General features: G+C 69.4%; 75 protein-coding genes (2 of these 75 cut by a window edge). 41 read left to right on the top strand and 34 right to left on the bottom strand.

All coding sequences use genetic code 11. The annotated features are described in order from the left end of the window. The 8 genes from CVV72_RS05790 to CVV72_RS05755 all read right to left on the bottom strand — a co-directional run. On the bottom strand, window positions 1-3529 hold the 5' portion of the coding sequence (locus CVV72_RS05790; RefSeq protein ID WP_255632754.1) for a DUF11 domain-containing protein. It extends 1109 nt beyond the left edge of the window; only the first 3529 of its 4638 coding nucleotides appear in the window; the start codon lies at window positions 3527-3529; its stop codon lies off the left edge, out of view. A 286-nt stretch (window positions 3530-3815) separates the two neighbouring features. Then, entirely contained in the window at window positions 3816-4571 is a 756-nt protein-coding gene (gene surE / locus CVV72_RS05785) for a 5'/3'-nucleotidase SurE (protein ID WP_255632545.1), read from the bottom strand. After that, complete coding sequence (locus CVV72_RS05780; protein ID WP_255632544.1) at window positions 4556-5479, bottom strand: 1-phosphofructokinase family hexose kinase; 924 nt, start codon at window positions 5477-5479, stop codon at window positions 4556-4558. Before CVV72_RS05780 ends, surE begins: the two co-directional genes overlap by 16 nt. A gap of 97 nt (window positions 5480-5576) precedes the next feature. After that, window positions 5577-5774: an MbtH family NRPS accessory protein gene (locus CVV72_RS05775; RefSeq protein WP_219151391.1), complete on the bottom strand. Its 198-nt coding sequence runs from the start codon at window positions 5772-5774 to the stop codon at window positions 5577-5579. Between the two features lie 13 nt (window positions 5775-5787). Continuing rightward, window positions 5788-7023, bottom strand: a complete 1236-nt coding sequence (locus CVV72_RS05770) for an MFS transporter (RefSeq protein ID WP_219151390.1) — start codon at window positions 7021-7023, stop codon at window positions 5788-5790. Beyond that, the gene (locus tag CVV72_RS05765) at window positions 7020-21854 is read right to left on the bottom strand and encodes a non-ribosomal peptide synthase/polyketide synthase (protein ID WP_219151389.1); all 14835 of its coding nucleotides are present in this window, start codon (window positions 21852-21854) and stop codon (window positions 7020-7022) included. Before CVV72_RS05765 ends, CVV72_RS05770 begins: the two co-directional genes overlap by 4 nt. A gap of 10 nt (window positions 21855-21864) precedes the next feature. Continuing rightward, window positions 21865-39429: a non-ribosomal peptide synthetase gene (locus tag CVV72_RS05760; protein WP_219151388.1), complete on the bottom strand. Its 17565-nt coding sequence runs from the start codon at window positions 39427-39429 to the stop codon at window positions 21865-21867. Window positions 39430-39502: 73 nt separating this feature from the next. Then, complete coding sequence (locus CVV72_RS05755; RefSeq protein ID WP_255632543.1) at window positions 39503-40801, bottom strand: serine hydrolase; 1299 nt, start codon at window positions 40799-40801, stop codon at window positions 39503-39505. 1066 nt (window positions 40802-41867) lie between these two features. On the opposite strand from CVV72_RS05755, the gene CVV72_RS05750 reads away from it, so the two are divergent. Beyond that, complete coding sequence (locus tag CVV72_RS05750; RefSeq protein WP_219151387.1) at window positions 41868-42104, top strand: hypothetical protein; 237 nt, start codon at window positions 41868-41870, stop codon at window positions 42102-42104. Between the two features lie 316 nt (window positions 42105-42420). On the opposite strand, the gene CVV72_RS05745 is transcribed toward CVV72_RS05750, so the two are convergent. Further along, window positions 42421-43260: a helix-turn-helix domain-containing protein gene (locus CVV72_RS05745; RefSeq protein WP_255632542.1), complete on the bottom strand. Its 840-nt coding sequence runs from the start codon at window positions 43258-43260 to the stop codon at window positions 42421-42423. A gap of 45 nt (window positions 43261-43305) precedes the next feature. Here CVV72_RS05745 and CVV72_RS41500 point away from each other — a divergent pair, with 45 nt between their 5' ends. From CVV72_RS41500 to CVV72_RS05730, 4 genes are all read left to right on the top strand, one after another. Beyond that, on the top strand, window positions 43306-43509 hold the full coding sequence (locus CVV72_RS41500; protein ID WP_255632541.1) for a hypothetical protein: 204 nt from the start codon (window positions 43306-43308) through the stop codon (window positions 43507-43509). A 112-nt stretch (window positions 43510-43621) separates the two neighbouring features. Beyond that, entirely contained in the window at window positions 43622-44044 is a 423-nt protein-coding gene (locus tag CVV72_RS05740) for a hypothetical protein (protein ID WP_219151385.1), read from the top strand. A gap of 749 nt (window positions 44045-44793) precedes the next feature. Then, a complete protein-coding gene (locus CVV72_RS05735) occupies window positions 44794-45507 on the top strand; it encodes a hypothetical protein (protein ID WP_219151384.1) in 714 nt (237 codons plus the stop codon). Window positions 45508-46405: 898 nt separating this feature from the next. Next, a complete protein-coding gene (locus CVV72_RS05730; protein WP_219151383.1) occupies window positions 46406-47221 on the top strand; it encodes a serine hydrolase in 816 nt (271 codons plus the stop codon). 101 nt (window positions 47222-47322) lie between these two features. On the opposite strand, the gene CVV72_RS05725 is transcribed toward CVV72_RS05730, so the two are convergent. Beyond that, entirely contained in the window at window positions 47323-47700 is a 378-nt protein-coding gene (locus CVV72_RS05725) for a hypothetical protein (protein WP_219151382.1), read from the bottom strand. A gap of 187 nt (window positions 47701-47887) precedes the next feature. On the opposite strand from CVV72_RS05725, the gene CVV72_RS05720 reads away from it, so the two are divergent. Together CVV72_RS05720 and CVV72_RS05715 are read left to right on the top strand one after the other, a co-directional pair. Further along, window positions 47888-48685: a hypothetical protein gene (locus tag CVV72_RS05720; protein ID WP_255632540.1), complete on the top strand. Its 798-nt coding sequence runs from the start codon at window positions 47888-47890 to the stop codon at window positions 48683-48685. A gap of 146 nt (window positions 48686-48831) precedes the next feature. After that, window positions 48832-51819 (top strand): BTAD domain-containing putative transcriptional regulator, encoded by a 2988-nt coding sequence (locus CVV72_RS05715; RefSeq protein WP_219151380.1) that lies wholly within the window; start codon window positions 48832-48834, stop codon window positions 51817-51819. Here CVV72_RS05715 and CVV72_RS05710 read toward each other — a convergent pair. Continuing rightward, on the bottom strand, window positions 51814-52437 hold the full coding sequence (locus CVV72_RS05710; RefSeq protein WP_219151379.1) for a response regulator transcription factor: 624 nt from the start codon (window positions 52435-52437) through the stop codon (window positions 51814-51816). The two genes, CVV72_RS05715 and CVV72_RS05710, sit on opposite strands and share 6 nt — an antisense overlap. A 37-nt stretch (window positions 52438-52474) precedes the next feature. Between CVV72_RS05710 and CVV72_RS05705 the strand changes: the two genes are divergently transcribed. Next, window positions 52475-53551 (top strand): sensor histidine kinase, encoded by a 1077-nt coding sequence (locus tag CVV72_RS05705; protein ID WP_219151378.1) that lies wholly within the window; start codon window positions 52475-52477, stop codon window positions 53549-53551. On the opposite strand, the gene CVV72_RS05700 is transcribed toward CVV72_RS05705, so the two are convergent. The 7 genes from CVV72_RS05700 to CVV72_RS05670 all read right to left on the bottom strand — a co-directional run bounded on the left by CVV72_RS05700 (window position 53514) and on the right by CVV72_RS05670 (window position 58862). Next, a complete protein-coding gene (locus CVV72_RS05700; protein ID WP_219151377.1) occupies window positions 53514-54260 on the bottom strand; it encodes a polysaccharide deacetylase family protein in 747 nt (248 codons plus the stop codon). The genes CVV72_RS05705 and CVV72_RS05700 overlap by 38 nt on opposite strands. 66 nt (window positions 54261-54326) lie before the next feature. Next, window positions 54327-55028, bottom strand: coding sequence for a hypothetical protein (locus CVV72_RS05695; protein ID WP_219151376.1), 702 nt, complete (start codon window positions 55026-55028; stop codon window positions 54327-54329). Between the two features lie 43 nt (window positions 55029-55071). After that, entirely contained in the window at window positions 55072-55359 is a 288-nt protein-coding gene (locus tag CVV72_RS05690; protein WP_219151375.1) for a hypothetical protein, read from the bottom strand. Continuing rightward, window positions 55356-56723, bottom strand: coding sequence for a WXG100 family type VII secretion target (locus CVV72_RS05685; protein WP_219151374.1), 1368 nt, complete (start codon window positions 56721-56723; stop codon window positions 55356-55358). Before CVV72_RS05685 ends, CVV72_RS05690 begins: the two co-directional genes overlap by 4 nt. Next, the gene (locus CVV72_RS05680; RefSeq protein WP_219151373.1) at window positions 56723-57001 is read right to left on the bottom strand and encodes a hypothetical protein; all 279 of its coding nucleotides are present in this window, start codon (window positions 56999-57001) and stop codon (window positions 56723-56725) included. Before CVV72_RS05680 ends, CVV72_RS05685 begins: the two co-directional genes overlap by 1 nt. Before the next feature lie 178 nt (window positions 57002-57179). Further along, a complete protein-coding gene (locus tag CVV72_RS05675; RefSeq protein ID WP_219151372.1) occupies window positions 57180-57470 on the bottom strand; it encodes a hypothetical protein in 291 nt (96 codons plus the stop codon). Between the two features lie 249 nt (window positions 57471-57719). Beyond that, window positions 57720-58862 (bottom strand): serine hydrolase, encoded by a 1143-nt coding sequence (locus CVV72_RS05670; RefSeq protein ID WP_219151371.1) that lies wholly within the window; start codon window positions 58860-58862, stop codon window positions 57720-57722. A 196-nt stretch (window positions 58863-59058) separates the two neighbouring features. Between CVV72_RS05670 and CVV72_RS05665 the strand changes: the two genes are divergently transcribed. Both CVV72_RS05665 and CVV72_RS05660 read left to right on the top strand, forming a co-directional pair. Continuing rightward, on the top strand, window positions 59059-59805 hold the full coding sequence (locus CVV72_RS05665; RefSeq protein ID WP_219151370.1) for a helix-turn-helix domain-containing protein: 747 nt from the start codon (window positions 59059-59061) through the stop codon (window positions 59803-59805). Window positions 59806-60335: 530 nt separating this feature from the next. After that, entirely contained in the window at window positions 60336-60842 is a 507-nt protein-coding gene (locus tag CVV72_RS05660; protein ID WP_219151369.1) for a hypothetical protein, read from the top strand. A 106-nt stretch (window positions 60843-60948) separates the two neighbouring features. Here the strand turns inward: CVV72_RS05660 and CVV72_RS05655 are convergent, their stop codons facing one another. The 7 genes from CVV72_RS05655 to CVV72_RS05625 all read right to left on the bottom strand — a co-directional run bounded on the left by CVV72_RS05655 (window position 60949) and on the right by CVV72_RS05625 (window position 69171). After that, a complete protein-coding gene (locus CVV72_RS05655; RefSeq protein ID WP_219151368.1) occupies window positions 60949-61854 on the bottom strand; it encodes a universal stress protein in 906 nt (301 codons plus the stop codon). Window positions 61855-62046: 192 nt separating this feature from the next. After that, entirely contained in the window at window positions 62047-62967 is a 921-nt protein-coding gene (locus tag CVV72_RS05650; protein ID WP_219151367.1) for a universal stress protein, read from the bottom strand. Window positions 62968-63009: 42 nt separating this feature from the next. Continuing rightward, window positions 63010-64002 (bottom strand): nitroreductase, encoded by a 993-nt coding sequence (locus CVV72_RS05645; RefSeq protein WP_219151366.1) that lies wholly within the window; start codon window positions 64000-64002, stop codon window positions 63010-63012. A gap of 392 nt (window positions 64003-64394) precedes the next feature. Then, window positions 64395-64856: a DUF6292 family protein gene (locus CVV72_RS05640; RefSeq protein WP_219151365.1), complete on the bottom strand. Its 462-nt coding sequence runs from the start codon at window positions 64854-64856 to the stop codon at window positions 64395-64397. Between the two features lie 196 nt (window positions 64857-65052). After that, the gene (locus tag CVV72_RS05635; protein ID WP_219151364.1) at window positions 65053-65904 is read right to left on the bottom strand and encodes an alpha/beta fold hydrolase; all 852 of its coding nucleotides are present in this window, start codon (window positions 65902-65904) and stop codon (window positions 65053-65055) included. Between the two features lie 264 nt (window positions 65905-66168). Then, on the bottom strand, window positions 66169-67626 hold the full coding sequence (locus tag CVV72_RS05630) for a trypsin-like serine protease (protein ID WP_219151363.1): 1458 nt from the start codon (window positions 67624-67626) through the stop codon (window positions 66169-66171). 24 nt (window positions 67627-67650) lie between these two features. Beyond that, the gene (locus CVV72_RS05625; protein WP_219151362.1) at window positions 67651-69171 is read right to left on the bottom strand and encodes a S8 family serine peptidase; all 1521 of its coding nucleotides are present in this window, start codon (window positions 69169-69171) and stop codon (window positions 67651-67653) included. A gap of 203 nt (window positions 69172-69374) precedes the next feature. On the opposite strand from CVV72_RS05625, the gene CVV72_RS05620 reads away from it, so the two are divergent. After that, window positions 69375-72194 carry an AAA family ATPase gene (locus CVV72_RS05620; protein ID WP_255632538.1) on the top strand — a complete coding sequence of 940 codons (2820 nt, stop codon included), beginning with the start codon at window positions 69375-69377 and terminating at the stop codon, window positions 72192-72194. A gap of 26 nt (window positions 72195-72220) precedes the next feature. Here the strand turns inward: CVV72_RS05620 and CVV72_RS05615 are convergent, their stop codons facing one another. Further along, window positions 72221-73405 carry an MFS transporter gene (locus CVV72_RS05615; RefSeq protein ID WP_255632753.1) on the bottom strand — a complete coding sequence of 395 codons (1185 nt, stop codon included), beginning with the start codon at window positions 73403-73405 and terminating at the stop codon, window positions 72221-72223. Between the two features lie 360 nt (window positions 73406-73765). On the opposite strand from CVV72_RS05615, the gene CVV72_RS05610 reads away from it, so the two are divergent. The 5 genes from CVV72_RS05610 to CVV72_RS05590 all read left to right on the top strand — a co-directional run bounded on the left by CVV72_RS05610 (window position 73766) and on the right by CVV72_RS05590 (window position 81111). Beyond that, window positions 73766-77467, top strand: coding sequence for a nitrate reductase subunit alpha (locus CVV72_RS05610; RefSeq protein WP_219151361.1), 3702 nt, complete (start codon window positions 73766-73768; stop codon window positions 77465-77467). 1 nt (window position 77468) lies between these two features. Beyond that, window positions 77469-79094 carry a nitrate reductase subunit beta gene (narH, locus tag CVV72_RS05605; RefSeq protein WP_219151360.1) on the top strand — a complete coding sequence of 542 codons (1626 nt, stop codon included), beginning with the start codon at window positions 77469-77471 and terminating at the stop codon, window positions 79092-79094. Beyond that, window positions 79091-79810 (top strand): nitrate reductase molybdenum cofactor assembly chaperone, encoded by a 720-nt coding sequence (gene narJ, locus CVV72_RS05600; protein ID WP_219151359.1) that lies wholly within the window; start codon window positions 79091-79093, stop codon window positions 79808-79810. Before narH ends, narJ begins: the two co-directional genes overlap by 4 nt. Beyond that, complete coding sequence (gene narI / locus CVV72_RS05595; RefSeq protein WP_219151358.1) at window positions 79807-80535, top strand: respiratory nitrate reductase subunit gamma; 729 nt, start codon at window positions 79807-79809, stop codon at window positions 80533-80535. Before narJ ends, narI begins: the two co-directional genes overlap by 4 nt. Window positions 80536-80679: 144 nt before the next feature. Then, a complete protein-coding gene (locus tag CVV72_RS05590; protein ID WP_219151357.1) occupies window positions 80680-81111 on the top strand; it encodes a CBS domain-containing protein in 432 nt (143 codons plus the stop codon). A gap of 85 nt (window positions 81112-81196) precedes the next feature. On the opposite strand, the gene CVV72_RS05585 is transcribed toward CVV72_RS05590, so the two are convergent. Continuing rightward, complete coding sequence (locus tag CVV72_RS05585) at window positions 81197-82387, bottom strand: globin domain-containing protein (RefSeq protein ID WP_219151356.1); 1191 nt, start codon at window positions 82385-82387, stop codon at window positions 81197-81199. A gap of 253 nt (window positions 82388-82640) precedes the next feature. Between CVV72_RS05585 and CVV72_RS05580 the strand changes: the two genes are divergently transcribed. Continuing rightward, window positions 82641-83525, top strand: coding sequence for a universal stress protein (locus tag CVV72_RS05580; protein WP_219151355.1), 885 nt, complete (start codon window positions 82641-82643; stop codon window positions 83523-83525). 33 nt (window positions 83526-83558) lie between these two features. Here CVV72_RS05580 and CVV72_RS05575 read toward each other — a convergent pair whose 3' ends face one another. Both CVV72_RS05575 and CVV72_RS05570 read right to left on the bottom strand, forming a co-directional pair. Next, complete coding sequence (locus CVV72_RS05575) at window positions 83559-86135, bottom strand: HAD-IC family P-type ATPase (RefSeq protein ID WP_219151354.1); 2577 nt, start codon at window positions 86133-86135, stop codon at window positions 83559-83561. Continuing rightward, window positions 86135-87025, bottom strand: a complete 891-nt coding sequence (locus CVV72_RS05570) for a universal stress protein (protein ID WP_219151353.1) — start codon at window positions 87023-87025, stop codon at window positions 86135-86137. Before CVV72_RS05570 ends, CVV72_RS05575 begins: the two co-directional genes overlap by 1 nt. A 277-nt stretch (window positions 87026-87302) precedes the next feature. On the opposite strand from CVV72_RS05570, the gene hypF reads away from it, so the two are divergent. From hypF to CVV72_RS05520, 10 genes are all read left to right on the top strand, one after another. Next, window positions 87303-89549, top strand: a complete 2247-nt coding sequence (gene hypF, locus CVV72_RS05565) for a carbamoyltransferase HypF (protein ID WP_219151352.1) — start codon at window positions 87303-87305, stop codon at window positions 89547-89549. 3 nt (window positions 89550-89552) lie between these two features. After that, window positions 89553-89798, top strand: a complete 246-nt coding sequence (locus CVV72_RS05560) for a HypC/HybG/HupF family hydrogenase formation chaperone (RefSeq protein WP_219151351.1) — start codon at window positions 89553-89555, stop codon at window positions 89796-89798. Further along, window positions 89795-90892: a hydrogenase formation protein HypD gene (gene hypD / locus CVV72_RS05555; RefSeq protein WP_219151350.1), complete on the top strand. Its 1098-nt coding sequence runs from the start codon at window positions 89795-89797 to the stop codon at window positions 90890-90892. The genes CVV72_RS05560 and hypD overlap by 4 nt, the downstream gene beginning before the upstream one ends. Beyond that, window positions 90889-91944 (top strand): hydrogenase expression/formation protein HypE, encoded by a 1056-nt coding sequence (hypE, locus tag CVV72_RS05550; RefSeq protein ID WP_219151349.1) that lies wholly within the window; start codon window positions 90889-90891, stop codon window positions 91942-91944. Before hypD ends, hypE begins: the two co-directional genes overlap by 4 nt. 156 nt (window positions 91945-92100) lie before the next feature. After that, complete coding sequence (locus CVV72_RS05545) at window positions 92101-93159, top strand: 4Fe-4S dicluster domain-containing protein (protein ID WP_219151348.1); 1059 nt, start codon at window positions 92101-92103, stop codon at window positions 93157-93159. Then, window positions 93156-93608: a Crp/Fnr family transcriptional regulator gene (locus CVV72_RS05540; RefSeq protein WP_219151347.1), complete on the top strand. Its 453-nt coding sequence runs from the start codon at window positions 93156-93158 to the stop codon at window positions 93606-93608. The genes CVV72_RS05545 and CVV72_RS05540 overlap by 4 nt, the downstream gene beginning before the upstream one ends. Continuing rightward, on the top strand, window positions 93605-94420 hold the full coding sequence (locus tag CVV72_RS05535) for an FAD/NAD(P)-binding protein (RefSeq protein ID WP_219151346.1): 816 nt from the start codon (window positions 93605-93607) through the stop codon (window positions 94418-94420). The genes CVV72_RS05540 and CVV72_RS05535 overlap by 4 nt, the downstream gene beginning before the upstream one ends. Continuing rightward, on the top strand, window positions 94420-95157 hold the full coding sequence (locus CVV72_RS05530; protein ID WP_219151345.1) for an oxidoreductase: 738 nt from the start codon (window positions 94420-94422) through the stop codon (window positions 95155-95157). The genes CVV72_RS05535 and CVV72_RS05530 overlap by 1 nt, the downstream gene beginning before the upstream one ends. Next, window positions 95154-96449, top strand: a complete 1296-nt coding sequence (locus CVV72_RS05525; protein WP_219151344.1) for a Ni/Fe hydrogenase subunit alpha — start codon at window positions 95154-95156, stop codon at window positions 96447-96449. Before CVV72_RS05530 ends, CVV72_RS05525 begins: the two co-directional genes overlap by 4 nt. Next, window positions 96446-96886, top strand: a complete 441-nt coding sequence (locus CVV72_RS05520) for a hydrogenase maturation protease (RefSeq protein ID WP_219151343.1) — start codon at window positions 96446-96448, stop codon at window positions 96884-96886. The genes CVV72_RS05525 and CVV72_RS05520 overlap by 4 nt, the downstream gene beginning before the upstream one ends. A 133-nt stretch (window positions 96887-97019) precedes the next feature. On the opposite strand, the gene CVV72_RS05515 is transcribed toward CVV72_RS05520, so the two are convergent. From CVV72_RS05515 to CVV72_RS05505, 3 genes are read right to left on the bottom strand one after another with little or no spacing between them, the layout of a single operon-like run. Continuing rightward, window positions 97020-97805, bottom strand: a complete 786-nt coding sequence (locus CVV72_RS05515) for an ATP-binding cassette domain-containing protein (RefSeq protein ID WP_219151342.1) — start codon at window positions 97803-97805, stop codon at window positions 97020-97022. Beyond that, a complete protein-coding gene (locus tag CVV72_RS05510; protein WP_219151341.1) occupies window positions 97802-99166 on the bottom strand; it encodes a wax ester/triacylglycerol synthase domain-containing protein in 1365 nt (454 codons plus the stop codon). Before CVV72_RS05510 ends, CVV72_RS05515 begins: the two co-directional genes overlap by 4 nt. Next, on the bottom strand, window positions 99159-99392 hold the full coding sequence (locus CVV72_RS05505) for a hypothetical protein (RefSeq protein ID WP_219151340.1): 234 nt from the start codon (window positions 99390-99392) through the stop codon (window positions 99159-99161). Before CVV72_RS05505 ends, CVV72_RS05510 begins: the two co-directional genes overlap by 8 nt. 171 nt (window positions 99393-99563) lie before the next feature. Between CVV72_RS05505 and CVV72_RS05500 the strand changes: the two genes are divergently transcribed. From CVV72_RS05500 to CVV72_RS05490, 3 genes are read left to right on the top strand one after another with little or no spacing between them, the layout of a single operon-like run. Then, the gene (locus CVV72_RS05500; RefSeq protein ID WP_219151339.1) at window positions 99564-102113 is read left to right on the top strand and encodes a heavy metal translocating P-type ATPase; all 2550 of its coding nucleotides are present in this window, start codon (window positions 99564-99566) and stop codon (window positions 102111-102113) included. Beyond that, a complete protein-coding gene (locus tag CVV72_RS05495) occupies window positions 102110-103270 on the top strand; it encodes a multicopper oxidase family protein (RefSeq protein ID WP_219151338.1) in 1161 nt (386 codons plus the stop codon). Before CVV72_RS05500 ends, CVV72_RS05495 begins: the two co-directional genes overlap by 4 nt. A 12-nt stretch (window positions 103271-103282) precedes the next feature. Continuing rightward, entirely contained in the window at window positions 103283-103561 is a 279-nt protein-coding gene (locus CVV72_RS05490) for a multicopper oxidase domain-containing protein (protein WP_219151337.1), read from the top strand. Between the two features lie 458 nt (window positions 103562-104019). On the opposite strand, the gene CVV72_RS05485 is transcribed toward CVV72_RS05490, so the two are convergent. Beyond that, entirely contained in the window at window positions 104020-104751 is a 732-nt protein-coding gene (locus CVV72_RS05485) for a hypothetical protein (protein ID WP_255632537.1), read from the bottom strand. Between the two features lie 17 nt (window positions 104752-104768). On the opposite strand from CVV72_RS05485, the gene CVV72_RS05480 reads away from it, so the two are divergent. The 5 genes from CVV72_RS05480 (at window position 104769) to CVV72_RS05460 (ending at window position 108514) form a co-directional block, all read left to right on the top strand. Further along, a complete protein-coding gene (locus CVV72_RS05480; RefSeq protein ID WP_219151336.1) occupies window positions 104769-104963 on the top strand; it encodes a hypothetical protein in 195 nt (64 codons plus the stop codon). Window positions 104964-105087: 124 nt separating this feature from the next. Further along, a complete protein-coding gene (locus CVV72_RS05475) occupies window positions 105088-105345 on the top strand; it encodes a hypothetical protein (RefSeq protein ID WP_219151335.1) in 258 nt (85 codons plus the stop codon). 278 nt (window positions 105346-105623) lie between these two features. After that, window positions 105624-106052, top strand: a complete 429-nt coding sequence (locus tag CVV72_RS05470; protein WP_219151334.1) for a nitroreductase family deazaflavin-dependent oxidoreductase — start codon at window positions 105624-105626, stop codon at window positions 106050-106052. A 163-nt stretch (window positions 106053-106215) separates the two neighbouring features. Beyond that, a complete protein-coding gene (locus CVV72_RS05465; protein ID WP_219151333.1) occupies window positions 106216-107196 on the top strand; it encodes a universal stress protein in 981 nt (326 codons plus the stop codon). Window positions 107197-107314: 118 nt separating this feature from the next. Further along, window positions 107315-108514 carry a hypothetical protein gene (locus tag CVV72_RS05460; protein ID WP_219151332.1) on the top strand — a complete coding sequence of 400 codons (1200 nt, stop codon included), beginning with the start codon at window positions 107315-107317 and terminating at the stop codon, window positions 108512-108514. 89 nt (window positions 108515-108603) lie between these two features. Here CVV72_RS05460 and CVV72_RS05455 read toward each other — a convergent pair whose 3' ends face one another. Continuing rightward, window positions 108604-109497, bottom strand: a complete 894-nt coding sequence (locus tag CVV72_RS05455; RefSeq protein WP_219151331.1) for a class I fructose-bisphosphate aldolase — start codon at window positions 109495-109497, stop codon at window positions 108604-108606. Window positions 109498-109729: 232 nt separating this feature from the next. Between CVV72_RS05455 and CVV72_RS05450 the strand changes: the two genes are divergently transcribed. The 6 genes in view from CVV72_RS05450 to CVV72_RS05425 are tightly spaced (at most 1 nt apart) and all read left to right on the top strand, a layout consistent with a single transcriptional unit that may run on beyond the window. Continuing rightward, complete coding sequence (locus CVV72_RS05450; protein WP_219151330.1) at window positions 109730-109987, top strand: PLD nuclease N-terminal domain-containing protein; 258 nt, start codon at window positions 109730-109732, stop codon at window positions 109985-109987. After that, window positions 109987-110640, top strand: coding sequence for a phosphoribosyltransferase (locus tag CVV72_RS05445; RefSeq protein ID WP_219151329.1), 654 nt, complete (start codon window positions 109987-109989; stop codon window positions 110638-110640). The genes CVV72_RS05450 and CVV72_RS05445 overlap by 1 nt, the downstream gene beginning before the upstream one ends. Further along, window positions 110637-112397 (top strand): acetate--CoA ligase, encoded by a 1761-nt coding sequence (acsA, locus tag CVV72_RS05440; protein ID WP_219151328.1) that lies wholly within the window; start codon window positions 110637-110639, stop codon window positions 112395-112397. Before CVV72_RS05445 ends, acsA begins: the two co-directional genes overlap by 4 nt. Beyond that, entirely contained in the window at window positions 112394-113383 is a 990-nt protein-coding gene (gene pdhA, locus CVV72_RS05435; RefSeq protein WP_219151327.1) for a pyruvate dehydrogenase (acetyl-transferring) E1 component subunit alpha, read from the top strand. Before acsA ends, pdhA begins: the two co-directional genes overlap by 4 nt. Continuing rightward, entirely contained in the window at window positions 113380-114354 is a 975-nt protein-coding gene (locus CVV72_RS05430) for an alpha-ketoacid dehydrogenase subunit beta (RefSeq protein ID WP_219151326.1), read from the top strand. The genes pdhA and CVV72_RS05430 overlap by 4 nt, the downstream gene beginning before the upstream one ends. Window position 114355: 1 nt before the next feature. Beyond that, on the top strand, window positions 114356-115343 hold the 5' portion of the coding sequence (locus CVV72_RS05425) for a 2-oxo acid dehydrogenase subunit E2 (RefSeq protein WP_219151325.1). 311 nt of this gene lie beyond the right edge of the window; 988 of the gene's 1299 nt are visible here — the first part of the coding sequence; it begins with the start codon at window positions 114356-114358; the stop codon falls past the right edge of the window.

Below are 115343 nucleotides of genomic sequence, written 5' to 3'. Positions count from 1 at the left end.
AGCCGGTCCAGATCAGCGTCGGCTTCACGACGGTGACGGTCACCGTGCCGATGTCCGCCTTCGCGTCTCCGTTGAAGGTGGCGTCGTCCACCACCCCGGTCAGGTCGTCGGTGAAGGACGCGGCGGGATCCGTCGCCGCGCCGACGTTTTCGACGGTGACGGTGTAGGTCACGGTGTCGCCGGGCTTGACCTTGTCGGGGGTGGCCGTCTTGCGGATCTTCAGCGCGGGTACCGGCGTGACCGTTCCACAGTCCGGATCCGCCGTGTCCGGCGGGCACGTGCTGTCCGGTGTGCCGGTGACGGCGTTGGTGAGTTTCTTGTCGCCTCCGGGCGGCCGGTTCACGGTCACCGAATAGGTGATGGTGACCGTGGCGCCGGCCGCGACGTCGCCGGTCCAGGTCAGCACCGGGGCCTCGTAGCCGGTGGTGCCGCCGGTCGCCGTCGCGTCGTCGTTGTACGTCGCGTCGTCGAGCACCCCGGTCAGGTCGTCGGTGATCCGCGCTCCCGGGTAAGCCGCGGTCCCGGTGTTCTCAATGAGCACCGTGTAGCTGAGCCGCTCGCCCGGCCGCGGAGCGGACGGTGCCGCGGTTTTGGCGATCCGCAGGGATGCGAGCGGGGTGACGGCGGAGCAGTCCGGATCCGTCGAGCCCGGCGGGCAGGTCGAGTCGTCGGTGCCGGTCACCGTGTTGCGCAGCGTCCGGTCTCCGGTGGGTGGTTTGTTCACGGTCACCGAATAGGTGATGGTCACCGTGGCACCGGCCGGCAGGTCCGCCGTCCAGGTCAGGTTCGGCTCCGTGTACTCGACGGTGCCGCCGGTGGCCCGTGCGTCCCGGTTGTAGGTCGCGTCGTCCAGGACACCGCTCAGATCGTCGGTGAACCGGGCGTCGCGGTAGACGCCGGTTCCCGGGTTGCTCGCGGTCACGGTGTAGGTGACGACATCACCCGGCTTCGCGCTCGCCGGTGCCGCGGTCTTGGCCAGCACCAGCACCCCGATCGGGGTTTCGGTCGCACAGTCGGGATCACCGCCGCCGGCCGGGCAGGTGGAGCCGTCCGGCCCGACGACGACGTTGGTCAACCGCCGGTCACCGGCGGGCGGTTTGCCGATGGTGACCGAGTAGGTGACCGTCACCGTGGCGCCGGCGGCGACGTCACCGGTCCAGGTGAGTTTCCGGCTCGGCCCGTCGAACGTGGTGACGCCCGAGGTGGCGGAGGCGTCACCGTTCCAGGTGGCGTCGTCGAGGACGCCGGTCAGGTCATCGGTGAACGTGCCGCCCGGGTACGCCGCCGGGCCGACGTTGTGCACCGTCACGGTGTAAGTCACCTTGTCCCCGGGCATGGCCGAGGCCGGGCTCGCGAACTTTTCGATCTCCAGGGCACCGATCGGGGTCACCGTGCCGCAGGCGGGGTCCGAGCCGCCCGGAGGGCAGGTGGATCCGTCCGGGCCGGTGACCGCGTTGCGCAGGACCTTGTCCCCGGCCGGTGGGGTGCCGACCTTCACCGAATAGGTGATGGTGACCGTTTTCCCGGTGGGGATGTCCCCGGTCCAGGTCAACGTCGTCGACGCGCTGTCGTAGCCGGGTTGCGCAGGGGTGGGCAGCCCGTCGACGGTGGCGACGGCGTCGGCGTTGTAGGTGGCGTCGTCGACGACGCCGGACAGATCGTCGGTGAGCGTCACCCCGGTGGCGGCCGAACCGTCGAGGGTGCGCGCGGTCAGGGTGTAGGTCACGACGTCGCCGGGTTTGGCCGAGTCCGGGGCGGCCGATTTCGTGATCACGAGGCCGCTGATCGGCTCGTCGGTGCCGCAGGCCGGGTCCGTGGATCCTTCGGGGCAGGTGGAGCCGTCCGGCCCGACGACGACGTTGGTCAGCCGCTTGTTCCCGCCCGGCGGGTTCGCGACGGTCACCGAATAGGTGATCGTGACCGTGCCGCCCTTGGCGACGGCACCGGTCCAGCCCAGGGTTCTGGCGGTTTCGGTGTACTCCACGGCGCCGGAGGTCGCGGTGGCGTCCTTGTTGTACGTCGCGTCGTCGACCACATCGGACAGATCGTCGACGGCGGTGGCGTCCGTCCAGTCCGCCGTGCCGTCGTTGGTGAGCACGACGGTATAAGTGACCTTCTGGCCGGGCATGGGCTTCTTCGGCGTGCTGCTCTTGGTGATCTTCAACGTCGCCACGGCGACCTTCGCGGCGCAGGCCGGGTCCGTACCGCCTTCGGCACAGTTGCTGTCCGGGACCGTCACGACGTTGTCGAGCTTCTTGTCGCCACCCGGTGGCGAAGCGATCGTCACCGAATAGGTGATCGTCACGGTCGCACCGGCGCCGAGGTCACCGGTCCAGGTCAGTTGCTTTCCCCCGGCGTCGTAACGGGGTTTCGTCAGTTCGGCGCCCTCGGAGAGGGCCATGGCGTCGTCGTTGTAGGCGGCGTCGTCCACCACGCCGGACAGATCGTCGGTGACGACCGTCCCGGTGGCGGCCGCCGTTCCCTCGTTGGCGACGGTGACGGTGTAGGTGACCTTGTCGCCCGGTTTCGCGTCGGTCTTGTCCGCCTTCTTGGTGACGACGAGCCGTTTGGTCAGATCCGGGGCGATCGAACAGCTGGCCAGGTCGGTGATGGGCCAGGACCCTCCGGATTCGGAGGTGATCCGGCCGACCTGGTTCGTGTGCGCGTTGCCGCCGGGAACCTGCTGGGAAACGCCGGTGCGCGGATCGACCTTGTACAGCGCTCCGCCGTAGTAGCCGAGGTAGATCGAGCCGTTCAGGAAGGCCATGCCGTAGTTGTTGAAGCCGTTGGACGATCCGGGACCGGTGACCTTCACCGCCTGGGTGGTCTCGCCGGTGTCCGGATCGAAGCGGTAGACGTAGCTCTGTCCGCCGTAGACGATCCCGTAGTACACGCCGCCGGAGGAATCGACGAACAGGTCGGGGACGAGCGATCCTCCGGCGAACACGGGATCGTTCGCCGGGACGGGCTTCAGCGTGGAGCCGCGGGAAAACGTCTTCGTCGCGCCGGTGGCGAGATTCATCGCGAACAGCACCGGCGCCCCGCCGTTCTGCGCGCCGTAGAGCATCCCGGAGGCGGGGTCGGCGCCGAGCCCGCCCCAGTTCACTCCGGCGGGGAGCTTGCGGGTCTCTCCCCCGGCGATCTCGTCGGTGACGACGTTCGTCCCCGAAACGTGCTTGTAGAGCGTGAGATTCCCGGTGGTGTAGCTGGAGTAGAAGGCGGCGACCCGGCCGGTGTCCGGGTCCTTGCCCAACGCCATGTTCGTCGACCAGTAGTCGGGCGGCCCCGATCCTGCCCGTTTGCTGATCACCGTGTTCTGGATCTCCGCGTCACCCGACGCTCCCGTGCGGAACTGCATGCCGGACCGGAAGTTGCTGTAGTACAGGTGATCGCAGTCGAATGTCGAGGGGTCGTTCTCCCCCTGCACCGGCCACGTCGCCGCCTCCGCCGTCCCCGTCACGACGAGGGCGGTCAGCGCGACGGCGGCTATCGTGCCGAACACCGCCATTCGGCGCGTCAACGGCGTCACAACACGTCGCCAGACTTTTCCGACGACCATGAACGCCTCCCGCCGGTGATCAACTCAGCTCGACGCTACAAGGTCGGGCGAGACACTCAACTCAGGCTTCGGCGCACCACCTGAACGTGTCAATCTCAGCGGAATGAACCAGCCCTGCCGGGTTAACCCGGCTGCGAATTCGTTCGACTCACCACTGGTGCCGAAGCCCTCGATGAGCGCGGCACCAGGTTGTCCAGAATGGACAAAGCCGGGATCGCGCGGACGGACGCTGGACCACCCCGAGCAAAGTGCCCGATCACCAGTCCAAGGCGCTGTCTTCGCCGACCGACTTCAGCGGGGTCACCGTCGCGTGGCCCTGACCGAGCAGATGGGCGTCGCTGCCCGGCGACAGCTCGCCCTCGCCCGTGACGGCGGTGAGGGTGAACGCGCCGTCCTCGCCGTTCTGGACGTGACTGCGCACCGCACCGAATTCGGCCAGCCCGGTGCGCTTCACCGGTCCCGCCTCGGCACGATCGGGCACGTTGAGGTTCAAGACGGTGCCGGCGGGCAGTCCCGCGAGCTTGTCGAACAACGTCGCGGCGACCGAGACGGCGGTGTCCCAGTGGGGTCGCGGGCCGGGGTCCAGTCCCACGTCGAGAGACACCGCGAGAGCCCTGGCGCCGTTGATCGAGGCGGTCAGCGCCGCGCCGACCGTGCCCGAATGCAGGATCGCGCGGCCGACGTTGGCCCCGTGGTTCACCCCGGACAGGACGATCTCCGGTGGATCGCCGAACGATCCCTGCGCGGCCGCCAAGGCGATCAGCCCGGGGTGCGCGGAGACGGCGAACACCGGGACATCGGGCAGGCCGGGCAATTCCCGCCGTTCGACCGCGACGCGGCCCTCGCCGCCGGCGCCGGTCAGGCCCGCACTGGTTCCGCTCGCCTCCGCCGCGGGCGCGGCCACCACCACGTTCCAGCCGTGGTCCGCCGCACCGCGGGCCAGCGCCGCCAGGCCCGGCGAGTCGATGCCGTCGTCGTTGGTGATCAGGGCGCGCATCAGGACGCCTCCCACGGCTTCAACCGTACTCGCCCGGTGAGTTCACGCACGGCCTCATCGCTCCCCGAACCGAGACCGTGCCGGGTCACATTGATCGCGCCCGCCGCGGCCCCGAGCTTCACCGCGTCCTCCAGTGACCGGCCTTGTGCCAGGCCGACCGCGAGCCCCGCGGTCATCGAGTCTCCGCCGCCGCGCGTGTCGACCGGGGTCAGGTCGGGTGACTCGACCAGGACCAGCCGTCCTTCGAGGTAAGCGAGTGTCTCCTCGGCCGCGCGGGAGACGACGACGGCGCGCGCGTTGCCCGACGCCAGCTCGCGGCAACCGTCCGCGAGATCGGTCAGCGAATCCGAATTGGCCAGCCCGTCCTCGACCATCTCCTCGTGGCTGACCTTGATCACCGCCGGCTCACCCGCGAGCGCACAGGCGAGCCGCTCCCCGGACAGGTCCACCACGACCGGAGTGCCGTGGCCGCCCAGATCGCGGGCGAGCCGCTCGTACACCGAATGCGGCACGGGCACGTCGTCCTCGTCCGGCCCGCTGAGGATCGCCACGTCCGCGCGCAAAGCCTGGACCAGGGTCAGCTCGTACAGATCGTCGAGTTCGTGCCGGGTCAACGCGTCGGCGGGCATTCTCACCATCTCGTCGCGACGGCCGTCACGCCGATCGTGCACGTAGGCGCCGTTGCGGGCAGCGACTTCACGAACCTCGGCGGTCACGCCGATCAGATGCCGCAACACCCGTCCCGTTTCCCCGCCGAGCGCGCAGCACAACACCGCCTGCCCGCCGAGGGCGTCGATCATCCGTGATTGCCATACCCCCTGTCCGCCCGCGTGCACGTGGACGTCCGGCGCCCCGTCCAGTTCCTCCACCGTCACCGTCAGCTGCGGAGACGGCGCGAACACCGCCACTCGACCCTCAGTCATACCGGTCTATTTACCCATTTCGCCGGATTCCACTCGTGACTCCGAGGAGTGCCGGTGCGGTGCCCGGTGCGGTCACCGCCCCGGGCACCGCGACCGGTCATTCGGCCGCCATGCGCTCCCTCAGGCTTCGGGGACGCATGTCCGTCCAGACCTGGTCCACGTGGTCCATGCACTCCTGACGAGTGCCCGTCTTGCCGTCGGGACGCCAGCCCTCGGGGATCTCCTTGCCCGCGGGCCAAAGCGAGTACTGCTCTTCGTCGTTGATCAGGACCTGGAACGTGGTGTCGTCGTCCATCGGTTCTCTCTCCCTAACTTGCGGTGGTTTCCACTTCGGATGGTTCGGGCGTGACGGAAAGCCCGCGCAGCGTGCGGTTGAAGGTGGTGAGCAGCGTGACGACCGCGATGGCGCCCGCGCACGCCAGTACCGCGGTGGAGCCGGGCAGGAGCTCGACCAGCCAGCCGCCCAGCGCGGGGCCGAGCGCGGCGGCCAGGCCACCGGTCACTCCCAGCACGCCGCCGAGACGGCCGCGTAACTCGTCGGGTGTGTTGAGCAACTGGTAGGTGCTGATGGCCGTGTTGGCGGCGGGCGGCAGGAAGGCGATTCCGGCGAACAGCAGGCCCATGAGGTATCCGCTGTGCACGAAGATCGCGAGCGGTGTCAGGACGGTCAAGGCCCAGAACACGCCGGCGATCAGCACATACGGGCTGAATCTGCGGTACAGGACGGGCGCGGCCAGCGCACCGAGCACCCCGCCGCCGCCGAGCATCGCGGCCATGACGCCGATCTCCCCGGAGGGCATGCCCCGGCCGTCGGCGAGCACGATGATCACCAGGTAGTAGGCCGAGAAGAACAGGTTGAGACCGACCACGCAGAACGTCGTGACACGTAGCCGAGGTTGCCGCCACACCCACTTCAGTCCTTCCGCGATCTCCTTGCCCAGATGCGCGGGCGGCCGGGACGCGGTGGCCCGGCGGACCGGGAGGCGGACGAAAAGCAGCGAAACAAAGGCGAAGAGGTGGGTCACGACGTCGAAAACGAACGGCACGAACCGGCCGAAGGAGAACAGGAACCCGCCGAGCGCGGTACCCGACAGCTGCCCGGCGCTCGTTCGCGCGGCGTTCAGCGACACCGCCGACGGGACCTGATCGGCCGGAACCAGCAGCGGCAGGCTCGCCTCCTCCGCCGGCTCGAACAAGGCGCGGCAGACCCCCATCACCACCGCGACGACGACCAGGAGACCGACTCCGGCCGTGTCCCACCACAGCGTGAGCACGAGCGCGGCGGCCGCGATCGCCTGCGCGGCCTCGCAACCGAGCATGATCCGCTTGCGGGACCAGCGGTCCGCGAGCGCGCCGGCGGGCAGCCCGGCGACCAGCTGGGCGATCGCCACCGCGCCGACCACGAGTCCTGATTGGACACCGGAGCCGGTGATCGCCAGCACCACCAGAGGAAAGGCGATCATGGTGGTGCTGAACCCGGCCTCGGAGACGACCTGTCCGGTCCACAGGAGACGGTAGTCGCGATGGTTCCGCAGCCCGCTCACGTCTCGTCACCGCGGCAGTCGGACGCGATGGCGCGCAAGGCGTCGGCGAAGTCCGCGGCGACGGCCGCCACCGTGGCCCGCGTGTTCAGGTGTGGCTGGTAGTACCAGGAGAACTCCAGACGACCGTCCCGCACCCCGCCGACCACTTCGAGCACGTGCGGCGGGCGGTTCCCGGGGTCTTGTTCGCGCCCGAGTGGCGCGTGCGCCCGGCGGTAGAAACCGCTCCCCTCGCTCGCGTGGTCGCCTTGACCCAGGTAGTTGAACGCGACCTCCGGAGCCGTGTCCCCGAGTTCCGGGAACCGGAAATACCGCAGGGCGCCGTAGCCGAAACCGTTGCCGGGCAGGGCACGCAACTGCTTCCGGGTCGCCTTGACGAGTTTCCGCCAGCCCGCCGAGTCGTCGATCATGAGCCCGACGGGGAACAACGTGGTGAACCATCCGACGGTCCGGGACAGGTCGACGTCGTCGAGGATCTCCTCGCGGCCGTGGCCCTCCAGATCGACCGCGACGGCGGATTCGCCCGTCCAGCGGGTGAGTGCCCTGGCCAGCGCGGTCAGCAGGACGTCGTTGATCCGGGTCCGGTAGGCGCCGGGGGCCAGGTGCAGCAGGGCGTCGGTGTCCCGCTCGCCGACCTCCACGGTCACCGATTCCGGTGGCGCGGGCGGAACTCCGGTGTGGTCGCGCGGAATCGTGCGACCGGGAAGCTCCCGCGACCAATGCCCGTGTTCACCGTCCAGTCCGCCGGCTTCGACGTACTCGCGCAGCCGGTGCGCCCACTCGCGGAAGGACGTCGTCTTGGTGCCGAGGTCGGTCTTCTCACCGGCTTCGATCTGCCGGTACGCGCGTTCGAGGTCTTCGAGCAGGATGCCCCACGACACCGCGTCGACGACCAGATGGTGCGCGGCGAGCAGCAGCCGGGGATTCTCCGCGCCGTCCGGTTCCGTCAGCACCGCGCGCAGATGCGGCGGCCGTGCCAGGTCGAAACCGGCCTGCGCGTCTTCGGCCTCGTCCGCCAAGTCGGCCGCGGGCACCTTCTTCAGCACCGGCCTCGGCTCCGGCGGTTCGTTGTACTGCGTCCACCCCGCCTCGGTCCGCTCGAAGCGCAGACGCAGCGCGTCGTGCTGGGTGATGACGGCGTCGAGCGCGAGCCGCAGCGACTCCTCCTCCACCGGTCCGGCGAGTTCGACGAGCACCGACTGGTTGAAATGCGCCGGATTGGCCGGTTCGGAGGCGAAGAACCACCGCTGGATCGGAGTCAGCGGAACGTCTCCGACGGCGGCCTCGCGGTCCGCGTCGGCGGTGTCCACCGGTTTCACCACCGTCGCCAGCTCGCCGACCGTCTGGTGGGTGAACAGGTCCTTCGACCGCATCGCCAGCCCGGCCTGCCGGGCACGGTGGACGACCTGGATGCTGAGGATCGAGTCGCCGCCGAGATCGAAGAAGTTGTCCGTGGCACTGACCCGGCCCAGGCCGAGGACTTCGGCCCACAGGTCCGCGAGCACCGCTTCCGTCTCGGTGCGCGGCTCCACATGGCCCGCGCTCCGCACCGAGGACGGGTCCGGAGCCGGCAGCGCCGCGCGGTCGACCTTGCCGTTGGCCGTGATCGGGATCGCGTCCACCGGGACGAAGATCGACGGCACGAGGTAGTCGGGCAACGTCTCGCCGAGGAAGACCCGCGGCTCCGCCACCTCGCCGACGACGTAGGCGACAAGCCGTTTGTGGCCACCGATCTCACGAGCGACCACCACCGCGTCCCGCACGTCGGGATGACGGCGCAACGCCGTCTCGATCTCGCCGAGTTCCACCCGGAAACCGCGGATCTTGACCTGCTCGTCCACGCGGCCCGCGAACTCCAGTGCGCCCCGGGCCGTCCAGCGGACCAGATCGCCGGTCCGGTACATCCGGCTTCCCCGGTCACCGAAGGGATTCGCCACGAACCGGTCCGCGGTCAGTCCCGGACGGTGCAGATAGCCGCGGGCCAGCCCGGCGCCGGAGACGAACAGCTCGCCGGTGGTCCCGATCGGCACCGGCCGCAGCGCGGCGTCCAGGACGTGGACCTCGGTGTTCGGGATCGGGGTACCGATCGGCGGTGGGCCCCCCGGGGTCAGCGGCTCGCTCCACGAAGTGACCACAGTGGACTCCGTGGGCCCGTACGCGTTGATCATCCGCCGTCCGGGCGCCCACCGGTCCACCAGCGCCGCCGGGCAGGTGTCCCCGCCGACGATCACCGTGCGGAGATCGGGCAGCTCCACCTCGGGCACGGTGGCCAGCGCGATCGGCGGGATCAGCGCGTGGGTAATGCGGCGCCGTCGCAGGACGTCGGCGAGGTGGGTGCCGAGCAGCGGCCCCTCGGGCGGGAAGACGAGCGCGGCGCCGGCGGGCAGGGACAGGCACAGTTCCAGGATCGAGGCGTCGAAGCTCGGCGAGCTGAAGGCGAGCACACGATCACCCGGCCGCACCTCGCCATGCTCGATCTCGGCGGCCGAGAACGACGCGAGCCCGGCATGGGTCACGACGACCCCCTTGGGCCGCCCGGTCGAGCCGGACGTGTAGATCACGTACGCGGGCTGTGCCGGGTCGGCCCGGACACCGAAGTCGGTGTCGTCGTATCCGGCCGCGTCGAGTTCACCGTCTACCACCAGGACGGGGTCGGCGTCCCGCAGCATGAACTCGATCCGTTCGGCAGGATAGCCGGGATCCACGGGCAGGAACGCGGCACCGGTCTTGGCGACGGCCAGTTCGGTGACCACGAGCGCCACCGATCGCGGCAGCCGGACGGCCACGATCCGCTCGGGCCCCGCGCCCCGCTCGGCGAGGGACCGAGCCAGCCGGTTCGCCCGCGCGTTCAGTTCGGCGAAGGTCAGTGAACCGGCGTCGGACACCAGCGCGGGCGCGGTGGGGGTCCGGCGGGTCTGTGCTTCGACGAGTTCGGCGAGGGATGCGGCCGGGATCTCGCGCGCGGTTTCGTTCCAGGTTCGCAATCGGTCGAGTTCGCTCCGCGGCAAGGACGGCAGAGCCGCCATCGGCCGGTCCGGCTCGGCGGCGAGCGCGGTCAGGAGCGCCCCCAGCCGTGCGATCAGCCGGTCGATGGTCTCCGCGTCGAACAGTCCGGTGTTGTAGTTGATCGCCCCGTGCACCGTGTCGCCGTCCTGCTCGAACTGCACGAGGAGGTCGAAGGGGGCCGACACCGCGGGCAGCGCGACCTCCCCCGCGACGAGCGTGCCGGATCCGGGCCGGTCACCGGTGTTCTGCAGCACCACCATGGCCTGGAACAGCGGGGTCCGGCTCGGGTCGCGGACCGGTTGCACGGCGTCCACCACGCGCTCGAACGGGATGTCCTGATGGTCGAAGGCGTCGAGCACCACGGACCGCACCTGCGTCAGGAAGTCACGGAACGAACGGGTGATGTCCACAGTGGACCGCAGGGTCAGGGTGTTGACGAAGAACCCGACGAGGCGTTGCAGTTCGGCGCGTTCCCGCCCGGCGGTCACCGTGCCGACGGCGACGTCCCGCTGGCCCGCCCACCCGGCCAGCAGGACCTGGCAGGCGGCCACCAAGGTCATGAACAGAGTGCCGTCCTGGGCGGTGGCCAGCTCCCGGAGCTTCGCGACGACGTCGGCGGGAAGCTCGAACCCCCTCCATTCGCCCTCCGTCGTGCGCACCGCAGGGCGTGGCCGGTCGGTGGGCAGCTCGAGGGGTTCCAGTCCGGCGAGACGCTCCCGCCAGTGGTCCAGCTGGCCGGCGAGTTCGGGCCCGTCGAGGAGTTCCCGTTGCCAGGACGCGAAGTCCGCGTACTGCACGGGAAGCTCGGGCAGTTCCGGGTCTTCACCGCGGACGAGGGCGGTGTAGACCTCGTCGAGTTCGGCGGCCAGCACACCCGCCGACCAGCCGTCGGTGACGATGTGGTGCAGCGCCAGCAGCAGGACGTGCTCTTGGGACGTGCGCCGGAAGATCCGTGCCCGCAGGAGCGGCCCGGTGCGCAGGTCGAACGGGCGCGACGCTTCCCGTGCCAGCACGTCTTCGTCGAACTCCTCGACCGGGAGGTCGACGCCATACGGCTCGTGCACGACCTGGACGCCGCGGCCGTCGATCGCGTCGAACGTGGTGCGCAGCGATTCGTGGCGCGCCACCAAGAGATCCAACGCCTGTTTGAGGGCGGCGACGTCGAGTTCCCCGCGGAGCAGCAACGCCGTGGGCGACAGGTATCCGGCCCCACCGGGCTCGAACTCGTCGAGGAACCACAACCGCTGCTGGGCGAAGGACAACGACAAGGCACCGTCGCGGGCGACGACCGGGATCGGCCGCGCTCCGGCCCCGCGGTCCGGCAGCGCCGCGGCGAACCGGCCGAGGGTCGGTGCGGTGAACAACGCGCGCGGCGAGACGTCGGTGCCCAGTTCCGTTCGCACCCGCGACGTGATCCGCATACTGAGGATCGAGTCGCCACCGAGTTCGAAGAAGTTGTCCGTCGCACCGATCCGGTCGAGCTTCAAGACCTCCGCCCAGATGACGGCGACACGGCGTTCGGTCTCGGTCCGCGGTGCCACGTACTCGGCCGCGGCGTCGCGACCGGGCGACGGCAGCGCTCGCTTGTCGACCTTGCCGTTACGGGTCAGGGGAAGGGCGTCGAGCGCGACGAACGCCGACGGGACGAGGTGGCCGGGCAGGCGGTCCCGCAGCCAGTCCCGCAGTTCCCGGGTGTCGCCGACGACGTACGCGACGAGGCGTCCGTCGCGGGCGGCGACCGTGGTGTCGGTGACCGCCGGATGCTGCCGCAGCACGGCCTCCACCTCACCGGGTTCGACCCGGAACCCGCGGATCTTGACCTGGTCGTCCACGCGGCCGAGGTAGTCGAGCCGTCCGTCGGTGGTCCAGCGCACCCGGTCGCCGGTCCGGTACATCCGAGTGCCCGGCGGGCCGAACGGATCGGCGATGAAGCGGTCCGCGGTCAACCCCGGGCGGCCGAGATAACCGCGGGCGAGCTGGACACCGGCGAGGAACAACTCCCCCGGTATGCCGGCCGGGACCGGCGTCCCGGTGGCGTCCAGGACGTAGGCCCTCAGGTTGGGCAGCGGGCGGCCGATCAGCGGCCGGTCTCCCTCGACCGGGGTGTGGACGGAGTCGACCGTCACCTCGGTGGGGCCGTAGTAGTTGTGCGCGGTGACACCGGACGCGACCAGCTCGCGCCACAGTCGCTCGCCGGTCGCCTCACCGCCGACGAGGACCGTGCCGGGCCGGTGTTCCCCGCTCAGCAATCCGGCCTCCAGCAGCTGCTGGAGATACGTCGGAGTCAGGTCCATCAGATCGATCCGGTGGTCGCGGACGTAGCCGACGGCGGCGTGCGGATCGAGCCGGGTGTCGTCGTCGAGCACGTGCAGCTCGTGCCCGTCGACCATGGCGAGAAGCGCTTCCCAGGACGTGTCGAACGACGACGACGCGGTGAGCGCCACCCTGCGGCGCTCCTCGGTGAGGAAGACGCGGCGGTGCGCGGCGAGCAAGTTCATCAAGCCGCGGTGGTCGATGACGACACCCTTCGGCGTCCCCGTCGAGCCGGAGGTGTAGATGACGTACGCCGCGGTGTCCGCGCTCGCCCTTGTCGCGGCCGAGGTCGCGGGACCCGGGTCCGTCCCGTCCAGCACGACGACCGGCCGCGCGTCCTGAAGCAGGAACCGTTTCCGGTCCTCCGGAAGGCCGGCGTCGATCGGCAAGTAGGTCGCGCCCGCCTTGAAGATCGCGAGGATCGCGATGACGGCTTCGGCCGAACGGGGAAGCACGACGGCGACCACCGTCTCCGGACCCGCACCCCGGGCGGCCAGGTGTCCTGCCAGCCGCGCGGCGCGGGCGTCGACCTCGGCGAAGTCCAGCACTGTGTCACGGAAGACCAGCGCGGTTTCGTGCGGCACCCGGGCGACCGTCGCCTCGAAGGCGTCCAGCACCGTGCCGGACGGCACGTCGATCAGCGGACCTCTGCCCGCTGACAGCAGCTCGCGCCGTTCGGACGGCGACAACGGGGACAGCGCGTCAAGGCGGCACCGCGGGTCCGCGACGATGGCACGGACGAAACCGGCGAGCTGATCCGCGAGACGGCTGACCGTGTCCGCGTCGAACAGCCGCGGGTCGTAGGAGAGTTCGAGCCCGAGCTTGTCGTGCAGGTAAGCGGTGAGATTCAGCGGGAAGTTCGTCGTGTCGAGCGATTCGACGTCGAGCACGCGCACATCGGCCTGGCCGCTGTCCTCGATCGGGTAGTTCTCGAACACCACCACGCTGTCGAACAGCGCCGTACCGGCGGGAACGGCCGTGAACGCCTGCAGTTCGGGCAGGGCGAGGAAGTCGTAGCGGCGCGCATCGGCCTGCGCCGCCTGGGTTTCCCGCAGCCAGTCGAGCGCGAGGTCCCCGCCACGGACCTCCACGCGCGCCGGGACCGTGTTGATGAACATGCCGATCATCGACTCGACACCCGGCATCCCCTCCGGGCGGCCGGACACGGTCGTCCCGAACAGGACGTCGGTTTCCCCGCTGTAGCGCGCGAGCAGCAACGCCCACGCGCCCTGCACGATCGTGTTGACCGTGAGCGCGGCGGACTTCGCCGTCTGGTGCAGTTTCGCCGACTCCTCCGGGGAAAGTTCGACCAGGACCGCCTCCGCGGACTCCGCCCGATGCGCTTCCGCAGGCCGCCGATCGAAAGGCAGCGGGGTCGGGGTGGTGAACCCGTCCAGGACGACGCGCCAGTGCGCCTCCGCCTCGGCGCGGTCCTGCGCGGCGAGCCAGGCCGGATAGTCGCGGAACGGCCGTCGCGGGACCAGTCGCGCGGGGCGGCCTTCCACGATGGCCGCGTACTGCTCGCACACTTCACCGAAGACCTGGGCCGTACTCCAGCCGTCCAGCAGGACGTGATGCGAGGTCCACACCAGCTGCACCTCGTCCTCGGCGAGCCGGGCGATCGCCAGCCGCATCAACGGTGGCGCGGCCAGATCCATCCCCGCCGCCACGTCGCCGGCGAGCAGTTCCTCCAGTTCCCGGTCCTGCGCGTCCGGGGTGAGCGCGCGCCAGTCGTGGTGCCGCACCGGGACCACGACCTCGCGATGGACCCGCTGGACCGGCTCCTCGATGCCGTCCCAGGCGATACTGCTGCGCAGGATCGGCGTGCGGTCGACCACGCGCTGCCAGGCCTCGGCCAGCGCGTCCGGCCGGCTCACGCCCGCCAACCGAAGCCGGAACTGGTCGAAGTAGGCCGTCGATCCGGTGTCGACCAGGCTGTGGAACAGCATGCCCGCCTGCAACGGCGTGAGCGGGTAGATGTCCTCGACATCGCGGCCGTCGCCGGCGAGGCGGTCGACGTCTGCCTGCGAGAGCCGGGCCAGCGGGAAGTCCGACGGCGTGCGCCCACCGCTTTCAGCACAATGCGCGATGATCCCGCGCAACGCGCCGAGCATGGCCTCGGCGATCCCGCGCACGGTGGCTTCGTCGTGCACCTCGTCGGAATACTGCCAGGTGAGATGCAATTCGCCGGCTTCGACGACGCCGACGACGTCGAGCAGATACGGACGGACGCTTTCCGGATCGCTGTCGTGCCCGAGGGTTTCCCCTCTGCCCCGGATCCATCCGCCGGTAGAACTCCCCATGTCCCAGCGGCCGTGATAATTGAAGGAAATCCGCGGTTCGGGGGCCGCCCGTAAAGCGGAACCCGGTGTTCCGTCGCCGCTCGAGTAGCGCAAAGCCCCGAAGCCCGCGCCTTTCGCCGGAACCGCGCGCAGTTGCTCCTTCACGGATTTGAGGACGTCGCCCCAATCTCCTTCGGGCACGGCGAGCGAGAGCGGGTACTGCGCGGTGAACCAGCCGATCGTGCGCGAAAGGTCCAGCGGGCCGGCGATCTCTTCGCGACCGTGGCCTTCCATGGCGATCACGACCCGGGACCGGCCCGTCCAGTGGGCCAGCGCCCGGCCGAGCGCGCTCACCAGCACATCGTTGACCTCCGTGCGGTACGCGCCGGGCACGTCGCGGAGGAGCGCGGTGGTCTCGGCCCGGCCAAGTGACACCGAGACACCGCGCTCCGACTTCACGGTGTTGCGCCCCGGACGGTCTACCGGAAGGTCCGTCCGAGCTCCGCGAAACGCAGTTTCCCAGTACCCGATTTCCTTGTCGAGTCTTCCCATATTCACGTATTCGCACAGCGAACGAGCCCAATACGTGAACGATGTTCGCACCGGCGCCAGGATTTCTCCCCGATACGCGCGTTCGAGGTCGGACAGCAGGATCCGCCACGACACCCCGTCCATGACGAGATGGTGGGCGGTGAGGAACAGCTGCGGAGCCCGGTCCCGGAAGGTGAACAGCACCGCGCGCCACAACGGCCCGGCGGTCACGTCGAGCGACGTCTGCGCCCGCACCGCCTCGGTGTGCATGGCGGCGGACACATCGTCCACTTCGGACAGATCAACCTGCCTCAGGAGGTCGTCCGCACCGGCCGGGGCAGGTTCCTGCACCCACCTCCCGGCCGGGCGGGAGAAACGCATGCGCAGCGCGTCGTGGTGCTCGCCGACCCGGTTCAGCGCGGAGATCAGTCTCGCCATGTCCACAGAGGACAGGACGACGTGCACGGACATGGTCAGCCGCCACGGCTCGTCCAGCCGCTCGAACAGCCAGGACTGGATCGGGCCGAGCGGCGCCGGTCCGGCGTCGTCCACCTCGACCTGCTCCGTCGGTGCTTCGGTACGGGCGACATGCGCGAGTTCGGCGATGGTCTGGTTGCGGAACAGATCCTTCGACGACAGCGTCAACCCCGCCTGCCGGGCCGCCGCGACGACCTGGATGCTGAGGATCGAATCTCCCCCGAGACCGAAGAAGTTGTCCTCGACGCCGACCCGGTCGACGCCGAGGACCTCCGACCACACCCCGGCCAGCACGGTCTCGACGTCGGTGCGCGGGGCCACGTACCGGTTCTCGGTCCGGGCACCGGGCTCCGGCAGCGCACGGGTGTCGAGCTTCCCGTTGGCGTTGAGCGGCAACCGCTCCAGCGGGACGAACACTGCGGGCACCAGATGCGCGGGCAGGGAGCGGCCGAGGAACTCCCGCAGCGCCGTCGTCCCCGGCACGGGTCCGGTCAGGTAGGCGACGAGCCTCCGCGCGTCACCGGTCCCGTGGGCGACGACGGCGGCCGCCTCGACGTCGGGATGCGCGACGAGCGCCGCTTCGATCTCACCGGGTTCGATACGGAAACCGCGGATCTTCACCTGGTGGTCGGCCCGGCCGCGATAGTCCAGCTCACCGCCGCCGGTCCACCGCAGCAGATCGCCCGTGCGGTACATCCGCGTGCCGGATCCGCCGAAGGGGTCCGCGACGAACCTCGACGCGGTGAGGCCGGGTCGGTCGAGATAGCCGCGAGCCAGGCCCGCGCCGGCGACGTAAAGCTCACCGGTCACCCCGGGCGGGACGGGAGCGAGATCGGCGTCGAGCACGTAGGTCCGCAGGTCCGGGATCGGGGCCCCGACGGTGGCCGTCCCGTCCGCTTCCAGCGCCCGGTACGTGACGTGCACCGTGGTCTCGGTGATGCCGTACATGTTCACCAGCCGCGGCCCGTCCGGATGCCGCCGGTACCACTCCGCCAGTCGTGCCGGATCCAGCGCTTCGCCACCGAAGATCACGTATCGCAGGCCGAGCTCCGGAGCCGGCAGCGTGCTCAGCCGGTAGAACGCCGACGGGGTCTGGTTCAGGACCGTCACCCGCTGTTCGGCTAGCAACGCCACGAAGTCTTCCGGTTCGCGGACCGCGTCCTGCGGGACGACCACGAGCCTGCCGCCGTGCAGCAGCGCGCCCCACAGTTCCCAGACCGAGAAATCGAAGGCGTAGGAGTGGAAGAGCGTCCAGACGTCGTTCTCGTCGAAGCCGAACCAGTCCGCGGTCGAGGAGAACAGGCGAGTGACGTTGGCGTGCGGGATCAGCACGCCCTTGGGCACACCGGTGGAGCCGGAGGTGTAGATGACGTACGCGGTGTTGTCCGGCTCGACCCGCACCCGCGGAGCGGTGTCCGGGCGGCCGTCGGCCTCGACGGAGTCGACGACGGACACCGGACGCGCGTCGGCCAGCGTCGCCTCGATCCGCGCCGCCGGATACGCCGGGTCGATCGGCACGTACGCGGCGCCCGTCTTCAGCACGGCGAGCACCGCGACGACGAGGTCCGCCGAACGCGGCAGCCGTAACGCCACCAGCCGTTCCGGCCCCGCCCCCTCTTCGATCAGCCGGTGGGCGAGGCGGTTGGCGCGCCGGTCCAGTTCGCCATAGGTCAGCTCCGTGCTCCCGCTCGTAACCGCGACGGCGTCCGGAGTACGCGCCGCGCGCTCGGCGAACAGTTCGTGCAGTACGGGCGAAGGTTCCGCGTCCGCCTTGCCGTTCCACTCGAGCAGCACCCGGTCGCGTTCGGCCGGGCTGATCCAGGGCTGCCGTCCGAGCGGCAGTTCCGGGGCCGTCGCGATGCCGTCGAGCAGGCGGCGAAGCCAGCCGGTCAGCCGTTCGATCGTGGCGGGGTCGAACAGATCGGTGTTGTAGTTGACGAGCGCGTCGAGCCGGCCGCCGATCTCCTGGAAGTGGATCGTGAGGTCGAAACCGGCGGTCACGACGGGCGGCGCCAGCTCTTCGACGTCCAAGCCCGCCATCGACGGCCGGGTGTCCGGGGTGTTGTGCAGTACCACCAGCACCTGGCACAGCGGGGTGCGGCTGGTGTCGCGCTCGGGCTGCAGGTCGTCGACGACCCGGTCGAAAGGCACGTCCTGATGCGCGAACGCGTCCAGGACGGTGTCCCGCACGTCGTCGAGGAAGGCGTCGAACCCGAGCTTCAAGTCCACTGTGGACCGTAGGACGAGGGTGTTGACGAAGAACCCGATCATGCCTTCGAGGTCGGTCCGCTCACGACCGGAGACGACGGTGCCGACCGCGATGTCGTCCTGCCCGGACCAGCGCGCGAACAGGAGTTTGCTCGCGGCGAGCAGCGTCATGAAGAGGGTGCCGCCCTGGTGCCGCGACAGCTCCTTGAGCCGCGCCGTGGTCCCGGCGGGCACGCTGAATTCGTGCAGGGCACCGTTCTTGGTGCGCACGGCCGGACGGGGCCGGTCGGTGGGCAGGTCGAGCGCGGGCACGCCGTCGAGGCGGTTGCGCCAGAAGCTGAGCTGGGCGTCGAAGTCCGTGCCTCGCAGCCGTTCCCGCTGCCAGACGGCGTAGTCCGCGTACTGCGCCGGCAGCGGCGCGAGAACCGGCTCCTCGTCACGACGGAACGCGCTGTAGCACGTCGCCAGCTCGGCCAGCAGCACGCCGGAGGACCAGCCGTCGGTGACGATGTGGTGCAGCACGACGGTGAGCACGTGGTCGCCGGGCGCGAGCCGGGTCAGCGCGACCCGCAGGGACGGCCCGCTGTGCAGGTCGACGGGGCCGGTCGCGGCGGCGAGCGCGCTGTCCAAGTCGCCTTCGGTGACGGGCACGTCGACGGCGTAGGGCGGGTGGATCACCTGGACGCCGCGGCCATCGACGGTCGCGAAAGTCGTGCGGAGGGACTCGTGCCGGGCCACCAGTGCGGTCAGCGCGCGGTTCAGCGCGCCCGTGTCCAGCTCACCGCGCAGCCTCAAGGCCGTCGGCGACACGTATTCGGCGCTGCCCGGTTCGAATTCGTCGAGGAACCACAACCGCTGCTGCGCGAAGGAAAGCGGCGCCTCGAACCGGCCGCCGTCCCTGGGCAGCACCGGAATCGCCGCCTGCGGCTCGGTGCTCTCGGGCAACCGCAGGGCGAGGCGCGCCGGAGTGGGCGCGGTGAAGACGAGCCGCGCGGGCACCTCGGCACCGAGCGCGTCCCGAAGCCGCGCGAGGACGCGGATGCCGAGGAGGGAGTCGCCGCCGAGTTCGAAGAAGTCGTCGTCGACACCGACGCGTTCGACCCCGAGGACGTCGGACCAGATGGCGGTCACCAGCCGCTCACGGTCGTTCCGGGGAGCGACGTACGGCGTCGAGGTGGTGTGGCCGGGGTCCGGCAGGGACCGCCGGTCCAGTTTTCCGTGCCTGGTCTGCGGCAGCCGGTCCAGGCCGACGAACGCCGACGGGACGAGATGGCCGGGAAGGACGCGGTGCAACTCGGTCCGAAGCCGGGCGAGGTCGGCGTCGCCGACGACGTAGGCGACCAGCTTGCCGTCCCGTGCGTCCACGGCGGCGTCCGTGATCGAGGGCTGGGCGCGCAGCGCCGCCTCGACCTCGCCGGGCTCGATCCGGAAACCGCGGATCTTGAGCTGCTCGTCGAGGCGGCCGAGATGTTCCAGCCGCCCGTCGGCGGTCCAGCGGGCACGGTCGCCGGTGCGGTAGAGCCGGGCGCCGGGCGGGCCGAACGGGTCGGCGGTGAAGCGGTCCGCGGTCAGCCCCGGGCGGCCGAGGTAGCCGCGGGCGAGCTGGGCGCCGGCGAGGCACAGTTCGCCGGGAACCCCGGCGGGTACGAGCCGCGACCCCTCGTCCAGGACGTAGGCGGTCACGTTGCCGAGCGGCCTGCCGATCACCGGCCGGTCACCGGTGACCGGCGCGCACGTGGCGTCCACAGTGGACTCGGTGGGCCCGTAGTAGTTGTGCGCCTCCGTTCCGGATGCGGCGAGTTCACGCCAGAGGTCACCGTCGAGGGCCTCGCCGCCGACCATGAGGAACCTCGGCCGGTGCGCTCCGTCGAGCAGCCCGGCGGGCAGCAGCTGCCGCAGGTAGGACGGTGTGACGTCGAGGAAGTCGACGTGCTCCTCCCGCACGTAGCGGGTCAGCCCGTCCGGATCGAGCCGGGTCTCTTCGGTGACGACATGCAGTTCGTGGCCGTCCGCCAGCAGGAGAGGGCCTTCCCACGACGTGTCGAACGAGAGGGTCGCGGTCAGCGCGACACGCATCCGGTCGCGGCCGAACACGGCGCGATGGTTGACGAGGAGATTGACCAGGGCCGCGTGACCGACGACGACACCCTTCGGCGTGCCTGTCGAACCCGAGGTGTGGATGACGTAGGCCGCGTCCGACGGTTGCGGCGGAGCCGGTCGCGGCCGGTCGGTGGTGACCGCGAAGGTGTCGTCGAGGACCACGACCGGCCGGGTGTCGGCCAGCAGCGTCCGGATCCGCTCGGGTGGCAGGCCGGGGTCGACCGACTGGTGCACGGCACCCGCTTTGAGCACGGCGAACAACGCGACGATCGCGTCGGCCGAACGCGGCAGCACCACCGCGACCACCCGGTCCGGGCCGGCGCCGCGCGCGGCCAGTTCCGCGGCGAGGCCGTCGGCGCGGGCGACGAGTTCGGCGAAGGTCAGCCGGGTGCCGCCGCAGACGAGCGCCGTCTCGTCCGGCCGGGTCTTCGCCTGGTGGTCCAGCAGGTCGACGATGGTCGTCGCCGGGACCTCCAGCCCGTTGCTCCCCCAGGACAGCAGGCGGCGTTCTTCGGCGTCGCCGATCAGCGGCAGATCAGCGATCCGGCGCCCGGGGTCGGCGGCGATTCCGGCCAGCAGCCGCAGCAGGTGCCCGATCAGGCCGTCGATCGTGGTGGCGTCGAACAGTTCGGTGCTGTATTCGACGAGCCCGGCCAGCCTGCCGCCGGATTCCTCGAACTCGATCGAGAGGTCGAAGTTCGCCGCGTCCCGCGCGACGTCCGCCGGTTCCACGGCCAGGCCGGGGAACTCGGGACCGTCACCGGAAGCGGAGTGCAGCAGCACCATGACGTCGAACAGCGGGTTCCGGCCGGCGTCACGATCCGCCCGCACGGCGTCCACGACCGCGTCGAACGGCACGTCGTCGTGGGCGAAGGCGTCCAGCACGGTCCGGCGGGCGTGAGCCAGGTGCTCGGTGAAGGACGAGGACCGGTCGACGGTCGAGCGCAGGACGACGGTGTTGACGAAGAAGCCGACGACTCGTTCGAGTTCCGGCCGCTCACGGCCCCGCACGACCGTGCCGAGCGCGATGTCCTCCTGTCCGGTGTAACGGGCGAACAGCGTTTGGCACGCGGCGACGAGCACCGTGAACAGCGTCGTCTCCGACGAGCGCGCCAGCTCCGCGAGGCGGCCTGCGACCTCCGCGGGCACGGTGAACTCCCGTGTCGCGCCGTCGGTGCTCCGGACGGGCGGCCGGGGCCGGTCGGTGGGCAGCTCCAGCGGGACGACGCCGTCGAGGTGCGACTTCCAGTAGTCGAGACCCGCTCCCCGAAGCGACCGGTTTCGTTGCCATACGGCGAAGTCCGCATACTGCACCGGCTGCGCGGGCAACCGGGCGCGTTCGCCGTCGCGGTAGAGCAGGCCGAGTTCCTCGGTCAGCACGCCCATCGACGCGCCGTCGGTGACGATGTGGTGCACGCACACCAGCAGCACGTGCTCGGTGCCGGTGAGCCGCAGTAGCACGGCGCGCAGCAGTGGCCCGCGGTGCAGATCGAACGGCCGGGTGTACTCGGCGCGCAGGACGTCGTCGAGCTCGCCGGGCCTGACGTCCACGACGGGCATCGCGACCTCGTGGGGTGGCCCGACGATCTGGAAGCCCTCGCCGTCGATCTCTTCGAAGGTGGTGCGCAACGGCTCGTGGCGAGCGACCAGCAACCGCAGCGCGGTGGCCAGCGCGGCACGGTCGAGCGGTCCGGTCAGGCGCAGGGCGAACGCGCTGTTGTACTCGGGGTCGTCCGGCCGCAGCCTGCTGAGGAACCAGAGCCGCCGCTGGGCGGCCGAGAGCGGGATCGGGCGGGAACGGTCGGCGGCGGCCGGGATCTCCGGCGCGGGTCCGGCCGTTCCCGCCATCCGCGCGCGCAGCACCTCCCGCAGGTGGGCGGGCAGTGCCGCGATGCGGTCCTGTCGGGACGAGGTCATGGTGGCGTCCTCACGCTTCCGTTTCGGAGGCGAGGCTTTCGAGCTCGCCCAAGATGAGTTCTTCGACCGTTCCGGCCAGCCCCGCGACGGTGCGCGCGGTCAGGACGTCGGCCGGGGTGAGCCGGACCGCGAACAAGGCTCCCGCCTTGGCCGCGATGTGCAGGCTCCGCAGCGAATCCCCGCCGAGGGCGAAGAAGTTGTCCTCGACGCCGATCCGCTCCACGCCGAGCACTTCGGCCCAGATCCCGGCCAGCGCCAGTTCGGTTTCGGTTTCCGGCTCGACGTACCCGCTCTCCCGCTCGGCCGGTGCCGGCAATGCCTTGCGATCGAGCTTTCCGTTGGCACTGACCGGGATCCGGTCCAGCGCGACGAACGCCGACGGCACCAAGTACTCCGGCAGCCGTTCGGCCAGGAAGTCCCGCAGGGTGTCCTGTCCGGCTTCCGACACGACGTAGGCGACGAGTTGCTTCAGGCCGGGCTGGTCTTCGCGGACGATGACCGCGGCCTGCGCCACGGCGGGATGCCGGGCCAGCATGGCTTCGGCCTCACCGGGCTCGACCCGGAAGCCGCGCAGCTTCACCTGGTCGTCCGCCCGTCCGAGGAATTCGAGGGTGCCCACCCCGGTCCAGCGGACCACGTCGCCGGTGCGATACATCCGCTGCCCGCCCGGGGCCGCGAGGAACCGGTCGGCGGTCAGGCCCGGCCGGTCGCGATAGCCACGGGCGAGGCCTGAACCGGCGAGGTACAGCTCGCCCGGCACTCCCGGAGGTACCGGGCGCAGGTCCGGATCCAATACGCGGGCGACCATTCCGTCCAGCGGCGTGCCGATGGGGACCCGGTCCGGAACCGTCTCGTCCATCGGATGGGCGGTGGCGAAGGTGGTCGTCTCGGTCGGACCGTAGCCGTCGACGACACGCAGCCCCCGGCAGGCACCCAGCACTCGCCGCACCGCCTCGGCGGGCACGACGTCGCCGCCGGTCCACACCTCCCGCAGTCCGGTGAAGCAGTCCGGGCTTTCCTGCGCCAGCACCCGGAACAGCCCCGTCGTGACCCACATCCCGGTCAGGCCGTGCTCGCGGATCAAGGTCCGCAGGCGGTGCGCGTCGAGATCGCCGTCCGGCGCCGTGACGACGCGGCCGCCGGTGAGCAGCGGTACCCACAGTTCGTACGTGGTCGCGTCGAAGGCCGCCGGGGAATGCAGCAGGACCCGTTCGTGTGCCCCGCCGCGGAACCGGCTGTCCGCGGCCAAGGCGGCGACGTCGCGGTGCCGCACCGCGACGCCCTTCGGGGTGCCGGTGGACCCGGAGGTGTACATGACGTACGCCAGCCGGTCGGGATCGACGACCAAGACGGGATCGCCGTCCGGCTCGTCGTCCACTGAGGACAGCCGGATGGCGTGCGGATACTCCCTGTCGGACACGACGAACCGCACACCGTCGAGCAGCGCCTGCCGCCGTTCCGCCGGGGCGCGCGTGTCGACCGGCAGATACGCGCCGCCCGCCTTGACCACGGCCAGTTCCGCCACGACGGTGCCCGCCCTGCTCGTGACGAGGCCGACCGGTTCCTCGGGGCGCAGGCCAAGCCCGATCAGGCGGTTGGCCAGCCGGTTCGCCCGCCGGTTCAACTCGGCGTAGGTGACCGGCTCGCCATCGAGGACGGCCGCGACCGCGTCGGGCCGGGCGCGGACCTGCTCGGCGAAGAGTTCCGGCAGCGACCGGGCGGGGGCCGCCGCACCGATTTTCGTCCATTCCGCCAGGAGCAGTTCGTCCCGCGGGGTCAGCATCGACACGTCGGTGATCGCCCGAGCGCCGTCCACCGTCAGTTCCCGGAGCAGCGTGAGCAGGTGACCGGCCAGCCGGCTCACCGTTTCGGCGTCGAACAAGGCCGGGTCGTAGCCCAGGTCGACGTTCAGCTCACGACCGGGCGACGCGACGACCGTCAGCGGGAAGTTCGTCGTCTCGCGTGCCGACAGGTCTCGCACGGTCAGGCCGTGCCCGGCTTCGGCGCCGGTGATCGGGTAGTTCTCGAACACCACCAGGCTCTCGCAGAGGTTCACTCCCCCGGGCAGCTCCGCCCAGCCCTGGACCAGCGCGAGCGGAAGATGTCCGTGGCGGCGTGCCTCGGCCTGGCTCGACTGAAGACCCGCGAGCCAGTCGGCGACGCGGGCACCACGGTCGATCCCGATCCTGACCGGCAGCGTGTTGATGAAGATGCCGGTGATCGCGTCCACGCCGGTCACTTCGGGCGGGCGGCCGGAGACGGTGGACCCGAACACGACGTCGTCGTGGCCGCTGTAGGCCGACAGCAGCAAGGCCCAGGCCCCTTGCAGGACCGCGTTGTGCGTGAGGCCGTGGCGTTTGACGAACTCGTCGAGCCCGCTCGTCGCCGCCTCGTCCAGGCGGACGGGCAGCCACTCGGACGAACAGGCGATGTGCCCGGCCGCGGGCGCCCGGTCGCCGGGAACGGGCGTCGGCCCGTCGATCCCGGAGAGGGTACGACGCCAGAAGCGTTCGGCGTCGGTCCGGTCGAGGCCGCCCAGCCAGGCGAGGTAGTCCCGGAACGGTGGCCTGGAGGGCAGGCTTTGGCCGGCGTAGGCGCCACAGACGTCGGAGAGGACATGGAAGACGCTCCAGCCGTCGAGCAGCGCGTGGTGGAACGTCCACAGCACCTGGACTTCGGTCGCCGACGACCGCACGAGGGCCACGCGCATCAGCGGTGCCTCCGCGAGGTCCAGCCCTTGTTCGCGGTCCTCGGCGAGGAGCCGCCGAAGATCGTGACCGGTCCCGTCGAGCACTCGGACCGGCAGCCGCACCTCGCGGTGCACCACCTGCAGTGGCTCATCGACCCCGGCCCAGACGAACGCCGTCCGCAGGACCGGTGTCCGGTCCACGACCCGCTGCCATGCCGCGGCGAGCCGGTCGAGGTCGGTGACACCGTCGAGGACGAACGTCGCCTGCTCGACGTACATGCCTTGCGCGGTCTGGGAAAGGCCGTGGAACAGCATCCCGCCCTGCATGGGCGTCACCGGGTAGACGTCCTCGACCGTCCGGCCGTCACCGACCAAAGTGTCCACTGTGGACTGATCGAGGGCGGCGAGCGGGAAGTCCGACGGCGTGCGGCCGCCTGCCTCCGGTGACCCGCAGTGCGCGATGATCTCGCGCAGGGCGGCCAGCATCCGCTCCGCCAGCTCTTCGACGACGCCGCGATCGTGCCGGGTCGTGACGTACGCCCAGCTCAGCTCCAGGCTCCCGGCCAACACGTGGCCGACGATGTCGAGCGTGTGGCCGGCGGGAGCGGCCGGGTCGACGTCGGCGCCGAGGGCGCCGGTCCGGAACGCGCCCGCCTCGGCGTCGTCGAACCGGCCGAGGTAGTTGAAGCCGACCTCGGGATCGATGACCGGCGCGGTGCCGGTGAGGTACCGCAGGGCGCCGTACCCGATCCCCCGCCGCGGCACCGCCCGGAGCTGTTCCTTCACCGCTTTGAGCGCGGCACCCCAGTCGTCCGGGACGTCGAGTGCCACCGGGAACATGCTGGTGAACCAGCCGACGGTGCGAGAGAGGTCGACGTCGTCGAACAGGTCCTCGCGCCCGTGGCCCTCCAGGTCGATCACCGGGATCCGCCCGGTCCAGTCCCGGAGGACACGGCCCAGCGCGGCGAGCAGCACGTCGTTGACCTGCGTGCGGTAGACCTCGGGAACGTCCTGGAGAAGTGCCCGGGTCTCCTCGGCGGTGAGCCGGACCGTCACCTCGCCCGTGTCGGCGACCGTGGCCGGTCCGGCGACCGGCGCCGGCGCCGGGATCCCCCGCCAGTACGCCAGTTCGTCGTCGAATCCGCCGGACTCGGCATGCTCCGCCAGCCGCCTGGCCCACTCCAGGTAGGACGTGGTCTTGGGCCCGAGTTCGCCGCCGCGGTAGGCGGTTTCCAGATCCTCGAGCAGGATTCGCCAGGAAACGCCGTCGACGACCAAGTGGTGCGCGGCCACGGTCAGCCGCCGCCCGTCGAGCACCGCCGCCAGCAAGGGACCGCGTCCGGGATCGAAGGCGATCTCGTCGGTGAGAAGGTCCGCCTGCCACACCGGTTCGCCGTACTGGCTCCCGTCGCGCCCGAACCGCAGCCGCAGCCCGTCGTGCTGCGCCCAAACGGTTTCCAGCGCGCGGCGCAGCGCGGCTTCGTCGACGTCCTCGGTGAATTCCAGCACCACTCGCTGGTCGAACCGGTCCGGCAGGGTGTCGAAGTACCAGTGCTGGATGGGGGTGAGCGGCGCCGCCCCGGTCACCGGCCCCTGTTCGGCGCGCGGCCCGGCGTCGCCACCGGCGTGCGCGGCCAGCGCGGCGAGGGTCGGATGCCGGAAGACGTCGTGGGGCAGCAGGCTCAGCCCGGCGCGGCGGGCACGCGACACGACCTGGATGCTGAGGATCGAGTCGCCGCCCAGTTCGAAGAAGTTGGCCTCGGCGCCGACGTCTGCGACGCCGAGCACGTCGGACCAGATCGCGGCGAGCGCGCGTTCGGCCTCGGTCGCGGGCGCGGTCCCGGCCGTCTTGCCGCCGAAGTCCGGCGCGGGCAGGGCGTGACGGTCGATCTTCCCGTTGGCGTTCAAGGGGAAGCGGTCGAGCCGGACGAACGCGGCGGGCACCATGTAGTCGGGCAGAGTGCGGCCGAGGAATTCGGCGAGGCCGTCCGCGTCGCCGGTGTGGTAGGCGACGAGCCGTTTGACGCCGTGATCCTCCCTGGTCAGCACCGCGGCCTGGCCGACGCCCGGATGCGCGGTCAGCGCGGCCTCGATCTCCGCCGGTTCGATCCGGAAACCGCGGATCTTGACCTGCTCGTCGGCGCGCCCGGTGTACTCCAGTTCCCCGCGCGGGGTCCAGCGGACAAGGTCACCGGTGCGGTACATCCGCTCCCCCGGCGGGCCGAACGGGTCGGGCACGAACCGGTCGGCGGTCAGCGCCGGATCACCGGAGTACCCGCGAGCGAGTCCGGCCCCGGCGATGTACAGCTCGCCGGACACGCCCTGCGGCACGAGCCGCAGCTCGGCGTCGAGGACGTAGGTCCGCATGTTGTCGAGCGGTTTCCCGATCGGGACGGCATCGGGAACTTCGGCCGGGATCGGATACGAGGTGGCGAAGGTCGTCGTCTCGGTCGGGCCGTAGCCGTCGACGACGACCGTGCCCGGGCACGCCTCTCGCACCCGCCGGACCGCGGCGGCCGGGACGACGTCGCCGCCCGCCCACACCTCGCGCATCCCCCGGAAGGTCTCCGGGGCCTCCTGCGCGAGCAGCCGGAACAGCCCGGCGGTGAAGAACGCCCCGTGGACCTCGTACTCGGCGATGATCCGCCGGAGGGTGTCCACGTCGAGGTCGCCCGGGGGCGCCACGACGACGGTGCCGCCGTTGAGAAGCGGAACCCACAGCTCGTAAGTGGAGGCGTCGAAGGCGGGCGAAGCGTGCAGCAGCACCCGCTCGTGCGAGGCGAACCTCCGGTCGGCGGCGAGGGCGACGACGTCACGCTGGCGTACGGCCACGCCCTTCGGCCTGCCCGTCGAACCGGACGTGTACATCACGTACGCGAGGTTGTCCGGCGACGCCTCGGGCAGCGCCACGTCCGCCGTCCGGCCGTCGGGCACGACAATCTGTCCATTATGGACCATCGATTCGGAGCGGGCCCGGTCGGTGACGAGGATCGGCACCCCGTCCAGCAGGGTCGTCAACCGTGGCGCGGGCGCCCTCGTGTCCAGCGGGAGATACGCCGCCCCCGCCTTGATCACGGCGAGTTCGGCGACGACCAGGTCCGGGGAACGGTCCATGAGCACGCCGACCACGGTTTCGGGACCGGCGCCGAGCGACACCAGCCGCCGGGCGAGCCGGTCCGCGCGCTCGTCCAGTTCCGCGTACGTCAGGCGGACGCCGTCGCCGACGAGGGCGACCGCGCCGGGAGCCTGCGCGACCTGTCGCCCGAAGAGCTCGGCGAGGCTTCCCTCCGGCAGCGGATACGCGGTGTCGTTCCAGTCACCGAGGATCTGGAGCCGTTCGGCGTCGGTGAGCAGGTCGATACCGTCGAGCGGACGGTTCAGGTCTTCGGCGAAGGCGTCGAGCACGCCGACGAGCTGGTCCGTGATCCACTCGGCCGTCGCGGCGTCGAACAGATCGGGGTCGTAGCCGACGTCGAGACTCAACCGTTCCCCCGGCGACGCGACGACACTGATCGGGTAGTTCGTCGTTTCGGCGGCGTCGACGTCTCGCAACCGCAGTCCGTCACGCGTCGCCGAGTCGATCGGATAGTTCTCGAAGACGACGATGCTGTCGAAGAGGCTGCCACCGGATCCGCTCCACGCCTGCAGCTTCGTCAGCGGCAGATGTCCGTACCTGCGCGACTCCACTTGCCGGTCCTGCAGCGCCACCAGCCATTTCGCGACCGGCGACCGGTCGGTGGTGACACGTACCGGGAGCGTGTTGATGAAGATCCCGGTGATGTCGTCGGCGCCGGTCAGGTCGACCGGGCGACCGGACACGGTGGTGCCGAAGCAGACGTCGCGTTCCCCGGTCAGCCGGGAAAGCACCAGCGCCCACGCTCCCTGCAGGACGGTGTTCATCGTGAGACCCGCCTTGCGCGCGGCTTCCCCGAGCCGCGCGGAGCTCTCGACCGGGACCCGCAGCCACTCGGCCGACCGGCTCGTGTGGTCCCCCGCCGTGAGCCGGGCGGACGCGGTGAAGTCGCCGAGCTCGCGGCGCCAGTGGCGTTCCGCCTCGGTGTCGTCCTGACGGCTCAGCCACGCGACGTAGTCCCGGAACGGCGGCCGCTCCGGCGGTTCGCCCCCGGAATAGGCGGTGAACACGTCGGACAGCACTCCGAAGACGCTCCAGCCGTCGAGCAGGACATGGTGGAACGTCCACAGCACCCGGACTTCCGTTTCCGAAAGCCGCGCCAGGGTCAGCCGCAGCAGGGCTTCGCCGTCCAGGTCCAGCCCCTCGGCACGGTCCGCGGACAGGACCTCCTGCCAGAACCGCTCCTGTCCCGCCGGCGTGTGGGCACGCCAGTCGAGCCGGGTGACCGGGACGGTCACCCGCCGACGCACCACCTGCACCGGTTCCGGCACGCCTTCCCAGGCGATCTTCGTGCGCAGCACGGGGGTGCGGTCGACGACGTGCTGCCAGGCCTCGGCGAGCGCGTCGACGTCCTCGACACCTTCGACGACGAACCCGACCTGCTGGAAGTAGAGCCGTTCTTCCCGCTGTGACAGCGAGTGGAACACCATGCCCGCCTGCATTGGCGTGAGCGGGTAGATGTCCTCGATCGTCCTGCCGTCGCCGGCGAGGGTGTCCACTGTGGCTTGATCGAGCGCGAGCAGCGGGAAGTCGGACGGAGTCCGCCCACCCGCCTCCGGTGCCGCACAGTGCGCGATGATCTCCCGCAGGGCGGCGAGCATCGCCCCGGCGAGCCTGTCCACTGTGGACTCGCGATGGACACCCTCGGTGTAGTACCAGGTCAGTTCGAGTTCGCCGGACTCGACGCGGCCGACCACGTCGAGCAGATGCGCTCGCGCCGAAAGCTCGCTCTCGTCGGATTCCAGCCTGCCCGAGGTGAAGCGGCCGAGGTAGTTGAAACTCACCGCCGGGTCGATCGACGGCGCGGTCCCGGCGAGGTGACGCAGGGCGCCGTACCCGACCCCGCGCCGGGGCACGGCCCGGAGCTGCTCTTTCACCGATTTCAGGGCCGTACCCCAGTCTTCGGGGACGTCCAGCGCGACCGGGAAGACGCTGGTGAACCAGCCCACCGTGCGGGACAGGTCGACGTCGTCGAACAGGTCCTCGCGCCCGTGTCCTTCCAGATCGACGACCGGTACCTTGCCCGTCCAGTCCCGCAGCACCCGGCCCAGCGCGGTCAGCAGCACGTCGTTGACCTGCGTGCGATAGACGGCGGGCACGTCCCTCAGCAGCGCCTCGGTCTCCGCCTCGGGAAGCCGCACGGTGACCTCACGCATCGAGGCGCCCGTGGCCTGGCCCTCACCGTCGACCGGGATCGAGGTGTTCTCGGGAATCCCTTGCCAGTAGGGCAGTTCGTCGTCGAATCCACCGTCGGCGGTGTGCTCGGCGAGCCTGATCGCCCACTCCCGAAAGGAGGTGGTGCGCGGCCCGAGATCGATCGCCTCGCCTCGCAGCGCCTGGGCGTAACCGCGGTCGAAGTCCTCGGCGAGCACCCGCCACGAGACACCGTCGACGACGAGGTGGTGCACGGCGAGGGTGACGCCGCGCTCGGAGATGTCGAGGCGGATCAGCGGTGTCCCGGCCCCGACAGGACCGTTCTCCTGCTTCCAGCCGTCGTCGTGGGTGAATCGCATCCGCAGCGCGTCGTGGTGCTCCAGCAGCGCGTCCACGGCCTTGCGCGCCACGGCCTGCTCGATCCGCTCAGGTCCTAACCGGACGAACTGGTGGAAGTGCTCCGGATCGGCGGTCTGGGTCGCGAAGAACCACCGCTGGATCGGGGTGAGCGGCACCTCGCCGCTGACCGGGCCGCGGTGGACGGCCTCGGTGGCGGTGCGCGCCGCGGCGGCGAGCGCCGCCGGGGTCCGATGGGCGAACAGGTCGCCGGGCAGCAGTTCCAGCCCGGCGCGCCGGGCCTTGGACACCACCTGGATGCTGAGGATCGAGTCGCCGCCCAGTTCGAAGAAGTCGTCGGTCGCACCGACCCGTTCGACACCCAGCACCTCGGCCCAGATCCCGGCGAGCACGAGTTCGCGCTCGGTGCGCGGCACGACGTGGTCACGGGCCCCGAAATCCGGCGCGGGCAGCGCGGTGCGGTCGAGCTTCCCGTTGACGTTGACCGGGAATTCCGCCAACCGGACGAACGCGGCCGGGACCATGTAGTCCGGCAGGGTCCGCCCCAGGAATTCGCCAAGTCCTTCGGTCTCGCCGACGACGTAGGCGACCAGCCGTTTCACCCCACCGTCCGCGCGGGCCAGTACGGCCGCCTGCTCGACGCCGGGGTGTTCGCCCAGCGCGGCCTCGATCTCGCTCGGTTCGACGCGGAAGCCGCGGATCTTGACCTGCTCGTCCACCCGGCCGACGAACTCCAGCGCCTCCTCGTCGTTCCAGCGCACGACGTCGCCGGTGCGGTACATCCGCTCCCCCGGCGGACCGAACGGATCCGCGACGAACCGGTCCGCGGTCAGCCCCGGCCGTCCGAGGTAGCCGCGCGCGAGCCCGGCCCCGGCGATATGCAGCTCGCCTGGCGCACCCGGGGGCGCCAGGTTCAGGCCGTCGTCGAGGACATAGCCGCGGGTGTTGGCCAGCGGTGCTCCGATCGGCACGACGTCGGGCACCTCGTCCGGCAGCGGATGCACGGTGGCGAAGGTCGTGGTCTCGGTGGGGCCGTAGACGTCGGCGACCAGCGTCCGCGGGCACGCGGCCCGGACCCTGCGCAGCGCGACGGCGGGAACGGCGTCACCGCCCGTCCAGACTTCCCGCACGCCGGCGAACATCTCCGGGGCCTCCTGCGCGACGAGCCGGAACAGGCCGGTCGTCATGAAGACTCCCGTCACGGCGTGCGTGGTGATCACGCGGCCGAGCGTGTGGACGTCGAGCTCCCCCGGCGGGGCCAGGACGACCGTGCCGCCGTTCAGCAACGGCACCCACAGCTCGTACGTGGACGCGTCGAAGGCCTGCGGTGAGTGCAGCAGCACCCGGTCGTGGGCCGCGAAGCGCCGGTCGGCCGCCAGAGCGAGGACGTCGCGATGCCGGGCGGCGACGCCCTTCGGCTTGCCGGTCGAGCCGGAGGTGTAGATGACGTAGGCCAGTTGTTCGGGGTCGGTCGTCACCCCGGGGGATGTCTCCGGGGCGTCACCCGTGTCCGTGACGATCACGCCGTCGTGGATCTCTTCGGCGGTGGACAGCCAGGCCTGATCGGTGACGAGGACGTCCGCTCCGGCTTCGCTCAGCAGCAGCCGCAACCGCTCGGCGGGCGCGCGCAGATCCAACGGCAGATAGGCCCCGCCTGCCTTCAGGGTCGCGAGCTCGGCCACGACGAGGGCGGGCGAACGGTCCATCAGGAGCGCGACCCGGTTTTCGGCGCGGACGCCGAGCTCGCGCAGCCGGTTCGCCAGCCGGTTCGCCCGGACGTCGAGTTCGCCGTAGGTGACGGTCTCCGCATCGGTCACCAGCGCGACGGCGCCGGGATTCCGGCGTGCGCGGGCCTCGAACAGCTCGGGCACCGTCCCTTCCGGTATCGGCCGGGTGGTGGCGTCGCGGTCGCGAAGCAGGTGCCGGATCTCCGGGTCCGACAGCATCGGCACCCGGGTCACGGGCTCGTACGGCGAGTCCACGAAGCCACGGATCAGCGTTTCGAGATGCCCGGCGAGCTGCCGGGCGAGCTCCGGTCCGATCAGCTCGGGGTCGTGGGTCAGCATCAGCGACATCCGGCGGCCCGGATACGCGACGACGCCGAGCGGGTAGTTGGTGCGTTCGGCCGCGCGGACGTCCCGCACTCCCGCGACGTCCGCCACCGGATAGTTCTCGAAGACGATGATGCTGTCGAACAGGCTGCCGCCGGTGTCGCTCCAGGACTGCAACCGCGGCAGGCCGACATGGCCGAACCGGCGGGATTCCGCTTGCGCCGCCTGCAGTTCCCGAAGCCAGTCGACGAGGCCGTGCCCGGTATCGAGCCTGACCCGCACCGGCAGGGTGTCGATGAACAGGCCCGGGATGTCGTCCGCTCCCGGCAACTCGACCGGCCTGCCCGACACCGTCGCGCCGAAACAGACCTCGGCTTCGCCGCTGTAGCGGGACAGCAACGCCGCCCAGGCGCCCTGGACGATCGTGTTGAGCGTCAGGTGGTGCCGCCGCGCGAACGCGGTGATCCGGGCGGTCGTGGCGTCGTCGAAGTCCACCGGCACCCGGGCGGACGAGCTGGCGGCGTGTGCCCGGGCGCCGTGAACTCCAGGAAGCGGCGTCGGCGTCACTCCGTCGAGTTCGGCCCGCCAGTGGGCTTCGGCGGCCTCGTCGTCCTGAGCGGCGAGCCACCCGGCGTAGTCGCGGAACGGGCGCCGCACCGGCGGTTCTCCACCGCGCAGCACGGCGAGGACGTCGGACAGGACACCGAAGACGCTCCAGCCGTCCAGTAGTACGTGATGGAAGGTCCAGATCACCCGCACCGAGGTCGCCGACTCCTTGGCGACGACCAGCCGCGTCAGCGGGGCGCGGGTCAGGTCGAGCCCTTCGGCGAGGTCTTCGGCCAACCGGAGCCGCAAGGCTTCCTCGGCGTCCATTGTGGACCAGTCCGGACAGCTCACCGGGATCTCCGCCGAACGCCGCACGACCTGCAGCGGACGTGGTACCCCGTCCCAGACGATCCGGCTGCGCAGGACCGGGGTCCGGGCCACCACCCGCCGCCAGGCCGCGACGAGTGCCCGCGGGTCGGGGACGTCGTCGACGGTGAAGGTGATCTGTTCGAAGTAGTTGCGATCGCCGGGCTGGGCCAGGCTGTGGAACACCATGCCCGCCTGCATCGGCGTCAGCGGGTACACGTCCTCCACGTCCCGGCCGTCGCCGACCAGCTCGTCCACAGTGGACTGGTCGAGGCCCGCCAGCGGGAAGTCCGACGGCGTCCGCCCGCCCGCGCCGGGTTCGGCGCAGTGCCCGAGGAGTCCACGCAGGTTCTCCAGCATGCCGTCGGCCAACCGGGTCACGGTCGCCGCTTCGTGCACGCCTTCCGCGTAGTGCCACGTGAACTCCAGCGTGTCGCCGGTGACCTGGCCGACCACGTCGAGCAGATGGGGGCGGACGCCGACGGGGTCGGCGACCAGGGACAGTTCGCCGGGCGAGCCGGTGTAGAGCTCCCCGGTGAGCTCGAACTGCCCGAGGTAGTTGAAGCTGATCTGGGGGTCGATGCGCGGGGCCGTGCCGGAGAGATAGCGCAGCGCGCCGTAGCCGATGCCACGTCGAGGGACCGAGCGCAGCCGCTCCTTCACGGCTTTGATCGCCGCGCCCCATTCGTTCGGGACGTCCAGCGCCACCGGGAACAGGCTGGTGAACCAGCCCACCGTGCGCGACAGATCCACGCCGTCGAACAGGTCCTCACGGCCGTGGCCCTCCAGGTCGATCACCGGGACCCGGCCGGTCCAGTCCCGCAACGTCCGGCCGAGCGCGGTGAGCAGAAGGTCGTTGACCTGCGTCCGGTAGACCTCGGGGACGTGCCGTAGGAGCGACCGCGTCTCCTCCGCGGTCAGCCGGACCGTCACCGCGCGGGCTTGGTCCACCGTGTTCGCACCGACCCCGTCGACCGGGATCGGCGTGACCTCGGGGATCGAGCGCCAGTGCTCCAGTTCGTCGTCGAATCCACCCGCTTCGGCATGGTCCGCGAGGCGTGCCGCCCAGTCCTGGAACGAGCTCGTCCTCGGCCCGAGATCGGCCATCCGACAGGCCTGGTCGAGGTCGTCGAGCAGGATCCGCCAGGACACGCCGTCGACGGCGAGATGGTGCGCGGACAGGTGCAGCACGCGCCGCTCCGGAGGTCCGGACACGCTCCAGCGCAGCAGCGAATGCCCGTCCTCGACTGCGGTGATGCGCAGCCGCCACCGGTCTCCGTCGCGGGTGAAGGTCGTCCGCAACGCGTCGTGGTGCTCGATCACCGCGTCGATCGCGGCGGCGAGCACGGTCTCGTCGGTGCCGTGCGCCAGTTCGACCGCGATGGCCTGATCGAACCGGCCAGGCTCTTGGATCGTGTCGAAGAACCAGCGTTGAATCGGGGTCGCCACGACGTCCCCGGAGACGGGACCGCGGTCCGGTACCGAGGAGACTTCGGTCAAGGCCGGGGCGAGCGCGGCGATGGTCTGATGTCGGAACAGGTCCGCCGTCGTGATCGCCAGCCCCACCTTCCTGGCCCGCGCGCTGACCTGGATGCCGAGGATCGAGTCGCCGCCGAGGGCGAAGAAGTTGTCCTCGACACCCACCCGGTCGAGACCGAGCACATCCGCCCAGATCCCCGCGAGCACCGCTTCCCGCTCGGTCCGCGGCGCCGTGCCCCCGCTCGCGGCGGGCTCGAAGCTCGGCTCCGGCAGAGCGCGCCGGTCGACCTTCCCGTTGGCGTTGAGGGGAAGCGCGTCGAGGACGACGAACGCCGACGGCACGAGATAGTCCGGCAGGTTCCGGCCGAGGGATTCGCGCAGCACCTCAGTGTCCACTGTGGAGTCATCCGCGGCCACCACATAGGCGACCAGGTGCTTGCGACCGGACCCGGTACGCGCCGTCACCACCGCCTCCACGACCTCGGGCCGGGCGGTGAGGGCGCGTTCCACCTCGCCGGGTTCGACCCGGAAGCCGCGGATCTTGAGCTGGTCGTCGGCCCGGCCGGCGAACTCGAGGGTCCCGTCGGCCCGCCACCGGCCGCGGTCGCCGGTGCGGTACATGCGCTCGCCGGGCGCGCCGTAGGGGCAGGCGACGAACCGATCCGCCGTCGCACCCGGCCGGTCGGCATACCCGCGGGCGAGCCCTGGGCCCGCGACGCAGATTTCGCCGAGCGCGCCGCGCGGGACCGGCCGCAGTCCGTCGTCGAGCACGTAGACACCCATTCCCGTCAGCGGGGTCCCGATCGGGATGGTCTCGGGAACCGCCTCCGCGGACGTCATGCGGAACGAGGTCGCGAACGTGGTGGTCTCGGTCGGTCCGTAGCCGTCGACGACCGTGACGCCGGGGCAGCTCTCCAGCACGCGGCGCACGGCTTCGGGCGGCACGACGTCGCCACCGGTCCAGATCTCCCGCAGGCCGCGGAAGCACTCGGGGGCGTCACCGGCGAAGAGCCGGAAGAGACCGGCGGTGAGCCAGAAGGCGGTGACACCGTGCCGCGCGGTCAGCTCACGGACGACCTCCGCGTCGACGTCCCCCGGCGGCGCGACGACCACGGTGCCGCCGTTCAGGAGCGGGACCCACAGCTCGTAGGTGGAGGCGTCGAACGCCAGCGGCGAGTGCAGCAGCACGCGCTCGTGCGCGCCGCCGGTGAAGCGGGGGTCGGTGGCCAGCGCGACCACGTCGGTGTGCCGGACCGCCACGCCCTTCGGTACGCCGCTGGAGCCGGAGGTGTATTCGACATAGGCCAGATTCGCCGGTTCGACCGTGACCGTGGCCGCGTCCCCGGTGACGGGCACCGTCAGTATCCGTCCCTTGTGGACGGTGGCGGCGGTTTCGTGCCATGTCTCGTCGGTGAGCAGCAGCGCTGTGCCGTCGAGCAGCAGGCGCAGGCGATCGGCCGGAGCACGCAGATCGAGCGGCAGGTACGCGGCACCGGCCTTGAGGATCGCCAGCAGCGCCACCACGAGGTCGGCCGAGCGGTCCATCAGCACGCCGACCCGGTCCTCCGGGCGCACGCCGAGCTCGATCAGCCGCCCCGCCAACCGGTCGGCCTCGGCACGCAGTTCGCCGTAACCGAGGCGCGCCTCACCGAAGAGCACCGCGGGGGCATGCGGATGCTGCCCGGCGTGATGGTCGAACAGGCGCGTGATGGTCATCGACGGCGCGGGATCCGGCGACGGCAGGAGCCGGCGATCGGCCTCGGTGAGCAGCGGAAGCTCGCCCACCAGGCGGCCGGGTTCGGCGGCGATCCCGGCGAGGAGCGCTTCCAGGCTCTCGGTCAGCCGCTCGATCGTCGCGCCGTCGAAGAGCGCGGTGGCGTACTCGACGGTGACCCGCAGGCCGTCTTCCGTCGGCCAGAACTCGATGACCAGGTCGAACCGGGCCGACGGCCGGGGCAGGTCGAACTCCGAAACCCGCAGGCCGGCGACCTCGCACGGGCGGACCAGCGGGCTCTGCAGGACGACCACCGCCTGCACCAGCGGTGTCCGTGCCGGATCCCGCTCCGGCTGTGCCGCTTCGACGACGCGGTCGAAGGGGACGTCGGCGTGCGCGAACGCCTCCAGCACCGTCTCCCGGAACCCGGCCAGGAACTCCGGGAACGGCCGCGTGCGATCGATCCGGGAGCGCAGCACGAGGGTGTTCACGAAGAACCCCGTCAGCGGCTCCCACTCGGGCCGGTCCCGTCCGGCGACCGCGGTGCCCACGGCGATGTCGCGCTGACCTCCATAAGCCGACAGGAGGAGTTGCACGGCCGCGGTGAGAGTCATGAACAACGTCGCCCCGTGCGGACGTCCCGCGGTGGTAAGGCCGCGGACCAGGTCCGCGGGCAGATCGTGACGGTGTACCGCACCCGCCGTACCGCGCTGGGCCGGTCTCGGACGATCGGTCGGGAAAGCGAGCGGTTCGAGTCCCTCGAGCGCTTCACGCCAGTAGCCGAGCTGGGCGTCGTCGTCGGATTGACGACGCCAGAGCGTGTAATCGCGGTAGCCCGACTCCAGCGGCGGCGGGGTCGCACCGGCGTAGAAGTCCAGAAGCTCGCCGGTCAGGATGCCGATCGACCGGCCGTCGGTGACGATGTGGTGCTGGCACAGGACGAGCAGGTGCTCCTCCGGCGCCTGACGATAGAGCGTGGCCCTCGTCAGCGGGCCGGTGCGCAGGTCGAACGGCACGCTCACTTCCGCCGCCAACGTCGCGTCGTCCGCGGCGGTATCCTCGACGCGCAGCGGTATCTCGGCCGTGTCGGCGATGCGCTGGAAACCCCCGTCGAAGGTGGTGCGCAGGGATTCGTGGCGGGCGCAGAGCGCGGCCAGTGCGCCGCGCAGGGCGTCGAGGTCCAGCGGCCCGGAGAGCCGGAGACCGACCGCGGTGTTGTATTCGGCGCTGTCCCCGGTCAGCTCGTCGAGGAACCACAGGCGCCGCTGGGCGGGCGAAAGCGGGACCACCTGGGACGGCGGTGCGGCCGGGATCGGGTCGTTCCCGGCAGGCCGCGCCTCGTCGATCAGCCGGGCCAGCCCGGTCACGGTGGGCGCGTCGAACACCGCGCGAGCCGACAAGGCCACGCCGAAGGTCCTGCGCAGCCGGGACAACGCCTGTACCGCAAGGATCGAGTCGCCACCCAGGGCGAAGAAGTCGTCTTCGCTCGCGACATCCTCCGTTCCGAGCACGCCGGCGAGCACCTCGGCGACGGCACGTTCGGTTTCCGAACCCGGTCCGGTGTCCGACCGGCTCTCTTCCGGCGGCGCGGGCAGAGCGCGGCGATCGACCTTCCCGTTGGCGTTGAGGGGAAGCTCGTCGAGGGCGACGAACGCCGACGGCACCATGTAGTCCGGCAACACCGCCGCCGCCGACTCCGCCAGGTCGCCGAGCACCTCGCCCTGCCGGGCCACGACGTAGGCGACCAACCGCTTGACGCCCGGCCGTTGCTCACGGGCGACGACCACGACCTCGCCCACCCCCGGCACGGCGGCGAGCACCGCTTCGATCTCGCCGGGCTCGACCCGGAAACCGCGGACCTTGACCTGGTCGTCGGTCCGGCCGAGGAACTCCAGTTCGCCCTCGTCGTTGTACCGCACCAGATCGCCGGTCCGGTACATCCGGCCGCCGGGTACGCCGGGATCGGCGACGAAGCGGTTCGCGGTCGCACCCGGTTCGCCCCAGTAACCACGGGCCAGGCCGGCCCCGGCCAGATGTAACTCCCCCGCCTGTCCGGCTGGGACGGCGTTCAACGCGTCGTCGAGGACGTGGGCTCGGACTCCGTCGAGTGGACGGCCGATCGGCACGGAGTCCGGCACACCGTCCCTTGTGGACATCGGATATGCGGTGGCGAAGGTGGTGGTTTCGGTGGGGCCGTAGCCATCGGTCACGGTGAGGCCGGGGCAGGCGTCCAGCACACGGCGGACAGCGGCCGCCGGGACCACGTCGCCGCCCGTCCATACTTCTTCCACACCGAGGAAACAGTCCGGCGCCTCCTGCGCCACCACCCGGAACAGCCCGGCGGTCAGCCAAAGCGAGGTGACCGCGTACTGGCGGACGACCTCGCGCAGCGCCTCCACGTCCAGGTCGCCCGGAGGCGCGATCACCACCGTCCCGCCGTTGAGCAGCGGTACCCACAGCTCGTAGGTCGACGCGTCGAAGGCGGCCGGGGAATGCAGCAGGACCCGGCGGTGCGGACCACCCGCGAACCGGCTGTCGGCTGCCAGCGCCGCGACGTCCCGATGCCGGACCGCGACTCCCTTCGGTGTCCCGGTCGAGCCTGACGTGTGCATGAGATACGCCAGCTGATCCGCGTCGACGCGCGGTGGCGCCACGTCCGGCGCCGGAAGGGATCGTCCCGCGACCACGATTCGTCCACTGTGGACCCGCGCCGTCCGTTCCGGCTCGTCGGTGATCAGCACCGAGACCCCCGCGGTGGTCAGCACCAGCCGCGCGCGGTCGTCGGGGGCGCGCCGGTCGAGCGGCACGTAGACCCCACCCGCCAGCACGATCGCCAGTTCGGCGACGACGAGTTCGGCGGACCGTTCGATCAGCAGCCCGACCCGGTCCTCGGCACGCACTCCGAGCCGGGTCAACCGGGCGGCGAGGCGTGCGGCCCGGTCGGCGAGTTCGGCGTAGGTCAGCTGTCCACCGTGGCCGTCCACGGCGACCGCGTCGGGGATGGAACGCACCATCGCGGCGAACAGTTCCGGCAGGGCGACGGCTCGTTCGGCTTCGGGGGCGTCCGTCGTGTCGAGCACGGTCATCTTTTCGGTACCTTCCAGGCACAGCAAGCAAACCCACCGAGGCGGGCAGGGGGACGGGGAGGGAGAAGGCGGCTCAGTGCCGCCGGGCGAGGCGGCCGCCGATTTCGATCGCGGTCGCCTCGCCGGGCGTTCCGCGCAGCCGGCCGCACGGCGCCGGGCGACCGGTGACGGGGTCGCGCACCGTGAACGAGGCGTCGTCGTGGAGGGTGAGTTCGGGGAAGATCTCGCCGTCGACGACGAGTTCGGCTCCGCCGTGTTCGCCGGGGCGGATCGTGTAGTCGAGAGCACCGTTGCGATAGGTGCCGAAGTCACCGCCCGGGATCGGGACCGGGCAGGCCGGTGCGGGCAGCCGCCGCTCCGGGAGCGAGAGACCGAGCGCGCGGAGCTCGGTGACGAGGTCGTGCCACATGTCCGTGCCCGCGGCACCATTCGCCGTGAACGCGACGACGCAGGCACCCGCCTGATCGATCCGCAACTGGCAGGAGGTTCCGTCGGCGGTGCCGTCGTGGCCGAGCCAGACTTCGTCTTCGTCCTCGTAGTGCGCGATTCCCAGCCCCCAGCCGTCGGCCAGGCCGAACGGCTCGGCGTCGGGCACCCGGCGATGCATGTCCGCGGCGGTCACGACGTCGAGCAAACCCGGCTTTCCCAGATGGACCCGGCCCAGTTCGACCAGGTCCTCGGCGCTCAAGGCCAGCGCGCCGGCGGGTTCGAGCATCGGTGGCAAGGCCTGCTCGACCGGACGCGCACCGGCCGGTCCGGTGGCGCGTCCGTGGCCGGGAACCGTTCTCGGGCTTTCGGCGTAGGCGGGCTCGATTTTCAGTGGTCGCAGGAGTATCGCCTCGACGGCTTCACGCCAGGTCATCCCGGTGACCGCCTCGATCAGCGAGCCCACCAGGGCATAGCCCAGGTTCGAATACGAGAAGGCGGTCCCGGGCGGGCATACGGGGATCGCCGCGCGAATCTCGCGCAGGCACGTCCCGGTGACGTCGGCCGGATCGGAGGGCAGGCCGCTGGTGTGGCTCAACAGATGACGTGGCGTCACTCCCCCGGCGAGAGCGGGGTCGCCCAGCAGCTCGCCGACCGGCTGATCCAGTTCGAGATCGTCGTCCGCGATCAGCGCCATCACGACCGTGGCGGTGGCCAGTTTCGTGACCGATCCGATCAGTACGGCGGACGACGGGCCCATCGGTCTGCGTCTGTCCTGATGTTCGACACCGGTCTGGACCACTGTGGTCAGGCCGCCTTCGAGCACCGCGAGCTGTGCTCCCGGAACACCGTGCCTGCCCGCCAGGCCGGTCAGTACTTCTTGAAGCCGCCGCGTCGGCACCGGGTTCTGTCCAGTGTGGTCGTACCGTTCTTGCGCAGGCCGCATGACCGAATCCTCCCCTGTACACAGGAAATCACGAGTTGATGGGCCACGTCTGTCCACATCGGGCCGGAACAACACGCTGCCCGGGCCAGGAGATCGTCTGTACCGCCAATGGTGGGAAAGCCGCTTCGACCGAAAAGCGCTCGACGCTACACAGGGTGGCAATGACTGTCATTCATTTTATTGAACCAGCGTCAATCCGCCGCACATCCTGGAATGACATCGGATAACGAGCACGCCCGAGGCATGAACAAACCAACACATCCACCGGTCGACGGATGCGTGAAAAATAAATGAAGACCAGAATTCGGCCGCCGGTCTCATCGCCGGCGGAACAGTCGCAAACTTCCTCCCCTCGTCCAATTCTTCCAGCTCAGGCCGCCTTGGCACGCAAGCACATACCCGGGCGGCGCCTGCTGGTTACCCTCACGCCGCCGAGCCAAACGCGAAAAAACGGAAATGAGCCGTCGAAGATCACATCTTCCCCGCCGACGGCGCCGCCAACTGCGGAAACGAGAAGGTGATCTTGACGAATCCGATTCTCACCATGCGAGCAGCACGGCCATACGCACGTGCACCGTCTCGTGCAACCGACGAACCAGCCTTTTTCGATCATCGAAGACATTGGAGTGAAGCAGAAGAACGCGAATTCACCCGGTTGCCTGTAACGGAATCGGCATCTCCATTCATCCGACCATCGTCGGTTGCCCACCCGACCCGGCGCTTGGTAACGAAGTAGACCACCTGCCCGCCGTGGTCCAGACCACAGCGGGCAGGTGGTCCGTGCGAGCGGCGCAAAAGTCGCCCACGGCATGCCGACGCCACAGGAGGCGGCAGCGAAGTAATCCCTGGCGTTACGGACGCCTGCGCCCTTCTCCCGATGGAGGTCGGGAGAAGGGCGCATCGGCACCCACCGAGGTTTCACGGATTCGGGGCGACGGACTGGGTTGACGGCCGGACCTGTATGCACCGCCCTCGATTCCCGGACCTCGCTTCACCACCCGGAAAGTCGGAGTTATCTGCGGAAATTACCCACAGAGCCACGCTGACGGTGTGCTTGGCTGCTCCCGTGCTGAAGAAACTCTGCGCCGCCGCGGCGATCGCCCTCCTGCCCGTCGTCATCCCCACGCCCGCACAAGCAGCCACGTACTATCAGCAGACGGTCACCGGTTCCACGCTGGCCCAGTGCAACGAGATCGGCTTTCAACTCGCCCAGCAGAAACGCGCCGAAGGCCACCTCGTGACCTGGACCGGCTGCGGCTACAAGAACTTCGGCTACATCGGCGTGGTCGCCTGGTCGACCTGATCCCGAGTGAGCCATGTCTGGTGAGCGTGGGCGCCGTCCGAAGGCGGCAGTCCTTGTGTCCCGACGGTCGCTTCACCGCGTTGCCGCGACTAGCCGATGCCAGCGGAACCTCCCTGGTGCCGCGGGCGCGGCGACGCGGCCCGATGTCCGGAGCCGACCCCATTCGGGCGATTCCGCGTACGCGCGAGGACGCTCTTCCCTCCGGACCTCTACGTCATGAAGAACTCCACGAAGGCGTGGGTGGCCCGGCCGGGGACGCCCTCCGCGAGTACGAACCCGGCCTTCTCTCGCGCATCGACGCCTCCAGAAGGCAGCGTCAGCCGGTCGTGCCACTGGGCTGACCGGGCGGGAAAAAATGCCGCAGACGGTGTTCGCGAGGAGTGACTCCGCGGTCGGCACGGAACGCTCGGGTGAAGTCAGCCGGCCGGGAAAACCCCCAGCGTGCCGCGATCGCGTGCACAGGTGTGTCAAGAAGGGCGGGATCGGCCAGATCATGAGCGGCCCGTTCCAGACGCTGTCGTCTGATCCACGCCGCGACTGTCTCTTCCTGGTCCTTGAAAAGATTGTGCAGGTGGCTGCGGGAGATGTGGTGAGCCGCGGCGATCGTACCGGGTGTCAGTGCGGGGTCGTTCAGGTTCTCTCGCACGAAGGTCCGGATCCGGAGGACGAGATTGCGGCGCCGACTCTCGGCCGGCACGGACGAGCCACCGTCCAAAGCCCGGCAGCAGAGCGCGATCACCAGGTCCAGGACCGTCGTCTCCAGCTGGGACGAGTCCTCGGGGCGATACGAGGCGGCGTCCCGCACGATCTGGGTCAGTACCTGGGCCAGGAGAGCACCGTACCCGGACTTTCCGTCCAGCGGGCGGCCGACCAGCCGCTCGATCCGGCTCTGTCGCACGGGTATTCGACTGTAGGGCAGGCCTATCGATGTTTCGGTGTGGGTTCCGCCTGCCGCCGGGATGTCGTAGAGCAGCGCGGAATCCGCCACCGACCAGTCGCCCGGGCGGAGCACGACCTCGTTCTTCCCGATCTGGATGCTCCGGGATTCCACGGAGAAGGACAGCCGAACCTCTTCCGTGTCAGCGCGCGCGACGATGGCCGGCGTACGCCGCAGGAGCATCGACGGCACCGTGCCGGTCATCGCCGACACGACCATGCCGCCCATACTCAGCAGGCGCTGATCTGATCGCAGGTCAGGCCGGTGATCATCGCGGAGCTTGACGAGCACGTTCTCACCGAGGCGGCCGAAGAAGGCGTCGACCCGTTCTGCAACAGGCAAGTCGTCGGTCCGGAAGTCCGTCGTGGTGAGCATCTGTTCCCCCGCTTCGCGATGATCGGCCACGGCCAGTGTCCGGCCTTGGGAAGCGAAAGGCAGCAGGCATTCGGTCGAAAAATCGGCGACTGAATGCTCAGCGATGGCGACGGAGTGCGAACGACATCCATGCCGTAGTCCAGGAAAGTTGGCGGCACGACCGAGGTCGGGCTACTTCCACATCAAGGACCCGAAAGGAAAATCCATGCCATTCAGCGCACGAATTCGCTCCCTCCTGCTCGCTGCGGGTATTGGCTGCGGTGTCGCACTGGTTCCCGTCAGCATCGCCCTCGCCGATGACGGTCGGCCCGTGACCCGAATCGCCGGCCCCGAAGCGAAAGCTGAGGTGCTGAGTACCGCCGAGGCCTCGTCTCCGAGACGGGCCTGCAACACGACAGTCGAGCAGCCCGGCGGCGCGAGAACCACGATTTACGTGTACTACAACAACTGCGGCACGATTCGCCTGCGTCTCACTCCCTTCGGTCGAGCCGTCGCATTCGACGGCTCTTACACCTACGTCGGCTCCTGTGCCACGGTCCCCGGTGGGACCACCGTCGGCTGGGCGGTGAGCCCGAGCCAGTTCCCGCCGGTGGATACCCACAACTGGGGACTCACGAACTGCATGTGACGATTCGAATCTCCATCGGCGAGGAGGTGCTCCACGCGTTGACCGGCGTGGAGCACGTCCTCGCCGGTTCACGTCTAGTGATCAACCCCGGAGATCGTCGGACAATGGCACAGGCACACGCCTTCATCTCGGCATGAACGGACGCTGCTGGTGCGTGTGTGCCAGCGCGTCTTCGACCGGTGGGCATCTGCAGCGTTCGACGAGCTCCACCGCCTTGGTGCTCCACCCCAACACGTGAGGGCGCGACGACGGTCGGCGAGTAGCAAACGCCCAGTCAGATGGCCCAGCGATGATCAATCGCAACCCAATGGCATATTTGCCAATATTGGCCAAGATCAATGAGACATGGCCACCGGAAACGATGTAGGTTCGCACGATCGATTTCGTTCGATCTTGCTGTGAACTGGGCAGATTCCAGACTTCTCATCGAAATTTAGCGCGATCTGACTCACAAAACTTCATTTCCTCGCCGGAAGACCCTCCGGCGGGCGGCCTCAACGGATCCGCACGACGCGGGCAGGGTGGTCTCTGTGGACTTGTCGTGGCCGTCCGCATCCCCGATCAGGATCAGCCGAGCTCTGTTGATGCCGACGGCACGCTGCTCGCCGTTTCGGCCCCGTTGCGAACCATACGGGACGTCCTCCTGATCGCGATCGCGTGACGATCTCGTTGCCTGATGTAACAGACATCGGGTTCGAGCGGACAGTGTCCGTGGTATCGGTCGTCGCTCGCACCCGGAGAGGGAAGTCGTGATCAAACCCCGCGCCAAGTCGGACAGGTGGGAGGAGTTCGCGCTCTCTGTTTTCCTGCTTGTTTGCTTCCTGCTGGCCTTCTTGAAAGACCTGTTCCCGTTTCTGGACAAGGGACTCACCGCGGCGATTTTCGCGGCGATCTTCTTCGTTCTCAAGCAGATCCGTGACATGCGGATCGAGGTTCAGAACGATGGGCCGGGCGAGGTGTTCTTCGCGACCAACGAAGAGTTCTATAGCTCGGCGCGGGACGCCGTCCGCGGAGCGGAGCGCGAGGTCCGCGTGACGTACTTCCGGCATGTGCCGCCCACGACGGTATCCAGTGCTGAGTCGCGTGAGTACTTCAGTGAGGTGCTCAATTTTGCCAGAAGAAGAGGAACTGTTCGGCGGATCATCGGTATCGCCAACGATGCTATGGCGAACTGGTGCGTTGCCCAGACGGGCGAAGTCGAGCGAAATCCACGGTACAACGTCCGGGTCATCGAGATGAGGAACCAGACGGTGGAACCGATGAGTATCTGTCTGATCGACGATGACACCATGTACATGGCATTCTCCGGGCCTACTGACCAGCAGCTTGGCGGCATCCGGGAGGACGCTCCCAAACTGGTGCATTTCCACCAGAACCGCTTCGACCAGCTCTGGGCCAGCGGGACGGACCTCCAGGAGTTCGCCAAAGCGAGAACGGCCGCTACCGACACTCAGCCGACATAGCCCGAGGAGGCGATACGACTGGCATCCGCGATCGGTTCCCTGTGGGCAGTGCATCTCGCGCCTATGATGTGCTGACTACGGCACTATTGGGATGAGTGTGACGAGTTGTGGTCCTGCAAGATCGACCACCAACGTCTCTGGCGGACACGACATGAGCTCATCCCCAGCGCCCCACCACGGACTCACGGTGCTCACCACCGAATCTGCCGGACGCCTCGGTGAACACCAGCCGTTGCGGCGGTCCGTGCACCGGCCCCAAAACGCGGGTCGACCGGAGCCGCGACCGGTCACCGCCTCGAACAACACCCCAGCGACGTCCACCGCTGGCCGACACCGCGGCCGCCTTCAATCTGAGATCTGGCGGTCGAACAGGTCCTGGGCGACGGCCAGTTGATCCTTTACCTACCCTCGGCCAAACCGTGCTCAACACGCTCTCCGCACCCCGGCCGTCCGATCAGCGGGCCCATCCTCACCGCGTACCGCGACGTCGACATCAAGCTGGACAGCACCGACACGCTCGACAACCTCGCGGTCGCCCGCACCAACTTCGTCGTTCGCCAGGCGAACTCGCCGAGCCGGCCGTTGAGCGATGCTTCCTGGATTCGGCCCCGGAGTTGGCGATGCTCTCGACCCGCCGTGGCCGGGCTGACGAACTCAGGCGCAGCCTGGAGCCAGCGGCTGAGGCGTACTCGTTCTTGCAGCGCGTGCCGTAGGGGCGTCCGCGTTCGCCGACGGCGAGCTTGCAGCGTTGGGACCGCCGCGCCGTCACGTCGGATGGGGAGAATTCGCAAAGGCCGGACAGATGAAGTGACCGGCATCACAATCCGATAAGTCGTGACAACCTCCGGCACCGGCGAACGCCTTCAAGCTCAGGAACAACCGATACCCTGGGGAGCACATGAAGAGACTTTCCGTCATCCTTGCCGCGATACTGGTGGCAGTCGCGTTGACCCCGGCCGCGCCCGCCGGCGCGACGACCCGCTTCGACCGGGAACTTCAGGCACGCATCGCACGAGCCCAGGCGTACGCCGACAGCAGGCCCGGTGACACCGGGATCGTCCTCCGGGACAGGTGGACCGGAGCCGTCTACCGGAGCAAGGCCGCCGGAACCCTCATCTGGGCCTGCTCCACCCCGAAACTGGCGATGGTGGTGGATCTGTTGCTGCGCAACGATTCCGGGGCCGTCCAGCTGACCGTTGAAGACCGGGACCTGATGCACCGGATGCTCAACTCCAGCGACGACGCCGCCGCACACACGCTGTGGACCCGGTACGGCGGGGAGGCCGAGTTCGCCAAGCGCTTCCCGTCGTACGGGATGACCGACATGCGGTTCACCGACCAGCACCCGCACCACTGGGGCTGGATCCTCACCACCGCGAACGATCTGGACCGGCTCGTCAACCACGTCCTGACGAAGCTGCCGCGACAGCACCGCGACTACATCGTCCGCGAAATGCGCACCGTCGACGTCAACCAGCAATGGGGTGTCTGGGGCGCCGGTACCGCCGCTCGCCCTGGCAACAAGAACGGCTGGTCCGACGACAACGACGACGGCTCCTGGATCATGAACTCGGTCGGCTTCGTCGGGCCGCACGAGCGATACACCCTCTCGCTCATGAACAACACCAAGGTCATCCAGAACGGCTACGAAACCGGCCAGGAGACCACGACCAAGATCAGTGAGATCCTGTTCAAGGGCTACTTCAAGGGCTGACCGGGCAACGTCGGACCCGGTGGATCTCACCGGGTCCGACGCGCCTCGAATTTCCTTCGGCCACCGGCGAACCGGGACCGAGTTCGCGCTGCTCTTCTCGCCTACCAGAGTGTGGACGGCCCCGAAACCACCCAGCCCGCGTCGACGGGTTTGACCCAGAAGCCCAATGCCACGTCGATCACCTGCTCGCGATAAGTGATTTCGACATAGAGATGGCTACCGGTCTCGCCCCAGGCGAAACTTCCGAGGCCGAGTTCGCCGAGCCACGACAGGTCGTGTTCCCACTCATCGTGAACGGGATCCTCGTCGGTACTCGCTCCGACTGAGCCGGACCATAGCGCCTTGAGTACGTGCCGGGCCGACGTGTGGTCGACGAGCTTCTCCGCCTCAGGCATCTTTCCCGCCCGCACGAGGGCGAAATAGTGGCGCACGACCGCCTCGACCTCGTTCCCGGCTGGCCGCTGCGCCCAGGTCTTCACGGTAGTGACGATAGAGGTGCCGCCGACTCCTGCGGAAACCCGCCTGGCGGTGGCAGGAACCGTTTCCAGGGTCCGCGGCAAGCGGCAGTTTTGGCGCGCAGGGGTCACAACCGCACCACATTCTGTGACACTTTGACGGGCTGTGTCCCACAGTGACAGCGCGAGAAGGGAATCTGCTGTGTCCGGAATGCTCAACAGACGCAAGGCGCTCGCTCTCGGGGGTGGCGCCGCGCTCGGCGTCCTGGCCGCCGGCACCGACACGGCTTCCGCCGCGACGGGATGGATCCGGCTGCCGATCGTCACCGCCAACATCGGCCGTGACAACCTCGGGGCGCGCGAAGCCGCGATCGACGCCGTCCGCAACTGTGACTCCCTGGTGCGGCCGCTGGTCGGCTGGCAAGAGATCAACGAGGGCGACACCGGTGAGCCCGCGATGATCGACCACTACTTCGGCCCGCTGTACAACAACGCGTTCCTGCGGCACAGCACGTCGTTCCGGATCCCGATCTCGATCCCGCAGCCGTGGGAGGTGGCGAGCGCGAAGACCACGTATGTGCACGGCGGCATCAGCGGGGTGACCCCGCCGCGCTGGATCAACGAGGTCGTGGTGCGTCACCAGAGCCATCCGACGCTCCAGTTCGCGCTGATCAACTCGCACTACATCGCGAACGCGTACAACGGCGACCAGCGCACCGACCTGCGCGACGAGTGGAACGAGCACAAGAGAATCCACGCCAGTCGCGTACTCGCGCACCACAACGTCGGGCGCCTGGTCTTCTGGACCGCGGATACCAACAACCCGAACTACTACCGGGCCACCGGCCTGGACACGGAGCGCCGGTGCTTCGGCACCGGGATCGACCGCATCAACTGGCTGGCCGGCAACGGCGTCGTCCAGGAGCAGTTCATCGACACCAAGACCGTGGACATGCGCGTGGACGGGCATGACGCCCGGGTCGCCGTCTTCCAGGTCCGCCTGGCCTGACGGCACGCACGGGCCAGGCATCGCTCGCCTGGCCCGTGCCATGGCTCAGCTCTCGAAGGCACACCATGCGCACCGCCGCCGCTCCGCGAACCACCCTGGCCCGTACGCCACACTGGTGGCGGTGAGCGGGCGGCTGGGAGGGTGCGGTGGAGTTTCAGGTGCTGGGTCCGCTGCGGGTCCGACGCGACGGGCGGGACGAGGCGCCGGCGGGACGGTTGCAGGGCATCCTGCTCGGTGTGCTGCTCGCGCGAGCGAACCAGGCGGTGCCGGTGGACGTGCTGACCGGCGCGTTGTGGGGTGACCGGCGCGACCCGCGGCACGGGCAAAGGCTTCAGCTGCACGTTCATCGGCTCCGCGGTGTGCTCGGGGAGCCGGATCGGCTGTCGTTCGGCGAGGCGGGCTACCGGCTGCGGGTGCTGCCGGGAGAACTGGACTCGGAGCGGTTCGCATCGCTGTTCGAGGAAGCGCGAGAAATCGCGGACGAGGAACCCCAGCGGGCGGTCGACATCCTGCGCGGGGCGTTGGGCCGGTGGCACGGCGACCCGTTCCGCGACGTCGACGTCCCGCTGCTCGCCGACTGGGCGCGGCGGCTCACCGAGCTCAGGTCGGTCGCGCTGGAGACGCTCTACCAGGCCGAACTCGCCTGCGGGCTGAACGCGGCGATCATCGGCGAACTGACGGATCTGGTGCGCCGGTATCCGGTTCGCGAGCGGCTGCACGGCCTGCTCATGACCGCCCTGTACCGCTCCGGGCAGCAGGCCGAAGCCTTGCGGGCGTATCGCGCGGCACGGGACACACTCGTCGAAGAACTCGGCGTGGACCCTGGGCCCGAATTGCGTGAGCTGCACCGGCGCATGCTCGCGGGAGAGACGCTGGGGCCGGCCGAGAAGAGGCCGGTCACGAGTGTTCCCGCTCAGTTGCCGGTGGATGTGCGGGGATTCGTGGGCAGGGACGCCGAGCTGGTGGAGCTCGACGGCCTCCTCGCCGCAGGAGCGCCCGCGGTGGTCTCGGCCGTCGCCGGAACCGCCGGAGTGGGCAAGACCGCGCTCGCCGTGCGATGGGCACACCGGGTGCGGGATCGGTTCCCCGACGGTCAGTTGTACGTCGATCTGCGCGGCTACGGCCCCGATCAGCCGGTCTCCCCGGAAGACGCGCTGGCGGGCTTCCTGCGCGCGCTGGACTTGGACGGTGCGGCGATTCCGCAGGATCTCGCCGAGCGCGCCGCGCGGTTTCGCACCCTCGTCGCCCGCCGCCGGATGCTGATCGTGCTGGACAACGCCCGCACGGTCGAGCAAGTGCGTCCCTTGTTGCCCGGTAGCCCGTCGTGTTTCGTGGTGGCGACCAGCCGAGACGCGTTGGCCGGTCTCGTCGCCCGTGAGGGCGCCCATCGGCTCGATCTCGATCGGATGCCGAACGAGGACGCCCGCGTTCTGCTCCGTGAACTGCTCACCGACCGGGTGGACGCCGAGCCGGAAGCGACCGCGGCGCTGGTGGAACGGTGCGCTCGGCTACCCTTGGCCTTGCGGATCGCCGCCGAGCTGATCCGGTCACGGCCCGCTCGCGGCCTCGGCGAGTTCGTCGACGAGCTGTCCGGCCAGCAGGACGCGCTCGATCTGCTGGACGTCGACGGTGATCCGCAGACCGCCGTGCGCGCCGTGTTCTCGTGGTCGTACCGGAAACTGGACGCGGTGGCGGCCAGGCTGTTCCGGCTGCTCGGCCTGCATCCTGGGCACGACACGGACGACCATGCGGCGGCGGCCCTCGCCGGCACCGGGCTGCGGGAGACGCGCCGCGCGCTGGACGTGCTGCGGAGGGCTCATCTCGTCGATCAGTCGTCCGACGGCCGCTACCGTTCCCATGACCTGCTGCGGGCGTACGCCGCCGAACTCGCCGAATCCACCGACAGCGCCGACGAACGCGCGGCCGCGCTGAGCAGGCTGCTCGACCACTACCTGTTCACGGCTTCGGCCGCGATGGACGTCATCGCGCGAGACGACTACGCCCCGAGGCCGAAGGCGCCGGCACCCCACGGGGAAGTACCGCTGTTCTCGACCTACGACCACGCTTGGCGCTGGCTCGACACCGAGCGGGCCGATCTGCTGGAGGTCTGCGGGCAAGGCGGACCGGCGTCCGTGATCCACCTGTCGGAGACCGTCTGGCGTTACCTCGACACCGGCGGCTACTACGACGATGCCGTCGCCCTGCACACTCGCGCGGTCGACTCCGCCCGTGCCTTGGAAGACGAACGCGCGGAAGCGAAGGCGCGACGCGCACTCGGTGTCACGATGTCACGCCGGGGCCGGGACCGCGAAGCGATCGACCATCTGGAGTGGGCGATGGCCGCGTTCCAGCGCACCGGAGAGCAGGGATTCCAGGCCGCGACGCTGAGCTTTCTCGGCTGTGTGTACGGGAAGAAGGGCGAGCTGGAAGAGGCCCGGCGGAGGTTCGAGCGCGCACTCGCGCTGACCGACCCGGACGAAAGCTGGTATCTGCACTGCGCGGTCAGGATCAACCATTCCCAGAACCTGTTGAGCCTCGGCCTTCCCGATGAAGCCAGACACCATCTCGACGTGACTTTCACCCTGTGCCGGGAAAATCATGACGAACACATCGAATGCAACGCGGTCAATCTCCTGGCCAAGATGTATCTCCACATCGGACACGACGACGACGCCTTCGACCACGCCCAGCGCTGCTTGACCCTCGCCAGGGCAGCGGGATTCCGTACCCAGGAAGCGGACAGCCTGAGGGTTCTGGGGGTGGTGTACCGGCGACGGGGCGACGGCGAACAGGCCTTGCGCCACCATGAGGAAGCGGCGACGCTCGCTCGTGCCATCGGTGACACGGAAGTGCTCTCCGAGACGCTCAACGCGTTGGGCGCCACCCACACGTCCGCGGGACGCCACGCCGAAGCCCTCCGCTGTCACGGCGACGCGCTGGCCGTCGCCACCGAGGCAGGCCACCGCGAGCAGGTGGCGCACGCCCACGCCGGCCTCGGCGACGTCCACGCCGAACGGGGCGAGCACGACGAGGCCCGCCGTCACTGGCTCCGGGTACTCGACTTCTACCGTGACCTCGACGTTCCCCAGGCCGCCGAAATCAGGGCGAAGCTCGAAAACCTGGACGGCTCATGAATCCCCCGAGCCGAGCAGGACGTGCGCGCGCAGCGCGGCCTGGGTCCGGCTGGTGACGCCGAGTTTGGCCAGCACGTTGCCGACGTGCACCTTGACCGTGCGTTCGGCGAGCCCGAGCCGTCCCGCGATGTCGCGGTTGGACAGTCCGGAACCGAGCAGCGACAGCACTTCGCGCTCGCGCGGGGTCAGGCCGGGATCACCGGTACCGCACAGCGTGGCCGCCGCGGACGGGCTGATCACGGTCATCCCGTCGTGCGCGCCACGGACGGCGGCGGCCAGTTCGGCCCCGGTGGCGTCCTTCAGCACGAAACCGGCGGCGCCGGCGGCCAGCGCCTGCCGGATCTCGTGCCGCCTCCCGATGGTGGTCAGCATCAGTACGGGCGGCGGGGCGGGCATCTGCTCACGGAGGCGACGCAGGGTCTCCAGGCCGGCCATGTCCGGCAGGTAGAGGTCGAGCAGGACGACGTCGGCCGGTTCCCGTGCGATGACGAGGAAGTCGAGCAGCTCCGGCCCGCCCGCGCACTGCGCGACGACGGTCAAGCCCGGCTGCGCGGCCAGCACCATCGCCAGCCCTTCGCGGACCAGGGCGTGGTCGTCGACCACGACAACACGAACCATGGGATCACCTCGATGGCGCACACTCTACTGTCGGGACGTGCTCAATCATCTCCGCGCGCGTTTGGACCTCGGGATGATCCTGCTGGTCGCACTGCTGTTCTCGGTTAGCGGGCTGGGAACGGAGAGCTGGCAGGCGGTGGCCGTCGCCGCCGCGCAGCTGCTGCCGCTGGCCGCGCGGCGGCGGGCACCCGGCGTCGTGCTCGCGGTCGTCACCGCGGCGACCGTGGCGCAGCTGCTCCTGGGGCCCGCTCGCAACGTGGCCTACGTGCCGGTCCTGCTCGGGCTCTACACCGTGGCCGCCCTGCCGAACCGTACCGGGCACCGGGTGCTCGCGGTCGGCGCGGCAGCCGCCGTGGCGATGGTGATGGGCGAGTTCAAGGGCCTGGTGGACGGCACTTTGCTGGCGCTGGTGGCCTTCGGCGTGGCGTGGACGATGGGCATGGAACGGCGGCGGCACGTGGCCGATCGCGCCCGCCTCGTCGAACAGCAAGCCCGCCACAGCGCGGAAAGCGCGGCCGCGGAACGCCGCGAGCTCACCGCGCGGCGGCTGCACGACACCCTTGCCCACACCACGACGGTGATGCTCGTGCAAGCCGAGGCGTTGCGTGCGACCGCAGATCTCAGCGAACCGGCCCGCGAGCGCGTGGACACGATCCTCACCGCGGGCCGGGACGCGCTCACCGAGGTCCGGCAGACCCTCCGCGACCTCGCCGAGGACGAGCATCCGCCGCCCGCGTCCACCGAACTGCCCGAGCTCCTCGCGCGGCTGCGCGCCGCCGGTCTCGTACTGGACGAACCCACCGGCGTGCCGGACGGGGTGACCGGAGCGCTGGCCGAGCGGGTGATCGCCGAGGCGGCCACCAACGCGCTGAGGCACGCCGGCCCCGGCACGCGGGTCCGGATCACCGTGCGGAGCCACGACGACGACGTGCATGTCGAGGTCGGCAACGAACTGCCCGCCACCACGAGACCGGGTGGCGGCGGCTTCGGCCTGGCCAGCGTCGCCGGTGAGCTGGCCGAGCACGGCGGCAGGCTGGAATTCGGCCCGCGTGGGCGGCACTGGGTGGTCCGTGCGGTCATCCCGGCCGCCGGGCCAGCAGCTCGGACACCGTGACGAACCGATAGCCGAGCCCGCGCAACCTTTCGACCAGCGGGACCACCGCTTGCCTGGTCGTGGTCCGGCTCTGGTACATCCCGTGCAGCAGGACGATCGAGCCCGGCCGGACCTGCTCGGCGGTGTACTCGGCGATGCCGGAGGCGCTGGCCGCCACCTCGGGATAGGAGTCCGGTTCGACGTCCCACATGATCGTCCGCCGCCGATGCTCGGCGAGATAACGCGGCAGGCCCAGCAGTTTCTTGCCGTTCGGCGGGCGGAACGTGATCTCGCCGCGGTAGCCGGTCCGGCGGATCAGGGCGTCGGTCCGCTCGATCTCGGTGGCCACCGTTTCGGCTGACACGAAGACCATCCGCTCGTGAGAGTAGGAGTGGTTGCCGAGTTCGTGGCCAGCGGCGGCGATCCGTGTGCCGAGGTCCGGGTGCCGCTCCAGTTCCCGTCCGGTCAGATAGAAGGTGGCGGGCACCCCGGCCGCGTCAAGGCCGTCGAGGAGTTCCGCGGTACCCGCCGGGTCCGGCCCGTCGTCGAAGGTGAGCGCCACGACCTTGTCCGGCACGTCGACCCGATGGGTCAGGCCGCCGTAGAACTGGAAGGTCCGGGCGTTGACCAGCCGATCGAGACCGAAGGCCGACGCCGCCAGCACGACGGCGGCGATCAGGCCGAGCACCACGGCCTTGCGGGCACGCGGCGAAGCAGGAAGGACGCGCATACGGGCACCCTGACCGATCGCCCGCCAAGGCGGAAGCGGCGGAGGTCCTAGTACCTTCGCTCCCGGTCAGCCCTTGGGCACCACCTTGCCGACGACGACGGCGGCCAGCTCGGTCAGCCTGCTCCTGACCTGGACGCCCTCGGTCTTGTTGAGGTAATCGAGGTGGTAGACGACATTGCGGTAGCGCACCGCGACCTTCGCCTGGTTGCCGGTCTTCCCCAGAGGGACCAGCAGGGCGTCCTCGGCGCCCTGCACACCCACCTCGCCTCCGTTCGGCACTCGGCGTTTCAGGTGCCCCTTCGCGGCGTCCACTCCCGACTGCTCGCGCGTGGCGTGGAAGACGTAGCTGGTGACGATCACGAACGCCGGGCTGACCTTGTCCTTGAGGTAGTGGTCGTTGTTGTTCCAAGAGCACTGGCCCTGCTCGGACCTGTCCGACGAGGTGCTGCCCGAAATCGGTTTGAAGTCCATCCGGCCGGGGATGTACGGCGCCACCTCCGCCTCGGTGAAGACCGCGCATCCGCCCGGCGCCTTCTCCAGGTCCTGGGAGGCGTCCACCCGCGGAGACGCCTTGCCGGAATCGCTCAATCCGAAGTACAGCAAGACCCCGCCGCCACCGAGGACGACCACCAGCACGATGACCAGCACCGCGATCAGCGGGCCGGCCTTCCGCTTGTGCGGCAAGGGTGGCTGCCAGGCGGCGCTCTGCTGGTGGTAGTGCTGCTGCTGCGGGTACGGCTGACGCCCCGGCGGGCCGGGCTGAGTCATCGAACTCCTCGAGTCTGTCTGAAAAGGACGGTCGCAGGATGGGCTACCGGTGCCGCCGAGGGCCCGGATCGTCGTCCCAGTCCGGCTCGAAGTCGAACTCCCGAGGCCGTCGTGAACTCGGTGGCGGGAAGGCGTCGCGGCGGTCCTCCGCCCTGCGCCGGATCGCGGCGACGCGGTTGTGCCAGCGTTGCGTCAGCGCCGCGGATTTCTCCGCGCCTGCTTTCTCAGCCGCGTAACACCGCTCGGCCCTGGCCGCGATCCGGTCCCGGTTGCCGTCGATCCGGTCCGCGAACCGCGCGCGCATCCGCTCGACGCGCTCCTCCCCGATCATCGCGGCATCACCTCCCGCCGCCCACCGGAACCGGCCCGCGCGCCCTGTTCGAGCATTTCCCGCATCACGCCGAGGATCTCCTCGAACCCCTCGTCGGTGGCGTCGCAGACGTCCCAGAAGGCCTCGACCTTCGTCTCCACCACCGGCACCAGATTGCCGTCGCACCATTCGGCCGCCGACCGCTGGACTTCGGCCTTGACGTCGTCGCTGATGTTCAGGCACTCCTGGTCGGCCGGTATGCCGAATTGCGAGGCCACATAAAGGATGTCCTCGTCGCTCGCCCCTCCCTTGGCGACGGTGACCAGCCGATCGACGATGTCCGGCGCGATCCCGTTGATGGTCGCCGAGAACAGGCCGTTCACGGTCTGCGCCTTGATCACGCACATCTGCTCCAGCGCGCCGCGGACCTCGTTCAGCACCTTGCCGGCGTCTTCCAGCTCCTTCGTCAAGGCCCTGGCCTGGCCCACCGCGTCGTCGTAGCGCGACGACGCGGCGTCCGCGGCCTCCCCCTCCCACTCGGCGAACAGGCCGCCCTGGGCCGTGACGAGTTCGTCGACGTGGCGCTGGAGACGGCCGACCGCCTGTGCGTACAGGTCGGCCTGGAGACCGATGCGCCGGAACCCCACCTCACGCTGCTCGTTGTACCGGGCCTTGAAGATCCACTTGTCCGCGAACGGGTTACCGGTCAAGGACGTGCCGCCATTGCCCGAACCACGGGCGCCCACCCGGGATCCACCGCTGGAGTACCGGCAGTACTTCCCCCAGAACAGCTTGAAGAAGTCCAGTCCGATCTCGCCGGAGTCGAAGATCTCCTCGGAGTTCGCGGCGCCGGAGCTGCCGGCGGCCTTCAAGTTGTCCGCGTAGGACTGAAGCCGCCGGGCGTCCTCGCGCTGCTCCTCCAGATCGTCCGCGTACCTGCGCTCGTTCTCCGCCTGGTCGATCGCGGCCTGCATGTCCGCGCCGGGGTTGCCCGACCCGGGCAGCGCGCCGGGGCCCCCGGGGTTCTCCTCGCCGTACGTCGCGATGGTCGCGGCGTCGTTGACCGCCTGGCTCAACGCGCCGTTGTTGATGGCGTTCGCGGCGTAGTTGTCCACGTACTCCTGGGCGTCGTACTCCTCGATGTACTCCTTCACCTCGTCCGGCACGGCGTCCTGGTCGTACCCGGTCCGTTCCTGGGTGATGACGTCGCCCCAGATGTACCCCGTCGCGTAGTCGTAGCTCCACGCGGCGATGAGCTCCCGTTTCGTCTCGTCGGAGACCTCGGGGTCGTCGAGGATCGCCTTGATCTCCTCGTCGGTCGGGCTCACCTGGCCGTTCGGCCCCGCCGGGCGGTACCTCGCCTTGGCCTCGTCCCACCAGGCCATCAGTCGCCCACCTCGCGCAGGCCGTCGAGCCGTGACGCGAAGTCCGACTCGGTCTCCCCGTAGACACCGGCGGACTCCCGCAGCAAGCGCGAGATCTCGTCGATTTCACCGACCAGCCGGACGGCGACACTCGCCAGCTCCCCGCTCGCGGCGAGGTACGCGGCACCGTGGCCCTGGTAGCGGTCACCGCCGAAGTCCAGCTGGACCACGACGGTGTGCGCCACCTGCCCGCTCACCGACCATAGCCCGGCGCCGACGGTTCCGAGCTCGTCACTCACCTCCAGCAACTTCGCTGGATCGACTTCGTACCCCACGCGATCCCCTCTCGTCCCTGCCCCACGAAAGAGGTTAGGAACGCGGCTTTCACGCGGCTTTCATTCGCATGAAAGCGCCGAGCCGTCAGCATCTTCGTGTGGGAGTGCGGCGTCCACCGATAGGCGGCTCCCGCGGGCGGGGCTAACCGGCGTTGTCTCGGTCACCACGGGTCGCGGCATGATCATGACCAGCCGCTTGACGACGCCGACGTCGTCGCTTCCACCACTCGACGGCGATCACGCCGATGACCGGCCCCAGTCCGGCGAGCCCGTGGAACCAGATGTCCGCGCGACCGAGCATGTGGTGGATCCCGACCGTGCCGAAATAGCACACAGCCGCAAGCCCCACGAGGTACACGACCAGCCAACCGCGCCGCCGACGCGGCACCACGTCCGCACGTTCCCCATCCGCAGAAGACACGCCGTCCAGCATGCCCCAACTGTCGACGCAGTACACCCGCGCCTCCCGGCTCACGGGGTCTCGGGTGATTCGCCGGCCACGAATATCCAAGTGGTCAAGCAGGTCGTGGCCGACCGCGGGGAGCGAGTCCGGTCGTCGTATCCAGACGGCCGGCATCATCGGGGAACACGCGTCGAGCGACCATCTCGGCGACAACAGTGGGAGTTCACCACCCTGCGCAGCGTGCGTTCGGCGTCGTCCGAACGGCGGTAAGTCGTTGCTCTACGCGACGATTGAGATATCGAACACCGCGCCGACGATCTTGAAGGCGAGGTCGAAGTCTCTCCAGTCGGTGTTGGTGTGCACGACGACCGCGCGGTCGCCGGAAGGAGTACTCACCGCCATGGTGGCGGTTCCCCAGAACGCGCCGGCCATCCCGCGCAGTGTGCGCCCGCCGGTCACCGCTTTGTCGAGCTCGAACACGCCGAGCCCGTAGTGGGTGTGGGGTATCCAGCCGCTGCCCTCGGTGGAGACGGTGGTCCACATCGCGCGATGCTGAGCTTGCGGAAACAGGCTGCCGGTCGCCATCGCGTCGATGAAGCGGATCAGGTCGCCGGTGGTGGAGACGACGTTGCCCGCCGACCAGAACAAGGAAGTGTTGAACTGGGTGACGTTCAGGGGCGGTGTAGCGGGGTCTTCCATCAGTTCCACCCAGTTTTCCGGGGTGAGCGACGCCGGGTCCGACCCGTCCTTGAGGAACATCGACGAGTACGCCTGGGGATGCGGGTCCGGATATCCGTGGTCCTTGGCGGGCCGCACGTAGGTGTGGTTCAGGCCGAGCGGTCGGATGACCAGGCGCTCGACCGCGTCGGCGTAGGAGTTGCCGGTGACCTTCTCGATGATCGCGCCGGCGAGGTAGTAGCCGCCATTGGCGTATTTGAAGCGGTCACCGGGCTCTCCGATCGGCGGCTGGGACAGCCCGAGCTTGAGCAGGTCGGAGGTGGTCCAGACGTCGAAGCGATGCCGCTCCAGGTTCGCCCGGGTGGCATAGTTGTTCGTCGTCTCCGGTGCGAGGCCGGTGGAGAACAGTCCGGCGGTGTTGCCGAGCAGGTGCCGGATGGTGACCTTGTCGCCGTCGTAGCCGTTGACGTTCATCACGCCGGGCAGCCACTTCTCCACGGTGTCCTCGAGGCTGAGCCTTCCCTCGGCTTCCAGCCGCAGCATCGTGGCGGCGGTGAAAGCCTTGCCGCTGCTGCCGGCGTGGATGTACTCCCCAGGCTGACGCCGGGCACCGGTTTCGATGTCAGCCACTCCGGCCGCGCCGAACCAGGTTTCGCCGTCGTCGCGAACCTCGGCGACGATGCCGGGAACGCCCGCCTCGGCCACCGCCCAGTCGAGTAGCTGCTGAATATCAGAGGAAATCATGTCTGCTTCCTTTGCTCTTGAGCCTTTCCGATACTCTGAAAATTACGTTGCATACACAGAGTCGTCAATCAGCTTCTACTGAAGCAACAACGAAAAGCGCAGCTAGAATGGCATGAATTGTTGCGCGAGCCTGAAGGCTAATGCAACGCCGTCGTTGCGTTAAACTGTTCGCAACGTCGACGAGCTAGGGGCACACATGGCTGGAGAAAGACTCACCCAGCAGGACCGGCGGCAGATCGCCGCGGGACTGCGCGACGGGCTGACCTACGCCGCGATAGCCCGCCGCATCGGGCGACCCACCTCAACCGTGACTCGCGAGGTGATGCGCAACGGCGGGCCGAACGGCTACCACGCAGATCGAGCTCACCGAGCCGGCACTCACCAAGCACGCCGGCGTAAGAGCACTCCGCCCGCCTCGTCACCGGGACGAGCCGACCTCGGCGGGCGCGATCCGCGGATCGTGAACGCGGTGGCCGCGCACAGCACCGAACTATTCGTCCGGACCGGGCTCCCCCGGATGATGGCCCGGGTGCTCGCCGCGCTGCTCACCACCGACAGCGGCAGCCTCACCGCGGCTGAACTCGTGCACCGCCTGCAGGTCAGCCCCGCCTCCGTCTCCAAAGCCGTCGGCTACCTGGAGACGATCGAAATCATCCGACGCGAACGCGACCTCCACCGGCGGGCGGAACGCTACGTCGTCGACGACGACGTATGGTTTCAGGCGATCATGGCCAGCGCGCTTATCGACACCGAAATCGCCACCGCCTGCCGGGCCGCCGCGCAAAGGCTCGGCGCCACCACCCCCGCCGGTAAGCGACTGGAGAACATGAGCCAATTCCTCCACCGCGTCAGCGACGACCTGGCCCGCTCAGCCAAACACTGGCGCAAGGTCTACGCCACCCACCCGGCCACCGAACCCGAGGACGAAGTGTCACCGCACTGAAGCCGGCGGCGGTTGTCGGTGACAGGGTCGGGTTGAGCGAAGCCAACTCCGGCGATGTGCTTCCGGCCTGACGACACGCCGTCCGCAGCGACGAATCAAGGTCGGTGCATGTTTGGCCGGGATAGCGAGCACAACCGCACCACGTTGGCGTCGACCTGATGGTCAGCAAGGATGCGGACTCATCATCGGTCCAACTGCTCACCTGCCGGCCCAGAACGCGACCGGATCCTGTCCGGCCGGAGCATCGTCCATTCGTGACGCGGTGCTCCGGCGACCGTGGTGGCAACCAGCACTCCTCCGACACGCCGATCGGTGCCGCACAAGGAGAATCCGGCCTCACCGAAAGCCGACTTCGGTGCTTTGAGCTCCCGGAGATCGGTGGCCCGATGACGGCCGCTTCCCGGCATGAGCGTGCGGGCGGTGGCATTATCGTGTGCCGGTGGATCACTGGGCCACTCCTGAACAACCTTTGACCGGCGAGTTCGCCGCCGAGTGGGAGCCGACCCAGCGTCGACGTCAAGGAGGAAGCGATGCGCAACGAGACCATGGAGCAGTTGGACGTCCTGGTCGGATCGTGGCAGACGACATTGCGAAACGCTTGGTTCCTGGAGCCGACCGACCAAGAGGTGCCCGGCTCAGCGACGATCGAGTGGCTCGGTGACGCGTTCGTGGTCTTCCGCTGGACGATGGGGGGCGATGCCGGAAAGGCCACGAGTGAGATGGTCTTGGTTCTCGGTCGCAGCGACGCGCGCGACGCCTACACCGCCCTCTACCACGACGAACGAGGTGTCTGCCGGGTCTACGACATGACCTTCGACGGCTCGCAGTGGAACCTGAGCCGTGAGGACCCCGACCTGTTCCAGCGGTTCATCGCCGACGTCGGGCCCGATCGGATCGTCGGTCGCTGGGAGCGTCCGAGGATCAGGGATCGACCTGGCGTAAGGACTTCGACCTCGTCTTCGAGCGGGCGTAGCCGCGTCCGGCAGCGTCTCCCACCGGTCATCCGGTACCGATGCGACTGCCGCGAACCATCTTGAGCGCCGCGGTCTTCATCGATCTTCCTCCTGACAACTCACTTCGACCGTCGTCTCCGAGGTGACCGTGGGGTCAGGCCTCGGCATCAGATCGCGTAGCCGTATGCGGTCATTCCGGCGGGGCCGCGGGGCGGATGACGGCGACCGGGCAATCCGAGTGCGCTACCAGCGCCTGGCTGGTCGAGCCGAGCACCATGCCCTGGAAGCCGCCGCGCCCCCGGCTGCCGACCACGAGCAGGCTCGCCTTCTCGCTGAACTCGAGCAGGGTCCGCGCCGGTCGCCCCTTGCGCACGACGAGTTCCACCTCGACGTCCGGGTACGTCTCCTGCCACGGCGCGATCTGCGCTTCGGCGTCCGCGCGCTCCGCGGCCTCGATCTCAGCCGGATCGACGTCGAGGAAATGCGGGCGGACGGCGCCGTGGTCGACCATCACCGACCAGGTCCGGACGACGACGAGCCGTGTTTCCCGCTGCTGTGCCTCGTCGAACGCGAACGCGAGCGCCGCCGCGCTCGACGGCGAGCCATCGGTGCCCACGACGACCGGCTCGTCCACCGGGACCACGCCGTCCGGCTGCTTTCCCCTGGCGACGACGATCGGGCAGTGGCCGTGGTGGGCCAGCGCGACAGCGGTCGAGCCGACCAGCATCCCGGTGAACCCGCCCAGCCCCCGTGACCCCAGCACCACCATCGTCGCGCGGAGGGATTCCTGCACCAGCGCGGGCACCGCGCTCCATTCGCGGGCCGCGGTCTCGACGACGAGGTCCGGATATCGGCCGAGCACCTCTTCCCGTGCTTCGGCGAGCCATTCGTGGCCACGGCTCTCAAAACCCGCACGGACCGCTTCACGCGGCATGCTCACACCGGGCGTGTTCACCGCCGGAACCGAGTACACATGCACAAGCCGCAGCGGCAATCCCCGCCGCAAGGCCTCATCGGCGGCCCACATCGCCGCCGCCCGAGCCGACCCCGAACCGTCGATCCCGGCCACAATGGCTCCTTCAGCGGGCAACCGCATGATCACTCCTCGACACTCACCCGGCCGATCTCTTCGGCGACTCGGTTCTGTTCCAGCTTCGCCGCGCGGGCGCGCCAAGCGCAGAGCCCGACGTCCCGATTACCCTGGCGACCGATCCGCTACACAGGACCGAAAGGCCCTATTCGGGCAAGGAAGTCTCCCGGGTGGCCGATCCTTCCACTCCTTTGTGGACTATCGAGCCGCAGCGAGGCCATCTTCTTCCGGCGAACGGGCGACGATCACCGGGCACAGCGCAGAGGACAGCACCTGCTGGCTGGTGGAACCGAGCAGCATTCCGGCCACTCCGCCCCTGCCCCGGCTGCCGACGACGAGCAGCTGCGCGCGGTCTGCGTGGCGGAGCAGTTCATCGGCAGGACGGCCGCGGACGACCACCCGCTCCACGGTGACGTCGGGGTGTTTCTCCTGCCAACCGGCGAGCCGTTCGGCCAGTACCTCGCTCTCCCGTTCCTCGATTTCGCGCACGTCGAGCGTCCATCGTGCTTCCTCGAACAGGGCCGAGAGGAAAGCGCCGTTCCACGTGTGGACAGCGACCAGCGGTGCTCGCCGCCACGATGCCTCCTCGAAGGCCAGCGCCAGCGCGGCTTCACTGGTCCGGGTGCCGTCGATACCGACGACGACCGCGCCTTCAGTGGGCGGGTGTTCCTCGTCGGCATGGGGGCGCACCACCGCGACCGGGCACTTCGCGTGCGCCGCGAGCCCGATCGACACCGAGCCGACCAGCATCCGCCCGAGCGGACGGATCTCTTCCGGGCCCAGCATCAGCAGGCCGGCTTCCTCCGACATCGCCAGCAACGCCTGCGCCGGCTTCTCGTAACGCAGAATCAGCTGAGCGTCCACGGAGGGTTCAGCCTCCCTGACGACTTCCCGGGCCTTCCGGAGCAGACGCTGTCCCCGCATCCGCGCCATGTCCGCGAGTTCGTCATGCGTCGGCAAAGGCTTCGGATACTCCAGTGAGTCCTTGTCGAAGGCATGGACGAGCCGTAGCCCGACACGGCGACGCCGGGCCTCGGCGGCGGCCCAGCGCACGGCCGTCAACGAGGACGCCATCCCGTCGACCCCCGCGATCACGGCCTTGTCGGGGAATCCGCTCATGAGTCTTCTCCTCGATGTACAGGTGGTTGAGGCGGCACCCGTTCAGAAGCCGGTGCCGAGCAGTTCGTCGATCGAGCGTCGCGGGGAGTGCGGAACGTCGCCCGAGGGGAAGCCGAAGCGCATGAGTGCTTGCAGGAAGCCGGAAAGCTCCAAATCCTCGGACAGGCCGGCTCGTACTTCGGGCAGATGCAGTGGCTGTGTCAGAACCGACCCGACGAGTCCTTCGTGGACCGCGTCGAGCCAGGTCAGCTGCAACGCCCGCCCGGCACGAAGATGATCGTGCCGGGTATCACCTGGTGTGACGAACGCCAGCAGCGTCTCCTCGGTGAGCCTCCGCTTGAGGACCTCACGATCCGGCAGTGCCGTCGACTCACGGACCAAACCCGCCCACGGCAGCGATCCGGCGGGACGCCCGCTCGATGCCAGGCCTGTGCCGTGCAGGTACCCTTCGTCGCGAAGCGTCCACAGTGACAGCTCCCGCTGATAGGCCCGGTCATGCTGATGGGTCTCGGCGGCGAACTCGAGCAGGTCCGCGACCCTGCCGAGCTCGATCTCGTCGAGGACCGGCCTGGCTTCGATGCCGTTCGAGGCCGCGGCGTGGCGGAGACCCACGATCTGGTGCCTGGTCAGCGACCTTCCCGAGAAACGGCGGCGATAGCTGTGCCGTCGCTTGATCGCGGCATATCGGTTCACCTCCGAGGCCGAGGGTGAAAGTGGCCCGTCCGGTTCTACGGCGGCCACCACCTCGGGCCTGCCCGGGTCGGGGAACTCCGCGGTGTAAACCCGGTGGCCGAGCACACGGATGGCGAGTTCCAGATTGGCCAGCGCGGCACCACACGACAGGAGGCGATCACGACCTTGCGGATCGTGCTCGGGAAGCTCCAGCTCCCGGCGCTCGACAAGGACGAGCAAACCGTCCTCGAAGTTCAGCCGCCAGGGCTGGATGTTGTGCACCGACGGCGCACGCAGCACCGCCCCCGCCAGAACTTCCAGTTCCGTCGGCGACCACTGCTCCGGATGCCTTCGCCCGACCATGTCAATCCTCTCCTGCTACTCCCACCCTCCCCACGATGCGTCGTCGCGGCGGACCGGCAGCAGATTCGGAGGACTCGGATCACCAGGACCAAGTACCCCACGACGGTGTGACGGTTGTGCCGGACGGAAACGGACGAGTACGGTCGAATTCGCGGGCCCGGCGGCACGCGGAGAGGTGAAGCCGCCTCGGTGTCCGGCTTCCGGACGGCAGTGGCATCGACTGTGCCGGGAACTGCTCTCGACCCAGCCGGACCTGCGCTGACTGATGCTCACGTCCTACGCCGACGACGAAGCGCTGTTCACCGCGCTTCGTCCTCAAGCAAGTCCTGGCCACCGAACTCGAAAGGGACCCGGTTCGACACTGTTCGGCGACCGATAAGCCTCGCGGGCGATCACCCGGCCAGGCGCAGCGGTGGCACTCCGGCGGACCACAGGTCGCGCCGATACCGCAGGAGCCGCGCCTTCAAGTCGCTGAGGTCGGCCCGTCGATCCGGTGGGACGGGCGCGTCGAGCGGCCCGCCGACGGACTCGATCGCGGCCACGAATCGGGCGACGTCGGCGGGCGGCGGTACGAGATCACCGCCGAGGTAGGCGAGTACCAGCAGGTCTTCCCCCGAGTGGGTCTCCATGGCGAAAGCCCAGCCATGGCGTGCGTCCCACAGCAGGGCCATGTCCCGGTCGGGACGGCCCGGCAGCCGCGCGTCCAGCGCGACATACGCCGACGCGGGGTGATCGAGGTCCACGGCGCAGGACTCCGCCCCCACCCCGACCGCGGCACTGACCTCGGTCAGGTAACCGGCCAGCCCGCACCGCAGGTCGTTGTCGGCTTCGATTCCGGTACGCAGGGGAATCACCTTCCGTCGGATCGGGAAGTCGACCGGTCGCTTCGATCCGGCCTTTCGGCCCAGACCGTACGAGTTCCCGGCGGTCACGGGATGGCGTCATACGGCCCCCGGCGAAAGGACTTTCGTCCCCCGATGACAGTTCGGGATCACCACCGTGTACCATTTCCTCTTCGGCGCGCCACTGGCCATCGAGGGGCTTGTGTCCTCAGTGCGCGTCACCGGCGAGGAAGTCGACGAGGGCGCGGGCGATCGGGTTTGGTGCGTTCTCGGTGGGGATGTGTCGCGCTTCCGGAATCCGCACGAGCGTGCTTCGCGGTATCTCCCGTGCGAATTTTTCCGCGTACTCCACCTTTTCGAAGCGGTCGTCCTCGCCCCAGATCAGCAACTTGGGTGTCGTCGTGGTCCGTCGCAGCGGGGAAAGGAGTTCGAGGGTGTAACGGCTGTCGGCCGCGCCCGCCATGGCCAGCCACGAGCGGCGTACCCGCGGCTCGGTCCACGGGTCCACGTATTCGGCGATCCGCTGTTCGGTGGCGGCGCCGGCCAGATCCGTGGCCACGGCTTCCCGGCGGGCCGTGAGGAAATCCTCGGCGGTGATGGCGGCGCCGGCCTCCCGCGCCAGCAGCTCGGCCACGTGCGGCGCCGGCCAGGAGTCGTAGAGAACCGAATTCACCAAGACCAGCCTGGACACCTCCAGCCGGCCTCCGGTGAGGAGATGCTGGCCGACGGCACCACCGATGTCATGGCCCGCCACGGCGACCGGGCCCGAGATCCCCACCGCCTCCACGAATCGCGTCACCCAGTCGGCGAGAGCCGGGACCGTGGCCGTTTCCAGCGTGAGCTCCCCCTCGGAGCGCCCCATTCCGGGGAAATCGACCGCGAGCGGTCGCAGACCCGCCTCGGCGACGCGTTCGAGCACCGGAAGCCACACCCGGCTCCAATACGTCCCGTGCACCAGGAGGACGGCCGGACCGTCCTGCTTCACGGTCAGGTAGCTGGCCGGTTCACCGTCCACCTGTACCGCGGTCCTCACGATGCCCGTTTCGGTGGTTTCACTCATCAGACCACGGTGACCTACGAGCCGGTCTCTTGCCGAGTACCGAAAAGGACATCAAGCCGCAGTTTCCTGCCATCACGTGGGCTGGGTCGTGAGTGGTAAAGACGGCTCGCGGCGGAACCCCGGCCGCAGCCGAGTCTCGTGAGTGGTAAGGACGGCTAGAACCGTCCTTACCACTCACGACGACACCTTTGCCTTACCCCTCACTGTGCCCCAGCGGAGCCCGTGACCGCGTGGTGGTCACGGGCTCCGCAGGGCCGGGTCAGCTCACTGGACGGTAAGGCTGTATTCGGTCGTACCGGTCTTGCCGGTGCTGTCCGTGGCGGTGATGGTGATCTTGTAGGTGCCGGGCTGGAACGGCGCGGCTATGGACATACGTGACGTACCGCCCGGAGCGACAGTGGACGGCTGGAACATCGGGTTGAGGGTCAGGCCCGTCGCGGTGAGTGTACTGTTGCCCGTTCCTCCCGCGACGGTGACGGTCGCGTCGACGAACGAACCGGATTTCACCGTTCCCGCGCCGGGTGAGACGGCCGGTTTGGGTCCTTCCGTGGTGCCACCGTCGCCGACGGTCAAGGTGTAGTCGGCGGATTTACTACCGGACGCGCCTTTCGCCGTGACGGTGATCCGGTGCGTGCCTTTCGGAGTGCTCGCCGCGGTCTCCACGGTGAGTTTGGCGACGTCGCCGGAATCGAGGGACGAGCCGGGCTGGAACGTGGCCGTCGCGCCGGCGGGCAGTCCGGTGGCGGCCAGTTCGAGCTTTTCGGGTCCCGTGTCGCCGGCCTTGGTCACGACGGAGGTCGAGATGTACTTGCCGGGCTCGGTCTTGCCCGCCGACGGGCTGAGGGAAACGCCGAATTTCCCGTCACCGGGCTGGGTGCCGCCGATCTCGCCGCGGGCCCAGTCGCCCATCTCGTTGGTGAGCCGGGCCATGATGCTGTAGCGGTCGCATCCGCTCGCGCCCCACGACACGACCCCGACGATCACGCCGTCCACGATGAAGGGCCCGCCGCTGTCGCCGGAGCACGTCGCGGTTCGCCCGTCGTCGTACCCGACGCACACCATGAGCTCGGGGTTCACCCGCACGTTGAACACCTGGCAGTTGTTCGCGTCGTTGACCGGCATCGTCGTCTTGTACAGCGTGCCGGATCCACCGCCGGCCGAGGTGCGTCCGTAGCCGACGGCGGTACCCGACTTCCCCGGTGCGGTCAGTCCGGCATCACCCGATCCGGCCACCTTGGCCCACTGGTTCTCCGGCACGGGCAGATCGGCCTCGGTGGTGATGACCGCGACGTCGTAGCCGGTCTGCCAGGAGTTCGGGCCGGTGTAGCGGGGGTGCACCTTGTAGGAGGCGACAGGCGTGCGGAACGTTTCGTCACCTGGGGTGTTCAGGTCGTCGTCGCCGTAGAGGTAGCTCTTCGCGCCGCCGACGTCGATCATGCAGTGCGCCGCGGTGATGATCTTGCGTTTGCCGACGACGGAAGCGGTGCAGGACTGCCCCTGCGGGCCGCCGCCACCCGCTCGCAGGCCCGCGATGATGTAGGGGTTTTCCCGCACGGTCGTCCGTTGTCCGTTGACCACCCGGGTTCCCAGGTCCGGGGCCCGCAGCTGGTCGGTGGGTGTCGCGGCGGTGGCGGCGGGCTCGGCGTTCGCCGTCTCGATCGCGGGCAAGGTGATCACGGCCAGTGCCATGGCGACGGCTGTGACCAGACGTGCTGTTCTCATCGTGCTCCTCGGTTCGGTTCCGGATCAGAACGTGATCGACCAGCCGGTCAAGGTGCCGGTGTCGAAGCGGTGGACGTCGCGCAGCTGGAGCTTCCAGGTGCCGTTGGCGTTCTCGCCGGAGGCGTCCACGGTGAAGGTCTGGTGCACACCGCCGGAGTCCCCGATTCCACCGGCTCGTTTGAGGGGCAACGTGGCCCCGCTCGGTCCGATCAGGTCGATCGCCAGGTCCGCGGAGTAGGTGTGGTCGATGTCCACCCGGACGGCCAGCGCCGCCGAGGCCTTGCCGTCACAGTTGCGCTGGGTCACGGTGCTGCCCACGGCGGCTCCGGCGTCGGGGATGGCCACGTCCTCGTCATTGGACTCGACACCGCACCTGGGCGGCGTGCCCCCGCCGATGAAGCCGGTGTAGAGCAGCGCGTCCGGAGAGCCCGCGCCGGGATCGGTGACCAGACCCGGTGAGGCGTTGCGGACGAGCGCGTCGCGTACCTGCTGGGGTGTCGCGCCGGGATTCGCGGCGAGATACAGCGCCGCCGCCCCCGCCCCGTGCGGCGACGCCATCGAGGTACCGCTGCCGGTACGGTAGCCGCCGGTGTGGTCGGTGGAGTAAATGTTGCCGCCCGGGGCGAACAGGTCGACGCACTTCCCGTAGTTCCCGCTACGGCCGCCACCCTGGTTGATCCAGCCGACGGTCAACGCTTCGGGGGTGCGGCCGGGGCTGGCCGTGCAGGCGTCCTGGCCGTTGTTGCCCGCGGCCACCGCGACCACGAACCCCTTTTCCACCAACGCTTTCACTTGAGCGTCGCCGACGCCGACGGTGTCCATGACCAGGCTCAGGTTGACCACGGCCGGTTTGCTCCCGTTGGCGGCCACCCATTCCAGTCCGCTGACGGTCGCCGAGTCCGGCCCCGAACCGCCACAGCCCAGCGAGCGGACCGCGACCACCTTGGCCTTCTTGGCGACGCCGACGGTCTTGCCCGCGATCGTGCCCGCCACGTGCGAGCCGTGCCAGAAGCAGTCGCTCGCGTCGTTGTCGTTGTCGATGAAATCGCGGCCGTGGGCGGCCCGTCCCTCGAACTCGGTGTGCCGGATCCCCACGCCCGAGTCGACGACATAGGCGGTGACACCCTCACCGGTGTTGGGATAGACGTACTTCTTGTCCAAGGCCTTCGTGCGCTGGTCGATCTGATCCAGGCCCCACGACGGCGGGTTCGGCTGCTCTCCGGCGGCGCGGGCGACACCGTCCTGGTGCACCGCCTGCACAGCCGGGTCGGCGGCCAGGCGCCGGGCCTGGCGCTCGCTCAGGTCCCGGACCGAGAAACCGTTCAGAGTCAATACGTAGGTGTCGACCACCGCACCGCCGTAGCGCTGGGTCAACGACGCGGCCCCGCCCTGCGAGGCTGCCTGCGCGCCGTCCCGGAGGACGACTATGTAGCGCCCGGCAAGGGGCTGCCGGGCTTGCACGACGTCGCTTTCGGGCGTCGTGGCCGACGCGGCGGGACTCACCGCCACCAGTGCGGCCGCGATGCCGAACAGACCTAACGTCATTCGGGCCTTTTGCATCTCTCCTCCATCTCCGTGTGCGCCTGGCGCACCGCTTCACCATTCGGCGCGGGCGGAGGGGAAACAATCGTGGTGAGACCCCGGAGGGGTACGGCATTACCGTGATCAGGGTTACGCGGTGGCGACGGTCCGACGTATCGTTGCGGCCTCCGGGAACCGGCGTGACCAGCGCGGAGGTGGCAATGGGCGTGTCTCCGTCGACGCGCGGACGATCCATCCCGATGATCGGCCGGGCCGCGGAACTGGCCACCCTGTCCGACGTCGTCGGCCGTCCGCCCGCGGTGGCTTTCCTGGAAGGTGAGGCGGGAGCCGGAAAGACCACCTTGATCGGCGCGCTCGCGACGGCGGTGCGCGGCAGGAACCTGTGGATGGCCGTCGGTACGTGCCAGCCACTGCCCGAACCCTTCCCCTATGGACCGTTGCTCGATTGCCTCGGGCGAGCCGGGGACAGGGTGAGGCATCCCGATCCGGTGACCGGGGCCCTTCGCGGGCACCTTCCGGAACTCGCCGATCTCCTGCCCCCGGCGCCGCCACCGCTGGACCGTCCGGAGGCCGAGCGCCATCGGATGTTCCGCGCGGTCTGCGCGCTGGTGCGGGCGCTCGGGCAGGCCGTGCTCGTGGTCGAAGACGTGCACTGGGCGGATGAGGACACCCGGCAGGTGCTGAGATTTCTGCTCGCGGACCCACCGCCCGGACTGTCGCTGGTCATGACCTATCGGCGTGAGGAACTTCCCGGTGATGCCCCGCTGGTGCCGGTCGTGCACCCGCCGCTCGAAGTCACCACCGTGCATCTCGGTCTGCGACCGTTCGAGGAGCCGGAGGTGCGGGCGCTGATCGAAACCATGACGGGCGCCGGCGTTTCGGAGTCGTTCGCGACCGCGGTTCTGCACGAGACCGGCGGGATCCCTTTCGTGGTGGCCGAAACGGCCCGTGCGTTGCGTGGCGGACTCGTGGACGCCAAGGGCGACGATGCGGTGGCGCGCCGGCTCCTGGCCACCGTCGACGTACCTGTCCTGGTGCAGGAGTCGCTACTCGAACGACTGAACCGGCTGAGCGAACCCGAGCGCGCTGTCGCCGAGGCGGCGGCCGTGCTCGGCGACGCCGCACCGGCGGAGATCCTCACCGCGGTCGCGGGGTCTCCCGGAGTGCATCCGGTGGTGAGCCTGGTCCGCGCGGGTGTGCTGGCGGAAGGCCCGCCGAACCGGTACGGCCTCCGGCACGACATGGCGCGGCGGGCGGTGTACGCGGCTTTGCCGGGACCTCGTCGGCGGGAGTTGCACGGCGCCGCGGCGCGCGTGCTGGCGGACGTGGCCGGATGGCCGGTCGCGCGGCTCGCCGAGCACTGCGCCGAAGCCGGAATGCCGCGAGAGTGGTTGCGGTACAGCGAAAGCGCCGCGGACGTCGCGGCCGAGGCGAACGACATGTCCGCCGCAGCGGACCTGCTCTCCCGGGTGGTCTCCGACCGCGACGTGCCCGCCGAAGACTTGAACCGGCTGGCCGCGAAACTCTGTGGGTACGCACTGGCCGGGCTGCCTGACGCCGACGTGATCACCCGGATCGAGGCGTTGCAGTCGGATCCCAGATTGGTCACCGACGTACGCGGCGAAGTGCGCCTCTGCTTCGGCACCCTGCTGGTGCGCGAGTCCCGATTGGACCGCGGATGTGCCGAAATCGCCCACGCGATAGAACTTCTCGGCGACCAGCCCGAGCGCATCGCGTCCGGGATGGCGCTGCTCTCCGTGCCCTACCTCGACATCGTCACCGCTGCCGATCAGCGGGAATGGCTTCCCCGGGTGGAGGACCTGCTCGCTCAGCTGCCGCGGCGGCCCGCGCGCACGGCGGTACTGGCCACTGTGCTCGGTGGGCGGGTCATCGTCGGTGACCCGGCCGGCTGGGACCGGATCACCCTGCTGCCCGCGCCCGACGACCTCGACGACCCCGCCGAGATCAGGCATCTCGCGAGGGCCCACACCAATCTGGCCGACGCGTGCTCATGGATCGGCCACGACGGGCAGGGACGAACGTTCCTGCGCACGGGGCTGGCACTGGCCTCCCGTGCGGGTGCCCCTTATGTGGTGGCGACAGCGGAAGCCACCGCGGCGCGGCTGGACTGGCTGGCAGGCGAGTGGTCCGGGCTCGCCGAGCGCGCGCGGGCGCTGATCGAGGTCTACTCCCCTCTGCCGCACATCACGAACGAACTGAACCTGGTCGTCGGCTGGCTGGCCGCCGCGCGCGGCGACTGGCTGACCGCCGAACACGGATTCCACGCCGCCCTGGACATTCATCCGACGGCGGTGATCCCGGTGGCGGTGGCCGCGGCGGGAGGGATGGCCGCCATGCTCCTCAGCCGGGAGGACACCGCGGCTCGCGGCCACGCCGAACGCGGGCTTGCCCTTCTCCGTGCGAAGGGCTCCTGGGCATGGACCGCCGAGATAGTCCCCCAGGCTGTCGCGTGCTACCTCGCCGACGACGAGATCGGTGCCGCGCGGCAACTCGTCGCTGAGGCCGAGGAAGGGCTGAACGGCATCGACGCGCCCTCGGCGTGGACCGCGCTCACAGTGTGCCGGGCGCACGTGGCCGCCGCGGTGGGAGAACGTGACGACGCGGAGCAGCACTACCGTGACGCGCAGCTGCGCTACGACGAACTCGGGCAGCGTTACCGCGCCGCGCAGTGCGCCGACAAGGCCGCTCGCGTCACCGGCGCCGAGCCCTCGGTGTTCCGTGAGCTGGCCGTCACGTTCGACGCCCTCGGCGCCACCGTCGACGCCGCCCGGTGCCGTCACCACGTCCGCAGCACCGGGACGGTCATCCCTTCCGTTCGTGGCCGCCGCAGCTACGGCACGCAGCTGTCACCGCGCGAGCACGATGTCGCACGGCTGCTGGCGAACGGCCACACCAACCGGGAGATCGCTCAAGCCCTGTTCATCTCACGGCGCACCGTCGAGGACCACGTCGCCAACGTACTCCGCAAACTCGCCGCCCCCTCCAGGCACGACGTCCGGCTCTGAAGCACCACAGGACCGCTGCGGGCACGTCAGGTCGTGGTGGCCACCAGGCCGTTCCGCTCGGCGATCGCACGACGGACAGCGGTCGTGGTGAAGGCCAGCGCGGTGGCGGCGACAGCGGCCAGTGCGGCCAGGCCCAGCGCGTAGGAGCCCAACGCGCCGTAGAGGGCGCCCATCACCAGTGGCGGCACGAATCCGCCCAGCCCACCTGCGGCGCCGACGATCCCGGTGACCGAACCGACCTTGTTCCCTGGTGCCAGCAGGGCGACGAGCGCGAAGACCGCGCCACTGCCGGCGCCGAGCGCGGCTGCCATGGAAAGGAAGGTGATCGTGCCGACCGGCATCAAGGCCGGAGTGAACGCCGTGACCGCGGCCGCCGCGGTGACCACCGCGAAGACTCCGGCCAGCACCCGCGCCGGACCGAAACGGTCGGAAAGCCATCCGCCCGCGGGGCGCATCAGCACGGCCAGGAGCACGAAGCCCGCCATCCGGTTCGCCGCGTCGGCCTGAGTAAGCCCGTAGGCGGCCTTCAAATAGGCGGGAAGGTAGACGGAAAACGCGACGTAACCACCGAACGCGACCGCGTACAGCGCCGAAGCCTGCCAAGTGACGGGCAGCCGAGCCGTGTCGGCCAAGCGGCGGACGGCGGACTCGGTCGGCACCGTCCGGCCCGGCGCGTCCCGCAGCAAGAGGAACGCGATGGCGGCGTAGAGCGCCAGCACCACGGCGGTGAGCACGAACGGTGCCGCCGCCCCGCCGGCGTCCACGAGCTGCACGGTGGTCAAGGCACTGATCGCGGTGCCGCCCATGCCCGCCCCGAACACACCGATCGCCAGCCCACGTCGCCGTGGGGGGAACCAGGCGTTGACGAACGGCACCCCCACGGCGAACGCGGTACCGCCGATGCCGAGGAAGAACCCGCCGATCAGCAGGGCAGCCAGCGAGGTGTTCCCCGCCAGGCCGAGGAAGAGCACCGGCACGATCGTCGCCGCCGAGACCAGCGGGAACATCACGCGTCCGCCGTACCGGTCGGTCAACGCACCCACGGGGATCCGCCCCACCGAGCCGACCACGACCGGTACGGCGACCAGCAGCGCCTGCTGGAACGAGCTCAGCCCGAGGTCCTCTTTGAACAGTGGGCCGAGCGGGCTCAGCAACGCCCACGCCCAGAAGTTCACCGCGAAGCCCGCGGTCGCGATCGTCAGCATGAGCATCCGCCGACCGGCAGGCGTTCCGTCGTGGTTCTCGTCCTTGTTGCCCTTGGCCGGATGCGTGCCCGGCGTTGTCACGTGCGTCGTCATGTCGCCTCGGACGTTCTCGTCGTAAGTAGTGGACGGCTCAAGGATGCGAACCGGCCCGGCGGCCCGACAGAGATCGACGGTCCCGTCCACGCGGGCCGAACGTCCCTTAACCGGCCGGCCGCCGGACGGCCCGGCACGACGGGACCGAAGGTCCCTCGGTGCGGGACGTTCGCCTGGTGATCGGCGGTCGGCTCTCGCCGAACATGGGTGATGCCTTACCGGTCACCCGCCCTCTGCCCCGGTGTCCGGATCACTCGAAGGAGCCGCGTCCCCGTGTCTTCCCATCCTGCCCCTGCGAACGACCACGTTCCCGGCCACGGGCCGCTGCTCGGTGCCCGTCGTTTCCTGACCGGGGAGACGGTCGGTGACCACGGACGGACTCTGCATCAGATCGATTCCGGCGCCTGGGAATCGTTCTACCGCGACCGATGGAGCTACGACCGGGTCGTACGGTCGACCCACGGCGTCAACTGCACCGGTTCGTGCTCCTGGAACGTCTTCGTCAAGGACGAGCTGATCACCTGGGAGCACCAGGCGACCGACTACCCGACCACGGGACCGGACAGCCCCGACTACGAACCCCGGGGTTGTCCGCGCGGCGCGTCGTTCTCCTGGTACGAGTACTCGCCCTCCCGTGTCCGGCACCCCTACGTGCGAGGCTCGCTGATCACGATGTTCCGGGCCGGGCTTCAGCGGTTCGGCGATCCGGTCGCCGCGTGGGCGGATATCGTCGAGGACCCGCGCAAGGCATCCGTCTACAAAGGACAGCGCGGTCGCGGCGGTTTCGTGCGTGCCTCGTGGGACGAGGTGACCACCATGGTCGCCGCCGCGCACGTGTACACCACCAAGACCCACGGGCCTGACCGCGTGGTCGGGTTCTCGCCCATTCCGGCGATGTCCATGGCGTCCTTCGCGGCGGGCACCCGCTACCACGCGTTGCTGGGCGGCACGCTGCTGTCGTTCTACGACTGGTACGCCGACCTCCCGATCGCGTCACCCCAGGTGTGGGGCGACCAGACCGACGTCCCCGAGGCCGGCGACTGGTGGAACTCCACCTACCTGGTCATGTGGGGCTCCAACATCCCGGTCACCCGCACTCCGGACGCCCACTTCCTCGCCGAGGCCCGCTACCGCGGCACGAAGGTCGTCGCGGTCAGCCCGGACTACGCCGACAACGTCAAGTTCGCCGACGACTGGCTCGCCCCGAGGCCGGGCACCGACGGCGCCTTGGCGATGGCCATGGGCCACGTGATGCTCACCGAGTTCTTCCGCGACCGCCAAGTTCCCTATTTCACGGACTACGTGCGGTCCTACACCGACCTGCCCTTCCTGGTGACGCTTCGCGAGCGCGAGCCGGGCGTCTACGCCGCGGACCGGTTCCTCACCGCCGCGGACCTCGGTGACGAGGACACTGGCGCGCAGCACAAGACCGTTCTGCTCGACGACGCGTCCGGCGCCCCGGTGGTGCCGGGTGGGTCGCTGGGATTCCGCTACGGCCCAGAGGGAGAAGGCCGGTGGAACCTCGACCTCGGCGACGTCGTGCCCGCGCTCGGGGTGCTCGATCACGCCACCGGACAGGTCCCCGTCGACCTCGCCCGGTTCGACATCGGCGAAACCGAGGGCGGTGCCACCATGCGCCGCGGTGTCCCGGTCACGCGCGTGGGCGACCACCTCGTCACCGGCGTCTTCGACCTCATCATGGCCCAGTACGGCGTCCGTCGCGGCGACCTTCCCGGCGAATGGCCCACCGGGTACGACGACGCCGACGCCCCGCACACGCCCGCGTGGCAGGAGCGGCTCACCGGTGTTCCCGCGTCGATGGCGGCCAAGATCGGGCGCGAGTTCGCCCGCAACGCCGAACGCAGCCGCGGCCGTTCCCTGATCGCGCTCGGCGCGGGCGCGAACCAGTGGTTCCACTCGGACATGACCTATCGCGCCTTCATCGCGCTGGTCACGCTCACCGGCTGCCAGGGCGTCAACGGCGGCGGCTGGGCGCACTACGTCGGCCAAGAGAAGGCGCGGCCGATCACCGGGCAACAGCACATGAGCTTCGCCTTCGACTGGCAGCGACCGATGCGGCACCAGGCGAGCACCCCGTTCTGGTACCTGCACACCGACCAGTGGCGCTACGAGAAGGTGCCCGCCGACGAGCTCGCTTCGCCGCTGGGACAGGGACGGCTGGCAGGTATGGCGTTCGCCGACACCGTCGCGGCCGCCCAACGCATGGGTTGGTCACCGGGCCACCCCGCGTTCGACCGCAACCCGCTCGACCTCACCGACGAGGCCGCGGCCGCGGGACTGAGCACGAGCGAGCACATCGTCGCCGAGCTGCGCGCGGGACGGCTCAAGGCCGTCGCCGACGATCCCGACGACCCCGCGAACTTCCCCCGCTGCCTGACCCTGTGGCGGGCGAACCTGCTCGGCTCCTCCGGCAAGGGCAACGAGTTCTTCATGAAGCACCTGCTCGGCGTGGATTCGTTGGCGTCGGCCGACGAATGCGGTCCCGGTGAGCGGCCCCGCGACGTGGCGTGGCGAGACGAAGCGCCGACCGGCAAGCTCGACCTGCTCACCGCGATCGACTTCCGGATGACCAACACCGGCCTGCACAGCGACGTCGTGCTGCCCGCCGCCACCTGGTACGAGAAGCACGACATCTCGACCACCGACATGCACCCGTTCGTGCACGCGTTCTCCCCGGCCGTCGCCCCGCCGGGTGAGGTGCACACCGACTACGACGCCTTCCTCTCCATCGCGGACAAGGTGAGTGAGCTGGCGGTCACGCACCTCGGTACCCGCCGCGACGTGCTCGCCGCACCGCTGCAGCACGACACCCCCGACGAACTGGCGACGCCGTCGGGCCGGGTTCGGGACTGGAAGCGCGGCGAGTGCGAGCCGGTGCCGGGCGTGACGATGCCGAAACTGGTCGAGGTCGAACGCGACTACACGCTCATCGGCGCGAAGATGCGTGCCGTCGGCCCGTTGCTGGACAAGCTCGGCACCACGACCAAGGGCATCACCGTCGACGTCACCCCCGAGCTGGAGTACCTGCGCCACCAGAACGGCGTCGTGCCCGACGGCCCGTTCGCCGGCCGGCCTTCACTGTCCACAGCGGACCGGATGTGCGAGGCGATCCTCGCGCTGTCCGGCACGACCAACGGCCGGGTGGCGCACGAGGGCTTCCAACAACTGGAAAAGCGGACCGGGCACCAGTTCACCGACCTGATCGAGGGGCACGAAACCGATCACGTCACCTACGCGTCCACTCAGGAGGCGCCACAGCCGGTGTTCACCAGCCCGGAGTGGTCCGGCTCGGAAAAGGGCGGACGCCGGTACTCGCCGTTCACCATCAACGTCGAACGACGCAAACCGTGGCACACCCTCACCGGCAGGCAGCACTTCTTCGTCGAGCACGACTGGGTCGCCGAACTCGGCGAGCATCTGCCCGGCTATCGACCGCCGTTGAACATGGCCCGGCACTTCGGCAAGCCCGGCGAACTCGCCGACGGTGGCGTCACTGTCCGGTTCCTCACGCCGCACGCGAAGTGGTCGATCCACTCGATGTACCACGACAACGAGCTCATGCTCGCGCTCTCCCGCGGTGGTCCGGTGATCTGGATGAGCGTCGAGGACGCCGCCAAGATCGGGGTCGCCGACAACGACTGGGTCGAGGCCGTCAACCGCAACGGCGTGATCGTCGCCCGCGCCGTCGTCAGCCACCGGATGCCCGAGGGCACGGTGTTCCAGTACCACTCCCCCGAACGCACCGTGAACGTCCCGAAGACCGAGAAAACCGGCAAGGGCAAGGGAAAGCGCGGCGGCTACCACAACTCGATGACCCGGCTGCTCGTCAAGCCGACCCATCTCGCGGGCGGCCACGCCCAGCTGACCTACGCCTTCAACTACTACGGCCCCATCGGCAGCCAGCGCGACGAGATCACCGTGATCCGCCGCCGCGGCCAGGAAGTGGAGTACTGACATGCGCATCCGCGCCCAGGTCGCGATGGTGATGAACCTCGACAAGTGCATCGGCTGTCACACCTGTTCCGTGACCTGCAAACAGACTTGGACCAACCGCGAAGGCACCGAGTACGTCTGGTTCAACAACGTCGAGACGAAACCCGGTATCGGTTACCCCAAGCACTACGAGGACCAGGAACGCTGGAAGGGCGGCTGGAAGCTCGACAAGAAGGGGCGGCTGGTCCTGCGCTCCGGCGGACGCGCGAAGCGGCTTTCGCGCATCTTCGCCAACCCCGACCTCCCGACGCTGGAGGACTACTACGAGCCCGCGACCTTCGACAAGGACGTCCTCGTCACCGCGCCCGCCGGGCTCACCGACACCCCGGTCAAACAACCGAGGTCGGCCCTCACCGGGGAACCGATGAACCTCGAATGGGGCGCGAACTGGGAGGACAGCCTCGGCGGTGCCCACGAGCGCGCCGGGACCGACCCCAACATCACCGCGATGGACCCCGACGCGGCGGCACGGGTGAAGTTCGAGTTCGAGAAGACCTTCATGTTCCACCTGCCCCGCATCTGCGAGCACTGCCTCAACCCCGCGTGTGTCTCGGCCTGCCCGTCGGGTGCGATGTACAAACGCGAGGAGGACGGCATCGTCCTGGTCGACCAGGACCGTTGCCGCGGCTGGCGGATGTGCGTGAGCGCCTGTCCCTACAAGAAGGTCTACGTCAACCACGCCACCGGCAAGGCCGAGAAGTGCACCTTCTGCTTCCCGCGCATCGAAGCAGGCCAGCCCACCATCTGTTCGGAGACCTGCGTCGGCAGGCTGCGCTATCTGGGGCTGGTCTTCTACGACGAGGACGCGGTGCTCGCCGCCGCCTCCGTCGAAGACGAGCGGGAACTGCTGGCCGCGCAGCGAGCGGTGTTCCTGGACCCGCACGATCCCGAGACGGTGCGCCTGGCGACCGAGGCGGGCCTGCCCGAGGAGTGGGTGCTCGCCGCGCAGGCCTCTCCGGTGTGGAAGCTGATCGGCGAGTACAAGATCGCTTTGCCGCTGCACCCGGAATACCGCACCCTGCCGATGGTCTGGTACGTCCCGCCGCTCTCCCCCGTGCTGGACGCCGTCAACGCCGCGGGGCGTGACGACACCGACGCCGACGACGTCTTCCACACCATCCGCGATCTGCGGATCCCCGTGGAATACCTGGCCGAACTGTTCACCGCGGGTGATGCCGACGCGGTCGCGGGCGTGCTGATGAAGCTCGCCACGATGCGTTCCTACATGCGCGCCCGCACCCTCGACGGCACCGTCGCCGGAGAGCTCTGCGAGGCCGTCGGCATGTCCGGCGAAGGGATCGAAGCGATGTACCGGCTGCTCGCGATCGCGAAGTACGACGAGCGCTATGTCATCCCCGCCGCCTACGCCAAGGACGCCGCCGCGCTCGAAGCACAGGCGGCGTCCACTTCGGACTGTTCGCTGGACTGCGCCGGCGGCCCCGGGATGACCGAACCGGCCGCCACCGCGGAGCGGTTCCACCTCGTGACCGAAGACCGGCAGGTCCGCCCGGGCCGCCGGAGCCTGTTCGCCCGCCGCGGCGACGGCAGGCTCGGCCTGACCATCGACCCCGCCGGAGGCCGCTCATGACCGCGCCCGGACAGTCCTTTGTGGAGGGGACCGACCGAACCCGGCTGTTCGAACTCGCCTCGGTGCTGCTCACCTACCCCGACACCGCACTGATCGGCGCTCGGAGGGAACTGTCCGCCGCCATCGGCGAGATCACCCACCATGAGGTGCGCGAGCGGCTCGCCGCGTTCCTCGGCTGGTTCCTGACCACCGACTCACTCCAGGTCGAGACCCACTATGTCCGTACGTTCGACCTGCGCCGCCGCTCGGGGCTGTACCTGACCTACTACCTGCACGGCGACACCCGCAAACGCGGAATCGCTCTGCTCACCCTCAAGCAGCGCTACCGCGCACACGGCCTTCGCCTGGCCGCGGGTGAGCTGCCCGACCTGCTGCCGGTGGTTCTCGAGTTCGCCGCGATCGCCGGCCCGGGCGACGGCGAGGCACCGCTGCGTCAGCACCGCCGCGGCCTGGAGCTGCTGCGCTCCACTTTGGACGAAGGCGGATCACCCTACCGGCACCTGCTCGAAGCGGTCGTCGCCGCGTTGCCGCCCCTGACCGAGGCCGACCGGGACACCATCCGCGCGCTCGCCGAAGACGGACCTCCCGTGGAATCGGTCGGGCTGGCGCCCTACGGCACCGATGTCGACACCATCGGCTTCGGCCCCGATCTCAGTACCGAAGCGTGTGCCCACGCACACCCCTTCGCCAACCGTTCGATGGAGAGTGTCCCGTGAGCACGTTCGTCTGGATCGTCGTCCCCTACGCCTGCCTGGCGGTGTTCGTGCTCGGCCACGTATGGCGGTGGCGCCACGACCAGTTCGGCTGGACCACTCATACCAGCCAACTACTGGAGAGCCGCATCCTCCGGCTGGGCTCACCGTTGTTCCACCTCGGAGCGTTCGGTGTCATCGCCGGTCACGCCATGGGCCTGCTGGTGCCCGCTTCGGTGACGGCGAAGGTCGGGATCTCCGAGCACGTCTACCACGCCACCGCCGTCTGGGGCGGCACCGCCACCGGCGTCATGCTCGTGGCAGGCCTCGCCTTGCTGATCGCCCGCCGCTTCGTCAACGGCCGCGTCCGCCGGGTCACCACGACGATGGACAAGGTGCTCTACGCCGCGCTGGCCGCGATGGTGGTGCTCGGGATGACCGCCACGGTCGGGACCAACCTCCTCGGCGAGGGTTACGACTACCGCGAGACGATCGCCGTCTGGTTCCGCGGCGTCTTCTGGTTCTCCCCCGAACCGCACCTGATGACCGGGGCGCCTCTCGTCTACCAACTGCACGCGATCGGCGGATTCCTGTTCCTCGCGCTGTGGCCCTTCACACGACTGGTCCACGTCTGGTCGGCGCCGCTGGCCTACCTGTGGCGGCCCTACGTCGTCTACCGCGGCCGCCGGGGGAAGCCCGCCACTCCCACCCCGACGCCGGCGACCGTGCGGGACCGGGCCCTGCGCTGAGCGGGTCGAGTTCCGGCTGCGGCAGGTCCACGGCCCGGTCCGTGAAGGCCTCCTTGAGGGACCCTGGGTCCCTCAAGGAGGCCTTCACGGACTAGGTGATCGCTACGTGCGCCCTAACTACCTCTCAAGTAAGAAGGACATTCCGTGACCGCTCCACCCGGGCTGATCGGCAGGACCGTCGGGGACGTGCTGGTGCGACAGCCCAAGACATCGCCCGTGGACATCTCGGTCGATCAGGCCCGCGCCTGCTTCGCCGACGACCACGTCCACATGCTCCTGCTCACCGAGGCCGGACGGCTCATCGGCACCCTCGTGCGCACCGACCTGCCCGCTGACCTGGACGGCACCGGCCTCGCGCTGCCCCACTCGCGGATGACAGGCCGGACGGTGCCCGCGGACATGCCCGCCGAGCAGGCGCGCCGTCTCCTTATGGCTCGCGGGCAGCGGCGTCTCGCCGTGGTCGACGACGGCGGTGCCATCCTGGGCCTGCTCTGCCTTAAACGCCGTCTGACCGGCTTCTGCGGTGACGCCGACGTCGCCGCTCGTGCCGCGGAGCGCTCCGCTCAGCCGATGTAGCGCGATCTTGCCTCCCCCAAGTACGTGAAGGCCCCCTTCACTGCGCCTGGCACAATGAAGGGAGCATTCACGTACTTCACCCAGGTCAGTCGAGCATCCCGGGACCGAACACTTCGTAATGAACCCGCTCGGCGGACAGGCCGCGGCGGATCAGCCCAGCGCGGATCTTGTGCATGAACGGCAGCGGGCCGCACAGGTAGGCGGTGGTACCCGGGGTCAGCGGCAGCACGTCGACGTCCAGGAGGCCGGACCGCGAGCCGTCGTCGTGGTCGTTCTCGTACCAGTACAGTTCGTCGACCTCGCCGAGGCCGGACGCGATCTGGGCACATTCACGGCGGAGCGCGTGGTGGGCGGGTGAGCGATCGGCGTGGGCGACGACGATCCGCCGCGTCGGCTGGGTGCGGGCGAGGTGATCCAGCATGGCGGCCATCGGGGTGATCCCGATCCCTGCGCTGATCAGGAGCACCGGGCCGTCGCCGATGTCGAGTGTCGTCTCGCCGGCGGGTGGTCCGAGCACCAGGATCTGGTCTTCGGTGACGTGGTCGTGGAGGTGATTGGACACCACGCCGTCCGGGGCACCGTCGTGGCCGCGAACGCGGCGGACGGTGATCCGCAGTGAACCTCGCCCGGGGCCGTGCGACAGTGAGTACTGGCGAGGCTGGCGACGGCCGTCGGGCAGGTCGACAGCGACCGAAACGTACTGGCCGGGCAGGAAGTCCGGTACGGCCGCCCCGTCATCGGGCACCAAGGTGAACGAGACCACGTCGACGGCCTCGTCGAGGCGTTTGGCCACGCGCCAGCGGCGCCAGAGCCGGGCGGGATCGAGGTCGCCACGTTCGTAGAGGCGGGCTTCGGCGGCGATCAGCCGGCAGGCGAGCAGCCAGTAGACCTCGTGCCACGCCGCGAAGACTTCGGGGGTGACCGCCGCGCCGAGGACGGTGCCGACGGCGTTGAGCAGGTGGTGACCGACGACCGGGTACTGCTCGGCCCGGATGCCCAGCGACACGTGCTTGTGCGCGATTCGCTCGGCGACCCGGTCGAACGGCGCGGCATCGTCGCCCGCTTCGCTGACCAGGTGCTCCGCGAAGCCGGCCACGGCTGAGGCCAACGCGAGCTGCTGCCGTCCATCCGCCTGGTTGCCCTGGTTGAACAGGTCGAGCAGTTCCGGATGCGCGGCGAACATCGACGAGTAGAACTCACCGGTGATTTCCACGGCGTGCGCGCGTACGACGGGCAAGGTGGCGCGAACCACTGCGGCGGATGCCGTGGACAGCAACGAATTCTCCTTCTACGGGAGTGGGACCAGGCTTCGCGAAGGCGCCGATGCGGCCATGACCGGTCTCTTTCCCGATCCTGCCGGGAACGGGATGCGGCACCAAGGGATCTTCGGAGTACTCGATCGGGACCTTGGTCCCTACGGAACTCGGCCGATGGCACTGGGGCCGGAACCCCTGGAACGGCAAGGTGGAGGACGTGATCAGCACCGCCCATGGCGCGGCTGGCGAACCTGCTCCCGATTCGAGGACACGATGACTGCACCAGAAATGCGACCGGTGGTGGTGGGTGTGGACGGCTCTTCTTCGGCCGTCCACGCGGCGCGATGGGCCGCGACCGAAGCGGCGAGGCGGAAGGCACCGCTGTCGATCACGCATGCCTGCATGCTGATCCCGGTGCGGATGCCGCCTGGGGTCGAGTTGCCGAGGCCTTACGCCGACGCGCTGACCGAACAGGGGCGGGAGGTGCTCGCGGCGGCCGCGGAGGCGGCAAGGGAAGCAGCCCCCGAGGTCGACGTGACCACCGAACTGCGCGGCGGAGCCGCCGCCGAACACCTCATCGGGCGATCGGCCTCGGCGGAGTTGATCGTGCTGGGCTCTCGCGGCCTTGGCGGGTTCACCGGGCTGCTGGTCGGTTCGATCGCGGTCGCGGTGGCGACGCACGGGCACTGCCCGGTCGTCGTCGTCCGGGGAGCGGATCGGCCGCAGGACGCACCGGTCGTCGTCGGTGTGGACGGTTCGCCGACGAGTGACGCGGCTCTGGCCTTCGCCTTCGACGCCGCCGCGACACGTGGTACGCGGCTAGTCGCCGTGCGCGCGTGGTCGGACTTCGCCGTGGGCAACGCCTGGGCATTCGGCTCCGCGCTGGATTGGGAAACCATCCAGGCGGCGGAGGCGCGGCTGGTGGATCAGCAGCTCGGCACCTATCGAAGCAAGTACCCCGACGTGCCCGTCGAGAGTGTCGTCGTTCGCGACCGGCCGGCGCACACGTTGCTCGAACACTCCGGAAAAGCCCAGCTCGTCGTGGTCGGCTCTCGCGGCCGAGGCGGTTTCCGCGGGCTGCTCCTCGGCTCCACGAGCCAGGCGCTGATCCACCACTCCGCTTCTCCGGTGGCCGTCGTCCCGCCCGCCCGGCAGTGAAAGCCGCATCGCAGGACGGCTTGTCACGACGGCTCATCTGACCGAAGTGGTCGTGCCGCCGCGCGCCGAGTGAACGCGGCCCGCTCGTGACCGGCGCCGCTGCCGTGCCTTGCCGAGTTCGACGAGGCCATAGGTGAGCGCGGCCAGCACGGGAATCGGAATCCAGGTGTGCCATGGCATCGGCGCGGTGTGGAACAGAGTGTTCATGAATGGCACGTAGGTCAGCACGAACTGCAGCCCGATGGTCAGCGCGATACCTGCGGGAAGCCAGCGGTTGTGCAGGAATCCGACACGCGGCCGGAAATTCTCCAGGGACCGGCAGTTGATCAGGTAGGCGATCTCGCCGCCGACGAACACGTTCATCGCGACCGTCCGTGCCAGCTCCAGCGACGCACCGGCGGCGACCTGCCACTGGAACGCGCCGAACGAACACGCGAGCAGGATCGCCGAGACGAACACCGTGCGACCGGCCAGCGCACCGGTCAGCAGCGGCAGCGAAGGCGGCAGAGGCGGGCGCTTCATCACGCCCGGTTCACGCGGCTCGAATGCCAAAGTGAGGCCCAGCGCGACCGCGGTGGTCATGTTGATCCACAGGATCTGCACCGGCAGGATCGGCAGCGCGGTGCCGAGCAGGATCGCGGTGAGGATCACCAGCCCCTCGGCCATATTCGTGGGCAACGTCCAGATGATGAACTTGCGCAAGTTGTCGAAGACACACCTGCCTTCCTCCACCGCGGCCCGGATGGAGGCGAAGTTGTCATCGGCGAGCACCATGTCGGCCGCTTGCTTCGCGACCTCGGTGCCGCCACGTCCCATGGCCACACCTATGTCCGCACGGCGGAGCGCCGGCGCGTCGTTCACGCCGTCCCCGGTCATGGCCACGACCTCGCCACGCTGCTGGATCTCCTTGACCAGGCGGAGTTTCTCCTCCGGCGACACCCTCGCGTGGACCGATTCGATGCCGAACTCCGCCGCGATCGCCTGTGCGGTCGCCGGATGGTCACCGGTGATCATGGTGACCTCGATACCCGCTTCCCGGCAGGCGCGGACCGCCTCGATCGCCTCCGGACGTGGCGGATCGTGCATACCGACCAGGCCGAGTACGACGACGTTGCCCCGCAATCCCTCTTCGGACAGTTCGACATCGACCGCGCGCCCGATCGCCAGGACCCGGAGCCCTTCGGCCGCCATGGCTTCGGCCTCGGCACAGTGACCGGCACCGGCCAACTCGAGCAAACGCTCGACAGCTCCCTTCAGATAGACGACCCCATTGACGTGCTTCGTCGCCATGAACCGGCGTTCGGAGCTGAAGGGCAGGACTTCGACGCGTTCCGGTACGTCGCCCGCATCCAGGCCGGCCTTGCGGGCAGCGACCACCAAAGCCGCCTCGGTCGGATCCCCGACCGGCCGCCATCGGCCGTCCTCTTCCGCGATCCGGGCGTCGTTGCACGCCAAAGCGGCAAGCAGGCATTCTCGCGCCGCCGCGTCCGGCGCGGGCACGACCGCACCCTCCGGCGCGTACCCGATGCCGGAGACCCGGTATCCGCGCCCCGCCACCACGAGCTCGCGGACGGTCATCGCGTTGGCGGTCAGTGTCCCGGTCTTGTCCGTGCAGATCACCGTCGTGCTGCCCAGGGTTTCCACGGCGGGGAGCCGCCGGATGATCGCGTGCCTGCGCGCCATCCGCGCCACCCCGATCGCGAGCGTCACGGTGACCGCGGCCGGAAGACCCTCCGGAATGGCCCCGACCGCGAGGGCGACGGCGGCGGTCACCATCTGCGCGGGCGGCTGACCGCGCAGCAACCCGACCGCGACACCGAACAGCGCGAGGCCGAGGATCACGATCGTCAGCAAGCGGCTGAACCTGGCGAGCTTGCGGGTCAACGGGGTCTGGACCGAAACCGTCGTCCCGACGAGGCGATGCACCTGGCCGATCTCGGTGCCCGCGCCGGTCGCTACCACGACCCCGCGCCCTGTCCCCGAGGTCACCAAGGTGCCCGAGTACGCCATGTTGGTGCGATCGGCCAGCGCGGTATCCGGAGGCAATACGAAGGAATCCTTCGCCGACGGCACGGACTCGCCGGTCAGTACCGACTCGTCGATCCGCAGTTCGCCGGTGGCCACCAGACGAAGATCCGCACCGACCTGATCACCCGCCTCGAGCAGGACGACGTCGCCCGGTACCAGCTCCACCGAGGGCACCCGTTCGGTGACACCGTCCCGGACGACGGTGGTCTCGGTCCGCACCATCGCCACCAGCGCGTCCAGCGCCCGTTCCGCGCGCGCCTCCTGGAGGAACCCGATGATCGCGTTCACCACGACGACACCGAAAACCACGGAGGCGTCGACGGTTTCGCCGAGTACCGCCGTGACGGCCGCCGCCGCGAGGAGAACGTAGATCAGCGGATGATGCAGCTGTCCGAGCAGTCGCACCGCCCAGTTCCGGCCCCGTCGGGGTGGCAGTTCGTTCGGACCCACGTCCGCCAGCCGCTGTCGCCATACCCCGCGGGAAAGCCCGGCGACGGAGTCGGTTTCGGCCAACAGCAGCACTTCGGGAACAGGAAGCCCATAGTGCGCGACATTCTCACGATCGACAGTGGTCACCTCCATCACTCGGCTCCCCCGCGCGTCGCCCGGACGACCATCACCGGGCACTGGGCGTGGTGCACCAAGGCGTGACTGGTCGATCCGAGAACGAGACCGGCGAAGCCGCCACGGCCACGGCTGCCGACGACCAGAAGTCGTGCTTTCGCACTCGACTCGAGCAGCCGGTGACGCGGCCTGTCGCGGACGATCACCTGCTCGACGGGCACGTCCGGATACGTCTTCCGCCATCCCGCGAGCCGGTGCTCGAAGACCCGTGCTTCGGTCTCGCGCACCGATTCGCCAGGGAAGGGCAGCGCGCCCTCGCCCGTGAACAGACCGGCGATGTCACCGTCATGCCAGGCGTGCAGCGCTACCAGGGGGGAGTCTCGGGCCGACGCCTCTTCGAACGCCCAGGCGATCGCCTTCTCGCTGAACGGGCTGCCGTCCACACCGACCACCACTGGCCCGCTATCGCTCGTACCACGGACTACGACGACGGGGCACTGCGACACCGACGACAACGCGTCGGCGGCCGACTCGGCGAACAACCTGGTGATCTCACCGGTCGGCGGGCCCATGACCAGCAGCCGCGACCGTGCCGAAGCCTCGGTCATCGCGGCGATCGGGCCGGTTTCGGCGGCGATCGTGGTCACCTTCACCTCGGGCACAGCCGATTCGGTCTTCTCACGGACCTCACGCAGGACTTGGTGGGTTATCGCCTCTTTGGTCTTCAGCCACACGTCGGGAGGGAACGACCGGTTACCGAACGGAGCGCCATCGACCCCAAAGGCCATCAGGAGGTTCAGGTCGGTATCCCGCATGCGTGCTTCTTCCGCCGCCCACAACGCCGTCTTCATCGACGAGGCCGAACCGTTCACCGCCGCGACGATCGGAGGGCTCCCGGACGTGGCCATGAATTCGCTCCTTCCAGTGCACCGAGCATTCGGAAATCGACCCGGCCGACGATATGCAGGGGCGGAAACCCGAGCTGCGGCCGGAGGTCACGGTGTCACGGGGCCTTCGGCACTGGAGTGACGAGCCGGATACCGAAACGATCGACCGTGTCGCCTGCCCTACCGCCCGGCGTTCGCTCTGCCGGACAGGTCGTTGGGCCGGGCGGTCCGGGACGTTCTGCCCTCCCCGGCCTCCCCGGCTTCGTTGATCCTGAAACGCATCCGAACAGGAGGCTCCATGACACCCGGTGCGAACGTGACCCAGCGGATCGAGATGCACGGCACGGTCCAAGGGGTCGGGTTCCGCCCGCACGTCCACCGGGTCGCCACGGCGCTCGGCGTGGACGGAGAGGTCCGCAATGTCGGGGGCCATGTGGTGATCACCGCGTCCGGGCGGCCGGAAGTACTCGAGGCGTTCCACCGTGACGTACTCGACGGTGCGCCGTCGCCGTCGAAGGTCGAACGCATGACCGTCACCCAGCTGCCCGCCGGAGAGTACGAGAGCGGCTTCTCGGTCCGCGACAGTGCGCCCGGCAGGGGGTCCCGCGCCGTTTCGCCGGATCTGGCCACCTGTGCGGCCTGCCTGGAGGAGCTGTTCGATCCGGCCGACCGGCGCTACCGGTATCCGTTCGTCAACTGCTCCGGATGCGGCCCGCGGGCGACGATCGTCGAGGAACTTCCGTACGACCGGATCCGGACGACGATGAACCGGTTTCCGATGTGCGGGCCCTGCGCCACGGAGTACCACGACCCTGGCGACCGCCGGTTCCACGCCGAACCCAGTGCCTGCCCGGTCTGCGGACCGCGACTGTCCTGGGCCGGCCTCACCGGGCCGGCGGCCCTCGCGGCGGCGGTGGAGACGATCGGCAACGGCGGCGTCGTGGCGATCAAGGGGATCGGCGGGTATCAGCTGGTGTGCGACGCGGCCGACGACCGGGCGATCGGCCGGCTGCGAACGGTGAAACACCGCCCGGTGAAGCCGTTCGCGGTGATGGCGCGTGATCTCCGCGAAGCGGCCGATCTGTCCTTTGTGGACGACACGACCGCCGGGCTGCTCTGTACTCCGGCGCGTCCCATCGTTCTCCTCGAAGCGCGTCCGGGAACCGTGGTGTCCGCCACCGTGGCACCACACCTGCCCGAGATCGGCCTGTTCCTGCCGAACAGCCCACTGCATCACCTTCTCCTGCACGACCTCGGCCGCCCGCTGGTGGTGACCAGCGGAAACCGCGCCGGTGAACCGATCGCGATCTCCGACGAGCAGGCCCGGTCCGCGCTCGGACCGCTGTCCGACGGCATCCTCGGGCACGACCGGCCGATCCTCTCCCGATACGACGACTCGGTGGTCCGTGCCGTCCGGGTCGTGCGACGCGCCCGCGGGTACGCGCCCGCCCCGATCCCGTTGCCCACCGCCTCGCCGGAACCCGTGCTGGCGGTGGGCGCGCAGCTGAAGAACACGGTCACCTTGGCGGCCGGTGAGCACGCCGTGCCGGGGCCGCACATCGGCGACCTCACCGACGTCGCGGCCTTCGAAGCCTTCGAGCACACGATCGACAGGCTGTGCCGGTGGACGAACGTGACCCCGGAGTTCTGCGCGCACGACCGGCATCCCCGGTATCGGTCGACGCTGTACGCGGCCAAGTGGCCCCGCGAGCGGCGCGTTCCGGTGCAGCATCACCACGCCCATGTCGCCGCGACGGCCGCCGAGCACGGAGTTCAAGAGCCCTTCATCGGCGTCGCGTACGACGGGCTGGGCTTCGGCGACGACGGAACCTTGTGGGGCGGCGAGATCCTGCTGGCTTCGTATACCGGCTATCGGCGGCTCGCCCGGTTCGGCCACGTACCGCTGCCCGGCGGCGAGGTCGCCGTCCGGCGCCCCGCCCGGATGGCCTTGGGCTACCTGATCGGCGCGGAGGACTTCGGGGAGCCCTCGTTGCCGACCGACCAGGAGACCGGGGAAAGCAGGCTGGTCCGGCGGATGATCGAGCGCGGCGTGAACAGCCCGCTCACCTCCAGTGCGGGAAGGCTGTTCGACGCGGTGGCTGCGCTGCTCGGACTCTGCGACGTGAACACTTACGAGGGCGAAGCGGCCGTTCTGCTCGAGGCGGCCGCCTCCGGCGAACCGAGGCGGGAGCCGCTCCCGTGGAAGCTGCATCGGCGCGGTGGCCTGTGGGTCTACGACCCCGTACCGGCCCTGCGTGAACTGCTCGGCTCGGCTCGGCCCGCGAGCGAGCTGTCGGCACGGTTCCACACGACGATCACCGAGGTCACCGTCGCGATGGTGACCGAGGCCGCCGCGATCAGCGGCACGAAGACGGTGTGCCTCGGGGGTGGCGTGTTCCAGAACCGCAGGCTCACCGACGCGGTCACCGGCTCCCTGACCGAACTGGATTTCCGCGTGTTCTCCGGCGAACGGATCCCGGTCAACGACGGTGGCATCAGCTATGGGCAGGCGGCCGTCGCGGCGGCGTTGCTGGCAGGGAGGTAAGCCATGTGTCTGGGTATTCCCGGCCTGATCGTGAGCGTGGAGGAGGACTTTCCCCGCGGCGGGATCGTCGACTTCGACGGCCTGCGGAGACCGGTCTGCCTCGCCTACACACCGGAGGCCGGGATCGGTGACCACGTGATCGTCCACGTCGGTTTCGCGATCAGTGTGGTGAACGAGGAGGAAGCGGCGCGAACGCTGGCCGTGCTGCGCGCGATGCCCGACGCGATCGAAACGGAGCTGGGACCGTGAAACATCTCGACGAATACCGGGATCCCGTACTCGCGCGCAGGCTCCTCGGCGATCTACGCGCCACCGCCACCAAGCCGTGGACGGTCATGGAGGTCTGCGGCGGCCAAACGCATACGATCGTCCGGCAAGGGATCGATGAACTCCTCCCCGCGGGGATGCGGATGATCCACGGTCCCGGCTGCCCGGTCTGCGTGACCCCGCTCGAAATCATCGACAAGGCGCTCGCCGTCGCGGCCCGGCCGGAAGTGATCTTCACCAGCTACGGCGACATGCTCCGGGTGCCCGGTACGTCCGGCGACCTCGTCGCGCTCAAGGCACGCGGCGCCGATGTCCGCGTCGTCTACTCACCGCTGGACGCCGTGCGGATCGCACGGGCGAACCCGGACCGCGAGGTGGTGTTCCTCGCCGTGGGGTTCGAAACGACCGCCCCCGCCAACGCGATGGCGGTACTGAACGCGGCCAAGACCGGCGTCGGCAATTTCAGCGTCCTGGTCAGCCACGTTCTCGTGCCACCCGCGATCACCACGCTGCTGGACGCGCCGGACAACCAGGTCCGGGCCTTCCTCGCCGCCGGGCACGTCTGCGCGGTGATGGGCTGGACAGAGTACGAGCCGATCGCCGCCCGGTACGGCGTCCCGATCGTGGTGACCGGGTTCGAGCCGCTCGATCTGCTGGAAGGCATCCTGATGGCCGTGCGGCAGCTCGAAAGCGGCCGTGCCGAGGTGGAGAACCAGTACGTACGAGCGGTGCGCCGGACCGGCAACACCGCCGCCCGCGACGCCGTGGACAGCGTGTTCCGGGTGACCGACCGGAAATGGCGCGGTATCGGCGAGATCCCCGCCAGCGGGCTCGCGCTCACCCCGGAATTCGCGGACTTCGACGCTGACCGGCGGTTCGCGACCGGCGACATCGTCACCCGGGAATCACCGGCCTGTATCGCGGGGGCGATCCTGCGCGGCACCCGGCTGCCGACCGACTGCCAGGCCTACGGAACGGCCTGTACCCCCCGGACCCCGCTCGGCGCGCCGATGGTCTCGGGCGAAGGGACCTGCGCGGCGTTCCACAACGCCGGACGTGGATTGGAGCTCCGATGACCAACTCCGCCGGTCTCGCCGGCCCCATCTGCCCGGTAGCGCAGGCCGAAACCGAACGCGTGCTCCTCGGACACGGCTCGGGAGGGCAGCTCATGGCCGAGCTGCTCGCCGACGTGATCACCGCCGAACTCGGTGCCGAAGACCCGCTCGAAGACGCCGCAGTCGTCGGTGTCGGTGGCGTCGACACCGTGTTCACGACCGACGGATTCGTGGTGACACCACGTTTCTTCCCGGGTGGGGACATCGGATCGCTGGCCGTGCACGGCACTGTCAACGACCTCGCGATGCGCGGCGCCATGCCGGTCGCGCTGAGCCTCGCCTACATCATCGAAGAGGGGTTTCCGATCGACGAACTGCGGCGGGTCACCCGCTCGGCCGCGGCCGCCGCGAGCGCGGCCGGCGTCAAGATCGTCACCGGGGACACCAAGGTCGTCGGCCGTGGTGCGGCCGACGGTCTTTACGTCACGACCACCGGTATCGGCCTCCGGCCCGGCGGTGCGCGACCATCCGCCACCGCGGGTGAGCCGGGTGACCTGGTGCTGCTGTCCGGCCCGATCGGCCTTCACGGCACCGCGATCCTGAGCGCGCGCGAAGGTCTCGGCTTCGAGGCGGAGATCTCGTCGGACAGCCGCCCGCTGCACCACCTGGTCGCCGCGATGCTCGCGGTGGGCGGCGCCGGAGTGCGCACCCTCCGCGACCCCACCCGGGGCGGACTCGCGAGCGCACTGAACGAACTCGCTTCCGCGTCCGGTGTGGGTATCGAGATCACCGAAGCGGACGTACCGGTACCGCGGCCGGTCGCCGCGGCGTGCGAACTGCTCGGACTCGACCCGATGCACGTCGCGAACGAGGGCTGCTTGGTGGCGCTGGTCGCCCCGGAAGCCGCGCAGGACGTGCTGCGCGCCATGCGTGCGCGGCCTGACGGTGCGAGTGCCACCGTCATCGGCGAAGTGACGGACGGGCCGGTCGGCCGGATCAGTGCGCGCACCCTGGTCGGCTCGACCCGGATCGTCGACGTCCTTGTCGGAGAACAACTCCCCCGCATCTGCTGAGAACCTGTTGGCGGAGCTGAGATTTCGTCCGGAAAGTGACCATACGCGTGAACCCGCCCGGCCGAAGGCCCCGCTATCGCGGTGGCAGGGCGCTCTGAGCACCCGCCGCGATAGCGGACGCGGGTTCACCAACAGACACTGAGAGAGGTGAACCCGATGGACGCCGTTCTCGATCTCGCCGGGCTCGACGCACTGATCCGCGCACTGGTCACGAGCGGACGGACCGTGATCGGCCCGGTGCTGCGCGACGACGCGATCACCCTGGCGGAACTGGGTTCCGCGGCCGATCTCCCGGCAGGCTGGGGTGTGGAGACCGGTCCGGGTCAGTACCGGGTACATCGGCGAGCCGACGACGCGGTGTTCGGGCATTCCGCGGGACCGCAATCGTGGAAACGGTTCCTGCACCCACCCCGCCGAACCCTGCTCACCAGCGGGCCCGCCGGGTTCCAGCCGGTCCGCGAAGATCGGGTCGAGTACGCCTTCTTCGGCGTCCGGCCCTGTGACCTGTCCGCGATCGGCAAGCTGCGCCAGATCGTCGGCGGCCCGATGCCGTTCGTGGTCGCCGCACAGTGCACCGAACCCGGCGGAGTCTGCTTCTGCGCATCGATGGGTTGTGGTCCGTCGGCCGGCGGAGGCTACGACCTCGCACTCACCGAACGGATCGATGGTGAGGGCCACCGTTTCCTCGCGGTCGCCGGAACCGCCGCGGGTGCCGAGGTGCTCGACCGCCTGCCGGGACGGCCCGCGCACGAACGGGACGTCGCGCTGGCGGAGGAAGACGTCGCCGCCGCCGCACGGCGGATGGGCCGGGCCATGCCCGGCACCGACCTGCGCGATCTTCTCGCCGCCAACCGCGAGCACCCCCGCTGGGAAGACGTCGCCGGACGCTGCCTCACCTGCGGCAACTGCACCATGGTGTGCCCAACCTGTTTCTGTGTGTCCACAGAGGACACAACGGAGCTCGACGGCGGTGCGGCCCGGTCGCAACGCTGGGCGTCCTGCTTCGAGATCGATTTCTCCCAGCTGCACGGTGGCGCGGTCCGGACGTCGGGGGCCGCTCGGTACCGGCAGTGGATGAGCCACAAGCTCGGTACCTGGCACGATCAGTTCGGCACCTCCGGCTGCGTCGGCTGCGGGCGGTGCATCGCCTGGTGCCCGGCGGGAATCGATATCACCGAAGAAGCCGCGGCGCTCGCGGAAGGTGCGCCGGGATGACCACGCCGGACCCGGGAACGCCGCTGCTCGCAGGCCTTTCCGAGACACAACGTTCGGCGGTGACCGCGACCGGCCGGATCGAGGACTACGCGGCCGGAACGCGGCTGTTCGACGAAAGCGGAGACGCCGACCGGTGCTGGATCGTCATCTCGGGCCACGTCGCGGTGGACACCCACGTTCCCCACCGTGGCCCGGTGACGCTGCAAAGCGTGGGGCCGGGTGAACTGCTCGGCTGGTCGTGGCTGATCCCGCCGTACCGCTGGCATTTCGGCGCGGTGACCGTCACCCCGACCCGCGCTCTGGTGCTGGACGCCGGGCAAGTGCGCACGCTCGTCGAAGCCGATCCGGCGCTGGGCTACCGGTTCACCCGGATTCTCCTCGAAACGCTGGTGAACCGCCTGCAGGCGACCAGGCTCCGCCTTCTCGACCTCTACCGGAACCCGGCATGAACCCCGATCCCTGGCTTCCCCGGCCCTATCGAGTGGTCGGCAGGGTCACCGAGACCGGCGACTCGGCGACGTTGACGCTGGCGCCGGACGGCGACCGGTTACCCGAATTCCGCCCCGGCCAGTTCGCCATGCTCTACGCGCACGGGGTCGGGGAAGTGCCCATCTCGGTCAGCGCGATACCCGGTGACGGAACGCTGGTGCACACCATCCGTGCCGTCGGCGCGGTGAGCCGCGCGCTGCACGACGCCCGCCCCGGGACGGTGCTGGGAGTGCGCGGTCCGTTCGGCACGGCGTGGCGTCTCGACGACGACGGCGATCTGCTGCTCGTGGCGGGCGGCATCGGGCTCGCCCCGCTCAGGCCTGTGCTCCGGCACGCACTGGCGGAGCGACCTTCCCGACGCGTCATCCTGATCGCGGGAGCGCGGACACCCGCCGATCTCCTGTATCAGAAGGAACTTCGGGAGCTGTCCGACCGGAACGGTCCGGACATCGTCCTCACCGTCGACCGCGGTGAAGACGGCTGGACCGGGCACGTCGGCTTCGTCACCGAACCACTCGCCACGCATCCGATCGATCCCGGGCAGACCACCGCGCTGCTGTGCGGGCCCGAGCCGATGATGCGCTTCAGCGCCAGGACCCTGCTCCGCCGGGGGGTTCCCGCCGAGCGGATCGAGGTCTCCCTGGAGCGGAACATGCAGTGCGGTACCGGCCTGTGCGGGCACTGCCAGTTCGGCCCGCTGCTCGTCTGCCGGGACGGGCCCGTCGCCGGTTACCCGGTCGCCGAGTCCCTCTTCCTGGTGAAGGAGTTGTGATGCTCTCCATAGCGGTGTGGAAGTTCACCTCGTGCGACGGCTGCCAGCTGACCTTGCTCGACTGCGAGGACGAGCTGCTGACCTTGACCAGGCAAGTGAAGTTCGCGCATTTCGCCGAGATGACCAGCGCCTCCGAACCGGGGCCCTACGACATCTCGATCGTCGAAGGGTCGGTGACCACCTCCGCCGAAGCGGAAAGAATCCGGCGCGTCCGCGAGCAATCCACCGTACTGGTCGTGATCGGCGCGTGCGCCACCTCCGGCGGTATCCAGGCCCTGCGCAACTTCGCCGACGTCGAGGAGTTCCGCTCCGTGGTGTACGCGCGCCCGGACTACATCGAGACCTTGGCGACGTCGACGGCGATCGCGGACCACGTCAAGGTCGACTACGAGCTCCGCGGTTGCCCCATCGACAAAGGACAGCTCCTGGAGGTTCTCACCGCGCTGATGGCCGGCCGGGCGCCCGATCTCCCGGACACCAGCGTTTGTACCCAGTGCAAACGCCGGGGCCTGACCTGCGTGATGGTCGCGCACGGAACCCCTTGTCTCGGACCCGTGACTCACGCGGGCTGCGGTGCCCTGTGCCCGGCGGTGAACCGTGGCTGCTACGGCTGTTTCGGTCCGATGAAACAGCCGAACGTGCCCGCGCTGATCCCGTTGCTGCGCCGGAGCGGAATGGGCGACGACGAACTTCATCTGGTGTTCGGCACCTTCAACACGGCGGCGGAGTGGACATGACCCATCGGGCGAATCGCATCCTGCAAGTGGCGGGGCTGGCACGGGTGGAGGGCGAGGGGGCTCTTCGCGTGCGCACCGACGGCGACCGGGTCGAAAGTGTCGAACTCGCCATCTACGAGCCACCGAGATTCTTCGAGGCCTTCCTCCGCGGCCGCGATTTCCGCGAGCCACCGGACATCACCGCCCGGGTATGCGGGATCTGCCCGGTCGCCTACCAGCTGAGCGCCTGCCGCGCCGTCGAAGACGCCTGCGGTGCCGAGGTGGGAGACGGCCTGCGCGCGCTGCGGCGGCTGCTGTACTGCGGCGAATGGATCTCCAGCCACGCGCTGCACATCTACCTCCTGCACGCGCCGGACTTCCTCGGTTTCCCGGACGGTATCGCGATGGCCACCGCCCACCGCGGGATCGTGGAACGGGGACTCGCGCTCAAGAAGGCCGGGAACCTGCTCATGGAGACGATCGGCGGACGCGCGATCCATCCGGTCAACGTCCGGGTCGGCGGCTTCTACCGGGTCCCCGAACCCGCCGAACTGCGGTCGCTGGCAGACACACTCGGGTATGCCCTGGATGAGGCCCTCGAGACGGTCCGCTGGGTTTCGGGATTCGACTTCCCCGACCTCGACGTGCCCCACGATCTGCTCGCTTTGCGGGACACCGACGGCTACCCGATCGACCGAGGTGAACCGGTGGTCAGCACCGGGCTACGGTTCAGCGCGCGCGAGTTCAAAGAGCATGTGGCGGAACACCAGGTCGCGCATTCGACGGCGTTGCACGCCCGGCTGGACGACCGGATGTATCTGACCGGGCCGCTCGCCCGGTACAGCCTCAACTCGGACCGGTTGTCCCCGCTCGCCGCGGGCGCCGCCGCCAACGCCGGCCTCGGCACGGAATGCCGCAACCCGTTCCGCAGCATCGTGGTACGCGCCGTCGAGGTCGTGTACGCCGTCGAGGAGGCTTTGCGGATCATCGAGGCCTATGACCGGCCGGACCGGCCGTTCGTCGAAGTGACGCCCCGCGCGGCGACCGGTCACGGAATCACCGAGGCTCCGCGTGGGCTGCTGTACCACCGCTACGAACTCGACGCGGGCGGGCGGATCCTGAGCGCGGACATCGTGCCGCCGACCTCGCAGAACCAGCCCGCGATCGAGCACGACGTGGCGAGGCTGGTCGATCTCCACGGAGACCTCGACGACCACTCGCTGGTCTCGCTGTGCGAGCGCGCGATCCGCAACTACGACCCCTGCATTTCCTGCTCGGCGCATTTCCTCGACCTCACCAGGGAACAGCGGTGAACGCCGTCGTCATCGGCGTCGGGAACGAGTTCCGGCGTGACGACGGTGTGGGCCCGGCCGTCGCCCGCGAGGTCTCCCGCCACGGGATCCCGGCGGAGATCAGCGATGGGGACACCGTGCGGCTCATGGAATCCTGGGAGGGTGCCGGCCTCGTCGTCCTCGTCGACGCCGTCCGCTGCTCCCCGGGTGTGGACGGCCGCTGGCACCGGACCACCCTGCCGGAGCACGGGCCCGTCGCGAGTTCGCACGGCTTCGGGATCCCCGAGGCGGTCGAACTGGCGGAAGCGCTGGGCCGGCTCCCCGAGCGTTTGGTGATCTTCGCGGTCGAGGTGACCGATGTGGACTTCGGCCCAGGGCTGAGCCCTGCCGTCGCGGCGGCCGTCCCGGCCGTCACGGACGCGGTCCTCGCCGAAGTCCGGGCGGGTACCGCGTCGTAACAGTCGGGGGTGAGGCAAAGGTCTCGGGTCGACGGAGAGCACAAGGTGTCGCTCCAGGTGAGGGTGTGACCGGACCGGTCACGCGGGACTGTGTGCCCTCTGAGTAGTCGCCGGACCTGAAGGGGCCCGTACGTCAGGACGGGACCACAGCGCCTTCGAGCCGCTCCGAACAGCCGGCGGTCATCAGCTCGACGACCGCCTCCTTGGTGAGTTCACGGGTCGCGTACACCCCGGCCATCCGCCCCAGGTACAGCACCGCGATGCGGTCGGCCACCGCGAAGACGTCGTTCAGGTTGTGTGACACCACGACGACGCCCAGGCCCCGCTCGGCCAGCCGCCTGATCAGGCGGAGCACCACCTCGGTCTGCTGGACGCCCAGCGCCGCGGTCGGCTCGTCCATGATCACCAGTTTCGAATGCCACAGCACGGCTTTGGCTATCGCGACCGCCTGGCGCTGGCCACCGGACAGGGAACCGACCGGCTGGCGGACCGAAGTCAGCGTGGTGACGCCGAGGCCGTGCAGCGTCTCCTTGGCGGCCGCCTCCATCCGGTCTTCGTCGAGTGCCCAGTGCCGCGAGGGTTCCCGCCCGAGGAACATGTTCTGCACGACGTCGAGGTTGTCGCAGAGGGCGAGATCCTGATACACGGTCTCGATGCCGAGCGCCGCGGCGTCACGCGGGCCGCGGATCCGCACCGGCTCGCCCTGCCACCGGAACTCCCCCGCTTCCGAACCGTGGATCCCGGCGATGCACTTGATCAACACCGACTTGCCCGCGCCGTTGTCCCCGACGAGCGCCGTCACCTGCCCGGCCGGGATGTCGAGGTCGACCCCGGACAGGGCGCGCAACGGCCCGAACTCCTTGATGACGCCCCGGACGCTCAGCAACGAGGTCTCGGCCCCTTCGCACACTTCGGTCATCGACGTTCCTTCCGCCGCGGTTCCCCTTGGTCACCGGCGATGTGGTCGAGTTCAGCGCGCAACGCGTGCGTCAGCGGATCCAGGTCGGGAAACCGGTCCGCATCCGCGATCGCGGTGAGGACGACGGTGCCCGCGTAGGTGAACACTTCGAAGTAGACGGTCATGTTCCCGGCGCCTCCCGCCCCGATCGGGATGGCCGATCGGATGGGCCCGCCGTCGAAGGTGATCGGCTCGCCGGGACCGCGGACATGGCTGACCATCGTGTGCATGCGATGTTGATGGTTCAGATACCACTGGTAGCCGCCCAGTGCGGCCACGGGCCTGAACAGCCAGCCGAGCACGGCGACCGGCGGCGGGCCCTTGGCGGAAGACTTCTGCGCCCGCACGGCGGCCGATGTCCGTCGCAGGCGTTGCGCCAGGCCGCCGGTGGCCGGAACGGACACCAGCAGCGGGCTGACCATGTTCCCGCGCGCGGGCTCCCCGGACGCGTGCCCGGACACCGGAACGCCGATCGCCACGGTGTCGAGGGATTCTCCCCGAGCCAGCAGCACCCGGTTCAGCGCTCCGGCCACCGCCACCAAGATCGCGTCGTTGACCGTCGCGTCGTATCGGTGCGCCGCCGCCCGCAATTCCGCCGCAGGTATGCGAACAACAGCCAGCCTGCCTCGGCCGCCGGTGCGCCTCAGCAACGAGCACGGAACCGCGCGCGGAGGGTGCAGCCCGCCGGCGGCCGCCGTCGAAGCACGCAACGACTTCAGGCTCGCACGGGCCCGCCGCACCGCGCGGACCCGTTCCGACCACGCGTCGCGGGCCAGCCGGCCTCTCGCCGGACGCGGCCGGGGAAAGACCGTCCGGGGCGCGGCCGCACCCGGGTCGAGAAGGCCGGCCAGGATGGCGAGCCCGCCCACGCCGTCCGCGAGCACATGGTGCACCACGATCACCAGCGCGGTCTGCCCCTCGGCGAGCCCCGTCACGAACCTCGCCGACCACCTCGGACCGGTAGGGGGAATAGGCTTCACGATGACGGAATGCGCGAGCTCCAACAGCGCCCGTTCATCCCCGGGTGCGGCGCACCGCACCACACCGAACCGGCGCCGGATGTCGAAACACTCGTCGTCGACCCAGATCGGCCCACCACACCCGAATGGCGTCCGGATCAGCAGCTGCCGCAACCGAGGCACGGCGGCGACACGTTCGGCGAGTACCTGCCGGACACGGGCCGGTTCGAGCCCGGCGGCCTCGTCGAACCGCAAGATCAGTCCGAAATGCTCGGGAGCCCGTGCGGAGTCCATCGCCAAGAACGCACGATCGGTCGGACTCGCCCGGTCGATCACCGGATACCCGGCCCCCGCGTCAGCCACGGCTGCCGTCGCCGTGTCCCATTCCGCGCATCATCATCGTCATCATCGCGGCGCAGGCGACGGCGGCGACCAGTGCGCCGATACCGACGACATCGGTCACCACCAGAACGATCGCGATCACCACCATCGGCACACAACAGGCGAGCATCAACCACCTGTGCCCGCCGTGTTCTTTGCCGCTGCCAGGACCGTGCAGGTCATAGCGGGGATCGCGGGATGTGCTCATCGGGAGCTCCTCGGTGACGTCGGCACCAACACCTGCCACCACGGTCACCTCACCCGCCCGCCGCGGCCAGGGACCTCCGCCTCGTCCGCGAGGTCGTAAGGTCCCTACCTCCGCGGGCTGCCGGAGCGGAGAGTCGGCCTGGGCGACAGCCGACTTCACAAGGAGTCCCTCATGACCGTCTCCGACATCGTGGTCGTCGTCACGGCCGTGGCGGCCATCGCCGCGCTGGGCTGGTTCTTCTTCGGCCCCCGGCGGGCGCGGACCGCGCAGCTGACCGGTGGAGTGCAGCGGGTCGAGATCACCGTGCGCGGCGGCTACCGGCCGGACGTCATCCAGGTGCGCCAGGGTGTGCCGGTGGAGCTGGTGTTCGACCGGCAGGAAAGCGGCGACTGCACCTCACGGGTCGTGTTCCCCGACCTTCACCTCGGCGCGGCGCTGCCCGCGTTCCAGCGCACGACCGTCCGCCTCACCCCGGCACGGTCCGGCTCCTTCGGCTTCGCCTGCGGCATGAACATGATCCACGGCACGCTCATCGTCGAACCGGGCACCGAGCCCGCTCAGCCGGACGAGATTGTCCAGGAATCACCCGGCCGGACGGCGGAGGCGGGCGCCACCACAGCCGCCGACGCCGAGGCCGCGCAAGCCGGGGAACGGCGCACCGAGATCACCGGCCTGACCCGCCGGGTACTCGTCGGTGCGGTGCTCACCCTGCCGGTGTTGTTCGCGGTGATGACCCATTCGCTGTTCGGCGCGGACCGGGTGCCCGCCGTACTCCTCGACCACTGGGTCCAGCTCGTGTTGATCACGCCGGTGATGTTCTACACCGGCTGGCCGATCCACCGCACCGGATGGCTGACCCTGGTCCACCGCGGCGCGGATATGAACAGCCTCATCACCCTGGGCACGGCCGCCGCCTACGGGTACAGCGTTCTCGTCACCTTCGCCCCCGGCCTCCTGCCCAGCGATCTGCGGGAGGTGTATTTCGAAGCCGTCGGCGTGATCCTCACCCTGATCATGCTCGGCCGGCTGCTCGAAGCACGTGCCAAGGCCGGCACCGGTGAAGCCATCCGCGCACTGCTCGGGCTGCAAGCCCGCACCGCGCGCGTCCTGCGTGACGGCGACGAGGTCGAGACCCCGATCGACGAGGTCGAAGTCGGCGACGAAGTCCTGATCCGCCCGGGCGAGAAGATCCCGGTCGACGCGTCAGTCCTTTCAGGACAGTCCGCTGTGGACGAGTCGATGGTGACCGGGGAACCCATACCCGCCACCAAGCGGGTCGGTGACACGGTCATCGGCGCGACGATCAACACCACCGGTTCCCTGCGCGTGCGGGCGGCCAAGGTCGGCGCCGACACCATGCTCGCTCAGATCATCAAGATGGTGCAGCAGGCACAGGCGTCCAAAGCGCCGATCCAGCGTCTGGCCGACGCGACCTCGGCCTACTTCGTCCCGGTCGTGATGGCGATCGCCATCGCCGCCTTCGCCGTCTGGTTCGTCGCCGGCCCGCCGCCCGCGCTGACGCTCGCCCTGGTGTCCGCGGTCGCCGTGCTGATCATCGCTTGCCCCTGTGCCCTCGGCCTGGCCACGCCCTTGTCGATCATGGTCGGGACCGGGAAGGGCGCCCGCGCGGGCATCCTGATCCGGTCCGCCGAGGCGCTGGAGACAGCGCACAAACTCGACACGATCGTGCTGGACAAGACCGGTACCATCACCGCCGGAAAGCCCGCCCTCACCGACGTCGAGGTCACCGGGACACTGTCCGAATCCGCGGTGCTCGCGCTGGTGGCCGCGGCCGAAGCCGACAGTGAGCACCCGCTGGCCACGGCGATCGTCGCCGGAGCCCGCGACCGCGGCCTCTCCGGACCGGCCGCCACCGGGTTCGGCTCGGTCACCGGCAAAGGCGTGCGAGCCACCGTCGCCGGGCACGACGTGCTCGTCGGCACCGCGCGCCTGCTGACCGACGCCGGGATCGACACCAGCAGGCTCGACCCGATCAGCGTGCGCCTGTCCGGTCAAGGCAAGACCCCGATCCTGGCCGCGGTCGACGGCCACGCCGCCGGGGTCCTCGCGGTCGCCGACACCGTCAAAGCGGACTCCGCCGCCGCGATCACCGCGCTGCACCGGCTCGGCGTCGAGGTGGTCATGATCACCGGGGACAACGCCCGCACCGCCGCCGCTATCGCCCGTCAGGTCGGCGTCACCCGCGTACTGGCCGAGGTCCTGCCCGACCACAAGGCCCACGAAATCAGCCGCCTGCAAGCGGAAGGGCGCCGGGTCGGCATGGTCGGCGACGGCATCAACGACGCCCCGGCCCTCGCCAGAGCCGATATCGGGCTGGCCATCGGCACCGGAACCGACATCGCCATCGAAGCCGCCGACATCACCCTCATCTCCGGGTCGCTCGCCGGAGTGGTCACCGCGATCCGCCTGTCCCGGGCCACCATGCGCAACATCCGGCAGAACCTGTTCTTCGCGCTGGTCTACAACGCCATCGGTGTGCCCGTCGCGGCGGGAGTGCTCTACCCGCTGCTCGGACTGCGGCTGTCACCGATGATCGCCGCCGCCGCGATGGCTCTGTCCTCCCTGTCCGTCGTCGGCAACGCCAACCGGCTGCGCCGCCACCATGCCGTACCGCTGCCCGATGCCGGGGCCGAAGCGGTCGAACCCCAGGTCGAAACCGGCTCCGGCCGGACAACCGAGGAGGTGCCCACCCGACGATGAACGCCATCGACCGCCGCACCTTCGTCCGCGCCGGGCTGGCGCTGGCCGGAACGGGACTGCTCGCCGGCTGCACCTCCGTCGGAACCGGCGCCTCACTGGTCCTGCCCACCGGCCCCCGGATCGGCGAGGTGGAAGCGCGGCGCCGGACCACCGGCCGGATTCACGATTTCCGGTTCACCGCCCAGGTGACGCGGGTCGACCTGGGCGGTCCACAGGTGAACACCTGGACCTACGACGGCTCTTTGCCCGGCAAGGAGATCCGTGTCGGCACCGGCGACGTCATCCAGGTGCGACTGACCAACCGGCTGCCCGCCGACACCACCATCCACTGGCACGGACTGGCGCTGCGCAACGACATGGACGGCGCGCCTCCGCTCACCCAGGACGCCGTCGCCCCCGGCGGCGCGTTCACCTACCGGTTCATCGCGGACACCCCCGGCACCCACTGGTTGCATCCCCACTCCGGCACCCAGCTCGACCGCGGCCTCTATGCGCCCGTCATCGTCGACGACCCAGCCGACCCCGGCCGCTACGACCATGACTGGACCGTCGTGCTCGACGACTGGATCGACGGCACCGGCACCACTCCCGACGAGGTCCTTTCCCTGCTGCGACAAGGCACGGGCGGCATGGGACCGAGGCACGGCATGGGTGCGGGCTCCGCACTGGGCGGTGACGTCCGCTATCCGTACCACCTGATCAACGGTCGCGTCCCGGCCGCGCCGGTCACGTTCACCGCGCGGCCCCGGCAGCGGGCACGTATGCGATTCCTGAACGCCGCCTCCGACACGGCCTTCCGTATCGCCCTCGGCTCGCATCGCCTGCGGGTCACCCACACCGACGGCTTCGCGGTCCGGCCGGTCGACACCGACACCCTGCTGATCGGGATGGGCGAACGCTATGACGTCACCGTCACCCTCGACGACGGGGTATTCCCGCTCGTCGCGCTGGCCGAAAGCAAGGACGCCACCGCACTGGCCCTGGTGCGCACCGGGGGCGGTGCTCCGCCACCGGCCTCGATCCTCCCGCCGGAACTGAAGGGCAGGCCCCTCCCTTACGACAGGCTCACGCCGGTCGAACAGGTGCGGCTACCCGCCAAGGCACCCGACGTGGAACACCGGCTCGACCTGACCGGCGGCATGATGGGCTACGACTGAGGAATCAACGGCATGCCGTTCGACCCCGCGCAGCGCCTGCTGATCCGCGAGGGCCAGCGGGTCCGGCTCACCCTGCGCAACCGGACGATGACGTGGCACCCCATGCACCTCCACGGCCACACCTTCCAACTGGGCGACACCGGACCCCGCAAGGACACCGTCATCGTGCTCCCCGGCCGAACCGCCACCTGCGATCTCGCCGCGGACAACCCAGGCCAATGGATGATCCACTGCCATAACACCTACCACCACGAAACCGGCATGGCGACCATCCTCGGCTACCAGACCTGACCTCGCCTTCAGAGTCGTTGGTCTGTCGAGAAGAGCGCCTTCCGCCCTTCCTCATCGACCGCAGTGGCGAGAACATCGTTCTGCCCAGACAGCTCGACCGCCGGAAGGGGCGGGCAATGACCATCAAGCCGACCTATCGAGGGGTAAGCAAACGTGGCGTTTCGCCTGCCGAGGGCTCGCCTGCTGGACCTGACGCGCCCCTGACTGTCCACAAAGGATGCCAGTTCCGCCATTGGTGTCTGATTTGGGCGCTATGCGCGGGCGGTCGTGAGTGGTAAGTGTCGTTCTAACGCTCTTTGCCACTCACGACCCCCGTTCGATCACGCCACGTTCGACCAGCGAGTGACTGTCATGTACTCGCCATTCGAGCTACGCGCCCTCGAAGAGATTCCCGAGAAAGTTCGCTGATCGGCACCAAGCGTCGGTCAGTATTCTCGTACTCTGGCTGATCGTCGCCGTCATCGGCTTCGCCGCGCCCGACGCCGCCAGGCCGGCGGCGTGACAGCGCTGGTCACCGGTGATTTCGACGAGTCAGAAAGTTCGGCCGAGGCGGCCTCAGGCGGAATGCGTACGGCGATCTCACCACCCAACACGGCGCCCTCGGCCAGGCCGAGTTCGTCGCCGCTCCAAAACCGCCCGGCGTCGTACCAGCTCGGCCGGTGTCCTGGGGGCAGCAGGCCCATGGCGTCATAGGTGATCGCGACGATCTCGGCGCAATAGGCGGTCTCCAACGCGGAATCGTCGGTGTCGCGCTTCTTGAACGGAAGCCGTCCGCCCAGCCAGCGAGACGCGAGCCGCGCCGTCGACGGGAACGGGGTGCCGTTCAGCCGGGCGATCGTCCGAAGCACGGCGTCCTCCATCTCGCCGCTGACCGGATGGTCGAGCTGGCGCAGCCAGACCCGTTGATGGTATTTCCCTGCCCACACGACGACAGCCCGATGGAGGTCGTGCAACTGGGCACCACGCTGGCGAGCGCCCGTCCAGACGTCCGGCAGGGTACGGCCCAGTTCGGCGTGCCACAGCAGCGGTGGAAGGTCTTCGATCACCACCGCCATGCCGACGTGGTTGACCGGGCTGTTGGTCACGACCCGGATGGCGCGATCGGCCGCGGTCCGCCCCCGGAACAGCCACAGATCTCCTGTGCGCGTTACGGCGACAGCCTCGTCGAGATCGAGTTCGGTGCTCGGCACAGCTGTAGCCTAGGCATATGCGCTGGTGGAAGGTAGTCGGCTTGGCCGGGCTCGTCGGAGTCGCCGCGACCGGAGCGGTGATCGCGCGCGAGGAGCGGCGGCGCCGCGCCTACACCCCGGACGAGATCCGCGAACGGCTCCACGCCCGCCTCGCCAAGACAGCGCCCGGACGAGAAGGCTCCGCGCCGGGAAACCGATCGACACGACAGTGATCCGGTATCTCGCGACGTGATACTGCCTCCGCTCGATGCGGTGGCGGACGAGGCGGCCAACGACCTGCCCCTCGGGACCATAGGTCCCTACCGCCCCGTGGCCGCACTGCGACACGGTGCCCGTATGACCGAATTATGGCGTGACGACTTGGAAGACGGCCGCACCGTCGAGGTCCGCATCTATCAGGATGGCAGGCTGCTGCGACGCGAACTCTGCGAGTCCGATGAAGAGGCGACAGCCGTGGTGGACCGGTGGTGCGAGCTCGACGGCGTGACCTGCGAGGTCGACGACCTGGCCGCCCGGCACCGCGCCGGCGACATTCTCGAGCCCGAGCCGACCGATCTGCTCGACGAAGATTCCGCACCGGGCACCCTCAGGTGAGCGAGCCGCGCGACCCCGCTGACGGATAGCGGGCACCGCCGACCAGGTGCTGAGCGGACGCTCGTGACCAGCGACCCGGCCGTCTGTGTGGCGACGCATCGGACTGAGCGCCTTCGGGCGGCACCGAAGACGCGGAAGGCCTACGGTCCTGCCGCCAGAGGGCTTTGGCCCCTCACCGGGCACGGAACCGGCCGGGAACATCGTCCGGGACAGGACGAATCGACGCGCGACGAGATACGCAGACCGGTTGCTTTTCAGAAGGTGAAGGGAAGACGGAAATGAAAGCAAGATGGCACAGCCAGACCAAGCGCGGTCGTACCGTCGACGCGGTACGCGTCTTCAACAAGCGAGTGCTGAACCCTGTGATGCTGCGATTTGCGGGGCGACGGCACTGGTATACCGCCGTACTCCGGCACACCGGCCGTCGTTCCGGCAAATCGTACGCCACGCCTGTGGTCGCGAACCGCACCGAGAACGGCTTCCTCATTCCCTTGCCGTACGGCACCGAAGTCGATTGGCTGCAGAACATGCTGGCGGCAGGGCACGCCACGATCGAACTGAAGGGCGACAGCTACGAGGTCGTGAATCCCACGATCGTCGACGCGGCCATTGCCCTTCCCCAGGTCTCACCCGGACGCCGACGGGTTTGGCGGTTCTTCGGCATCCAGCACTACGTGCAAGCGGACATCCACGTCGGGCGGCACTGAATCCGCTGGATTCCGGAGACCGGCGGTGTCGGTCGACCGGCGCGAGCGGCCGAGCCGATCGAGATCCCGATTCGAACCTCGCGACGAAGGGAATGCGACAGTGTCACGACCAGAGTCCACCATCACCTCCACGCCTGACGGGCCGCGGACCGGGTGGAATCCGATGCCCCGTCACACTCATACTCCGCTGTGCGGCAGCCGTGACCGGATCGTCGTGGGTGTCGACGAGTCGCCACAGTCGATCTCCGCGCTTCGCTGGGCGGCTATGGAAGCCCGGTTGCGTCACACCCACTTGCACATCGTCAACAGCCATCCCGAAGGCACCGACGGCATCGACCTCGAACGGGTACTGGCCAGGGCGTTCGAGTCTTCGCCGGCGATCGACATCGAGTCGCTCTCGGTGGCGGCGAAGGCGCCGGAAACCTTGATCGCCGCCTCGCACGGCGCCGCGTTGCTCGTGGTGGGGACCCACGTCCAGGGCGCGTTCGCCGAGGTATTCAAGTCGATCGCCCGGCGCACCGTCGCGTTCGCGACCTGTCCGGTCGCGGTGATCCCCGCCGAAGAGGCCGTGACGGAAGCCGCCCATGAGCGGGTCGTCGTCGGTGTCGACGACAGTTTCAGCGCGCGGGACGCACTGTGGTGGGCCGCCAACGAAACCCTCTACCGGACCATGGACGGCGGCCGGTGCGACCTGCATGTCGTCCATGTCGTCGCGTCGTCCACGCCGATCCCCCGCCGCAGGCCGGGCACCGGACTGATCATGGGCGGCGCCACCGGCCACGACGAACTGACCGCGCCCGAACGGCTTCTGAGGGCCTTGGCGACGGAGATCCTCACCGGCCCGCTGGCCGAGGTCGACGTCAGCTTCGAAATCCGGCAGGCTGACATGCACGAACGTACCGGTTCGGTGACCGGCACACTCACGGCTCTCGCCCGGAACGCAGACCTTCTGGTCGTCGGCGCCCGTGGATACGGCGCCTTCAGCGACGCGCTCTCCACATCGGTGACCGGCAACGCCCTGCACGACGTCCGCTGCCCGGTCGTCATCGCCCCGGACGCTCGCGAGGACGTCCGGGGACGTATCCGCGCCGCCACCCTCGCGATGGAGCACGAACTGGCCCGCGGCGGCGCCGTCCGCTGGTAAGCCGTTGGCGATCAGCCCGGGCCGGTGAGTTCCCGGCAGACAGGTGATCGCCGTGCTCCGATCCGAAAACCCTCACGGCCGGCCCGGCCCGGGGAAAACGCGACGAGAGGATGCTTGCATGCCGGACAAGAGCGGCGGCCCGTTCCGGAAATGGGCGGCGACAGGACTGTCCTTGCTGATCATGGCGGGCCTGACCATGAGCGAGGCAAGTGCCGAAGCCACCGACCGGACGCCCCGGGCGGTGGACCTGGGTACCCTGCCAGGACACGTTTTCAGCGAAACGGTGGCCTTGAACGACTCGGGCGAGGTCGCCGGAACTTCCTATGACGAGCAACTGGCCGCGTCCCGGGCCGTGCGCTGGGACTCCCACGGCCGGATCGACGACCTCGGCGTCCTGCGCGGAACCACCCGCAGCGTAGCCAACGCGATCAACGAACGCGGCACGGTCGTCGGCTTCTCCTACACGACCGACCTCGACGACAGCCGGGCCGTGCGATGGGAGCCTGACGGCCGGATGATCGATCTCGGCACGATCCCGGGCGGCATCAGCAGCTGGGCAGGCGCGATCAACGACGAGGGCACCGTCATCGGGGGTGCCCGGCTCGCCGACCGGCGCCATCGCGCGGTGACGTGGGACCGGGACGGCCGGATCACGGATCTCGGTGCGCTACCCGGTGACTCTCAGGCGAACACGGCAGCCGTCAGCGACGACGGCATGGTCGTCGGGACCTCCTATGTGGACCTGGCGACCGCCCATCCGGTGCGCTGGCACCGGAACCGCGCCGACGCGCTGGCACTTCTGCCCGGAGACACCACCGGTAGTCCGTTGTGCGTCAACAACAACGGGGTGAGCGCCGGCAACGCCTACCGATCCGGCTCCGGCCCCCATGCTCGCCGGTGGGATGGCCGCGGCCGGGTCACCGACCTGAAGCCTCCGCCGGGCGGTGTGCGCAGCCGGGCGAGCGCCGTCAACGACCGGGGCACCATCGTCGGGAGCGCCGACCTGGCCGACCAGCAGACCCACGCCGTCCGATGGAGCCGGACCGGGGCCGTCAGGGAACTGACCGCGCTCGGCGGGCCGAGCAGCGCCGTGGCGATCAACCTGTGGGGCACCGTCGCGGGCAGTGCTCAACGCGCCGAGGGCCGCAGCCACGCCGTACGTTGGGACGCCGCGGGCCGAATCACCGACCTCGGCACCCTTCCAGGCAGCACCTTGCCGAGCGAGGCCGTCTCGATCAATGACCGTGGCACCGTGATCGGCAACGCCTACACGGCGAACGGTGCATGGCACGCCACCCTTTGGCGCGCAGACCGCTGATGTCCGTGAAGGCCTCCTTGAGGGACTCTGGGTCCCTCAAGGAGGCCTTCACGGACATTCAAGCGGGACGCTCGGTGCGAGGCGCGGAATCAGCTCGAAGGATGCTTCGACAGGATTTCCCGGAGCGCGGACACGAAGCGCAGTGATGCGTCATGGTCACGCTGCCAGACATTGCGGCCGAAGATCAGGCCCGTCGCCCCGGCCTCCATCGACTCCCGCGCCTTCTCGAGCATCGCCTCGTCCCCCGCCTTGGTCCCGCCCGAGACCAGCACCAGCGTCCGGTTCGCCGACCGGACCACCGCGTCGATGGCCTGCTGCGACGTGAACTCCGCGCCGTATGCTCCGGGGACCTCCGCTCGCTTCTCCGGATGCGGGAAGTTCACCTTCACGACGTCGGCACCCAGTTCGGAGGCGGTCCGCGCGGCGTAGTCGACAGCGTAGAAGGAGTCCTTGCCACCCTTGGCCTCGATCGCCTCACCGCGCGGGTAAGCCCAGACGATCAGCGGCATGCCGAGCCGGTGCGCGTCGTCGCGCACCCGCCGGTACTGCTCGAAATCCGCCTCCTGGGACGGAGTTCCGACATAGAGGGTGTATCCGACAGCGTCCGCGCCGAGCCGGACGGCGTCCTCGACGGTCGCGTTCACCGGGGAAAGGGCCCGCGCGTCGGAAGGGATGTCGGTCTTTCCGTTCAGCTTGAGCACCAGCGGGATCTCGCCGGCGTAGTCCCAGTAGAACTTTTCGGCGAGACCGATCTGCACGACGATACCGTTGAATCCACCCTCGACGGCGAGCTTGACGATGTAGCGCGGGTCGCTCGCCGCCGGGTTCTCGAAGAAGTCCCGTGGACCGTGCTCGAGTCCCTGGTCGTACGGCAGGAAGAACGCCGTCCCGTTACCGAGACCGTGCTGGTGCAGGATCCGCCGCAGCCTTGCCTTTTTTCCCGTGTTCAAGCCGAGTTCCACCAGTGCGGGTCGATTCGCCATGGGATTCCTCCGTCTCTTCGTCCGGTCCGGGAGCGAGGCAAGTCGAGAACCACCTGACCGGCGCGGTTTCATCCTTGTCCCACCGGAACTTTCGTCCACCGGATCAGCGTATGACCAGGGCTGTCCGCCCCGCTGAGGCCGAACAGACCGCGCCGGAGGGACCTACGACCCTCGCCGCCGACTGAACGCCTCGGCGAGGCTCGAAGGACCTCGAAGCTGACGGGAGCACGCCATGAAGAAGCGATCCGGCGGCCGGCGCAAACCGAACCCGGGCGCGCTCGGCTTCCTGGCCGGGGTTCAGCTGACCCTCGCCGCTGTCGCGTGGACCGACCTCGCGATGCGGCCCGCGGCCGAGATCCGTGGCTCGAAGCGGCGGTGGGCCCTGATCATCGCCGTCAACTTCGCCGGCCCGATCGCCTATCTCACCTGGGGCAGGCGACCGATGGACCCCGCCACCCACGCCGTCGCACGGCCGCACGGGGATTCGTGATGCGCTTCCAGGACCGCCGTGAAGCGGGCCGCGCGCTCGCCAAGCGTCTGCGGTATCTCCGCGGGCATCACGCCATCGTGCTCGGACTGCCGCGTGGTGGCGTCGTCATCGCCAAGGAGATCGCCGACGTTCTCGACGCGCCACTGGACATCCTGCTGGTCCGTAAGATCGGCCTTCCCGGCGGACCTGAGCTCGCCATGGGTGCTCTCGGCGAGGGCGGCGTCCTGGTCACCGACCATGACGTCGTCCGTGGCTGGGGAATCACCCCCGCCGACGTCGCGACTGCCGCCGACGCGCAACGTGCCGAACTGGCCCGCCGGACCACCCTCTATCGCCGTGGCCGCCCGCCGATCCCGGTAACCGGCCAGACGGTCGTACTGGCCGACGACGGAGTCGCCACCGGAAGTACCGCTTCCGCGGCGATCCGGGTCTTGCGGGCCCGCCAGGCGGGCAAGATCATCCTCGCTGTCCCAGTCGGTCCGGAAAGCGTCCTCGACCGGCTCGGGCGCGATGTCGACCAGGTGGTCTGCCTGTCCGCCCCGCACCGGTTCCGTTCGGTCGGCCACAGCTACGGCACCTTCCCCCAACTCGAGGACGCCGATGTGCTCACGCTGCTGGACGACACACCAAATCCCCTCCGGAGGCCGTCATGAACTGGGCACCCATCACGAAAACGGCCGTCACCGCGAATCTCGACGGGTACGAACGTACCTGCGAGGAATTCTCCTGGCGGAGCGCCCGAGGACTGCTCTCCGGACTGCCTGGCGGGCGCGGTTCGAACATCGCCTACGAAGCGGTCGACCGGCATGCCACCGGGCCGGAAGCCGGCAAGACGGCACTGCGCTGGCTGGATCGCGACGACGGGGTCCACGACCTCACCTACGCCGAACTCGCCGAACGTACGAACCGGTTCGCCGATCTCCTCACCGGGCTCGGAGTGCGCCGGGGTGAACGGGTCTTCACACTCCTCGGCCGGGTTCCGGACCTTTACATCGCGACCTTGGGGGCGCTCAAGGCCGGTTGTGTGCTGTCGCCACTTTTCTCCGCTTTCGGCCCGGAACCCGTCCGGCAGCGGATTCGGCTGGGCGAAGGCGCCATCCTGGTGACCTCCCCCGCGTTGTACCGCCGGAAGGTCCGCCGGTTACGCGCCGAACTGCCCTCGCTGCGGCATGTCCTGCTCACGGGGAGCGACGCCGAACCGGACACCATCGCACTCGAACCGGCCATGGCCGCGTGCAGCACCACGTACGAGATCGGTGCCACGGCACCGGAAGACCCGGCCCTGCTGCATTTCACGAGCGGAACCACCGGCACCCCGAAGGGCGCCCTGCACGTTCATGCCGCGGTCCTCGCCCACGCGGTCACCGCGCGGTACGCACTCGACCTCCGTGCGGACGACATCTTCTGGTGCACCGCCGATCCAGGCTGGGTCACCGGCATGTCCTACGGCGTGATCGCTCCACTCACCCTGGGTGCGACGCTCGTCAGCGACGAGGGCGAGTTCGACGCGCGGCGCTGGTACCGCGTGCTCTCCTCGCAGCACGTCACCAACTGGTACACCGCCCCGACCGCGCTGCGGATGCTGATGCGCGAAGGCGAGACGATCTCCGGCGGTTTCGATCTCTCCGCGTTGCGGTTCATCGCGAGCGTGGGCGAACCGCTCAATCCCGAAGTCGTCGTCTGGGGGCAGAAAGCGCTGGGCTTGCCGGTGCACGACAACTGGTGGCAGACCGAGACGGGCGCGATCATGATCGCCAATTTCGCCGGCGAGGAGATCCGGCCGGGTTCGATGGGAAGGCCGCTGCCGGGAATCGAGGCGGGCCTGCTCGAACGTGGGGACGACGGCCGGACGAAGGTGGTCGGCGATCACGTCCGCGAGATCACCGAACCGGGCGTCGAAGGTGAACTCGCGCTCCGGCCCGGCTGGCCGTCGATGTTCCGCGCCTATTGGGATGATCCCGACCGTTACGCCAAGGCGTTCGCGGACGGCTGGTATCTCACCGGCGACGTCGCCCGCCGCGACGCCGACGGCTACTACTGGTTCGTCGGCAGGGCCGACGACGTCATCAAGTCGGCCGGGCATCTGGTCGGCCCGTTCGAGGTGGAGAGCGCTCTGCTGGCCCATCCGGCGGTGGCCGAAGCCGGGGTGATCGGGACCCCCGATCCGGTCGCGGGTGAGCTGGTCAAGGCCTACATCTCCCTCAAGCCGGGTCACGAACCCACCGAAGACCTCCGCCTCGACCTGCTCGCGTTCGGCCGCAAAGCGCTCGGCGCCGTGGCCCCCAAAGAGATCGTCTTCGACCAGCATCTTCCGCACACCCGCAGCGGCAAGGTCATGCGGCGGCTGATCAAGGCGCGGGAACTCGGTCTCCCGGAAGGTGACGTGTCCACTTTGGAGGGTGTGCGATGAGCGAGGCGCAGGCGGCACGGACACCTCGTGCGAAACAGCGGCGCGAGCTGCTCCGGCAAATGATACGGATCCGGCGGTTCGAAGAACGCTGCGTCGAGTTGTACAGTGCGGCCTCGATCCGCGGGTTCATGCACCTCTACATCGGTGAAGAGGCGGTCGCCGCAGGGGTCATGCATGCCGCCGGGGCCGACGACCCGGTGGTGTCCACCTACCGCGATCACGGGCACGCACTCGCGCGAGGCCTCTCGATGGACGCGGTGCTCGCGGAGATGTACGGGCGCACCAACGGATGCAGCCGTGGCCGTGGCGGATCGATGCACCTCTTCGACGCCGGCCACCGGTTCTACGGCGGCAACGCCATCGTCGCCGGCGGGCTTCCGGTGGCCGTCGGCCTGGCGCTCGCCGAACTGATGCACGGCAGGCCCACCGCCACCGTGTGCCTGTTCGGGGACGGCGCCGTGGCGGAAGGCGAATTCCACGAATGCCTCAACTTGGCCGCGCTCTGGCGGCTGCCGGTCCTGTTCTGCTGTGAGAACAACCTCTATGCGATGGGCACGGCGATCGAACGCGCGCAGGCCGAAACCGACCTCGCCGTCCGCGCCGCGTCCTACGGGATGCCGTCATGGCCGGTCGACGGGATGGACGCGGTCGCGGTCGCCGAGGCCGCCGAACGCGCGCTGGAAGGCATCCGGGGCGGTTCCGGGCCATGCTTCCTCGAATTGCGCACTTACCGCTTCCGCGCGCATTCGATGTACGACGCCGAACGGTACCGGGAAAAGTCGGAAGTGCGGCAGTGGAAGAAGCGCGACCCGATCGAGACGATGACGACGTTGATGCGAGCTGACGGCGAACTCACCGACGACGACATCGCGACTGTCGAGTCCGAAGTGGACAAAGAGATCCAGGACGCGATCGCGGCCGCCGAAGCCGGCCCGCTCGAGCCAGTCGAAGACCTGACCCGGTTCGTCTACTCGGAGCGACCATGACCAAGACGACGTACCGCGAGGCCTTGCGCGAAGGTCTCCGCGAAGCACTCAAGGAAGACGAGCGGGTCTTCATGATGGGCGAGGACATCGGACGGTACGGCGGCTGCTTCGGGGTGAGTCTCGGGCTGCTGGAGGAGTTCGGGCCCACCCGGATCCGCGACACACCGTTGTCCGAATCCGCTTTCGTCGGCGCCGGGATCGGCGCGGCGCTCGGCGGGATGCGGCCGATCGTCGAGATCATGACGGTCAACTTCAGCCTGCTCGCCCTCGACCAGATCCTGAACAACGCCGCCACTCTGCTGCACATGTCCGGTGGCGCGCTCAACGTCCCGCTCGTCATCCGGATGACCACCGGCGCCGGACGCCAGCTCGCGGCCCAGCATTCGCACAGCCTCGAAGGCTGGTACGCGCATATCCCCGGCCTCAAGGTGATCACTCCGGCGACGCTGGAAGACGCACGGGGAATGCTGCTGACCGCGCTGCGCGACCCCGACCCGGTCCTGCTGTTCGAACACGGCGCGCTCTACAACGTCTCGGAGGAACTCGCCGACGACGCGGGCGCGGTGGACATCGAGCACGCGGCTGTCCGGCGTAGGGGCAAGGATGTCACGATCACCGCGTACGGCGGCACTCTGCGCGCCGCGCTGACCGCCGCCGACGAGCTCGCCGCGCAAGGCATCGACGCCGAGGTCATCGACCTTCGCGTCCTCCGGCCGCTCGACGAAACGACCATCATCGCCTCGGTGACCCGGACCCATCGGCTGGTCGTCGTCGACGAGGGCTGGCGCAGCGGCAGCCTGTCCGCGGAGATCGCGGCCCGGGTCGCCGAGAAGGCGCTCTACGAACTGGACGCGCCGATCGAACGAGTATGCACGGCCGAGGTGCCGATCCCGTACGCCAGACAGCTCGAAGAGGCGGCGCTTCCCCAGCCCGCGGACATCGTGGCGGCGGCGAAACGAGCGGTGGGCTGAGATGGCCGACTTCCTGATGCCTTCGCTCGGCGCGGACATGGACTCGGGCACCGTCATCGAATGGCTGGTGGCGCCGGGAGACGAGGTCCACCGTGGTGACATCGTCGCAGTCGTCGACACCGCCAAAGCGGCCATCGAGGTGGAATGCTTCACCTCCGGGACCGTGGAAGAGATCTTGGTGCCGCCGGGGACCTCGGTCGCGGTCGGTACTCCGCTGGCTCGGATCGGTTCCACCGAAACCGGAAAGGAACCGGAGGCACCCACCGAACCCGCCCCGGTGCCGGCACCACGCGCCGAGCCGCCGCGAAGGGTCGCGCTCGGATCGGCGGACCCACCGGCACGCGCCTTCGCCGCCCAGGTCGGGGTCGATCTGGGCACCGTGCACGGAACCGGCCGCGATGGCCGGATCACCCACGCCGACGTCGAACGCGCCCGTCCGCGACGCCGCACGGCCGAGATCGGTGCCCGGCCGTTCAAGGTCTCGCCCTACGCCCGGCGGCTCGCCACGGAACGCGGTATCGACCTGGGAGCGCTCGAACCCAGCGCGGCCGACGGCGCGCTTCACGCTCGCGACCTTCCGGCCGTCGCACCGCCGTCCACGGCACCGGTGGCCGAACCGCCGCGGCACACCGTCGATCCAGCCGCCTTGCGGCAGACGATCGCCACCCTGATGGCTCGTTCCAAGCGCGAGATCCCGCACTACTACCTGTCGACGACGATCGATCTGAAGGCCGCGACCGACTGGCTGCGAGAGCACAACCTCAAGGCGCCGATCCCCGAGCGGATCGTCCCCGCTGCCTTGCTGCTCAAGGCGACGGCCGTCGCCGCTCGCAAGGTTCCCGAGCTCAACGGCCACTGGATCGACGGCGCCTTCCGGCCGTCCGCAGAGATCCATCTCGGTGTCGCCGTCGCGGTGCGTGGCGGTGGCCTCATCGCCCCCGCGATAGCCGACGCCGACCAGCTCTCCCTGCCGGAGATGATGCGGCGGT

The sequence above is a fragment of the Amycolatopsis sp. TNS106 genome (assembly GCF_019330265.1).
Lineage (GTDB): Bacteria > Actinomycetota > Actinomycetes > Mycobacteriales > Pseudonocardiaceae > Amycolatopsis > Amycolatopsis lurida.
The sequence above is the reverse complement of the archived record's forward strand: the minus strand, read 5'-3'. Positions and strand labels throughout refer to the sequence as shown.

Bases quoted from the DNA above. Each gene is read 5' to 3' on its own strand.
- CVV72_RS05780 (WP_255632544.1), bottom strand. From the start codon at position 5,479: ATGACTGAGGGTCGAGTGGCGGTGTTCGCGCCGTCTCCGCAGCTGACG.
- CVV72_RS05775 (WP_219151391.1), bottom strand. From the start codon at position 5,774: ATGGACGACGACACCACGTTCCAGGTCCTGATCAACGACGAAGAGCAG.
- CVV72_RS05765 (WP_219151389.1), bottom strand. From the start codon at position 21,854: ATGACCTCGTCCCGACAGGACCGCATCGCGGCACTGCCCGCCCACCTG.
- CVV72_RS05760 (WP_219151388.1), bottom strand. From the start codon at position 39,429: ATGACCGTGCTCGACACGACGGACGCCCCCGAAGCCGAACGAGCCGTC.
- CVV72_RS05755 (WP_255632543.1), bottom strand. From the start codon at position 40,801: ATGCGGCCTGCGCAAGAACGGTACGACCACACTGGACAGAACCCGGTG.
- CVV72_RS05745 (WP_255632542.1), bottom strand. From the start codon at position 43,260: ATGGTCGTGTCGGCGATGACCGGCACGGTGCCGTCGATGCTCCTGCGG.
- CVV72_RS05740 (WP_219151385.1), top strand. From the start codon at position 43,622: ATGCCATTCAGCGCACGAATTCGCTCCCTCCTGCTCGCTGCGGGTATT.
- CVV72_RS05730 (WP_219151383.1), top strand. From the start codon at position 46,406: ATGAAGAGACTTTCCGTCATCCTTGCCGCGATACTGGTGGCAGTCGCG.
- CVV72_RS05720 (WP_255632540.1), top strand. From the start codon at position 47,888: ATGCTCAACAGACGCAAGGCGCTCGCTCTCGGGGGTGGCGCCGCGCTC.
- CVV72_RS05710 (WP_219151379.1), bottom strand. From the start codon at position 52,437: ATGGTTCGTGTTGTCGTGGTCGACGACCACGCCCTGGTCCGCGAAGGG.
- CVV72_RS05700 (WP_219151377.1), bottom strand. From the start codon at position 54,260: ATGCGCGTCCTTCCTGCTTCGCCGCGTGCCCGCAAGGCCGTGGTGCTC.
- CVV72_RS05695 (WP_219151376.1), bottom strand. From the start codon at position 55,028: ATGACTCAGCCCGGCCCGCCGGGGCGTCAGCCGTACCCGCAGCAGCAG.
- CVV72_RS05690 (WP_219151375.1), bottom strand. From the start codon at position 55,359: ATGATCGGGGAGGAGCGCGTCGAGCGGATGCGCGCGCGGTTCGCGGAC.
- CVV72_RS05685 (WP_219151374.1), bottom strand. From the start codon at position 56,723: ATGGCCTGGTGGGACGAGGCCAAGGCGAGGTACCGCCCGGCGGGGCCG.
- CVV72_RS05675 (WP_219151372.1), bottom strand. From the start codon at position 57,470: ATGCTGGACGGCGTGTCTTCTGCGGATGGGGAACGTGCGGACGTGGTG.
- CVV72_RS05670 (WP_219151371.1), bottom strand. From the start codon at position 58,862: ATGATTTCCTCTGATATTCAGCAGCTACTCGACTGGGCGGTGGCCGAG.
- CVV72_RS05665 (WP_219151370.1), top strand. From the start codon at position 59,059: ATGGCTGGAGAAAGACTCACCCAGCAGGACCGGCGGCAGATCGCCGCG.
- CVV72_RS05660 (WP_219151369.1), top strand. From the start codon at position 60,336: ATGCGCAACGAGACCATGGAGCAGTTGGACGTCCTGGTCGGATCGTGG.
- CVV72_RS05655 (WP_219151368.1), bottom strand. From the start codon at position 61,854: ATGCGGTTGCCCGCTGAAGGAGCCATTGTGGCCGGGATCGACGGTTCG.
- CVV72_RS05650 (WP_219151367.1), bottom strand. From the start codon at position 62,967: ATGAGCGGATTCCCCGACAAGGCCGTGATCGCGGGGGTCGACGGGATG.
- CVV72_RS05645 (WP_219151366.1), bottom strand. From the start codon at position 64,002: ATGGTCGGGCGAAGGCATCCGGAGCAGTGGTCGCCGACGGAACTGGAA.
- CVV72_RS05635 (WP_219151364.1), bottom strand. From the start codon at position 65,904: ATGAGTGAAACCACCGAAACGGGCATCGTGAGGACCGCGGTACAGGTG.
- CVV72_RS05630 (WP_219151363.1), bottom strand. From the start codon at position 67,626: ATGAGAACAGCACGTCTGGTCACAGCCGTCGCCATGGCACTGGCCGTG.
- CVV72_RS05625 (WP_219151362.1), bottom strand. From the start codon at position 69,171: ATGACGTTAGGTCTGTTCGGCATCGCGGCCGCACTGGTGGCGGTGAGT.
- CVV72_RS05615 (WP_255632753.1), bottom strand. From the start codon at position 73,405: ATGCTCATGCTGACGATCGCGACCGCGGGCTTCGCGGTGAACTTCTGG.
- narH (WP_219151360.1), top strand. From the start codon at position 77,469: ATGCGCATCCGCGCCCAGGTCGCGATGGTGATGAACCTCGACAAGTGC.
- narJ (WP_219151359.1), top strand. From the start codon at position 79,091: ATGACCGCGCCCGGACAGTCCTTTGTGGAGGGGACCGACCGAACCCGG.
- CVV72_RS05580 (WP_219151355.1), top strand. From the start codon at position 82,641: ATGACTGCACCAGAAATGCGACCGGTGGTGGTGGGTGTGGACGGCTCT.
- CVV72_RS05575 (WP_219151354.1), bottom strand. From the start codon at position 86,135: ATGGAGGTGACCACTGTCGATCGTGAGAATGTCGCGCACTATGGGCTT.
- CVV72_RS05570 (WP_219151353.1), bottom strand. From the start codon at position 87,025: ATGGCCACGTCCGGGAGCCCTCCGATCGTCGCGGCGGTGAACGGTTCG.
- hypF (WP_219151352.1), top strand. From the start codon at position 87,303: ATGACACCCGGTGCGAACGTGACCCAGCGGATCGAGATGCACGGCACG.
- CVV72_RS05560 (WP_219151351.1), top strand. From the start codon at position 89,553: ATGTGTCTGGGTATTCCCGGCCTGATCGTGAGCGTGGAGGAGGACTTT.
- hypE (WP_219151349.1), top strand. From the start codon at position 90,889: ATGACCAACTCCGCCGGTCTCGCCGGCCCCATCTGCCCGGTAGCGCAG.
- CVV72_RS05545 (WP_219151348.1), top strand. From the start codon at position 92,101: ATGGACGCCGTTCTCGATCTCGCCGGGCTCGACGCACTGATCCGCGCA.
- CVV72_RS05540 (WP_219151347.1), top strand. From the start codon at position 93,156: ATGACCACGCCGGACCCGGGAACGCCGCTGCTCGCAGGCCTTTCCGAG.
- CVV72_RS05535 (WP_219151346.1), top strand. From the start codon at position 93,605: ATGAACCCCGATCCCTGGCTTCCCCGGCCCTATCGAGTGGTCGGCAGG.
- CVV72_RS05530 (WP_219151345.1), top strand. From the start codon at position 94,420: ATGCTCTCCATAGCGGTGTGGAAGTTCACCTCGTGCGACGGCTGCCAG.
- CVV72_RS05525 (WP_219151344.1), top strand. From the start codon at position 95,154: ATGACCCATCGGGCGAATCGCATCCTGCAAGTGGCGGGGCTGGCACGG.
- CVV72_RS05515 (WP_219151342.1), bottom strand. From the start codon at position 97,805: ATGACCGAAGTGTGCGAAGGGGCCGAGACCTCGTTGCTGAGCGTCCGG.
- CVV72_RS05505 (WP_219151340.1), bottom strand. From the start codon at position 99,392: ATGAGCACATCCCGCGATCCCCGCTATGACCTGCACGGTCCTGGCAGC.
- CVV72_RS05500 (WP_219151339.1), top strand. From the start codon at position 99,564: ATGACCGTCTCCGACATCGTGGTCGTCGTCACGGCCGTGGCGGCCATC.
- CVV72_RS05495 (WP_219151338.1), top strand. From the start codon at position 102,110: ATGAACGCCATCGACCGCCGCACCTTCGTCCGCGCCGGGCTGGCGCTG.
- CVV72_RS05490 (WP_219151337.1), top strand. From the start codon at position 103,283: ATGCCGTTCGACCCCGCGCAGCGCCTGCTGATCCGCGAGGGCCAGCGG.
- CVV72_RS05480 (WP_219151336.1), top strand. From the start codon at position 104,769: ATGCGCTGGTGGAAGGTAGTCGGCTTGGCCGGGCTCGTCGGAGTCGCC.
- CVV72_RS05475 (WP_219151335.1), top strand. From the start codon at position 105,088: ATGACCGAATTATGGCGTGACGACTTGGAAGACGGCCGCACCGTCGAG.
- CVV72_RS05470 (WP_219151334.1), top strand. From the start codon at position 105,624: ATGAAAGCAAGATGGCACAGCCAGACCAAGCGCGGTCGTACCGTCGAC.
- CVV72_RS05465 (WP_219151333.1), top strand. From the start codon at position 106,216: ATGCCCCGTCACACTCATACTCCGCTGTGCGGCAGCCGTGACCGGATC.
- CVV72_RS05460 (WP_219151332.1), top strand. From the start codon at position 107,315: ATGCCGGACAAGAGCGGCGGCCCGTTCCGGAAATGGGCGGCGACAGGA.
- CVV72_RS05455 (WP_219151331.1), bottom strand. From the start codon at position 109,497: ATGGCGAATCGACCCGCACTGGTGGAACTCGGCTTGAACACGGGAAAA.
- CVV72_RS05450 (WP_219151330.1), top strand. From the start codon at position 109,730: ATGAAGAAGCGATCCGGCGGCCGGCGCAAACCGAACCCGGGCGCGCTC.
- CVV72_RS05445 (WP_219151329.1), top strand. From the start codon at position 109,987: ATGCGCTTCCAGGACCGCCGTGAAGCGGGCCGCGCGCTCGCCAAGCGT.
- acsA (WP_219151328.1), top strand. From the start codon at position 110,637: ATGAACTGGGCACCCATCACGAAAACGGCCGTCACCGCGAATCTCGAC.
- pdhA (WP_219151327.1), top strand. From the start codon at position 112,394: ATGAGCGAGGCGCAGGCGGCACGGACACCTCGTGCGAAACAGCGGCGC.
- CVV72_RS05430 (WP_219151326.1), top strand. From the start codon at position 113,380: ATGACCAAGACGACGTACCGCGAGGCCTTGCGCGAAGGTCTCCGCGAA.